Here is a 115,343-nt window from a genome sequence, read left to right as displayed (position 1 = left end):
TGCCAGGTGTCCGCGTGTCGCAGGTGTTGTCTGGCTGCCTGATTTTATTGGGTGTTTTACTTGTAGGTATTATTTGCAGAAGGAAGGATATACAGGCATGAAACTAATTTGCTCTTTATTTATCACATTCTTAAAAATCGGTGCGTTCACCTTTGGCGGCGGATACGCTATGATTGCGCTGCTTGAAAATGAGTTCGTTGAAAAGAAAAAATGGCTTGAAAAAAGCGAGTTTCTGGACATGGTTGCGGTAGCCGAATCCACGCCAGGACCAGTCGCCGTCAACAGTGCGACTTACATTGGTTACAAAATTGCAGGATTTGCGGGTGCAACCATGTCCACACTTGCTGTCTGCATTCCATCTTTCTTTGTAATTTATGGTATCTCGCTGTTCTTTGATCAGTTTCTCAGTTTGCGCTGGGTTTCCTGCGCATTCCGCGGGATTCAGGTATGTGTGATCTATCTGATCCTTACCGCAGGGCTGAAAATGCTTAAAAGTATTGACAAAAACACACTAAACTTGACGCTTCTCACGTTGGTCATGGCTTCCATGCTCTGCTGCTCGATCACAGCAGTTTCGTTTTCCTCTGTGTTTTACATCCTGATCTGCGGCGCGGTCGGGCTTGTTGTTTTCTTTCTGCGAAAAATCCGGAAAGGAGATGGGAAAACGTCATGATATATCTGCGTCTCTTTCTGAACTTTTTGATGATCGGTGCCTTGTCTTTCGGCGGCGGCTATGGAATGGTTTCGCTGGTACGCGAAAGGGTGCTTTCCAACGGCTGGCTGACAGAGAACGAGTTTCTGAATTTTATTGCCGTATCTGAATCCACACCGGGACCCCTTGCCGTGAATATGGCAACCTTTATCGGCTCAACACAGGGCGGAATCCTCGGTTCATTTGTTGCAACGCTGGGCGTGGTGTTGCCGTCATTTTTGATTATTCTCTTAATTGCATCCGCACTAAAGAATTTGATGAAATATGCACCCGTCAACGCCTTTTTATCGGGAGTTCGTCCGTGCGTTGTAGCGATGATCCTTGCGACCGCGCTCAGCATGGCGCTGTCTACGCTGTTTGGCCTCACAGATTTACAGGCCGGATTTGCGCCCGATTTGCGCTCTATCGCAGTATTTGCTATGCTCGGAGCAACACATCTGATTTGTAAAATAATCAGAAAAACAGCTCCATCGCCAATTCTGATGATCCTGTTTTCAGCAGGCCTCGGAATCTTGTTTTGGTGAATATTCTAGCATGGCGATTGATTTTATTTCAAACTTCAATAGCAATTCCTGCTGAACCGCGCTTATTTCATTGCATATAATTTCGAGCGACATCACCCTTCATTCATGATGCCGCTCCGCGCTTCGACCATACCATTCTGCCACAAATGAGCTGACCATCCCCTTATTTAATACTATAGTTTACGTCTCCGATATATCGGTACAGTTGTAGTTATTTGTTTTTTCAAAAAAACAGTTCGTAAAATTATACTTTTACGAACTGTTTGTATTTTTGGTCAGTTTTGCAAACTGGAAGTTATCGCTTTACTTTTGTTGTATCTTAGCCAAAATACTTTCTATTACAAGTGTTACTGTTATAAAGGCTCCTACAAGGGTATAGTAGTTTAAGCCATACATCAATGGCAAAAGAAAAATAACTACCGTAATAATGGAAAGGACAAACAATGCTTTGAGAACACCTTTCTTCTTCAATGAAAACAATGAAAGTAAGAAGATGGCAACAGTAAGTGTGGCTGTAATAAGTGGAGCAAAATTTGCATAGCCAAACGGTGTAAGGCTAAAGTATGAGAATGTTTCTTTTACTCTTTCTGTTGGAGATGTTGCAAAAATACAAACTGCTCCAAAGGGTAATAATTCTAACACTATTGTTAAAGCTGGCAAAACCGCTAAGCAGACTTTCTTCATGTTGTATATCTCCTTTACAAATTCCAGTTGATATTCCACTTATTTTAGGAAATTTAATAACTGTTATATTTGATTATCAAATTCTTCGCAAACCCTTGAAAACACTAAGTTTGTAGCAAGTGTACCTTCCCTTACTCTTTCCCTTGTGTTACATTCTCCCATTAGCTTTCATGAACCTTAATATGGGAAAAATTAAGGGAAAGAAAATTTCATAACACAGTATAACATATAACAATAACAACATGGTGAACTGATTGAAATGTTTTCGATATTTAACTCTATAACTGATTATTAAAAAAATGGAGATAAGATACGATGAGAACAATATTTGCAGAATACAATCCACACAGAAACAGCATTGATGTTTATACCAATGCCGGTTATATGCTCCGCATTGACTGTTGGGAAGCTGAGAAGAACTTAAAAACCACTCCTGGATCAGACTGCGCATTAAATACACTTGCTATTGATGAGCCACTTGAATATGCACGATTATATCTTGATGGTAATATGCAAATGTGGGTAGATGCAGAAGATTCTTTGGAATTGTAAACCACAAGTAGCCTGTATGCTTTATTTTACATACAGGCTACTTAATCAAAATCACCATAATTGATCAAGCAAGTTTTTTTAATATACCTCGGAGTCATTTTCGTTCGATCTTTCATCGCTAATAAAATTTCTCTGAAGTGATAGCAGATAACAGATTGGCAGGTTTTTCTAAAAAATAATCTGCTTTTATGTGCTTATTATGACTGCCCCATACTGCTAAAGCAAAATCAATTCCCGCATTTTCCGCACATTTACTGTCATATTTGCTATCTCCGATATAAAGTACTTTCCTATGGTCTGTTTTTGATAATTCCACATATTTCAAAATCGGTGCGGCATTGGGTTTATGTTCCTGTGTATCGTCTGCACATATGATTGTTTTAAAATAATGACTGATACCAAACGGACAAAAATCATGTGTAAATTCTTCCCTTGTCTTTGATGTGACAATCCCCATTTTATAATCCAGGCTTAGAAGATTTTTCAATAATTCAATGATTCCGTCAAATACTTTAATGGTATTTGTATAGTTACGCATATTTTTATCCCATAATTCTATCGCATAGGAAGTGTCTTTTATCTCAAGTTTTTTCAAAGCGTCTGTTCCTGTAATACCTAACGCAAATCTTAGTTCAGGACATGGTATCTTTCTCCCGGACAATTCCTTTATAGTTTCCTGTAAAGAATGTAATACAGCATATTCCGTATCAATCAGAGTGCCGTCAATGTCAAAAACGATATGCTTATACTTCATGCTGCCACCTTTCCCTGTCTGTATCAAAATAATGTATCACCCTGCATGGATTTCCTACTGCAACACAATTAGGCGGGATAGGGCGGGTAACTACACTTCCAGCCCCTATCACGCTGTTTTCCCCTATTCCACCCAACAGCTCCCGAAGAATAGAAGTGCGTTTTTCTGTATCTCCATAATCAGAAAAATAATATTCCCTTGTTAATTCCCTTGTGCGGGCAATCTGCTTTAACGTATCGCTGTCTGCAGTTTCCAAAAAATCACTGGATTCGTAATACACAATATCCCCCCTTAACGAAAACTGTTTTCCACAATACCCGGAAGCAGAGAATAGATAGAACAGCCGATCTGATTTTCAAACTGTTCTTTAATCTCTAAAATCTTTTTCCATCTGTCTATTGTCGCTGGGTGAACGCCGTATCGCATTGTCACGTCTACAAATCTCTTTTCCAAAAGACAGAACCCCGAAGGCATAGCCAATGCGTCACATAACTGTACAAGACGGTCATAATCATCATATACCGCATTTGCAACAAATTCTTTCATAAACAGGTAATCCTCATCACTAACATCAAACACACCGATAGATGTGGCAATATCCTGAATCATAAATGCGTGGGATATACATATTTGTGCAGCTTTTTCCCATCCGCGCTCCATACAGTACCGATAGCCGTCTATCAGATGCCTTTCCGAACTCACTCCGGCATAGCGGCCAATATCATGCAATAACCCGAAAATATATGCCTGTTCAGAAGATAAATCTTTACAATGTGATGCAATGTTTTTACAGGCTTCGGCTACAAACCGGGAATGATCTGCCCATGCTCCCGGATTGGATTCTGACGCTTCCCTTAATGCCAATTCTGCGGTTTGAAGGTTCAACTCCATTTTTAACTCCTTTCAAAAGGGCGGGGCCGAAAAATAAAACGCCCGGCCCTTTATAATGAAATATTTGCAGACAAATCAGCAATCCCCTGCATAGTACGAAACAATGTTCATATAGTCCGTTGGATTCGGAATTTCTAAAATAAGACACAGACAGTTTTTGTTTTGGAAGTATTGTCGCCACAAACTGTCCTGTATCTTTTCTTCCCCATTAATGTTTTGTTTTTTACCGTTCGGGCAGAGCATATATACTTTGCCAATGCAGGCATTGACAGTATCTAAAAAATTTTTCATGTTCAGAATGTTTAGTTTTATCACTTTGCGTTCACCTCCTGTAAATTGCTGATTTACTTTACAGGTATCATTATAATGCAAAAGACATAGGAAAAATATTTCTTTTCCGCCATTACATATCACTATTCTGCCATTTTTTTCTATATTCTGTAGGTGAACAATATGCATATTCCCGAAAAACTTTTCCAAAATAACTGCTGCTCCCTAAACCGCACTCATGGCTGATAACGGTAATAGGTTCCTGCCCCTTTGCCAACATCTGACAGGCAATTTGTAGACGATAAGTTGTTATATACTCTACGGGTGTCATGTGTAGACAGTCATGGAACACTCTATAACACTCCCTTTCGCTTAGATATGCTGCCGCAGCAAGTTCCAGAATAGATATTTTTTCTCTGTAATGTTCATGAATGTATATCATCATCAACTTTATTTTATCGTTGCTTTTGTTATGTTCCCCCTTCTTTTCACGCATAGAGCAAGATAGTTCAAAAAGCATGAGCCATATTTCAGTTAGGGCTTCCCGCAGTTTTATTTCATATCCAAATTCATCACTGGATAAACGAAATGAGGCAGCAAGCAATTTCAAAATTCTTTCTTCTTCTGCATTGCCCGGAAAAAGCGGGATTACCTCAATCTGCGGGGCTGTTATGACAGGCGCAATATATTTTTGTTCAATCCTGCTTCCCTGTTCTCCGGCAAGTAAGGAAACATCGAAAATATGAAGTAGCTGTATATTCTTTTCTCTCTGCGATATTGCTTTTGTCATATGGAGTACATTGGGATTTATCATGCCGCCGCTTCCAGCCGGAAACAATATTTTTCCTCCTGGCGTATCATATTCAATGCTGCCGCTTTCCATATAAAAAAGTTCCACTGTCCTGTGCCAGTGCCACGGTACATAACCCCCTATATACTTGTCAAGTTCTGCCCTCGAAGCGATATAGGGAAAATCTTTTTCAAAATCTGGAAGCAATTCTTCCTTGCTTCCGGTATAAAATTCAATGCTATGGATATTTTTCATGTCTGTTCACCTGTACATCTGGGATTTTGTATCTACTTTATAGGTTAAATATACGGAAATCCATTTTAAATTTTGGGTTTGTAGTTTTAAAAGTTTTTTCGCCATTGTTTCTTAGGTTCATATTTTCCACAATCATCACAGGTATACGGCCAGTTGATTTTCCATTCAAAATATTCATCTCTGGTAATCACACCGGATTTCAGTTCATCCATTCGAACCCCCCATTCTTTTAGAAAATCATTCAGAACTCCATAATCAAACCACATACAGACAGGAGCATGAGCCGGCCAGCTATCATTGTCGTGATAGTAAACGGAAGTGTCTGCTACTTCATTGCATTTTTCACCAGGAAATTTCCGAGGAAGAAACAGATGCAGGGCAGATGGATTAAATTCATCCAGCCAGAAAAGCAGTTCCATCATTTCGGAAGCGTCACGTCCAGCGGTATCATAGAGGGTATAAGGATTAACATCAAGAGCCTTAGCCATTTTATCAACCAGATCTTTTTTTGGAACACGAACACCTTTTTCATATTGTACAATTCTATGTTGATCGGTCAGTCCGATCTTCTCTGACAATTCTTTTTGTGTCATTTTCCGGAATGTCCGGATTTTTTTAAGTTTCAGATTAAAATTCATAAAGTCACCTCTGCATTAGTCCTGATAAACATTCGTTGAAGATAGTGAAATCAAGAAATGAATAACTATTTGTCCATATTATAACACAAGATAGCATAAAATCAACAAAAAAGAGTACAAAAAAGAACCTAAAACGCATGAAGTGCTATTGACATTAGCAGTAACGGGGGATATAATGGCATTAAATCGAAATAGGTACAAAAATGTATACCTATAAAACTTTTGATTATTGAACCTTGAAAATTGAATGAGCTGTATGGGTGCCTTTCGGGGCTTAAAGGTAACACAGGATTCCACCGCTGTATCAGAGAGTAGTATGTGGAAACCGAAGATACTCCGGCAACGGCTGGTATGCTTGAGAAGAAGCTGCCAGTATTCAGAAAGATTTCTGATAGAGGTCAATTGTAACGTTGACACCGCCATATACAAATGGAAGCCAACACGCCGAACAGAATGGAAAATCATCGTAAGAAGTCCAAACAAAAAGTATATGTACTGACAACGGGCATAACCGCTGTCTGGGAGGTGATGCAGAAGAATACGGAGGAAAGGAGGTATGTGCATCATGAGAAAAACAACAGAGTATAAGGCTGAGAATCGTCTGACGGTAGATATTGAAGGATTAATGGCAATGTTATCTTGCGGAGAAGTAACTGCAAAGAAAATTGCAGATTATGCAGAAGCAAGAGTGATTATTGGAAGACGTGTTCTTTATAACGTGGATAAGATAAAAAGATATCTTGATGCAATGGCAGTGTAATGAAAGATGAGAAGATAAAATACAACAACTTTCCTTCGGAATGAAAAGTAAAAAAGGGAAAATATTCCTGTAAAACAGGCAAATAAAAATTAGCATTTTGCAGGAATTTACCCTTGGAAATCATAAAATATTATGTTAATCTGTGAGCAGATATCAGACAGTATATGACTGATACAGACAGGACAAAAATCATTCCGAATAACGAAAAATAAAGTGAAAGGAATGATTGATATGGCAAGAAAAGATAATAAAGGCAGAAATTTAAAAACAGGTGAATATCAGCGTCCGGATGGACGTTATGAGTATCGCTACAAGGATGAAATTACTGGAAAGCGTAATTCGGTTTATGCAGCTGATCTGGCGAGTCTGCGAGAAATGGAAAAGAAGATCAATAAGGATATGGAGGATCTGCTTATTACAGACGCATCAGTTAAGAAGCTGACTGTAAATACTTTGTTTGAGCGATACATGGCAACAAAGAATATCAAGGAAAGAACGAAAAAGAATTATATCCGTATGTGGGACTATCGGATACGAAATACTTTGGGAAATATTCGTGTTGTAGATTTTAAGACATCTCACGTAAGGACGTTCTTTTCAGCATTGTCAGATGAAGGACTGGCACACAGCACGATCAAAGGTCTTTATGGCTTATTGAATCCCAGTTTTGAACTGGCAGTGGAAGACGGGATTATCCGTAAGAATCCGGTAACTGGAACACTTGGAGATTATGGGGCTCCGGCAAAAGAGAAAGAAGCACTGACACTGGAACAGCAGGAAAAACTTCTGAAGTTTGTTGAACAGAGTAATGTGTATAAGCCTCATCTTCCAATGATGCAGGTTATGTTTGGGGCTTGCCTGAGAGTGAGTGAAACCATCGGCTTAACCTGGTCAGATGTGGATATGAAGAATCGGGAGATCCATGTAGGTGGACAGCTTGTATATTATGAAGGTGATGAAGGATATTGTTTTCATGATTCAGAAACCAAAACGGATGCAGGAATCAGAGACATTCCTATGACACAGATGGTATATGATGCGTTCCGTAAACAGAGAGAGATGAACTTGATGCTTGGTTTGCAGAGTAATGTAGAGATCGGTGGACGCAGTGGATTCATCTTCAATACAAAGCATGGACGTCCGATTATGCCAGCGGGAGTGAACAGCTTTCTGAAAAATATTGTCAATGCCTATAATAAGAAAGAAAGCAAACTGGCAGAAGAAGAGAAACGAGAGCCGGAGCTGATGCCTCCCATTTCATCGCATGGTCGAGTTATAATAAGGACAAGTTAGAAAACTCCAGTAAATACAAGGGGTTGCACTAATTTAGTCCTTATTTTTAATTTCCTGAAAAGGGAAAAATAAAGCAGCGCTGTCATTCCAGAATATGAATTATTACAGATTCAGACTGGAAATGGATTTGTGTAAGACAAGAGTAAAAACAACAGAATTATTGTAATTATAGGACTGAATTAGCTCGCACGGAATATAGATTCCGGATGTCTAATTCAGTCCTCTTTTTGATTGATGACGATGAAAGGTGATGAAAAATGGCTAGAATTATTTCTATTGTAAACCAAAAAGGGGGAACGGGAAAATCCGCATGTACAGCTAATTTAGCAGTAGGATTAGCACAAAAGAATATGAAAGTGTTGATTGTAGATGCCGATCCACAGTCTGATGTATCCGCAGGATTTGGATATCGTGATTGTGATGACAGTAATGAAACACTTACTGCTCTTATGGATGCTGTAATGAAAGATGAAGATATTCCTTCCGAATGTTTTATCAGACATCAGGCAGAGGGGATAGACATTATCTGTTCTAACATTGGACTGGCAGGTACGGAAGTACAGTTGGTAAATGCAATGAGTAGAGAATATGTATTGAAACAGATTTTATATGGTATCAAAGATCAATATGATGTAGTCATCATTGATTGTATGCCATCATTGGGAATGATTACGATTAATGCGCTGGCTGCATCAGATGAAGTCCTCATTCCAGTTGAAGCATCCTACCTGCCAATCAAAGGATTGCAGCAGTTGTTAAAAACAATCGGTAAGGTCCGTAAGCAGATTAATCCGAAGCTGCAAGTCGGAGGTATTTTGTTTACGATGGTCGATGCTCATACGAATGATGCCAGAAATAACATGGAACTTCTCAGAAATGTATATGGAAGTCAAATTCATATCTTTGATAATTATATTCCATTTTCTGTAAGAATGAAGGAAGCAGTCAGAGAAGGACAGAGTATTTTCTCTTATGATCCGAAAGGCAAAGCTACAGAAGCTTATCGGAGAGTGACGGAGGAGGTGCTGAAAGATGCCATCTAAAAAAAGAGCAACTCCCATTTCCTTACAGCCACTTGATGCGTTATTTGGAACAAACGAAGAAACAAACAATGGAATTTGTGAGATAGAAATAGGAAGCCTTCATCCATTTCCAAATCACCCGTTTCAAGTAAAAGATGATAAGAAAATGGAAGAATTATCAGAAAGCATTACACAATATGGCGTGTTGGTTCCTGGTATTGTGCGATTGAGAGAGTCCGGTGGTTATGAGCTGGTAGCTGGTCATAGGCGAAAACGAGCATGTGAACTTGCGGGATTAGAGAAAATGCCTGTTATCATCAAAGATCTTACAGATGATGAAGCGACGGTGATCATGGTAGATTCCAACATTCAACGAGAAGAGCTGCTGATCAGTGAAAAGGCATTCGCTTATAAAATGAAATATGAGGCGTTAAAGCGTCAGGGAAAACGGTCTGATTTAACTTCTTGCCAAGTTGGCAAGAAGTTGGCGGCAGAAGAAGTCAGTCAGAATACAGGAGATAGTTCCAGACAGATTCTTCGATATATTCATCTGACAGAGTTAATCGCAGAACTTTTAGAACTGGCAGACGAGAAGAAGCTTCCCTTTAATACAGCTGTTGAAGTTTCATATTTGAGAAGTGAAGAACAACAGATATTGCTTCAGTATATGAGTAATCACAATATGGTACCGTCTATGAAGCAGGCAAAGGAATTGAAGCAGATTGCAAAAGAGCAGATGTTGACATATTCAGAGATTGACCAGATCTGTATGAATGAAAGTACTGAGAAAGTACAGGTACAGATTCCGGCGAAAAAGCTGAAACAGTATTTTCCTGAGTCATATTCTAAAGCTCAGATGGAAGAAGTGATATTTATGCTCCTGGCATCATGGGCAGAAAAACAATAATATGATATGCGAAGTTGGACAGAAGGAATGAAAAGATGATGATAGAAGATGTAATTAAAAAATCAATACTGCCACTGGCATTTATGCTATTCTGGTTCTGGATGGTATCCACCATCATGAAAGTCAGTGGACAGACAGACTTATTCTGGTGGATATTTCTTTCCGGACTTCCATTTGGAATACATAAAATGCGGCTGGTCCTGATTCCAAAAGGAATGGATATAACAGCAACACTTGGGATGGCTGCATTAAGTGTCATCATTGGAGCTTTGATTGGAAGTATCATGATTCCAGTGTATGTAATCCGTGCGGTATACGTTTTCTTACGATATATCATCGGAAAATAATTGAATATTTGATAAGAGGCAGGCTTGCGAAAATAAAATCGTAAGCTTGCCTCTTTTTTTTGTACCCAAAATCAGGCAATTCAGGGGAAATCCCTTTTGCAAATATATATACCTGGAGGATTTTTAAGATGAGAGAGCGAATTGAAAGTAAGCATGTAACAAAAGAAATCAAAAGTCAGATGCCAGTGATTCCGGTGGAAATTGTTAAAGAAAGAGGTTGTACGTTCTGCCCGTATTATCTGGGCAATTATGAGAAACAGCCACGCTGTATGATGAAAATCTGTGCCTGGGATGATGAAAATGAACGTTTCCATCCAGTTCTTCGTGGACTGATTCCATTTTACAAAGAGAAGATGGAAAAAGCAGAAGAGAAGTTCCTGGCAATGAAAAAGATTTACACAACGCTGTTAGGAATGTTTGCCGATGAAATGAAGCAGGAAGAGTTGGAAAAAGATGAATGTTACGGATGTGCCTATGGAAAATGTGGACCATGTATCGGTATCTGTTACAAATCAATGAAAGCATAGGAGGGTTAAGCCAATGAATACAACAGTTATTTCCGGGCGATTGGTAAGAAATCCTGGATACAACGAAGTGGAGAATGAAAGAGGACTTCATAAGATTGCCAAGTTTGTTCTGGCAGTCAGAAGAAATTATTCCGATGAAGTCAGTTTTATTCCGGTAAAGGCTTTTGCAAAGAAAGCAGAATTTGCCAGAGATTATCTGATGCAGGGAACGAAGGTCATGGTGGAAGGCGAGATTGTCACAGGTAATTATGAAGATAAGGATACCGGGAAAAAGATCTATACAACTGAAGTGTATGCAAATCGGATCGAATTTGCAGGTGCAAAAATAGTTGACAGACCACCGTTTCCAGAAGATGCGGAAGGGTTCTTAGAGATCCCAGAGGGCATGGAAGAGGAAATGCCGTTTAGATAGAGGAGGATAAAAGATGGTTTCAGTAGATCAGGCGTATATGGTAGGGCATATGAAAAATGCCGATGGAAGTATCAATAACAAAAATGTAGTGCTGTCAGCAGCATGTGAAGCAGCGGAACTGTTCCAGTGCATGATGTCAGTAAATCAGAAACTGGAGGACTGGCAGAGATTTAACCACACCTTGGAGATGCATCTTAGAAGTGTGGAATGTGAGAAAATCCATGATATCTGTCAGGCGGTATATGGAATGAAACATCCGTCCGATGAACTGGAAGGATTGTATCTGGCAAGAGAGGATGAACAGATATGCCTGCTGTACTATCAGGTATTTGTAGGGATGCTGGAAATCAATATTAATTCAGCCGAAGTGCTGTACAAACAGAAGGAGGAAATAATCAATGAGTAAGGTGGAGTATATGCCGGTAGATTGTCTGCAGGTGCCAAAGATGCTGTTCCAGGTGGAAAAATTCAAAAATCTGTCAAATACAGCAAAAATTTTATACAGCTTATTTCTGGATCGTTTGAAATTTGCGGTGCAGAATGGCTGGGTAGATCATAACGGAGATCTGTTTGTTATCTATCCAAAAAGCGAAATGAAGAAAGACCTGAATACGACTCGATATGGCGTAGATCAGGCAGTACAGGAACTTGTTAAGATTGGAAAGCTGGTGCGTATTGTTCAAAACAATGGAAAGGCGAACCACTTTTATATCAATGATATTTATGAAAATGAGATGGAGGAAGAATCAATGATGACATTAGACAGAATTATGGCAAATATGCCGATGGAAGAAAGAGAAATTATCATGGACAAGATGGTGGCAGCATCCAGAGATATTCTGGGAACAATTGCAGATATGGGATATCTGGATGAATATGAGACACCACTGACTCCTATGGAAGAGCGAGGCTATTACGATGAAGAAGGTAATCTTGATATTGATGCCGTAGAAGCCGATGGCTATGAGTTTGGTATGGATCTGGCATTTGGCGTGTTATCTGTTTGTGAAGGAAAGCCTGAACATGTGCTGGAAATTCAGAAATATGTAAATGAACAGTATGAGTGCTGTTCTAATAAGAAGTTTATGAAAGTTCTGGAAACAATCGCACGAATGAATGGAAACGAGGAGGTTTATATCGAGGATATGTATGCCTGCAATAAAGAAGCAAGGAATTATTATCTGAGCGAGTTAATGATGTGCTTCAACTTTGTGTTTAATGAGATGTGTCATGGAACAGGCAGTGCAGCAGGGTGTGATTTTAATAGTGAGGAAGAATAGGAAATAAGCTATGGCAGATTTTGAATATTTCAGAGCAGAAGAATCTGACCAGTTTTCTTTTTTTCGGATCCCCAAAGCTCTGTTCACAGAAAAAGAGTTTGCAAGCCTGTCCACAGACGCAAAGCTCCTTTATGGAATTCTGCTTGATCGAATCAGCCTATCCAAGAAAAATGGATGGATTGACAATGATGGTTATGTCTATATCATTTATACGATCGCAGAATTGCAGGAACTGTTGCGAATGTCGCATACGACAGTGACAAAGCTTCTTTATGAGCTTGACAGTGTGCATGGGATTGGATTGATCGAACGGTATCGGCAGGGGAATAATCGTCCTTCTGTCATATACGTGAAAAATTTTGTGAAACGGAGCAGAGGAAAGCCAGTAAGATACTTTGCTTCTGGAACGCCAGAAACTGGAAATCCAGACTGCAAGGAATTGGAAATCCGGATTGCAAGAAACTGGAAGTCCGGAACGCAAAAAAATAGAAGTCCGGACTGCAAGAATCTGGATGGAAGTAATACTAAGATAAATAAGACTGAAAAGAATCATACTGATAAGAGTAAGGGCAATACTCCCGCTTTGGAAGAAAAATTCAGTCAGTATGGTAGATTTAAAAATGTTGTTCTGTCGGAAGCTGAACTGCAGGAGCTGATGACGCTATTTCCATGGGATTACCAGAAACGGATTGATCATCTTTCTGTTTATATGAAATCCAGTGGAAAAGAATATCAGAACCATTTTGCAACAATCTGTCTTTGGGCAGAAAGGGATGGAACCAGGATAGGAATGGATAAATATGAATTTCAGGAAGGAGAAAGCCTGTGATGGAAAATAAAGTAACAGCAGATTATGTGGACGAAGAGGGATGTCTTCATTGTGGCATCTGTGGAAAAAGAAAACAGATGAAAGTCAGTCTGATGGGATTTGAGCATGTAGTGTCTTGTTTGTGCGAATGCGAGGTGAAAGCCAGACAGGAACTGGATGAAAAGATGCAGCGGGAAGAAGCACAGCGACTGCTTTATCAGAGAAAATCCGTCGGACTTCGGGAAAGAAGATTCTGGGAATGGAAATTTGAAAATGACAACGGAAGCAACCAGAAGATACTAATTGCCAGGCAGTATGTAGAAAACTGGACAGATATGAAGAGAAAAAATGTAGGATTGCTTTTGATGGGACCAGTTGGAACCGGGAAAAGTTTCTTTGCAGGCTGTATTGCAAATGCACTTTTGGAACAGGGAGAACGTGTCATGATGACAAATTTTTCCAGGATCCTAAATGAAATGACCAGCTATCAGGCAGATAAGAACCAGATTATACAAAATCTTGTGGATTATCCGTTGCTGATTATTGATGACTTGGGAATAGAACGAAATTCCGAGTTTGCTTTGGAGCAGGTCTATAATGTGATAGACAGCCGCTATTGTAAAATGCTTCCGCTGATCGTAACAACGAATCTGGGACTGAATGAAATGAAATCCACAGATTTAGATACTGCCCATCAGCGTATTTATAGCAGAATACTTGAAATGTGTGTTCCCATCTATTGTGGTGGAGAAGATAAGAGAAAAGAAGAAGGGACAGAAAAACTCGTACAGGTACAGAGCCTGATTACCGGTTAATCTGTCCTTTTTTATTGAAAGGGGGTGATTGCCATGATTACAGATCTGGACAGCAGTTAAATCGCTGAAAGGAGGGAAAAGTCATGCAGGAAGAGGTAACTCAGAAAACGGTCACGTTCTGTATTCGGACTACCAAAATCACAGCAGACCTGTTGAGAAAGGTTCTTGCTGCGTATCTGCGGCATCATAAGCAGAAATCGGTAGAGAAGAAAGCACAGAAAAATCAGCCGAAACAGGGAAAGGTCACGGTAAAAGAGCTGGCAAAGCAGAATGCCGGGATGGTCAATATCGAGATCACGAACAAAAATATCAAGTCCTTTGAACGCTATGCCAGAAAATATGGAATTAACTATGCTCTGAAAAAGGACAAGAGCAAAGAGCCGCCAGTTTATCTGGTATTTTTCAAAGGACGTGATCAGGATGCCCTCAATGCTGCTTTCCGTGAGTTTTCCCAGAAACAGATTCAAAAAGCGAATAAACCTTCGATTCACAAGCGTCTGGCAGCTTACCGGGCAATGATGCCAAAGAAGACGAAGGACAAAGTAAAGAACCGGCATCAGGAGCAGAGTCGATGAAGAAACAGATCGGCAAACCTCTGATGCAGAAGTGGAAGAATAAGATCGGGGTCAGGCTGTCCGCCCTGGATAAAAAGAAACTGGTTCTTACCAATCTCCCATATGCTCTGGCTGCGTTCTATGCAGACCGGGCATTTTTTCTTTACCGGAATAGTCCGGGAGAAGATATGGGGAACAAACTCTTATATGCTATGGAACACGCAGATCGGATTTTTGCTGGTTTTGTGTTAAGCAATAACTGGAAAGATCTGCTGGCAGGGATTACGGTTGCAGTCGTTTTGAAAGTGCTGGTTTGGCAGAAACAGTCAGATGCAAAGAAACTCCGAAAAGGAATCGAGTATGGTTCAGCCAGATGGGGAAACGCTGAGGATATCAAACCTTATATGTCGGAAAATCCGTGGATGAACATTCCATTGACAGCAACAGAAGCACTGACGATGGAGAGCAGACCGAAGCAACCGAAATATGCAAGAAATAAAAATATTGTAGTTATCGGCGGCAGTGGTTCCGGTAAGACACGTTTTTTCGTAAAACCATCGGTCATGCAGATGAACTGTTCCATGGTCATTACAGATCCCAAAGGCACTCTGATCGAGGAGTGCGGGAAGATGTTAGCAAAGGGACCGCCGAAGAGGGATAAAGATGGAAATGTCATCAAAGATAAATCCGGGAAAGTGGTATATGAGCCTTATGTGATTAAGGTTTTGAATACGATCAACTTTTCTAAGTCTCTTCATTACAATCCATTTGCTTATATACGGTCTGAAAAAGATATCCTGAAACTGGTGACGACAATTATTGCAAACACCAAAGGGGAGGGAGAAAAATCTTCCGAGGATTTCTGGGTGAAAGCGGAGAAACTGCTGTACACAGCACTGATTGCCTTCATCTGGTATGAGGGTGATGAAGAGGAGAAGAATCTGAATACTCTTCTGGATCTTCTGAATGAAAGTGAAACCCGTGAAGAGGATGAAACTTACCAGAACCCGGTAGATATGATGTTCCAGGAACTGGAAGAAAGAGATCCGCAGCACTTTGCGGTCAGACAGTATAAAAAATACAAAATGGCGGCTGGTGTAATAAGATGAAAGAGACTTTTTAGTACCTTAACAGATTAAAGATTCTCTTTGAGCTTATTACTTTTGGCTCAAATACAGAGGAAAGGAGCAGAACATGAGTAGTGAGAAAATAATTGTATTATATGAACGATTAAGCCGAGAGGATGAGAACCTTGGGGAGTCGTACAGTATATCAAATCAAAAGAAGCTGCTGGAAGATTATTGCAGAGAAAAAGGGTGGACCAGGTTCAGGCACTTCACTGATGATGGTATATCCGGCACAACCTTTGACAGACCATCCTTTAAGGCTATGATACAGCTTGTGGAAGATGGAGAAGTGGAAACCATTATTCTAAAGGATATGAGCCGGTTAGGGCGGGATTATCTTGTGGTAGGTCAGCTCCGGGAGTTCTTTCGCAAAAAGGGAGTTCGTCTGATTGCAATTAACGATAATCATGACAGTTACAATGGAGATGACGATTTCCTTGTATTCAGGGATGTTATGAATGAAATGTATGCCAAGGATATCAGCAAAAAGATAAAATCCACATTCAAATCCAAGGGAAAATCCGGAAAGCATGTGGCAAGTGTTACACCATACGGATACCTGAAAGATGAAAATGACGGAAACCATTGGATTGTGGATGAAGAAGCTGCCGAAATTGTGAGGCTGATATTCAAATGGACTATTGATGGGCTGGGTCCTTATCAGATAGCAAAACTTCTGCAGGAGAAAAAAGTGGAAATACCGGCAGTGCATATGGCACGCTTCGGGCAGGGGAATAACAGAAACAAGAAAGTGAAAGACCCTTATGGATGGGGTTCTTCTACAGTAGTCGGGATATTGAAGAAAAGGGAATACTTAGGTCACACGGTCAATTTTAAAACACAGAAGCATTTTAAGGATAAAAAGAGCCATTATGTATCAGAGGACAACTGGGTAATATTTGAGAATACGCAGGAGCCGATTATTGACCAGCAGACCTTTGATACAGTGCAGAAATTACGGGAAAATGTAAGGAGATACCCGGACGGATGGGGAGAGCATCATGTTCTTACCGGTCTTATGTATTGTGCTGACTGTGGTGCAAAAATGTATGTGCACCGGACAAGCAATGGAAAGAGGATTGCCCAGTATACCTGTTCTGCTTATACCAAGGTACCTTGCGGAACATTGTGCAAGACACAGCACAGGATTAACGAGTCAGTGGTGCTGGAACTGATAGGAGACACACTCAGGGCAATCTTTGAATATGCAAAGTATGACCGGAGCGAGTTCATAGACACCATAACAATGGCACAGTCAACACAGGAGGATGCAGAGGTAAAAAAGGTCAGGGCAAGAATCGCAGTGGCTGGAAATCGCTGTGAGGAGCTGGAGAAGCTAATCTGCCGTATTTATGAGGACAATATTCTCGGCAAACTACCGGACAGCAGATATGAGGTTCTTGATAAGCAGTATGCCAGGGAAAAAGCGGAGCTGGATGCAGAGATTAAGGAGCTGGAAGCGAAGCTCACAGAATATGAGAAAAGCAGAAATTCTGCCGGCAAGTTTATTGCACTGATTGATAAATATGAGAAGTTCGAGGAACTGACACCGGCAATGGTAAATGAATTTGTTGATAAGGTGCTGGTGCATGAAAGAGACAGAAAGGGGAGCATCCAAACCACGCAGGAGATTGAAATCTATTTCAATTTTGTTGGTCGGTATGTTCCACCGGCAATGATGACAGAACCTACTGCTGAAGAGCAGGCTGAGATTGACCGGATTAACAGAATCAAGGACAGGAGACATCAGCAGTATTTACGAAGAAAAGAAAGTGGATGGCAGAGGAAATATGAAGAGCGTGTAAAAAATGAAAAGCGTGCAAAAATGCAGGCAATGAAAGAAGAAATCCGCAGGCAGGACAGGGAGAACGGAGTCTATGCAACGGCAGGCAGTCTTGCATTGGAACCGACGATTGGAATGCCTGAATAGGATTTCGCAGAAAGCACTTGAGAGAAGTCTTGGGTGCTTTTTTCATGCTCAAATTTCCGCAGGAAATGCAGGGCAACCGGAGAAGTTGAACTGTGTTATCCGTCCTGTGGGATGACAGATTTCAACTCCTTCGGAGCAGAGTACAGAGGTGCAACCTTTGTCGGAGTTGAGAGGCAGAGCCTTCATCAGGTCAAGGGCAGAAGCCCTGCCCAGTTTATTGTCGTAGCGACAATAAGTACTGGGTATTACTTGCCGCAAACGCAAGGGTTTATCGGCTCCGCCATCAAAAAAACAAAACAGTGGAGAGGAGAGAAAAGACAATGAAAGCTTCAAGGCATAATGGCAGAAGTGGAAAGCATGGAGTCTATGATGTAAAGCATAATGACAGGGATTTTGATGTGGAGCACAGTGAACATATTGATTCGGAAAGAACAAAGCAGAATGTTTACTGGGACTGCTATCAGGGTTACAGTTTTGCGGGCAGTTCCCAAGAGAGGCAGTTTAATTTTACAGAAATTGAGCGTGCCTATTACTATGAGCATTATTCAGATTTTGTGGATGCACAGAATGAGAGGAATGAGCAGGCAAGGCATCCGGAGAGAAACAGAACGATTGATGATGTACTGAAAAACAATAAGACCTGCCCGGAAGAAAGCGTGATACAGCTTGGCAATATAGACCATGCGGTTACACCGGATGTGCTAGCTAAGGTATCAGCAGAGTTCTTTGACGAGTTCAATAAAAGATATGGCTCCCACATTCATATATTGGACTGGGCACTGCACCTGGATGAGGCAACCCCGCATATTCATGAGAGGCATGTATTTGACGCAAAAAACAAATATGGAGAATTATGTCCCCAGCAGGATAAGGCACTGGAAGAGCTTGGCTTTGAACTGCCTGACCCAGCAAAAAAGAAAGGGAAATACAATAACCGGAAAATGAACTTTGATGCAGAATGCAGAAAATTGTTTTTGGAGATAGCACAGAGAAACGGAGTGCAGGTGGAGTGTGAGCCGGTTTATGGTGGTGCAGGCTATCTTGAAAAGCAGGACTTTATAATTGAAAATCAGAAAAAGCGAATTGCAGAGAAGCAGGCAGTTCTGGATGAGATTACCATGAGAGTTTTGGATATGGAGAATTTTGTGGAACAGGTAGCTGAGGATGCCTATGAAAAAGCGTGTGAGGCAGTATCTGATACAATGGCAGAGCAGACCAGGGCGGAAGATATTGAGGAGCTTCGCAGATATAAAAAGTGGCTGACCTCGGATGAGAGAAAGACACCAAAGGACAAGCGGGATTTTGTCGGAAGGTGTCTTGATAATTTGGAAAACAGGCTCAGGGGCATGGCACAGAAAGTAGCCGGGAAAGTAATGGAAACATTGCAAAATCCACGCATAAAGGAGCAAAAGAAGTCTGAGGTAAAGGAACATGCAAGGAAGTCAGTCCGTGCCCTTCTTGAGGCAAACAGGAAGCTTGTAGAGGAGCAGAGAGCAAAGGTGGCAGAAACACCAGCACACAAAAAAGCAAGGGGAGAGGAATTGGGATAAGCATGAATGTATTTGCAGTAGTGAAAGAAAATGTCACTGCAAGGCAGGTGGCTATGCAGTATGGCATCAAAATCAACCGGAGTGGGCTGGCTTGTTGTCCGTTTCATAAAGACAAGACTCCCAGCATGAAGATTGATAAGAGATACTATTGTTTCGGCTGTGGAGATACCGGAGATGCGATAGATTTTGTGGCAAAATATTTCGGGCTTGCACCAAAGGAAGCTGCAATGAAGATTGCATCTGACTTTGGACTGAATTATGACGCAACCAACCGGGCACCACCGAAAAAGATGGCACCAAAGAAAACACCGGAGCAGATACTGGATGAAGAGCAGAAGCAGTGTTTTTGTGTTCTGTCAGACTATTATCATCTGTTAAGGAAATGGAAAACAGAATATGCACCGAAGAGCATGGATGAGGAATGGCATCCCTGCTTTGTAGAAGCTCTGCAGAATATCAGTAAAGTGGAATATCAGCTTGATACTCTCCTTGAAAAGGATATTCCTGACAGAGCTTCTGTTGTTTCTGACATTGGAAAGGGGGTGAAGTCGATTGCAGGAAGAATTGAAGAGTATCGGAGAAGTCAGGGCGATGCTGGAGAGCACAGAAAAGGGAGAAGTCAGGAAAACAGTCGGTAACTATCGTCTGATTTTGATGAATGACCCTAATCTGCAGGGTGCATTCCGTCTGAACATGTTTACGGATAAAATCGACATTACAAGGGATTTGGGATGGTATCGTGAAAGCGACAGCCTGACGGATGTTGATTTGAAATTCCTTGTTGTCTACCTTGAAAAGCATTATGGATTATCCAACGAAAAGCGGATTGAGGATGTGATAAAGGTCGTGGCAAATGAAAACAGATACCATCCGGTTCTTGACCGCATCAATTCCATAACATGGGATGGCAGGGAGAGGATACGCTATGCACTGCATCACTTCTTAGGGGCAGAGGTCAGTGAGTACACCTATGAGGTAATGAAGCTTTTTATGATAGGGACGATAGCAAGAATTTCATGCCCGGGCATCAAGTTTGAAGTAATGCTCTGCCTGGTAGGTGGTCAGGGAGCCGGTAAATCCACTTTTCTGCGTTTCCTTGCCATGGAAGATGACTGGTTTACGGATGACTTGAAGAAAATGGATGATGATAATGTATACCGAAAAATACAGGGGCATCTGATTATAGAGTTCCCTGAAATGGTGGCAATTCTCAATGCCAAGAATGTGGAAGATACCAAGTCCTTTATGAGCAGACAGAAAGACACTTACAAGACCCCATACGACAGGCATCCCAAAGACCACAAGAGGCAGTGCGTGTTTGCCGGTTCATCAAATTCGCTGGATTTCCTGCCTATGGACAGGTCGGGAAACCGAAGATTTCTGCCTATTCTTTGCAATATGGAAGAGGCGGAAACTCATATACTCGATGATGAAAAGACATCAAGGGAATATATCGACCAGATGTGGGCAGAGGCTATGGAAATCTACAGGAGTGGCAAATGCCAGCTGAGGCTTCCGAAAGAGATGGAAAAAGAGCTTTGTGAGTATCAGAAGCAGTTTATGCAGGAAGATACCAAGAAAGAGCTGATTCTTGACTATTTGGAGCATTACGAGGGAAGCATGGTATGTTCAAGGCAGTTATATTCTGAGGCATTGGGAAATGACGGAAATCCGGCACAATGGGAAATTCGTGAGATTAATGACATTATGAATAACTGCAGTGATTGGATTGCCTTTAGTAATCCAAGACATTTTCCTGAACCATACCGCAGGCAGAAAGGATGGGAGAAGCCTGACAACAGAGGTCAGGATTTTCAACCGATAACCAAGGAGCAGATGGAGCAGTTATCATTGCCACCGGAGTGGATGGAGAGATAAATGCCTGATAGGTTGTCGGCTGGTTGTCTATCCCGTTGCCAACCCCGTTGTCGGTTCTATGTTCTATAAAACCTTATATTTACTATGTTTTTAAGGGATATATATAGTTCTGACAACGAAAGCAACGGAATATTTGAGAAAAAGTAAATTTAGGAAAAGTAACTATAAATAAAAGGAATTGAGAGTTTTTAGAGGTCGGTTGTCAGCTTCCGGTTGTCAGCTGAAAGAGGCTCTTCCTTACCAGGCAGACATAAAGGAGAACACAAATGGAGAATAGAAAATCACACACACCGGTAGCACTCAGAAAGCAGATAGGTGGCACAATGTATGTTGTGAGAGTGCATTTCAATGAGGATGCCGAAGAAAGCATGAAGGACAAGATAAAGAGGCTGATTGAGAATGATGTTAGGGCAAATCAGCATACGGCATAGGTAGAAAAGCATATGGAAAACTTGCATATATTGTGGTATAATTAGTATGTTCAATAAGAGCGAAAAATAAGAATATTCTTAACAGATGAATTTATGGAAGGGTGAATTTATCATGAGGAAGAATGTAAAAATCATTGTTGGTGTCGTTGTGCTTATTCTTGTACTCGTTGTTGGTTCTTTTGTAGGACTCATAATTAACCGTACCAACGACCATAAATTTGGGAGATATGTATCAACGGAAGGTCCTTGGGGAATGACTGCCACCTGGGTATCGGAGGACAGTGCCAGTTATCTTGTCTGCAAGAAGGAAAACGATGAACCGTTTGCCAATGTTACAGCCTATTTTCAGGGTGTGGACGGTTGGCAGGCCTATGAGTTGAATAGCATCGATAGAATTGTTTATCTGGACATTGTAAAAGATGGCGTTGTTGTTGACGGCACCAGCGGCTATATGAAATTTGATGGAACTACATTTACTATTACAGATCTGGACAAAGATACCTTTGGTGCAGATGAATTTCATTATGTCATTACCGATAAGGAGTTCAGTCCCGATTAAAGTGTCAAACCTATTCCAGTTTGGGCATGAGGTTGCCGAAAATCAAAAGTGAATAAAAATGACTTTATAGCCATTGTGGAGAAATCTACAGTGGCTTTTTTCATGCAATGAAATGTATGGGTACTAAAAAGTCTTTGACATTTTGTTTCAGGCAAAACGGCGAAGTCGATTTTGATTTCCTGTGGTGCCAGACTTGCCCCATTTGATATCGCAGAGCTTCGTGAGATCATGTCTTACGATGAAATGGAACTGGATAAGATCGGAGACAGGAAAACAGCCTTGTTTCTGATTATGTCCGATACGGATACCACATTCAACTTTGTGATTGCGATGCTGCAGTCACAGCTTTTCAATCTGCTTTGCGACAAGGCAGATGATGAATATGGCGGCAGACTTCCGGTGCATGTGCGTGTCATCGCTGATGAGTTTGCCAACATCGGACAAATTCCTCAGTTTGACAAGCTGATCGCAACCATCCGAAGCAGGGAAATCTCTGCTTCTATTATTTTGCAGTCACAGAGCCAGTTAAAGGCAATGTATAAGGATAGTGCAGATACCATTCTGGGCAACTGTGATACGACTTTATTCCTTGGTGGGAAAGAGAAGACCACATTAAAGGAAATGAGTGAGCTTCTGGGTAAGGAAACCATTGACCTGTATAACACTTCGGAGACAAGAAGCAATCAGAAATCTTTTGGACTGAATTATCAGAAACTGGGGAAACAGTTGATGACAGAGGACGAGATTGCAGTCATGGATGGAGGAAAATGTATCCTGCAGATCCGTGGTGCCAGACCATTTTTCTCAGACAAATATGATATTACGAAACACAAAAACTATCGGCTTCTTGCAGATGAAAACGAGAAGAACCGATACAAGGTTGAGAAAGAGTTAAATCCGCAGTACACACCGAAATCTGAAGAAGAGGTGGAAGTAATTCAAGTAGATCTGTCGGAGTAACCTTGGGAATGAACGAAAAATAATAAGGAAAGGAATAACTGACATTAGGTGCGCCGGCTTTTTAGTCGGTGTTTTTTCATTCCCGTAAACACCTGAAAAAAGTCAGTTTTGGTGAATGTATATGGCATTTTTTAGCAGTGCAATTACAACTTTAAAAACTCTTGTAGTCGCAATCGGTGCAGGTCTTGGCGTGTGGGGTGTCGTAAACCTTCTGGAAGGATATGGGAATGACAATCCCGGCGCTAATGCTCATGTGCCATAAAGTAACACACAAGAAGTTGATAGACAACAGCCCGTTATTCCGTAAAAATTTCAAAGTAGAATTTCATGGAAGCCATACAAATTGTGTGGCTTCTTTTGCTTAATAAGCAAAGATAAATTTTCTAATACCCTATTGACAAAAGCGTTTGCCTTGAATATAATGTACTTGTACGATAAGTACATTAAAGAACAAAGGAGGGGCGTTGTGGAAATTATCATAAGCAGTAATACGAGCAAGCCAATTTATGAGCAGATAACTTCACAGATAAAAGCCATGATTATGAGTGGCGAGTTAAAAACCGGCGATCCTATTCCCTCTATGCGGGCGCTGGCAAAGTCCATTCATGTGAGTGTTATTACCGTTCAAAAAGCGTATGAAGATTTGCAAAGGGACGGTTTTATTGAAACAACGGTAGGCCGAGGAAGTTTTGTGTCGGCACAGAACAAAGACTTTTATCAGGAAGAACAGCAGAGATTGGCCGAAGAACATTTGCAAGAGGCCGCCGATATTGGGCGGATAAGTGGAATATCGTTGGAAAAACTGATTGAATTACTGACGATATTTTATCAAGAGGAGGATTAACTATGAACGCTATTTTGCAGGTTGAGAACTTGACAAAGCAATACGCCGATTTCAAGTTAGACCATGTTTCGTTTTCGGTTCCGAAAGGAACAATCATGGGGCTTATTGGCGAAAATGGAGCCGGAAAAAGCACAACTATCAATGCTATTCTTGATTTAATTCATAAAGATGATGGAACAGTTACTTTTTGGGGGCAGGAATTATCGTCCACAAAACAAATCAAAGAGGATGTTGGCGTAGTGTTTGACGGAATTAACTTCTATGAAACGCTCACTCCGGCCAAAGTCGGGAAAATTGCTGGTGCTGCCTACAAACAGTGGGACGGCCATCTGTTTCAAGACTATCTAAAGCGGTTTCAACTTCCAGCGGATAAGGAAATTAAATCTCTGTCCAAGGGAATGAAGATGAAGTTGTGTATTGCCGTCGCCCTTTCCCATAACCCCAAGCTACTGATTTTGGACGAAGCGACAAGCGGCCTCGACCCTGTAATGCGTGATGATATTCTTGATGTATTTCTTGAATTTGTTCAGGACGAAAATCATTCCATTTTGATGTCCTCGCATATCACAACAGATTTAGAAAAAGTCGCAGATTACATTACATTTATCCATCAGGGCAAGGTTCTTTTTTGTAAAACGAAAGATGAACTTCGTTATAACTATGGTATTATCCGCTGTGGCGCAGCACTGTTCGACCAGCTCGATAAAGCGGAAATTCTGGCTTACCGCAAAGATGATTATCAATGGAATGTGCTGGTAGCTGACAAGGAAAAAGCCCGGAGAAAATATAAAAATGCCGTAGTGGACGACGCAACAATCGACGATATTCTGCTGCTGTATGTGAAAGGAGAGCAAGCAAAATGAAAAGTCTTGTTTTGAAAGATTTATTTAATATCGGCCACAATGCGAAATCTATGCTATTCATCCTTGTGGTTTTTGCCGTTGCGCTTATTCCGTTTTCCGGCGTAGAAGGCTATATTTTTGTATGTGCGATTTTGTGCAGCATGATGATTGTAACAACCTTTTCTTTTGATGACAGTTCTAAATGGACACGGTATGCTATGATAATGCCAGTTTCCAAGAAAGAATTGGTTGCTGGAAAATTTATGGTGCTGGCTATCTTCTGCGCCATTGGCAGCCTCTTTGGGCTGATTATTGGTTTTATCGGTGGCCTAATCACACATAAAATCGTACTCGACATAGTAGGGATTGGAGAGCTTCTGTTTTTGACACTCGTTGCATGGGTAATCTCCCTTATTTTTGGAAGTATGTCAATTCCTCTTGTGTTCAAGTTTGGCGCAGAAAAAGGCCGTGTTCTGCTATTAGTATCATTCCTCATTCCGGCAGGGATTTGCTTTGGAATATATCAGCTTCTTACTATGCTGGGAGTTGCATTGACAGACCAGATTGTATTTATTCTTCTCTGCTGCTCACCGCTTCTGGCGTTGGCATGGTGCTATGTGATGTATCAAATCAGTTATCGCATTTTTGTAAAGCAAGAGCTTTGATTTCTATTGGGAGGTATCTATATGGGAAGCAGAAGATTTGAAATTACTGAAACCGCAGGAAGTGTGAAAGGCTTTTATGTGGTAGTGGACAGAGAAACCGGGGTCAATTACCTTGTGGCAAAGTTTGGAACTGGCGGGGGTATTTGTCCCTTGATTGACAAAGACGGAAAACCGATTATCAGCGAGTAGCAAAGCCAGCCGAGCCAGTCAACGGTCAAGATAAACAGCGCATACTGCGCTGCCGTTGACAGCCCCGCCCGCCTTTGCAGATAGGCAATCAAGGGGCGACAGCAAGGAGTGCTGCCGCCCTTTCCCATAATCGAAGAAAGGGGGATTTTCCATGACTGAATACGAAGCCTATCAAGAACATATCCGCTATACCCATGATACCTATTGCCGGATTGTTATTCGCCATGCGTCCTTTGACGCTGCCCGTATGCTGGCGGCGAGATGGAAACGGGAAATCTCCCTTGAATATCTGACCGAAGAAAAGTTTGTCCAACTAAGCACCACAGACGAGTATTTTCAAGTGCCGGACTATGGCGAAACTTATCCGTTCTCTGTCCGGGGGCAGACGATACTTTTAGATAGCTGTTCTCTTGCGGCTGCTCTTGCCCGATTGCCGGAACAGACGCAGGAAGAAATCTTTTTGTACTACTTTCAGCACTTGACGCAGAAAGAAATCGGAGAACAAAGCGGCTGGACACGCAGCACAATCGGGCGGCATATACGGCTTGCCTTGAAGCGGCTAAAAGAGGAAATGGAGGTGCTGTCCCATGAGTAACCGACTTCTCCCCTATGACACTATCATAAAGGCACATGAGGGCGACCCCATAGCGATACAAGCCGTCCTTGACCGATACGCTGGATATATCCGCTACTTCTCTAAGATGAACGGCTATTACAACTCTGATATGGAGGACTACATCAGAACAAAGCTGATTGAAAGCCTGTTCAAGTTCCGGCTTGACCGATAACATAGAAACTGAATATCCCGCCGCCCCGCAGCGGCACATGAAGCAGTAAATCCGAAAAAGATTTGCTGCTTTTTTTGCGCTCATTTTTGGCAAATTTCCAAAAGTTCCGTATTAGATAGTGAAACCAAAAAAAGGCTGCCGTTTTTTTAGACAGCGGGCAAAACGCAGCTTCCGAAACGCCTTATTGTCGGGAAAGACCGAGCCGCCGGAAAAGTTCTTGCCGGAAAGTCCGTCATTTTTGCTTTTTGCGGTGTTGTAGGGAGTAAGGGAAGAACGCCAGCCCGCAGCCTTTTATGAAAAAGCTGGTTATAGATTTTCTGAAAAAGTGGCAGTAGCAAGTGAGGGCAATCCGGCAGCCTTTTATAAAAAAGCTGGTTGCGATTTTCTGAAAAAGTGGCAGTAGCAAGTGAACGGCAGTCCGGCAGTTTCTTAGAGCAAGATTCTACCGCAGTACCAAAATTCGCTTTTCGCTCATTTTGCTCCTGCGGGAATCTTGTTGGGGAGTGCCTTCCCCAAACCCTGCTTATGCGGCTTACGCCGCTTATCCCGCCGCAGCCATGCGGCAGCCGAAAGGAGGTTTTTACCATGCGAAAACGATACAACACGCCGCACCGCAGCCGGGTAGTCAAGACACGCATGACCGAGGAAGAATACGCCGAGTTTGCGGAAAGGCTTTCTGCCTGCAACATGAGCCAAGCCGAGTTTATCCGGCAAGCCATAACCGGGGCAGCCATACGCCCCATCATAACCGTTTCCCCCGTCAATGACGAGCTGCTTGCCGCTGTCGGGAAGCTGACCGCCGAATACGGCAGGATCGGCGGCAACTTAAACCAGATAGCCCGGACGCTGAACGAGTGGCACAGTCCCTACCCGCAGCTTGCCGGGGAAGTACGGGCGGCGGTTTCCGACCTTGCTGCCCTAAAGTTTGAAGTCTTGCAGAAAGTGGGTGATGCTGTTGGCAACATTCAAACATATCAGCTCTAAAAATGCCGACTATGGCGCAGCGGAAGCCTACCTCACATTTGAGCATGACGAGTTTACCATGAAGCCCACCCTTGATGAAAACGGGCGGCTGATACCGAGGGAGGACTACCGCATTTCTTCCCTTAACTGCGGGGGCGAGGATTTCGCCGTTGCCTGTATGCGAGCCAATCTCCGCTATGAGAAAAACCAAAAACGGGAAGATGTGAAAAGCCACCACTATATCATCAGCTTTGACCCACGGGACGGGACAGACAACGGCTTGACCGTAGACCGGGCGCAGGAGCTGGGCGAGCAGTTCTGTAAAGAGCATTTCCCCGGACACCAAGCCCTTGTATGCACCCACCCGGACGGGCATAACCACAGCGGGAATATCCATGTGCATATCGTCCTCAACTCCCTGCGGATTTATGAAGTCCCGCTTCTGCCCTACATGGACAGACCAGCCGACACACGGGAGGGCTGCAAGCACCGCTGTACCAACGCCGCTATGGAATATTTCAAGAGTGAAGTTATGGAGATGTGCCACCGGGAGGGGCTTTACCAAATCGACCTCTTGAACGGCAGCAAGGAACGGATAACAGAACGGGAATACTGGGCGGCAAAGAAAGGGCAGCTTGCCCTTGATAAAGAGAACGCCGCCAGAGAAGCCGCCGGACAACCGACCAAGCCCACCAAGTTTGAAACGGACAAGGCGAAGCTGCGCCGGACGATACGGCAGGCACTTTCCCAAGCTACCAGCTTTGACGAGTTTTCTTCCCTTTTGCTGCGGGAGGGCGTGACCGTCAAGGAGAGCCGGGGGCGGCTTTCCTACCTCACGCCGGACAGAACAAAGCCTATCACAGCCCGGAAGCTGGGGGACGATTTTGACAAGGCTGCTGTCCTTGCCCTGCTTACGCAGAACGCCCACAGAGCCGCCGAAAAGCCTAAAGCCATACCGGAATACCCACATACCCAAAAGGGACGCTTGCAGGAGGAAAAAACCGCAAAAACCGCCCCGGCAGACAACACCTTGCAGCGCATGGTTGACCGGGAAGCCAAGCGAGCCGAGGGCAAGGGCGTGGGCTATGACCGCTGGGCGGCAAAGCACAACCTAAAGCAGATGGCGGCTACCGTTACCGCCTACCAGCAGTACGGCTTTTCCTCCCCGGAGGAACTGGACGAAGCCTGTTCTGCCGCCTATGCCGCCATGCAGGAAAGCCTTACAGAGCTGAAGCAGGTGGAAAAGACGCTGAACAGGAAAAAGGAGCTGCAACGGCAGGTACTTGCCTATTCCAAGACCCGCCCTGTCCGGGACGGGCTGAAACAGCAGAAAAACGCCAAAGCAAAAGCAGCCTACCGACAGAAGCACGAAAGCGACTTTATCATAGCAGACGCAACCGCCCGTTATTTCAGGGAGAACGGCATTTCCAAGCTGCCGGGCTATAAAGCCTTGCAAGCAGAGATTGAAAGCCTTATCAAAGAGAAAAACAGCGGCTACAACGATTACCGGGCAAAACGGGAGGAATACCGCCGCTTACAGACTGTCAAGGGCAATATCGACCAGATTTTACGCCGGAGCGAGCCGCAGCGCAGAAAGGAGCAGAGCCATGAACGGTAATATCCCCCGCATGGACTACCGCCAGTACCGGGCAGCCCGCCGCCTTGTGCATGAGTGCTGCAACTATGACAGCGGGAATTGTCTGCTTTTGGAGGACGGCGAGCCTTGCGTCTGTGTGCAGAGTATCAGCTATTCGCTGCTCTGCCGCTGGTTTACTGCCGCTGTCCTGCCCCTTGATGAAGCACTGGAAGCCGCCCTCTTGCGCCGGGGAAGCCGGAAACGCTGCGCTGTCTGCGGGGCGTTCTTTGTCCCCAAATCCAACCGGGGGAAATACTGCCCGGACTGCGCCGGACGCATGAAGCGGATAAACGCCGCCAAACGGAAGCGGAAACAAAGGGAGAAATGTCACGCTTTAGGGCATTTCAAACCCGCATAAATCAAGGCTTTTTTGGAGGGTGTCAAAGGGTGCGTGATACATTTATCCTTTTCCCCCGAAAACGCCCCCTAAAAGCGTAACAGAACCCATAGACAGACACCACAAGGAGGTGAACCCTATCGCTGATTATATGACCGCAGAAACGGAGCTGCCCGCTTACCTGCCTTACCCCCGTTTCCTGCTGAAAATGGACATATCCCACACCGCCAAGCTGCTGTATGCGCTGCTGTTAGACCGTTCCACCCTTTCGCAGAAGAACGGCTGGCAGGACAGCGAGGGGCGGACATACATTGTCTACCCCATAGCAGAGATAGCGGAAATGCTGGATAAAGGCTGTACCACCATAAAGGGCGCACTGAACGAACTGGACGCTGCCGGGCTGCTGGAACGCAGACGGACGGGCTTTTCTGCCGCCAATCATCTGTATGTGAAAGTGCCGGATATTCCAGTGGTACAGTTTTCCGACCAACTGACGGACGGAAAACCGCCCCTCATAAGGGCAGGAAACCGACCAACTGACAGCCGGAAAACTGACCTTATGACGGACGGAAAACCGTCCCCTAACCAAACTAATATAAACAACCTAATAGAGAGCCAAACAAAAAGAGCGAGTGAGGGGCAGTCCCCTGCCGCTTATGGCAGATATAAAAATGTATTCCTTTCTGACGCAGAACTTTTGGAACTGGAACAGGACTTCCCCGGCAAGTGGGAGTATTACCTTGACCGGCTTTCCTGCCATATCGCTTCCACCGGGAAGCAGTACCACAGCCATGCAGCCACCATTTACAAGTGGGCGCAGGAGGACGCTGCCAAAGGCAAGGCTGCCCCGAAACAGGGCATACCCGATTATTCATGTAAGGAGGGCGAGAGCTTATGAAAAACGAGATTGAAGCTATGATTACGGACATTACAACCACTACCGCCGAAGCGGAGGACTACACAGGCGAGGACGGGCTTTTATACTGCGGCAAGTGCCATACGCCCAAAGAAGCCTACTTTTCAAAAGAAACCGCCCAATGGTTAGGGCATGACCGACACCCGGCAGAGTGCGACTGCCAACGGGCAGCCCGTGAAAAACGGGAAGCCGCTGAAAGCCGACAGAAGCACCTTGAAACAGTGGAGGACTTGAAACGCCGGGGATTTACCGACCCTGCTATGCGGAATTGGACATTTGAGCATGACAACGGCAGAAACCCGCAGACCGAAACCGCCCGCTTTTATGTGGAGAGCTGGGAAACCATGCAGGCTGAAAATATCGGCTACCTGTTTTGGGGCGGCGTGGGGACAGGAAAAAGCTACCTTGCTGCCTGTATCGCCAACGCCCTTATGGAAAAAGAGGTTGCCGTTCGCATGACAAACTTTGCAACGATACTCAATGACCTTGCCGCCAGCTTTGAGGGCAGGAACGAATATATTTCCCGCCTTTGCAGCTACCCCCTGCTGATACTTGATGATTTCGGTATGGAGCGAGGGACAGAATACGGGCTGGAACAGGTTTACAGCGTGATTGACAGCCGTTACCGAAGCGGCAAGCCGCTGATCGCCACGACCAACCTCACGCTGGAGGAATTGCAGCACCCGCAGGACACGCCCCACGCCCGTATTTATGACAGGCTGACTTCCATGTGCGCCCCCGTCCGCTTCACGGGCAGCAACTTCCGAAAGGAAACCGCACAGGAAAAGCTGGAACGCTTAAAGCAACTGATGAAGCAGCGAAAGGAGAGCCTATGACAGAAACGAAACAGACAAGCACCACCAAAACAGACCGCCGCCCGGACTGTGTGACGGAAATCCGCATGGGCAACTCCGTCCTTACCGTTTCCGGCTTCTTCAAGCAGGGCGCAACCGACACCGCAGCCGACAAGATGATGAAAGTGCTGGAAGCGGAAGCTGCTACACAAAAAACGGCGATTTGACCGACCATAAAGAAGCAGATTTGACGCTTTTGCCGCTATACAGACAGCCGCCCCATGTGGTACAATCAAGGTACGGAATAGTGGGGCTGGCTGTCGGAAACGGAGGATTTTATGTTAAGACAGACCAACCAACAACCAATTACCGCCCTTTACCCAAGACTTTCCCATGAGGACGAGCTGCAAGGCGAGAGCAATTCCATTTCCAATCAGAAGCGTATCCTTGAAACCTATGCAAAGCAGAACGGCTTTTCCAATCTGCGCTGGTACACGGACGACGGTTATTCTGGTGCGAACTTTCAAAGACCCGGTTTTCAAGCCATGCTTGCGGACATTGAAGCCGGAAAAGTAGGGACAGTTATCGTAAAGGATATGTCGAGGTTAGGGAGAAACTACCTGCAAGTGGGAATGTACACGGAAATGATTTTCCCACAGAAAGGTGTCCGCTTCATCGCTATCAATGACGGAGTGGACAGCGCACAGGGCGACAATGACTTTGCCCCGCTGCGGAATATCTTTAACGAATGGCTGGTGAGAGATACGAGCAAGAAAATCAAAGCAGTAAAACGCTCAAAAGGCATGAGTGGCAAGCCCATCACAAGCAAGCCTGTGTATGGCTACCTCATGGACGAGGACGAAAATTTCATTATTGACGAGGAAGCTGCACCCGTAGTCAAGCAGATATACAACCTCTGCCTTGCCGGGAATGGTCCGACCAAGATAGCCCGTATGCTCACAGAGCAGCAAATCCCCACGCCGGGGACGCTGGAATACCGCAGGACGGGCAGCACCCGCCGCTACCACCCCGGCTATGAGTGCAAGTGGGCGACCAATACCGTTGTGCATATCCTTGAAAACCGGGAATACACAGGCTGTCTGGTAAACTTCAAGACGGAAAAACTCTCTTACAAAGTCAAGCACAGTGTAGAAAATCCCCCGGAAAAGCAAGTGATTTTCGAGAATCACCACGAGCCTATCATAGACACCCAAACATGGGAACGGGTGCAGGAGCTTCGCAAGCAGCGCAAACGCCCCAACCGCTATGATGAAGTGGGCTTGTTCTCCGGCATACTGTTCTGTGCAGACTGCGGCAGCGTCATGTATCAGCAGCGATACCAGACGGACAAGCGCAAGCAGGACTGTTATATCTGCGGCAGCTACAAGAAGCGCACCCATGACTGTACGGCGCACTTTATCCGCACCGACCTCTTGACCGCTGGTGTACTCTCCAATCTGCGGAAAGTGACCAGCTATGCGGCAAAGCATGAAGCCCGGTTTATGAAGCTCTTGATTGAGCAGAACGAGGACGGGGGCAAACGCAGGAACGCCGCCAAGAAAAAGGAACTGGAAGCCGCCGAGAAACGCATAGCCGAGTTATCCGCTATCTTCAAGCGGCTGTATGAGGACAGCGTGACCGGGCGCATATCAGACGAGCGTTTCACAGAACTGTCGGCAGACTATGAAGCAGAACAACGGGAACTGAAAGAAAGAGCCGCCGCTATCCAAGCGGAGCTTTCCAAAGCACAGGAAGCCACCGTGAACGCAGAAAAGTTTATGAATGTTGTCCGGCGGCATACCAGTTTTGAAGAACTTACCCCTACTCTGTTGCGGGAGTTTGTAGAGAAAATCGTTGTGCATGAGTGCAGCTATGACGAGAACAAGACCCGCAGACAGGACATTGAGATTTATTATTCTTTTGTTGGCAAGGTGGACTTGCCCGAATAACCGCCCGACCTATCCGACACAATGCGCAAGTGCCGGATAGGAACGGCAAAATTTTTTACACTTCTATTACTTCTTTATCACACATCAGCAAAGAGCCAGGGCATCAAACAGCTGATGGCTGGTGCCGGAATCATGCTGCTGGGAACTACCCTGATTCCACAGCTGGCAACATTGTTCTCTTAAGAGGAGTGGTAGATGAACACCATCATTGAGAGAATTACGGAAGCGATAAAGGATATCCTGATCGGGCTTATCAAGTCATGTTTGGATAACATGTTCACGTCTGTCAATGAGCAGGTGGGAACCATAGCCGGGCAGGTGGGACAGACACCGCAGGGATGGAATGCAGGGATCTTTAATCTGATCCAGAACATTTCCCAGACAGTAATTGTCCCCATTGCGGGACTGATCATCACCTTTGTCTTGTGCTATGAGCTGATTACGATGGTAACGCAGAAAAACAATTTCCATGAATTTGAGACTTACAACATTTTCCTCTGGATTTTCAAGGCGTATGTAGCCATTTATTTGGTGACAAATACGTTCAATATCACGATGGCGGTCTTTGATGTTGGCCAGCATGTGGTCAACAATGCCGCCGGGGTGATCTCCGGGAACACAGCGGTGGATGCATCAGAAGCAGTCGCAAGGATTGTGGATGCACTGGAAGATATGGAACTGGGGGATTTGTTCCTGCTATCCATGGAAACGCTGTTGATCAGTATTACCATGCGGATTCTGTCGATCATCATAACCGTTATTTTGTACGGAAGAATGATAGAAATTTACCTTTATACTTCCATAGCACCAATTCCGTTTGCCACCATGACCAATAAGGAATGGGGCAATATCGGAAACAACTATTTAAAAGGCTTGTTCGCACTGGCATTTCAGGGATTCTTCATGATGGTCTGTGTGGGAATTTATGCAGTTTTAGTAAATGCAATGACCATATCCAGTGACCTTCATGCAGCAATGTTTTCAGTAGCGGCGTATACCGTGATTCTTGCATTTTCATTATTCAAGACCGGAAGCCTTAGCAAATCAATATTCAATGCCCACTAACGGGCAGGAAAGGAGCGCATACCATGGCGTATGTACCAGTACCAAAAGACCTTACCAAGGTCAAAACAAAAGTAGCGTTAAATCTGACAAAGCGGCAGTTGATTTTCTTTTCACTTGCCGCAGTTGTGGGAATTCCGTTTTATCTGTTCATGAGAAAACCAATCGGTTCCAGTATCGCTGCCATTCTGATGGTAACGATCATGCTTCCGTTTTTCTTCATGGCGATGTATGAAAAAGACGGGCTTCCCTTTGAAAAAGTGGTGGCAAATATCATTCGACAGAAGTTTATATGTCCAGCGGTAAGACCATATAAGACAGAAAATTTTTATCAGGAGATTTCCACCCTTGTAAAAAAGGAGGGTGTGCCGGATGGCAAAAAAGACAAAGCAGGAGGCTCAGCAGGAGCGTCTGTCCCTGGCGGAAAAAAGAAACCGTCAGGAAAGAAGAAACAAAAAAAGCAGAAAAGAAAGAGAACAGGAAAAGCGTAGGAAGAAGCAGGAACGGGATCGTAGGAAACAGAAAAACATTCCTACAACTGCACAGCAGAGTATTCCGTATATTCGGATGCTGCAGGATGGTATCTGCCAGGTGACAAAGACCTTTTTCTCTAAGACAATTCAGTTTTATGACATCAATTATCAGCTGGCTTTAAATGAGGATAAGACCACGATATTTGAGAATTACTGTGATTTTTTAAATTACTTTGATTCTTCCATCAGTGTGCAGCTGTCCTTTATCAATCAGCAGGTGGATGTGGCTGAATTTGAGAAAAGTATTGATATTCCGGATCAGAACGATGACTTCAATGCCATTCGTGAGGAGTACCGGACCATGTTAAAAAATCAGCTTTCCAAGGGAAACAATGGTCTGGTGAAAACCAAGTATATCACTTTTGGAATCGAAGCAGAAAGCCTGAAGGTGGCAAGACCAAGGCTTGAAAGGATTGAAGCCGATATCCTGAACAACTTTAAAGTTCTGGGAGCACAGGCACATTCCTTAAATGGTCTGGAGCGACTGGAGATTCTGTATCATGTGTTCAACCAGGATCGGATTGAACCATTTAAGTTCCAGTACAAGATGCTGCCGGAAACAGGATTAAAGACCAAAGACTTTATTGCACCAACTTCCTTTAACTTTTCCAAGAATCAGACATTTCTGATGGGAAAGACCATGGGAAGCGTGAGTTATCTGCAGATCCTGGCACCGGAGCTTACAGACCGGATGCTTGCAGATTTCCTGGATGTGGATGACAGCATCAATGTCAATATTCATATCCAGTCCATTGACCAGAGTTCTGCGATCAAGATGATCAAGAGCAAGATTTCAGATTTGGATAAGATGAAGATTGAAGAGCAGAAGCGGGCGGTACGTTCCGGGTATGACATGGATGTGCTTCCATCGGATCTTGTGACCTACGGGGAAGAAGCAAAGAATCTGCTGGAAGATTTACAGTCCAGAAATGAGCGTATGTTTCTTGTGACAGTGTTGGTGATGAATACCGCAAAGAAGCGTCAGAAGCTGGATAACAATATCTTCCAGGTACAGGGTATCGCACAAAAATACAACTGTTCCTTAAAACAGCTGGACTATCAGCAGGAAGCAGCATTGATGTCCTGTATTCCACTGGGAGTCAATCGAATTGAGATTCAGAGAGGGCTTACCACATCGGCAACAGCGATCTTTGTGCCATTTACGACACAGGAACTGTTCCAGGAAGGGGAAGCTCTTTATTATGGATTGAATGCATTATCCAACAACATGATTATGGTTGACCGGAAGCGTCTGAAGAACCCGAATGGACTGATTCTTGGTACACCTGGTTCCGGTAAATCCTTCTCAGCAAAAAGAGAAATTACGAACTGTTTCCTGATTACGGAGGACGATATTATTATTTGTGATCCAGAAGCCGAGTATTATCCACTGGTGCAGGCACTGCACGGACAGGTCATCCGGATTTCACCGGTATCAGACCAGTATATCAATCCGATGGATCTGAACCTGAATTATTCAGAGGAAGATAATCCGCTGTCCTTAAAGGCAGATTTTATTCTGTCCCTGTGTGAACTGATTGTCGGTGGAAAGAATGGACTGGAACCGGTAGAAAAGACGATCATTGACCGTTGTGTGCGGCTGGTCTATCAGGAATATCTCGCTGATCCGGTGCCAGAGAAGATGCCGATACTGGAGGATTTATATAATCTGTTGCGGAAACAGGAAGAGCCGGAAGCACAGCGTCTGGCAACTTCATTGGAGATTTACGTTACAGGTTCCCTAAATGTATTTAATCATCGCACAAATGTGGACATCAACAACCGTATCGTATGTTTTGATATCAAGGAGCTTGGAAAACAGCTGAAGAAGATCGGGATGCTGATTGTGCAGGACCAGGTATGGAACCGAGTGACGATCAACCGTTCCGCTCATAAATCCACCCGTTACTATGTGGATGAATTCCATCTTCTCTTAAAAGAAGAACAGACAGCAGCCTACAGCGTGGAAATCTGGAAGCGATTCCGTAAATGGGGCGGTATTCCGACAGGAATTACCCAGAACATTAAGGATCTTTTAGCTTCCAGGGAAATCGAGAATATTTTTGAAAACTCTGATTTTATCTATATGCTCAACCAGGCATCCGGTGACAGGCAGATTCTGGCTAAACAGTTGAATATTTCACCAACCCAGCTGTCTTATGTAACCAACAGTAATGAGGGTGAAGGACTTCTGTTCTATGGAAATGTGATTATTCCGTTTGTAGACAGATTCCCGAAGAATTCCCTTTATAAGATTATGACAACCCGCCCGGAGGAAACAGCCGAAGCAGGGTAATACAGGAGGAGTAAAACAATGTTACAGGTAATTTCATATGGATTGACATTTTGTGGCGGTGCTGTATTTGGCATCGCTTTTCTTTGTTTATTACAGGCAGGGAAAGGGTATCCGAAGAAGGAGGAGTAATCAGTGGCAGAACAGAGAATGAAAGTCAGGGATAAGAAAGTCCAGAAAATGACCAAGGATGGTCTGGTGGAAGAAAACCTGACGGATAAATCTTCTGTTCGTGTCAGTAACCGTGCCAGTGATGTGCAGATGGGAGGAAAACAGGGGGAAAAAGAAGTAAGCCTTGTGGATAAGTCTTCCCGCCAGTCTGAACGGAGTGGGAAAAATATTCGTCCCTCTGTGCAAAAATCCAGAGATGCACCGGAACTGATACGGGCAGAGAAGCAAAGTGAGGATCTTGGACAGAGTAGAAAACAGCAAAATAGAAAAAGAATCCGTGCTGAAGTCGGAAAAGAATCCAGACTTGCAGAAAAATCCGAAGCCGGACAGTCAGGGAGACTGAAAGAAAAACGTGCGGATCTATCAGAAAACAGAGGAGACAGCCGGAGAAATCAGACCGGTGGTAGCAAAAAGCCAAAACAAAAACAGCGTTTGAAGTTTGCTTATGAGGAAACTGGTGCTTCTGTGAAAAATGATAAAGATATGGAGAAATTGAACCAGATGGATACGGATGGAGTCAATTTCCGACATCAGAAACAGAAGGAAAAAGCCAAAAAGTTTTCTTATGAGGAAGCAAAAAAGAAGAAGGAAGCAAAGCAGCATTCCAAGAAGGCACAGGTCTATCAGGCAAATGATGGAGAAGCTCCTGGAAAGAAGAAATCCCGCTTGAAGTTTGGCGAAGGGGAATCTGTGAAAACAGAAAAAACTTCTGTTGTCAAGAAAGCAGGAAGTGCAGCTTCCGCAGCATTGCACCGTGAGATCAGCAAAAATGAAGACGATAATGCGGCGGTAGAAGGTGCCCATAAGTTAGAAGAAAGCGGCGAAGGTGTTTACCGGCTGGAACAGAGAAGTGCCAGACGCAGGAAACAGAGGGCATTCAGAAAAAGAAGCAGACTTGAAAGACAGGAAGAGAAACAGACACAGGCGGCAGCCCGTCAGGAACAGAAGAAACTGAAAAAACAGATTCAGAAGCAACAGATCAAACGGGATTATGCCAAAGCGAAGCGAAGTGAACAGACAGTAGGAACAGCTACAAAAGGTACGATTGATTATATCAAGAAGATTGGCGGCAAAGTCACCAACTTTTTTAAAGAAAACCGGAAGGTGTATATCAGTGTAGCAGTTCTGATCGGATTGATGTTTCTGATCATAACGAATGTCACGTCATGCTCTGCAGTGTTTTTACAAAATGTGATCACTTACACCGGAACCAGTTATCTGTCATCGGATCAGGCAATCCGGGAAGCGGAACTGTATTACACACAGCTGGAAGCTAATCTGCAGGAGTGGATCAACAATATGGAATCTGAAGAACCAGGACATGAGGAATACCGATATAACATCGGACCTATTGAGCATGATCCGTTTATCCTGATTAGTTATCTGTCTGCAAAGTATGAAGAATTTACTTTTGAACAGGTCAAGCCGGAGCTGGACGCCTTGTTTGCAGAGCAATATCATTTAACTACTGAAGCAGTCAATGAGACTGTAACGGAGACAGCAACAGTAAGAGTTGGAGAATCTTTGGGACAGGTTGTGACCAGTGGATATTGTAACTGTCCAATCTGTTGTGGTATTTGGAGCGGAGGACCGACTGCCAGTGGAGCATATCCAACTGCCAATCATACCTTAGCGGTAGATGCTTCCAATCCGTTTGTTCCAATGGGAACAAAGGTAGTTATGAATGGTGTCGAATATACCGTAGAAGATACCGGAGCTTTCGCAAGATACGGTGTACAATTTGATGTCTATTATGACAGTCATGCGGCAGCATCTGCACATGGACATCAGACCTGGGAATGTTATCTTGCAGATGATAACGGAAGCAATGAAGTCGAAGTGACCAGAATCAGAGATGTGGACACGCTGAATGTAACATTGACCAGTGGAAACCTGATGTCAATCTGTCAGGACAGGTTGGGATTTTTCCAGAAAGAACTGTTCAGTGCCTACAACGATACCAAAGGCAACCTGCAGATGTTTGCAACACCGGTTGATTTTAACTGGTATTCCAGTGTGACCAGCTATTATGGATATCGGATTCATCCAATATCAGGAGCAAATCAGTTACACAATGGTATGGATATCGGAGCACCGGAAGGGACAAAAGTAATGGCAGGGCTGACCGGAACGGTTACAACTTCTGCTTATAACGACAGCTATGGCAATTATGTTGTAATCAAGGACAGTAAAGGCTATGAACTGCGGTATGCACATTTAAGCAGCCGGAGTGTATCTGCAGGTGCATCCGTCACGAAAGGTGATGAGATCGGTCTTGTAGGAAATACCGGAAATTCTACAGGAAGCCATCTTCACATTGAACTTTTGAAAAATGGAGAGCGGTTAAACCCGATCTTTTATCTGGAAACAGGAGAAGGGACAGGCTTTGGTGGTAATGAATATACCAGTGAAGCAGCGCAACGTTTACTGGAAGAGGCTGCAAAATATCTTGGAACACCGTATGTGTGGGGCGGATATTCCCCAAGTGGATTCGATTGTTCCGGATTTGTCAGCTACTGTCTGGTTCATTCCGGGGTAAGAAATACGGGAAGGCTGACTGCACAGGGACTGTACAACATTTGTACGCCAGTATCCCAGTCAGAAGCACAGCCAGGAGATCTGATCTTCTTTACCGGAACCTACGATGCAGGAGAACCAGTAACGCATATTGGAATCTATGTGGGCAATGGTCAGATGATCCATTGTGGGCATCCGGTTCAGTACACGTCCATCAACTCTCCATACTGGCAGAGCCATTTCTATGGATTCGGGCGATGGTAAGGAAAAGGGCGGTATAACAGCCGCCCGGAAAGGAGAAGAGATGAAAAGTCTTGAAAAAGCAACGGCAGATTATGAGAAAGCCAAGGAAAAAATGGAAGCATCTAAAGCCAGATATGAAGCAGATTTAAAGCGGTTCAAGGCTGCGGAGATTGCAAAAACAGAAGCAGAAAATCTGGAAATTGTAAGAATTATCCGTGCAATGGATATGAGTATTCCGGAATTGGAAGCTTTTAAAAAGAAAATGAAAAATGAGTTGCCCGGCAGGGTAGAAATACAGAAGGAGGAAATAAAAGCCGATGATGAATCTGGAAAAAATGAAACAGAAGAAGAGAACAAATACTAAAAGCAGGGTAAAAAAGAGTCTGCTTGCAGCAACGACATTTCTTTGCCTGACAACACCTTTGCTCCAGACACAGACTGCTTATGCAGCTGAGAATACCACGCCTGCAATCACGATTGAGAAACCGGATGGATGGAAACAGGGAGAAACAACCATTGCTGTTACGGTAGATGCCAGCCATATGCCGGAAGGTTTCTCAATAGCAAAGATTGAAGCAAAAGCAGGAAAAGATGGAAGCTGGCAGGATGTAACTGGAAGCGGAAGTATCACGATCACAGGAAATCAGACAGTGTATGTGCGTGTGACAGATGGTGATGGAAAGGTGTATGAGCAGAATCGTTCTATTAAGTGTTATGACACGGAAAAGCCGACACTCTCTGCTTCCCTGACAGATGGTGTGCTGACGATTCAGGGGAATGATACAGTATCCGGGATTACTGCAGTAACAGTTAATGGCACCACTTATACAGATCTGAAGGATGGAATGCTGAGAGTGCAACTGACACAGAAAGATTTTACTACAAAACAGATTGAGATTACGGTAACAGACGGTGCCGGAAATACTTCTGAAAAGTATGTGTTGCAGAATCCTTATTATGAATGGGCAAAGAAGCAGGCAGAGAAACAGAAAACCTCCAGTGACAGCAATGGTGCAATGGCAACTACGACCAGTGCAGATGCAACGGGAACTGAAAAAACAACGACTTCTCCGCTTCCGCAGGATGCACAAGCTTCTGAGCCAACAGATGCAAAAGGAACTGTGGATGATCGGACAGTGACAGGTATTGAGGAACAGCTTAATAAAGAAGGCGAGACAGCAGATTCTGTTACTAAAACAGCTACGGAAGGCACAAAAGAGTTTTATACCATTTCAACTAAGAGTGGTAAGATTTTTTATCTGATCATCGACAATTCAAAATCTCAGGATAATGTGTATTTCCTTACAGAAGTCAGCGAGAAAGATCTGATGAACTTCACACTTTCTGATTCCGTGACACTTCCGGAAGTAGATACTGTTTATGCAGAACCAGAGAAACAGGCTGAAGAAGAAAAGCCGGAAACAACTGAGACAGCTGAGAAAGATAAGGTAGAGGATGAAATCCAGATGCCAGAAGATAAAAGTCCATTTGGAACGTATCTTCTGATTGCACTGGTTGCAGTAGGAGCTGCGGCAGGAGGATATTACTTCAAAGTCTATAAACCAAAGCATGAATATGATGACGAGGATGAGATGGAAGAGGATGAAGATGAATCCGAAGATTCAGAATCTGAAAAGCGGGAAGTAGACGATGCAGATGAGCAGGAAGAAAGTATAGAACCAGAAATCCTGAGAGACGAGGATTTTGATGATGCTGTGCTGGAAGATGAAGAAGAGGAGCAGGAGTAAATGAAATTAGTGATTGCAGAAAAGCCATCGGTTGCGATGGCACTGGCTTCCGTGATTGGAGCCAGAACAAGAAAAGATGGCTACGTGGAAGGAAACGGTTATCTCGTTTCCTGGTGCGTAGGACATCTGGTTGGATTATGTGATGCATCAGAATACGATGAAAAATATAAAAAATGGAGATATGAAGATCTGCCGATTGTGCCGGAATGTTGGAAACACAGGGTATTGGAAGGCACGAAAAAGCAGTTTGGAATCTTGAAAAAACTGATGCGAGATTCCAAAGTAGATGAAGTAATCTGTGCTACAGATGCCGGGCGGGAAGGAGAACTAATCTTCCGTCTGGTGTATGAGCAGGCAGGATGCAAAAAGCCGATGAAGCGGCTCTGGATCTCTTCCATGGAGGAACAGGCAATTAAAGATGGATTTGCGTCATTAAAAGACGGTTCGTGTTATGACAGTCTCTATCAGTCAGCACTTTGCAGGGCAAAGGCAGACTGGCTGGTGGGAATCAATGCGAGCCGTCTTTTTTCCGTTCTGTATAACCAGAATCTGAAAGTTGGAAGAGTACAGACACCAACACTTGCCATGATCGTGGATCGAAATCAGAAGATCAAGGAATTTACCAAAGAAAAATATTATATGGCTCATATCAAGTTTGACGAGATGGATGCGGTCACAGAGCATTTTCAGAAAAAAGAAGATGCAGATAGAGTGGCTGCGGACTGTATGGAGCGTATGTGCGAAGTGGAAAAGGATGATGTGAAAGAAAAAACGGTCCGTCCTCCGAAGCTCTATGATTTGACCACTCTGCAGAGGGAAGCAAACAGAATGTTTGGTTATACCGCACAGCAGACATTGGATGCCGTGCAGGAGATGTATGAGCAGAAGCTGGTCACTTATCCGAGAACAGACAGCCAGTATCTGACAGATGAGATGGGAGAAAGCACTGAAACACTGATTCAGATGTTACTTGGGAAAATGCCTTATGCTGAAGGTCTGGAATATCACCCAGACGTGAGTAAGGTATTAAATTCAAAGAAAGTATCCGATCACCATGCGATTATCCCAACCATGGAAGTAGCCAAAGCAGATATTGGTGAACTGAAAGAACGAAACCGCAAGATTTTGTATCTGATCAGTGCCAGGGTTCTGACAGCAACTGCAGATCCTTATATTTATGAAAGCCATAAATGCCAGATCACCTGCAATTATCATACGTTTTATCTCACAGCAAAGAAAACAAAGCAGGAAGGATTCAAGGCGATCGAAAATAAATTGAAACAGTTCTTTGGCGTAAAGATTGAGAAAGAAGAGCCGGAGCTGGATATCTGGGCAGGCAAGCATTATGGTCCCTGTGATTCTTTGGTATCGGAGCATTTCACACAGCCACCGAAACAGTACACAGAAGATACCCTGCTTTCTGCGATGGAACGTGCAGGGAATGAAGAACTGACCGAAGATACAGAAAAGAAAGGACTTGGTACTCCGGCAACAAGGGCAGCAATCATTGAAAAACTGATTCAGTCTGGTTTTGTGAAAAGGGAAAAGAAAAATCTGGTGCCGACAGATGATGGTAATGTATTGATTACAGTTCTGCCAGATGAGATTAAATCTCCGAAGATGACCGCAGAGTGGGAAATGGCATTGAATCACATTGCCCAGAATACAGAGACAGCAGATGAATTCCTAAATGGGATTACAGAACTGATGCAGGAACTGGTTGCCAGGTATCAGGGAATTTCAGAAGAAAAGAAAAATCAGTTTCAGGGAAAGGCAAAAGGAGAAGTCATTGGCAAATGTCCCCGATGTGGAGCAGATGTCCAGGAAGGGAAAGTAAACTTTTACTGTTCTGACCGGAACTGTACTTTTACCTTATGGAAGAATGATAAATTCCTTGCGAGTCAGGGAAAAAAGATGGATAAGACGGCAGCAAAGAAGTTCCTGTCTAAAGGAAAAATCCATTATAAGGATCTGGTATCAAGAAAAACAGGGAGACAGTACGAAGCAACTGTGGAGATGGTTGATCCCGGAGAGGGAAATGTACAGTTCAATCTGATTTTTCCACAACGATAAGTAGTGTATTGCAGGCAGTCTAAGGACTGTCTGTTTTAATACAAATATATGAAAGAGAGGACCTTAGCATGAAGAAAAAAGGTAATTTTAGAAAAGTAGTATCTGGCTTGCTGGCAGGCATGACAATGCTTAGTACAGTGCTATCTCCGATGACGGCATATGCAGCGGAGATCCAGCCAGAGGAGAAACCTCCACTTTATGAGGAAGTGAAAGACCTTCTGGATGAAGATGAGGTGGTGACTGCCAAAGATTATGAAATCGAAACAGGCAGTGTATTTAATGTGAAATCAGATTATACCGGACTGGAAATCAAGGATGATAACAAGGTTAAAGTCACATTTGAGGAAGCAAAGAATGATAAGAATGAGGATTTTACGACAGATCATGCGGACACTTACAAAGCGGTCTATTATGTGGAACCGGTAAATCAGGAGCATCCGAAGTACCAGATCAGCCGAAAGCTGATTGTGCGTGAGAAAGAAACAGAAGTGCAGACAGAAACTGCAGGGAGTGAAGCAGTAACCGAATCAGAAACAGCTGGCAGTGAACAGCAGACAGAGGAAACGGAGAATTCAGAAGCAGACTCGGAATTGCTTCCAACAGAGGAAGTGACGGAAAGCGAGATAGAAGAATTTGATTCTCAGGCAAGCGAACTATTACCGGATATGGAAGAAGATACTGAAAATACAACGGATTCGGAAACAGGTCTTACAGTATCGGATGCAATGGAGCAGGCGGAAGAGGAAGGAATTGATTTATACGCCATGGAAGCTGGTGAAACAGTCACTTTTATGGCAAAGACAAGTGCAAGAAGTGTACAGAAAGTATCTGTTACAAGAGGAACTCTGTATCGTTATGCGGATTATGGTTATGGTTCTTATCTTACCTATCAGTATACGGTTCAGTTTGGAAATGTATCTGCGACTGCTTACTGTGTACAGCCATCAAAACCGGGACCAGGAACAGGTAATTACACGATTAGTAAAGTCGGAGATGGAAAAACATTAGCTAAGGTATGTTATTACGGAACCAAGGCAGCAGGAGATGAAGGATTCTTTACAGAAGAGAATGGTTATGGAAATCTTAGTGCTGGAGCAAAATTCATTCTTGTTCATCTGGCGGCTTCTTATGCTAATGGAAGTGGCGACGCTTTTTCCGGAGCGAATAGTACAGCCAAGAATTTAGCAATGAAATTGTATAATTATTGTGTTTCACAGCCAGAAATACCGGATGTAGCAATGTCATTTTCTGATGGAGATGTAAAAGCTTATGTGGATGGCAATTCACAGAGAACCAAAGATATTACATTCAAAGCAGATAAGCTACAGACAATTACGATGAAGCTTCCGTCTGGTGTGAAACTTCATAATCTAAGCACAGGCACAACAAGTAAAGCTGGTGCAAGTGTAGAAATTTGCGGAGGAACAAAGTTTTATCTTTCTGCACCACTGACACAGGTGAGTGACGTGGCACAGAGCTGGTCTTCTACAATGAAGGGAAGTATTACAAAAGATTACTCTGCTTATAAAATCACCACCGGATCTGACACGCAGGATCTTGCGTTGGTATTTGGTGAAGGTGTGACAGATGAAAAATATATTGATTTCAAAGTGTCTTGGATTGAACAGGCTACGATCGAAATCGTAAAGAAAGACGATACAGCGGATGTCAATCTTGCAGGTGCAGTATTCGGTGTATACAGCGATGAGGCATGTACAAAGCTGATCACTCAGATGCCGGCAACAGATAAGAATGGAAAATCCTCTGTTACGATCATCAAGACACAGGATACCGTTTATCTGAAAGAGATCACAGCGCCACAGGGATATGTAGTAAATGCAACGGCAACAAATGTGAAACTGGTAGCAAGTAAGACCTCGGCTGTGACCGTGGAAAACAAGGAGCAGCTGGCAGAGCTTACCATTTACAAAGAAGGTCAGGTTCTTATCGGTGCAGAAGTCAGTGAGAGTGGAACCGTATTCCAGTATGAGAACCGCAGACAGAAAAATGCAGTATATAACGTGTATGCCGGAGCGGATATCGTAACTGCTTATGGCACAAAAGTGTACAGCAAAGGTGACTTGGTAAAAGAAAATCTGACAACAGGTGAGAATGGTTCTGTCACACTGAAAAACCTGCATCTTGGAACCTATGTGGTAAAAGAAGCAAAAGCACCGGACAATTTCTATAACGGCAGCGAAGAAAAGCCAGTGACTCTGACCTATGCCGGACAGAATAAAGAAGTTGTATTTGCAGATGTGACTTTTAACAACGAGAGACAGAAAGCAGATGTTTCCGTAGTAAAACAGGATAAAGACATCAAGAAACCACTGAATGGCGGTATTTTTGCTCTGTATGCATCCGATGATATTAGAAATGCAGACGGAACCGTTGTTGTGAAAAAAGGAACACTGATTGAGAAAGCAACTACTGGAGCAGATGGGAATGCAAAATTCACAGCGGATCTTCCGATTGGATATTCCTATTTTGTAAAAGAAGATCAGGCACCGGAAGGCTATGTAAGAAATACAGAAGATGTGTATACGTTCAAGTTTTCTTACACCAATGATAAAGAAGCAACCGTATCATTTGCCCATACCTTCAGCAATGACCGTGTGACAGCAAAGATCAATTTATTCAAAGTTGATAAAGAAACAGGAAAAGCAGTACCGCAGGGAGATGCCACACTGAAAGGTGCAGTTTATGGTCTGTATGCCCGTGAAGATATCGTGCATCCGGACGGAGCAACTGGAACTATTTATAAAGCAGGAGAACAGGTAGCTTCTCTTACAACAGATGACAAAGGACAGGCTTCTGTAAATGGCTTGTATCTTGGCAAATATTATATCAAAGAGATTACACCTCCGACCGGATACCTGGCAGATACAGAAGAGCATGATCTTACGTGCAGTTATGAAGGAGATATGACATCAGAAGTAAAAAGAGAGTGCACTTCCAGTGAGCAGGTCATCAAGCAGCCATTCCAGATCATTAAAGCAGCCAACAATGGAAAGACCGATGCAGATCTGTTATCCGGAGCTGGATTTACAGTTTATCTGAAATCTTCCCTTACAAAGAAAGCAGATGGAAGTTATGATTTTGATTCTGCAAAACCAGTAGTGAGTGGAGAAAATGGAGCAACTGAGATTTTCACAGATGAAAAAGGGTATGCCTGCAGTATTCCATTACCATTTGGAAGCTATATCGTGCGTGAGACAACAACACCGCACAACTACAAGCCAGTCGATGATTTTGAAGTGAATATCACAGAGCATCATCCAAATGAGCCACAGATCTGGCGAGTGCTTCTGGATGAAGAGTTTAAGGCAAAACTGAAAATCGTGAAAAAAGACGATGAAACAAAGAAATCCGTCCTGATTGCAGGAACAGAATTTAAAGTGTACGACTTGGACAACAAGAAGTATGTGGAACAGGTAACAACTTACCCAGTGACAACAACCCATAAGTCCTATTTTACGGACAGCCAGGGATATCTGATCATGCCGAAGAATCTGAAGATCGGACATTACCGCATTGAGGAAGTCAACGCACCGGAAGGGTACACAATCAACAAGAACTATGTAGAGATTGCGGTGGATGCAAACACAGCATACCAGATGGATTCTGAGAGCGGAGATGCCATTATTACGGTAGATTACGAGAACCATCCGGTAAAAGGAAAGCTGACGATCTATAAAAAAGGTGAAATGCTGACCGGATTCAAAAAGGATTTTGTTTATGAAGAAAGATACCTGAAGGGTGCGGAATTTAATGTCTATGCAGCTGAAAATATCTATACACCGGATTATCAGAAAGATGAAAACGGAAACAGACAGCTGATCTATGCAAAAGATGCACTGGTAACAACGGTAAAGACTGGAGAAAACGGAAAAGCAGTTGCAGAGAATCTGCCGCTTGGTTCTTACTATGTAGTAGAAAAGACTGCACCGGAAGGATTCGTACTGAACCATGACAGATCAGAAGTCGCATTTGTCTATGCCAATCAGGATACACCTGTGATCGAACAGGAAGTGACTGTTGGCGATGACCGACAGAAAGTTACAATCCAGGTAGAAAAACAGGATGCAGAAAATGGTGCAACCGTAGCTGGAGCTGTCTTTGGTATCTTTAACAAAGCGGATATTAAGGCGGATGGAAAAGTGATCGTGAAAGCAGACACACTCTTACAGGAAATGACTTCTGATAACGATGGACTTGCAGCATGTACGCTGGATCTGCCACTTGGACAGTATTATGTGAAGGAGTTAAAAGCACCGGCGGGATTTGTATCCTCTGATGAAGTTCTGAATCTGGATGCTTCTTACCAGGGACAGGATGTGAAGACAGTAAAACTGAAAACTGTGAAAAAGAACCAGCTGACAACAGTAGAAATCACGAAATCTGATGTAACAACAGGTGTGGAGCTGGATGGGGCAAAACTCACCGTTCTTGATAAAGAAGGAAATGTTGTGGATCAGTGGACGTCTGTAAAAGATCAGCCACATGTGATCAAACGCCTGACAGTTGGAGAGGAATACACTCTTCGTGAGGAAATGGCACCTTATGGATATCTGAAAGCAACGGATGTGAAGTTCACTCTGGAAGATACCGCAGAGATTCAGAAAGTAGAGATGAAAGATGAAGTACCGACAGGACTTCTGATCATCAACAAAAATGGAGAGTTTTTGGATAAGGTAACACTTTTGGATCATGTAAAAGGTACCGTGGAGCATCTTTTTGAGTATGTAACCGGAAGCCTTACAGATGTGACGTTCGATGTATTTGCTGCGGAAGATATCAAAGCGGCAGATGGTGTCAGTGAAGATTATTTCAAAACCGATGAAAAAGTGGGAACCATTACCACAGATTCCAATGGTATTGCACAGATGGGAGATCTCCCGGCTGGAAAATACTATGTGAAGGAAGTAAAAACAGCCCATGGTTATGTGCTGGACAAAGAGCCGAGATATGTTGACCTTTCCTACCGTGATCAGGACACACCAGTCATCACTTATGATGAGAAATGGCAGAATGCCCGTCAGAAAGTAAAGGTTACGGTTCTGAAGAAAGAAAAAGATACAGAACGTGTCCTTGCAGGTGGTGTCTTCGGTCTTTATACCAGTGAAAATATCAAAAATGCAAAGGGCGAGGTACTCCTTGAGAAAGACAGTCTGATTGAGCAGCGAGTAACGGATGAAAAAGGACAGATTACTTTTACGGCAGATCTTCCAGTAGATGGAAAATACTATGTGAAAGAAATCTTTGCGCCGGACGGATTTATTACAACAGATGAAGTACAGGAATTTACCTTTGAATATGCCGGAGAAGACCAGGCAGAAGTAAGCTACGACTTTATTTTTGAGAATCAGCCAACTACAGTGGAGCTGACCAAAACAGACCTGACAACAGGAAAAGAACTTCCAGGTGCACACCTGAAAGTAACGGATTCAGATGGCAATACAGTAGATGAATGGACTTCTACGGAAGAATCCCATGTGATCAAAGAACTGGTTGTTGGTAAGGAGTACACCATGACAGAGACAAAACCAGCAGATGGATATGTCACTGCAGAAAGTATTACTTTCACAGTAGAGAATACAGCAGAGGTTCAGAAGCATGAGATGAAAGATGATGTGACAAAAGTGCAGATCAGTAAGACGGATATCACAGGAGAAACGGAGATTCCAGGTGCAAAACTGACGGTTCTTGACAAAGACGATCAGGTAGTAGAGAGCTGGACTTCCACAGAGGAAGCACACTATATCGAAAAACTTCCAATCGGTAAATATACCTTACGTGAAGAGCAGGCACCGAAAGGATATCTTCTGACATCTGATGTAACATTTGAGGTGAAGGATACCGGAGAAATTCAGAAAGTAGCTATGAAAGATGATACTGCCAAGGGAAAAGTGATTCTCAATAAGGCAGATAAATCGTCAGGAGAACCGCTGAAAGGGGTAGAATTTGAACTCCGTGACAGCAAAGGAAAGGTTCTGGAAACCTTAAAGACAGATGCTGCCGGTCATGCAGAAAGTAAGCTGTATGAGATTGCCACATTTAAGAACGGCAAATATGATACCGCTATCAAGTATTATCTGGTGGAAACAAAGACACTGGACGGATACACGCTGGATCAGACCAAGCATGAAGTGACATTTGCTTATGCAGATGACAGTACACCGGTTGTAGAAGTTACCTTTAATCTGACAAATGAGAAACCGGAAGTTCCGGAAACACCGAACACACCGGATACACCACAGTCCCATGAAGAGACGAAGGTATCAAATGCACCGAAAACAGGTGACAGCACGAATATCTGGCTGCCGATCCTGCTTCTTGTGATCTCCACAGGAGGTATGGCAGGACTTTATATCAGTAGAAAAAGGAAAACCAAATAAGGAAACTAAAACCAACGGTTATGATTGGGAGCCTCTATGTGAGGCTCCCTTTTTCATACAAAAAATCACAGAAAGGAACAGAAAACTATGATGAAAGCAATGGAAAAAAGACAGGAAGCACGAAAAAACCAGGAGAAAACAGTAAAGAGAATGATGGCTTATCAGAAGAAAGCTGAGCAGATGGTCAACAGAAAAAGAATGAACCATCACATGATCAGAAAGGGGTAAAAGCGTATGATGAACAGAAAAGAATTTTATGAATATGTCAAAGACAATGTAAAGGAGTATCTGCCAGAGTCTTACAGGGACGCAGAAATTAAACTTCAGGAAGTAGAAAAAAACAATGGACTGAAGCTTACTGGCATTACAATTCCAAATGGGAATCAGAGAATCGTACCGACAGTCTATCTGGATTCCCTCTACCAGGAATATATCAATGGGAAAGATGTAGATTCTTGTGTTGGGGATGTAGCTGATATGCGTATTGAAGCACAGGGTAAAGCAGAATTTTTTGATATGGGAGTTCCGGATATTCTTGATTATGAAAAGATGAAGGACAAATTACAGATGAGAATTTGTGACAAAGAATGGAATACCGATCGTTTGGCAGACAAAGTAGTCACAGAACACGGAGATTTTGCAGCTTATTATGCAGTAAATCTGGAGGAAAATGGAGAGGGAATCAGCAGTATTCCAGTAACTGTTTCTCTGATGAACGAATGGGGAGTATCTGTCGAACAGATTCAGGCAGATGCGATGATGGCAGATAAGAACAGAGGCGTGCAACTGGTGGATATGACACAGATTATCGAATCTATGATTTTTGGAGGAACACCGAAGAATCTTTTGAATGAAAAACTGGATATGGAAACTGTGGAGAATCCAATGTTCTGCCTTACCAATGAATCTAAGATGAATGGAGCTTCCCTGTTACTGCAGGAAGATATTCGAAAACAGATTGGGGAATGCCTGGGAAGTGATTACTTTGTCATCCCATCTTCCGTTCATGAAGTGCTGATTCTCCCGGATAACGGTATTTTACAGGTTCCAGAATTAAATGCGATGGTACAGGAAGTCAATGAGACACAAGTGGAAAGACAGGAACAGCTTTCTGATAAGGTTCAGTTCTGTGACAAAAAGACCGCAGTATTGGAAAATGCTGAGCGCAGGGAAGCACGTCTGGAGAAAGAAAAAGTAGCCGAAAAAGCGGAAGTAAAAGGTGGAATCCATGGAAGATTGGAGAAAGCTAAGGCAGAAATCAAGGCAAAAGGGACGGATACAATCCCAAAGAGTAAGGCGAGAGATCTTGCTACAGCATTATAAAGTGAAAAGAAAACGATGGCTTATGGGGACTGTGCAGAGCAGTCCCCAATTTTTTGAAGTTGGAGGAGAAAAGAATATGGATTGGTGTTTATATGGTGAAGACAAAAGGAGGGAAATTGATAGAGATTTAAAACCGGAATATCTTTTGGATGATTTACGGAGATATCAGGATGTATTTGGCGAAGAGTTTGGTGTGAAAGAACTTCTTATGCTGGAGGATATCAGGGTAAAGGCTATGATTGCCGGAGCACTTGCAGATATGCCGGAATTTCTTGTTGATCAGATTGGAAAAGCAAATAATAGCAGTAGCTTTCCTTCCGTGACAAGGGCAATGGAACGGATTGCCGATGTTGTAGAAGAAAAGTGGGAAGAAGAAAGGGAGTAACAGATGGCAAATAAATTATATGCAATGGAGCAGCTGACGGAGGAAGTGGCAAAGGACGTTTCCGCTAATCCGCAGGAGTGGATACGTTTTCTAAATACTGCATCCAGGCTGTACCGGTACACTTTTCCGGAACAGCTCTTGATCTATGCACAGCGTCCGGGAGCAACAGCGGTGGCTTCCATGGAAATCTGGAACCAGAAGATGTACCGATGGATTAAAAAGGGTTCCAAAGGAATTGCCCTGATAGATAACACATCCGGACCAAAAACGAAGTTACGATATGTTTTTGATGTGCAGGATACTTATAAGGTAAAAAATCTTGGCAGAGATCCACAGTTATGGAACCTTAATCCGGAAGGAGAACAACTGGTGGCAGATTATCTGCAGGAACAGCTTGCACTGGAAACAACAGAGGGAGGCTTGCCAGAGGTTCTTCACCAGGCGGCAGAAGAAAGTGTGCAGGCCTGGCTACCGGATGCTTTCGATGAATTGCAAATGGATGTATCAGGTACTTTTCTGGAAGATTTGGACGAGCAGAATCAGAAAGTGGAGTTCCGGGAATTGATGACAAACAGTGTCTGGTATGTATTACTGAACCGATGTGGACTGGATGTACAGGAATATCTGGATGCAGAGGATTTTCGGCATATTACGGATTTTAACCAGTTAAAGGTTATGGGACATCTTGGAAGTTCTGTGAATGAGATCAGCAGACCGGTATTGATGCAGATTGGACGATATGTATTGGATGATCTGGAAAAAGATCTGAAAACGGTTGCAAAAGAAAAGAAAGTAGCTTATAATAAATTTAACACGTTAATTCGTGAAAGTGAAACAAAGAACACAGAAGATAGAGAAAAAAATAAGGAGGAAACAGAGCATGAGAGAGATCACTTACAGCCAGAACGGAGAGTATCAGATTCCAGATATCAGCCTGGAAGAGACAAGAGGAACAATCGGGAAGTACGGAATGATGAGGAAAGAGTATCTGAGAAATTACAAGGTAGCCAGGTTCAACATTCTGACACTGCAGAACCGTCTGGACAGTCATCTGATGGAGATCGACAGTCAGGCAAGACAGAGAGTAGACAACCTGATGAACGAACTTCTAGAGAAAGATCCGGCACCAGACAAGATGGCAGACACAATGGCATGGACCAGACACATGAACCAGATCAAAGCACAGGCAGAGGAACTGGTGATCCAGGAGATTATTTACAGTTAAGCCTGTTCCCAACAGAAGAGGAACAGTTTGGAGAAATAAGGAAAGCGGCAGCTGCATTAGAACAGCCGGCCGCTTTTCTTATTTCCGATGAAGTAGTCGATCATATCCTTCGCACAGGTAGTGGGCAGAAAAATACACTGTTTCATATTACTGCAAGATTGATCGAAGGTCTGGACAATGAAGAAATGCAAAGCTTCCTGAAAGATGAATATGGCACCGGAGGAAAAGGATTTACCATAGATAATCAGAAAATCAGTATCTGGTACGACAACGATGGTATCCGTATCCGGCGAGGTGACTCTGCAAGAAGAAACTTTGACCGTATCGTTACGTGGGAAGAAGCTGCTGACAGGATCCGGGATATGTATGAGGAGGGAAATTACGTTGATAATCTTATCTCCAATAATGCTATCGAGCAGGAACAGAAAGAAATGACAGATCTTCTGGCACTTCATTTCCGAGATACAAATAGAAATACGGAAGAATACCGGTCTTATACGGATTGGCAGGATACCATTCGGAACGCTTGGACAGATCCAGAAGGAAAAAAAGAAATCTATCAGCAGTTTGAATGGTTACAAGCGGATATGAATGAAAATCCGAGTAATTATCATCGTTGGGAAATTCAGCACAATCCAGTATATTCTCAGCGTTTTCGTGACCTTCAGAGAGATTTCTCCTGGGTGGATCAACAATTTAAAGTAGAACGTCTAGGGCTTTCCTTTATCACACAGGATGAAATTGATGCAGTGTTAAGAAGAGGTGGCATTACTGCCGGAGGACGTAACCGGATTTACGAATATTTCATGGAACATTATGATATGAAAGATGCAGCTGAGTTCCTGAAAAATGAATATGGAACAGGTGGTTCTTCACCCGGAATACCAGGAGCAGGTGCTTCCGACGCATCACATGATGCAAAAGGATTAAAACTTGCAAAAGGAAAAATTGGCAATCCAGAAGTAGAAGTTCTATTAAAGTGGAATAAGGTTGCAGAACGTGTCCGCCAGTTAATCCGCACAGATGATTATTTGTCATCGGAGGAAATGGAAAAGTACGAAGAGCGACAGGAAGCACAAAAACTGGCAGACTTGGAAGAAGCACAGCAGATGTTAGGAGAACAACAGGAGCAGGATACTTTAACCGCTGAAGATATAACTGATTTGCAATTAGTTGATTCAGAATATATGTCTGGTACCAGAACAACAATTCATGATTTTGATTGCAAAGTTAAGGGAGAAGAGAATCAACTTCAATACACATTAGAATATCATGATGATGGAGAAGGTTTCACGATTCATACGGAAAAAGATGATATTTGGAATCGAATGTCAACACAAGAATTGGAACGTCTGGATGTAAAACTTGGACAAGAAGTACTTTATTATCATTATCACAACAAAACAGTAAATGCGGATACCCTAGATAAATTACGGGAAATCAGGGAAGAAATAATGGAGGAAGAGTCCTCGTATTTCACTGCTATTTCTAATCGTGTGTGGACAGATTATGATAAAAAAGAAAAAGAATTATCTGGAGAAGTTGAGGTATCGGAAGAAAAAGAATCTTTGGAAGAGATTAACGGAATATCAGAACCGATTCCAGCAACGAACTTCCGCATCACAGATGATGAGCTTGGGCAGGGGACAGCAAAAGAAAAGTTCCGTGCCAATATCATGGCTATCCAGCTGTTAAAGAAATGTGAGGATGAGAACCGTAATGCGACACCAGAGGAACAGGAAATCTTATCCCGATACGTTGGCTGGGGAGGTCTTGCAGATGCATTTGATGAAACAAAAGCTGCATGGGAGACAGAATATCTGGAATTAAAGACGGTTCTTACACCAGAGGAATATGCGGCAGCCAGAGCTTCCACCTTAAATGCTCATTATACACAGCCGATTGTGATTGACAGTATGTATCAGGTGTTGGAGAATCTGGGATTTACAAAGGGAAATATCCTGGAGCCATCTATGGGAGTCGGGAACTTTTTTGGAATGCTTCCGGAGAATCTAAACCAGTCCAAACTTTATGGTGTGGAATTGGACAGCATCAGCGGCAGAATTGCAAAGCTGCTCTATCCTGATGCCAATATTCAGATCAAAGGTTTTGAGAAGACAGATTATCCCAATGATTTCTTTGACGTGACAATCGGAAATGTGCCATTTGGTGCATACAAGGTCAATGACCGTCAGTATGATCGCTTCAATTTCATGATTCATGATTACTTTCTTGCCAAAACGATAGATCAGTTACGTCCAGGTGGTGTGGCTGCTCTGATCACAACAAAGGGAACTATGGACAAGGCATCACCAGAAGTTCGAAAATATCTGGCAGAGAGGGCAGATCTGTTGGGAGCAATCCGACTGCCCAACACAGCTTTTAAGGCAAATGCAGGAACAGAAGTCAGTGCTGATATTTTGTTTTTCCAGAAGCGTGACAGCATGACAAAAGAGATGCCGGAGTGGGTGAATCTTGGAAGTGATACCAATGGAATTACAGTCAACCAGTATTTTGCAGACCATCCTGAAATGATTCTGGGTGAGATGAAAGAAGTATCGGGTCCATATGGTATGGAAACAACCTGTATGCCGATAGAAGGTGCTGACCTTGAACTCCAGCTTGCAGAAGCGGTCAAGAACATTCATGGAAGCATGGTATCGGCAGTAGATGTGGAAACAGAACTGGATGAGATGCCAGAGAGTATTCCGGCAGATCCGAATGTCAGAAATTACAGCTATACGGTGGTAGATGATCAGGTATATTACCGTGTCAACTCTTTGATGAATCAGGTGAAAATGCCTGCCGCCACTGCAGAACGTGTGAAAGGCATGGTTGCAATCCGTGATACTGTTCGTGAATTGATCGCCATGCAGATGGAGGAATTTGTAGCAGACGAAGAAATCCAGAAACAGCAGGAGAAACTGAATCAGGTATATGATACCTACACAGCAAAGTATGGAGTCATTGGAAGTAATGCTAACAAACGTGCATTTTCTGATGACTCTTCTTATTGTCTGCTGTGTTCACTGGAAGACTTGAATGAAGATGGAACGCTGAAACGAAAAGCGGACATGTTTACTAAGCGAACCATTAAAAAGGCGGTCGCTGTGACAAGCGTTGAGACAGCCACAGAAGCACTTGCATTGTCTCTTAACGAAAGGGCAAAGGTAGACCTTCCTTATATGGCAAAGCTGACTGGAAAGACCGAAGAGAAAATCACAGAAGAACTGGTTGGAGTTATCTTTAAGAATCCACTGACAGACCAGTGGGAAAGCGGAGATGAATATCTGTCCGGAAATGTCAGGGATAAATTAAATACTGCGAGAACCTTTGCAGAGAATCGTCCGGAATTTACACCGAATGTCCGTGCATTAGAGGCAGTTCAGCCGAGAAATCTGGAAGCGTCTGAGATTGAGGTGCGTGTTGGAGCTACATGGATTGAGCCTTCGGATTATCAGGCTTTTATGGTGGAACTGCTTCATACCCCGTGGTATCTTGCACAGAAGGAAATACAGGTAAAATACTCTGAGGTCAATGGTGAATGGCGTATTACTGGAAAAAATGCAGATAGTCCAAGGAATGCGTTTGCCTATGCAACGTATGGAACTGAGAGAGCAAATGCCTATAAGATTCTGGAAGATACCCTGAACCTGAAAGATGTCCGCATTTATGATAAGAGTGTCAATGAGAATGGTGATGAAATCCGTGTCCTCAATAAGAAAGAAACCATGCTGGCATCACAGAAGCAGGATGCCATGAAAGCAGCATTTAAGGATTGGATTTTTAAAGATCAGCAGAGGCGTGAAAGACTGGTAAAAGTTTACAATGAACGATTTAACAGTATCCGTCCCCGTGAATATGATGGCAGTCATTTGACTTTCCCAGGAATGAATCCGGAAATAGAGCTTCGCCCGCATCAGAAAAATGCTGTTGCACATCAGCTTTACGGAGAGAATGTGCTTCTGGCTCATGTAGTAGGAGCTGGGAAGACTTACGAGATGGTAGCGGCTGCAATGGAGAGCAAACGTCTGGGATTATCACAGAAGAATTTATTTGTCGTGCCGAATCATCTGACAGAGCAGTGGGGAGCAGAATTCCTGCAGTTATATCCGGGAGCCAATATCCTGGTAGCAACCAAGAAAGATTTTGAACCGGCGAACCGGAAAAAGTTCTGTGCCAGAATCGCTATGGGAAATTACGATGCTATTATTATTGGTCATTCCCAGTTTGAGCGTATACCAATCTCTGATGAGAGGCAGGAAGCTATGCTGCGGAAGCAGATTGATGATCTGGAAATGGCGATTCAGAGTGCAAGGTATGAACAGGATGGCGGACGTTATACCGTCAAACAGATTGAAAAAACCAGAAAGACACTGCAGACAAGGCTGGAAAAGCTGAATCAGAAAGAAAAAAAAGATCAGGTAGTTACGTTTGAAGAACTGGGAGTAGATCACTTGTATGTAGATGAAGCACACAGCTATAAAAATGCGTTTCTCTATACAAAAATGAGGAATGTAGCCGGGATTGCACAGAACGAAGCACAGAAGTCGGCAGATATGTTCAATAAATGTCAGTATCTGGATGAGATTACTGGAGGAAAAGGCATTACTTTTGCCACGGGCACACCAATCAGCAATAGTATGACGGAATTATATGTTATGCAGCGATATCTGCAGAACAGTAAATTACAAAATATGGGACTTGGACTGTTTGATTCCTGGGCTTCCACTTTTGGAGAAGTTGTCACGAGCATCGAACTTGCTCCCGAAGGAACAGGATATCGTGCAAAGTCCAGATTTGCACGGTTTTATAATATCCCGGAACTGATGAATATGTTCAAGGAGATTGCAGATATCAAGACTTCCGATCAGTTAAAGCTTCCTGTGCCGGAAGCAGAATATGAAACAGTGGTGCTGAAACCAACGGAACAGCAGAAAGAAATCGTAGAAAGCCTTGGAGAACGTGCGGAAGTTGTCAGAAATGGCGGAGTAGATGCCGCGGTTGATAATATGCTGAAAATCACCAATGATGGAAGAAAGTTAGCATTGGATCAGCGTTTAGTGAACGAATTATTGCCAGACAATCCGGAAAGCAAGATATCAGTCTGTGCAGAGAAAAGCTATGAAATCTGGAAAGACACAGCAGCACAGAAATCAGCACAATTGATTTTCTGTGATTTGAGTACACCGAAAGGCGATGGCAGTTTTAATGTCTACGACGACCTGAAACGGAAACTGATGGAAAAAGGAGTGCCGGAAAAAGAGATTGCTTTTATTCATGATGCAAATACAGAAGCAAAGAAGACGGAGCTGTTTGGAAAAGTGAAATCCGGACAGGTTCGTTTTTTGATTGGTTCTACAGCAAAGATGGGTGCAGGAACCAATGTGCAGGATCGTCTGATTGCGTTGCATCATCTGGATATTGGCTGGAAACCATCTGACTTGGAACAGAGGGAAGGACGTATTATCCGTCAGGGAAACCATAATAAAAAGGTTCATATCTTCCGGTATGTAACTGAATCCACATTTGACAGCTACATGTGGCAGTTGATTGAGAACAAGCAGAAATTCATTTCTCAGATTATGACCAGCAAAGCACCTGTGCGAAGCTGTGAAGATGTAGACGAAGCGGCACTTTCCTATGCAGAGGTCAAAGCTCTTGCAACCGGAAATCCGGCAGTAAAAGAGAAGATGGCATTGGATGTTGATGTGGCAAAATTAAAACTTTTAAAAGCCAACCACATGAATAACCAGTATCGACTGGAAGATGATATTGCAAGGAATTTTCCACAACAGATTGCAAAACTGACAGAGATCATTGACAGCTACAAGGCAGACATCGCTCATTTTTCTGAGTACAAAATCACAGATCCAGAGCAGTTTTCTATGGAAATCAGTGGCAAAGTGTTCACAGAAAAGAAAGAGGCAGGAGCGGCTCTTCTGGCGGTCTGCAAAGAAATTAAGTCTGTGGATGCAGCTATGGATATTGGAAGCTATCAGGGATTTAACATGAGAATCCAATTCGACAGTTGGAGCAAAGAGTTTATCCTGTCTGTAAAGCATGAATCGGTAGCTAAAGTTCGATTGGGAGCCGATGCTCTAGGAAATATCACTCGTATCAATAATCTTTTAGAAAGTTATCCGGAGAAACTGGCAGAAGCAGAACAACGGCTGGAAACGGTACAGGAGCAGATGACAAACGCCAAAGAGGAAGTCGGGAAGCCATTTCCAAAAGAAGAGGAACTGAACCAAAAACTGGAGCGACTGTCAGAGTTAAATGCACTTCTCAATATGGATGAACGGGAAGATACAGAAACAGAGCAGTCGGAATCAAAAGAGAAAGAAGAAAGACCGGCACGAGGTTCTATCCATGAGAAACTGCAGATTTATAAGGAAAAGAGTCAGCGGGAAAGTGAAACTGGCAAGGAAACCAGAAAACGGGACTTCGGTCTGGAATAAAGAGGAAAGATGGCATAATTTGGTAGAAGAAGGTTCTGTCGGTTATGCCATTTTTTAGAACACAGGAGGAATTTATATGGCAAGAAACAGGATAACGGGTAGAGAAACACAGAAAATGCAGGAATACACGCAGGGACAGATCAGTCAGGCAGAGCGTAGAGGCATAGAATTTCCAACAAATGTAAAAGAACAGCTTTTTGAATATGCGAATCTGATCGGTGAGGAAGAGAAAGTTAGGACTCTGGTAAGAAATCTAGCAGATGCAGTGATCCAGGCAGATGAAGAAGGGGTAGAGGATCTACTGGATGATGCAAGAATGGATATTCAGGATCTACCAGATCCAACCATAGGTAAGCTGGAATTACGTGATTATGGATATACAGCAGAAGACATGGTGCCGCTTAGAAAAGAAGCAGCTTTGGATTATCACAGAATGGGTTCTAAGATTTATTGCCTGGGCAGCGATGGCAGCAAGGGAGAGTATGCAAGTAAAGAAATGATACAGGCGCATGAAGGTCTGTTTGGCATGGAATCGCAGATGTGGGAACGGATAGAGGAGAATGACCTGGATTATGCCGATGAAGATTTTGGAGCATTTCAGGAGCCTATGAGTGTCATTGAGCAGGAAGAAGCACTGAAATTATACGATGCCGGAGCAGATATCTATCTGATCACTAATTTTTCATCACCAATGTATGTCACGGAACGCATGGAAATTGAACGAGGACCGGAGCATTATCAGATGTCTATGACAGAACTGGAGCGTTTCCGTAACCTGGAATGGGAAATGCAGAAATATCCGCAGATTCAGTCTTTGAAAGAGGCAAACCTGTTGTTAGGAACAAGGCGAACCTTTGGTATTTATCAGATCAAGGACGATTCACCGGGCGAAAACTATGCATTTATGAATATGCGCTTTATTGAAAGTCATGGTATGCAGATAAAAAAAGAAGATTATAAGCTGGTCTATGTTGGGGAATTATCGGGAAATATGTCACTGGATGATATTTTTGAAAGGTTCAACATTGATAGACCGGAAGATTTCCGTGGGCATTCCCTGTCTGTCAGTGATATCATAGTTCTGAATGACGGGGAAAAAGTAACCGCTCATTTTGTAGACAGTATCAGTTTTGAACAGCTGGATTCTTTCCTGAATCTGGAAGAACAGGTTCTTAGTGAACTGGCATATGAGGTAGGAGAACGTTACTTTGCTATTCAGAGAACAGAAGAAGGATATGATTATTCGTTTTACGATGAAGATTTTCGTCTGATGGATGGTGGCGTCTATGAAAATGATCAAATTTCTATTGAAGAAGCGGCAGAGGAACTTCTGGAAGACGAAGGCTGGACTGGAGAACGCATCCGTGGAGATTATGATCAGTTGATGGAAAAAGTAGAAGAAATGGATGAAGTTGTAATGGCAGAGATTCAGAAAAGCCAGGGCGAATATAAGCCTTTGGCAAAGGTGGAGGAACTGGAAGAGGCGAATTATAACATGATTGATAACGTCCTTAATAATATGCCACCGAAGAAAGAGCCTTATCTGGAATATTTCGCCACAGAATGTGATGAGTTCCATGATATGGGAGCTTATGAAAAAAGTACCGATGTTAATCAGATTGCTGCGGTCTATGAAAAATATAGGGAGAATCCTAAAACTGCGTATCTGGGATGCTCAATGGGAATTATTTATCGTGATCCGGAAGACAGTTACTATGATGAAGCCGAATTTGCGATCGTTAAAGGGAATACCGTATTCGGAAATCTGATGGATGATGTTCGATTTTATGGAGAACTTGCACTGGTACGGGAAGGGATCGAGAAAATTCATGAAGCATTGCCGGACTACAAGTATGTACCGATGAGGGATGTTCGAGAAGCAATGTATCCTGAGAAAATGACCACAGAACAGCTGGCAGAGGCACTGGATGAGATTGCAGAAGCTTTTGATCCGTATGAGTATCGAGATAATGTGGAGAGGGGAGAAAATACGGTGCAGGAAGTAATGCTGGATTTGAGAAGTGGAAATATTCATTCCTATATTTCATATCTGAAGGATATTGTAGACGAAGAATGCGATCTGTCTGTTCGTGCAGGAGTATTGATTGAAAGACTGAAAGCCTATGAACCTGAACTTCCAAAGGATATGGAACCAATGGTGTATGTAAACTATTGTGAAGAAAGTGATCTCATGAATCCAAGATGTCAGAAGCTGTCTGAGCTGGATGCAAAAACAGCAGAAATGGATAAAGAATGGTATGCAAAACGTGATCCGAAGACAGAGGAACCTACAAAAATTGCAAAGATATATGTGACTGTATATTATGCGGAAAAAGGTGAACAGATGCTGCATCATTTTAAGAAGTCAATGGATATTGGAAATGGACATGGCGGTATTGTGAGTCAGTTGAAGTATGATAATGAAATGAAGCTTACAGATGAGTATTGGATCAATTACCAGAAAGGCAAAGGAAGTGAAGAGTTCCAAAAGTATATGGAAGATCTGACAGACATGCAGAATCATGTGCTTCCGTATCTGCAGAGTTTTTGCAATCTGGAGGAAAAAGGTGTGAAGGAGAGACGAGAACAGCAGATAGCAGAAAGATATGAAGGAAGAGCAGATGAGAGGGTAACAAGTACCGAAGCGAATGAAGTTGTTAAGGATGTAGGAAAAACAGATAGAAAACCGGCACAGCAGAAGCAGGCGGTAGATGGAAAAGATAAGAAATTATCCATTCATGAACGGCTTGAGATCAATAAGAGGATTATTCAAGAAAAGCAGGGAAAAGATAAAACGGAGAGAGGAGTTGATTTGGGTGTAAGGACAGTGTAGAATAAGCAGAACGAGTCGGAGGTCATGGATGATAACGTGGCTTCCGGCTTTATTGCGTATTGTCGGAAGAATTATAAATGGTATAATGAATGTAAATGCGATAAAAGAATGTCGCCTGTTATGCGACTTCCAAATGAGAAAAGTGTGTTATTCTGAGATCAAACAAGAGGCTAATAGAGTCAGGAGGGTGACATTATGAGTAAAAAAGGATATAGCAGACCAGGATTCTTTGGATCCATAAACCATTATGATGCAAACGGAAAAAAGTAGGCGAGAGCAGACCAGGATTCTTTGGTGGTATGAACGACTATGATGCAAATGGAAAGAAAATCGGACATAGTTCGCCTTCCTTTTTTGGTGGTATGAATCATTATGACAATAACGGGCATAAAGTAGGTGAGAGTCGACCAGGATTCTTTGGCGGTTTAAACCATTATGATGACAAGGGGCATAAGCGGGGGCATAGCAATCCAGGATTTTTAGGTGGATTCAATCATTACGGTTAAAACTGCACAGAGAGCAGCACAAGCGGCAAGGGCTGCGGCAAAAGCCGCCGTGGTTACGGTAAAGGCGATTGCCAAAGCGACCGCACTTGCCATTAAAGCGATTATTGCCGGAACGAAAGCCTTGATTGCCGCTATCGCCGCAGGCGGCTGGGTGGCGGTTTTGGTTATTATCGTGATTTGCCTGATTGGTATGATCCTCGGCTCAGTATTTGGCATTTTCTTCTCAGACGAAGATTCCGGCACTGGAATGAGTATGCAGACCGTTGTGCAGGAAATCAATACCGAATACGATACCAAGCTGCAAGAGGAAAAGAACTCGGTATCCTATGATGTTCTTGAAATGAGTGGCAGCAGAGCCGTTTGGAAAGAGGTGCTTGCCGTTTACTCTGTAAAAACGAATACGGATCAAGATAACCCCCAAGAGGTTGCCACAATGGACGATGGCAAAAAGCAACTCTTAAAAGACATCTTTTGGGAGATGAATCAAATATCTTCCCGAACAGAGAGCAAGACCGAAACAGTTATTACCGAAACCGATGACGGACACGGTAATATCGTGGAAACTGAAAGCACGGTCACACAAACCTATCTGTATATTACCGTCAGCCACAAGACTGCCGAGGAAATGGCGGCGCAATATGGTTTTAACGAAGAACAGAAAGGCTACCTCGCTGAACTGCTTGCAGATGAAAACAATTACCTTTGGTCACAGGTGCTTTACGGCATTACAGGCGGCGACGGACAGATCGTGACCGTTGCACTCTCTCTGGTTGGCAATGTGGGCGGTCAGCCGTATTGGTCGTGGTACGGTTTTAACTCCCGTGTAGAATGGTGTGCTTGCTTTGTATCTTGGTGTGCCAACGAGTGCGGCTATATCGACGCTGGAGTTATCCCAAAATATGCAGGCTGTGTCAACGGAGTACAATGGTTTAAGGATCGTGGACAATGGCTGGATGGCAGCGCCGAGCCTGCCCCCGGAATGATTATTTTCTTCGATTGGGCAGACGAAAGTGGTCAGGATGGATTATCCGACCATACGGGTATTGTTCAAAAGGTCGAAAACGGCAAGGTTTATACGGTCGAGGGCAACTCCGGCGACAGTTGCCGAGTCAATGAGTATTCTATCGGTTATTACGAGATTCTTGGCTACGGCGCACCTGCCTATTAAAATACACAAGCCGCCTGCATTTTGCAGGCGGTTGGATTACATATCAGAAAGATATTGTGCCGGTTTGAGAACTAAAAGTCTCAAAATACAGACTTAATAATTGCGATTTCACTCTCAAAGTGCTATAATACAAACTATATTTGGGTGGAGGTGCGGAAATGAAAGTACGGTACAACAAACTTTGGAAACTTCTGATTGACAAGGGAATGAAAAAGAGTCAATTACGAGAAGCGGTCGGGGCAAGCAAAAGTACATTTGCGAAACTCGGAAAAAATGAAAATGTTACCCTTCCCGTGCTGTTGAATATATGCGAATACTTAGAGTGTGATTTTGGCGACATAATGGAAGCCGTACCCGAAAATGAGGTGTAGGATCAATGAACAAGAAGATTTTAATTGTGGATGACGAAAAAGAAATCGTTGATCTGCTTGAAGTGTATTTGAGTAACGATGGTTATTCAGTATATAAATGTTATAATGGGTTAGAGGCGATGAAATGTATCAAACAGTCGCAGATTGATTTAGCGATACTTGATATTATGCTGCCGGATATTGATGGTTTTCGACTTTGCCAAAAAATTCGGGAAAAGTTTTACTTCCCTATTATTATGCTTACCGCCAAAATTGAGGATAGCGACAAGATTATGGGGCTTACGATTGGTGCGGATGATTATATAACGAAACCGTTTAATCCTTTAGAGGTTGTGGCAAGAGTAAAGACGCAATTAAGGCGTTATCAGAGCTATAACAGTCCTAATTTGAGCCAATCCGAAGAAAAAGACGAGTATGACATCAGAGGTCTACTGATAAACAGAGTCAGCCACAAGTGCTACTTGTATGGCAAAGAAATAGCCTTGACTCCGTTGGAGTTTTCTATTCTGTGGTATCTGTGCGAACATCAGGGTAAAGTTGTCGCCTCGGAGGAATTATTTGAAGCCGTGTGGAAAGAAAAGTATCTTCGCAACAGTAACAATACGGTAATGGCGCACATTGGGCGGCTTCGGGAAAAATTGAATGAACCTTCAAAAAATCCGAAGTTCATTAAAACTGTTTGGGGGGTAGGGTATGAAATTGAATAAAAAAGAAAAAAACTATCTGCTCTCTACCTTGTTCAAAGGGTATGTAATTCAATGTGCGATTTGCTCTGTGCTTATTTTTGGCGGTACTTTTCTTTTAGGAATTATGGCAGAGGAAATTCTCCGCAAGTATGTTTTGTATTATTACTTGTATTACAGAACAGTATATCTTTATATAGTGGCTGTAATCGTGTGGGGTGGCTGTATTATATACATGACATACCTACTTTTGAAAAAAGTAGTCGCCTATGTGTACGAGGTACAGGCTGCGACAGGAAAAATGTTCGATCAGAATGTCAGTTACATTGAAATGTCCCCGGAGTTGAGTGAAATCGCCGCTAACATCAATCAGTTAAAACAAGAGGCTGAAAGTAATGCAAGGCTTGCAAAAGAAAATGAGCAGCGAAAAAATGACCTGATTATGTATCTTGCACACGATTTGAAAACACCGCTTTCTTCTGTAATCGGGTATCTTACTTTACTGCGTGATGAGTCGCAAATCTCAAAGGAACTTCGAGAAAAGTACCTTTCAATCACTCTTGGTAAGGCAGAACGGTTAGAGGATCTGATTAACGAGTTTTTCGAGATAACACGATTCAATATATACGATATTACATTACAATACACGAAAATCAATTTAACTCGCCTGCTGGAGCAACTTGTATATGAATTTAAGCCTATGCTCAAATCAAAGAATTTGCAATGTAATCTTTGTGTTGATGATGATATAATGCTTCGATGTGACGCAGACAAAATTCAGCGTGTTTTTGATAACCTTTTGAGAAATGCGGTTATCTACAGTTTTGAAAATACGGATATCACGATCAGCGCACAATGTCAGGAAGATACGGTCAGCATTATTTTTTGTAACCACGGCGATACTCTGCCGGAAGAAAAGTTAAACAGGATTTTCGAGCAGTTTTATCGGCTTGACGCAGCGAGAAGTACAAGCAGTGGAGGAGCTGGATTAGGTTTGGCGATTGCAAAGCAGATTGTTGAACTACACAATGGTACAATCGTTGCAGAGAGCCAAGAGGATCAAAACAAGTTTTCAATTACTTTGCCGTTGGCGTAGGAAAATTGTAAGAATTTGCATAGAAAAAAAGAGGAATACCTTACGAGCAATCAAGAAAATACGGGCTTCTGTTTTGGTACAATAAAAGTATCAAGATAGAGGCTCGTATTTTTTGTGATACAGCATAAGGAGGAATGATGAAGTTGCTAAGAAAACAAATGCTGCTATGTTCTATTTTGTTTCTTGTATTTACGCTATCTGCCTGCTCTGCAATTGGGCAGACAGACGAAAACAATCTTACAGATAGCGCAACATCCGCAGAAAAAACGGTATCAGTTGTACGAGGGACAATTACTCCAACCGTTTCAACGCAAACGACTATTGTTCCGGCAGTACCGTTTATTATTTCCTCACCCGAAAATGGCATATTTAATACAGCGGTAGAATTAGAAGAAAAAATCACTGCCGGGCAAATTATTGGAACTGTGAACGGCAAAGAATTGAAATCTCCGGTGGATGGTACAATTACCTCTATTGCCCCATCCAATGAAAGCGTACCGAGTAATTATCCCGTAGCGATAGTGCATTATACAGGATTTGCCCTCAATGTAGAGGCAGATAATTTTTTGAGTACCTTACCGGAGTATGCAGAGTTGAAAGCAAAATTTCAAGTATATGATGGTGTAGGACCAACCGATATGATTGCCGTGGTGTCGCCTGCCGCAGATGAAAATGCGTTTACGGGAATCGTGCCGCAAGAGGGCATTCTGCAATGCTTGATCAGTCAAACAGTCGATGTGAAATCGGGGCAAAGTGCAACGGTAGTCATAACGGCGACAACGAGAAATGATGTCCTTATATTGCCGCTGTCGGTAATAGCGGGTAGACAAGGGACGGGATTGGTTACTGTAATTACTCCGAATGGAGAAAGAGTGGAAACAAAAGTGACATTGGGTGTGACAGACGGAGCCAATATAGAAATACTGTACGGCTTAGAGGAGGGCGATGTAGTTTCTGCTACTCCGCCAAACCTTGATCCGAGGGGGATTTGATAAAATGAAAGGAATTTCCGAAAAGACTTTAATCAAAATAAAGGATTTGAAAGCAAGCGTCAAATTGAATAATGGCGATATGCTGACAACAGTAACCAACGCTAATATGGAATTGCAACGAGGGCGCAGTTATGCCATTGTCGGAAAGTCCGGCTCAGGCAAAACAAGCCTTATATCCATTATTGGCTTGTTAAATCGGGAATATGAGGGCGAGTACCTTTATGATGGTATATCTATTTCTGCTTTGAAAGACCGTGATCTGTCTATACTGCGAGCCAATAATATCGGATTTGTATTTCAGAACTACTCTCTGATTAAGCACTTGCGGGTATGGGAAAATATCGAATTACCCCTACTCTATGCCAAAAAGTCGTTTACCGCCAAACAGCGTCACGAGATAATTACAGGCTTGCTAAAAAGTGTCGGCTTAGAAAGCAAGGAAAATGATTACCCAATCAATTTGTCCGGCGGTGAACAACAAAGAGTTGCAATCGCAAGGGCGCTTGCAGTATCTCCGGAAGCCATTTTATGTGATGAGCCTACGGGAGCGTTGGATAAAAAGACGGGAACGCAGATTATGGAACTGTTGCACAGCGTCGTAAAAGAAAATGGAATTATGCTGCTGTTGGTTACGCACGATCCTGATATTGCAGATACCTGTGATACGATTTTTGAAATGGATGGAGGGAGGATAACTTGTGCTAAAAATGATACTTAAAGACCTTCGTCTGTCTCCACTTAGAAGTATTCTGACAAGTGTTTCAATGCTTGTAGGCATTATCGCAATGCTTGGATCGGTATTAGTTGGTACGCTTGGACGGGAGTATTTGATTTCCGTAAACGCACAGGTATATGGCTGGTCACCTACTTACTCATTCGTGATAACGGAATCCGATTTTCACGATAGAAATAAAATGGAACAATTATTCCAGAGATTTGAAGCCATTGATGATGTAGCCGCTGTTACTTTTTCTATGGGAGAAGATATTCGATTTGCACCAATGAAAGATTTAACGCCAATACCGCCGAATGATGTTTACCAAAACCTGATGGCTTTTGATTTAGTTTGCACCACGGAGGCATATAGTCAAGTCTATAATCTTCCAATGACATCCGGTAGATGGTTAGAGCCTTCGAGTGAGGGCGGCTCGCTTGAAGTGGTCATAAACAAAGAAGCTAAAAACTATTTTAATGATTCGCCCTATGCTGCAGGAAATGTAAAAAGCACACTTTCGTTAACCCCATTCAATATTGTCGGAGTAGTAAACGATGGCAGGGATTTTCCGACTATCTATGCGGATTCTGCGGCGATCCTCAATTTCGCACCAGCAATGTGGCAAGTACAAAATGCAAATGTGTATTGGCATCCCACAACAGGACTGACAATCGAACAGATACATTCTGCCCTTGGCGACATTTTGACTGATACCATTGGCGGTTACTGGGAAAGTGCTGGGCGGAGTGATATTGGAGATACCTATGATTCGGTATTGTCCATACTGCAATTAGGGCTTTTGGTTACTTCGCTTTTGTTGCTGTTTGTTTCCGTATTAGGGCAGATCAATATCGGACTATCTTCATTGGAACAGCGCACACATGAGTTGCTGATCCGCAGAGCGATAGGTGCTTCACGAACAAATATTGTGGCATTGGTTTTAGGCTCACAGTTGATTTTATCAATATTCGTTTGCCTTGCAGCTATTTTGATTTCGCTGATTTTGGTGCATTGTATTGGAGCGTTGCTCCCTGTGGATTCCCCGGTGGGAACACCGAGTTATCCAATCAGCGTTGCTGTTGTTGCAGTTGCTGTGTCTGTGCTTACAGCATTATTGGGCGGATTATTACCAGCATTGAAAGCAGCAAAATTAGAGCCTGCATTGGCTCTTAGATAATAAAACTCAATTCAAGGAGGAAACAAAATGAAACGAACAATCTCAAAATCCGAAAGACCGTACAGACTGTTATTGTGTGTTATGATTTCTTTGCTGGTGATTATGCTGGCAGGCTGCTCCACTTCTTCGGACTCCGACACAAACACAAGAGGTTTCACGGACTTTGCTACCATTGAAGAAGAATACCTAACGACCATTGAGAGTTTGAATTGGCCGGAGGGCTTTACGCCGCCTGATGCTTTGGAAGGCGAAGATACGGGAGCGTCTTTTCAGATAGGATATGGCGATACAAGAGCATCTAACCTTTGGGAATATTCTTGGATGCAGGAATGGCTTGATACTTACAATACGGATTCGGAAAGGGCGGCAAAAGCCTTAGCTGAACTCGAAAAAGCCTTTGATATGCCTTATATGGGAACAGATCGCTGTGATGACGCCACACGCAAATATCTTCGTGATAATATTGATAAAGCTAAGTTGGGAGATCCGTCTGGATTTACAGAGTGTATTCAGGCAAATTATGCCGATTAAAAATGGCACATAGGAGTTTTGGTGTTGGGAGGTGAGCACATATATGCAGAGAAAACGCCGTAAGAAAAAACGATTTGGAGTATTTTTGTTTTTGCTTGTAGTTTGTATCGGCATAGGTATAATGTTTGTGCCGTGGGCAATGCAGCCGGAAAATTTCAGAGAGGTAAAGAATAAAATAAATGGTTTTCTCTACAAAGAAGATTTTCCTGACTCTTATAATGCAAAATCGCTGATTTTGGTGGATTGTTCTGATGATGAAATATTTGTTTCAAAAAACGAGAACGAGCCACAAATTCCTGCAAGTTTAGCCAAGCTGTTTGTTATTGAGTATGCGTCAACTTTAGCAGACCTTGATAGTATCGTTGTTGCAGACTATGGTGCTATTTCACTCACGAAACCTGGCTCGTCTGTTGCTCAAATCAAGGAAAAAGAATACTTTTTACACAATCTATTTGCGGCAATGTTAGTACCGTCAGGGAATGACGCAGCTTATGTGGTTGCTGATTATTGTGGAGGATTACTTTCGCCGCAAGCAGAAAGCTGTCAAGAGCGTGTGAGGATTTTCATGGAGAACTTAAACCTGCATTTGCAACAGCAGGGGTACTTAGACACAGTTTTATATGATCCGAGTGGTTTTGATATGGAGGCACTTACCACCACTTTAGATTTGAAAGAAGTAGTATATCGGTTGTTGGAATACTCGTGGTTTAGAGAAATTGTATCTCAAAACACTTATACGGCAACACTGCCTGATGGCAGTACACAAATATGGCAGAATACAAACGCCTTCCTTGATCCGACATCCGAATATTACAACGAAAATGTATGCGGAATTAAGACTGGCTCTCTGTCTGACGACTATAACTTGATTGTGCTTTATCAGCAGCACGGAAAAGAGTTTTTGATATGCAGTTTAGGCTCTCAGTCCGATTCCTCTCGTTATGACGATGTGAATTTTATTCTGAAAACGATTGATGAATCGTATTATCTCACGCAATAAATCTTATGTTGTCCAAGACAAAAAAACTAACCAAGGGGGGTGATAATATCGGACGAATCGTAATAATGGAGTTCAAAGCACAAGACTCAACAGCCTTTGACGATATGCTGGCTTTTGTAAAACAGCACCCTGATTTTGAAAAATTAGAGATTTCATATGAGCCGACATTATCCCTTTCCGGCTTAGAAATCAATTTGAGCCGGCGCAGAGTTATCAATAACGGTCAGGAAATTGAACTGACCGTCAAAGAGTACGATATACTCTGCTTGCTCGCAGCCAATAAAGGTCGTGTTCTTACATACGAGCAGATTTATGATAAGGTGTGGGGCGAAATATCAGCAGGCAATGAAAAGGATACCGTAGGCTTTCACATTCGGAATCTTCGTAAAAAACTTTGTGATACAAACTCTCACTTTTCCATAGATAGTGTTCGTGAGATCGGCTACCGCTTTAACAGTCAGTAAGCAGTCCCTCGTAGTTCATAATGAATTGCGAGGGATTATTCATTTTCTAAGACGGTATGTCGGAATTTGATAAATCCCTGCAAATGTTGATTTTATACGACTGTTAAGAGCAATATCGTGTCTAAACTTGCGACTGGACTTTGCATTTTCTACGAGTTATCTTCGTAATATCTCGGCATTATACTACTGGAATGTTTATCATAAACAGGGCATGATTTATGGCAGAATGGGCAGTCGTTCTCGTGCCATTTATTAGGTCTTGCTTGGATACGAATATGTTTAACTCCATTCTTATCAGAGTAAAGATTACAATTTTTTATAACTGTGTTCTTGACATTAAGGACACTTTTGCATAATGTATTAACTGAAGCCACTTGTGAATACTCCTTTTGTGTTTTTCTTCGCAGTTAATACATTAAAGGACACAAGTGTTTTTTCAATATGGTGTTGTTAATTTATGGTGTTAGGCTTCCACCATTATGCCAGAAGCCTCATATAAATTTATTGGGAAGAGTTACCGATCAAGTTTTCTCAGAATCCGAAGAATGGGATATTGATACGGTGTCAGAAACTATTGCATCGGAATATGAAAGAGCAACGAATCTTTCGATAAATAAAGAGAAGCAGAATTTGCCAATAGAAGAAAAACGAACGATAGATGTTAAAGAAATACGAGAATGGCTGAACTTTATTATTACGATTATATCAGTTGTTTTGGGAGTTACGAATTCTTCAGCAACAACGATAAATAATTACAATTATACACAACAAGTCAATAATTATTACATCGTTGGAATGGGATATGATGCGAAGGAGCTAAATACGACTAAATATAGAATCGTTAATAGAGAATCTATTGTACGACTGAAGCATGACTGCCATTCGATTGTAATTGAAAAGCTTGAGGAAGGGAAAGTTGTTAGAATTATAGATAAATATAAAAAGTGGCGACAGATAATTTGGGAGAATGAAGATGGTGAAGAATGTATGGGGTGGATTCAAAATTATAAATTAACTGAGTTTAAAGTGCCTAGAAATAAATGATGTATATTTGATGAAATAGAATCTATAAGTGAAGGAAGTATTATGTGTGGTAGATATTATATTGATTCTGATATGGCAGATGAAATCGAAAAAGTAGTGCATGATATAGACCAACGGATCCGGCAGGAACATTTTGCAGGAGATATCTTTCCAACCAATGTAGCACCGATCATTGAAAAATCAGAACATGGATTGAAACTGGATGTTTGCAAGTGGGGATATCCATTGTCACAAGGAAAGAATCTGGTTATAAATGCAAGAGCAGAATCTGTTATGGATAAACCTTCTTTTCGAAATGGAATCCTCTATCACCGCATTTTGATACCGGCAAGTGGGTTCTATGAATGGAATCGGTTAAAAGAGAAAAATACATTTTCCAGATATGATGCACCAGTATTGTATATGGCTGGCTTCTGTGATTGGTTTGAGAATGAACGACGATTTGTGATTATGACTACAGCAGCCAATGAATCTATGATAAAAGTACATGATCGTATGCCGCTGATATTGGAAAAAGGACAGCTGAAAGATTGGTTCGATGACAGGAAAATGGAGCAAATTCTGCATCAGGTACCGGTTCAGCTAAAACGAGAGGCAGAATACGAACAGCAGAGCTTATTCTTATAATGGTTCAGAGGAGAAATAGAAAGATGCAAATATTTGTTGATGCAGATGCCTGCCCAGTGGTTGCGATCATTGAAAAGATTGCAAAAGATAATAGTGTTCCGGTAATGTTGTTGTGTGATACAAACCATGTTCTGTCATCGACTTATAGTAAAGTTGTTGTTGTCGGTGCAGGAGCAGATGCAGTAGATTATAAACTGATTAGTATCTGCCATAAAGGAGATATTGTCGTATCACAGGACTATGGTGTGGCTGCAATGGCATTGGGAAAAGGTGCTTATGCTATTCATCAATCAGGTAAATGGTACACGGATGATAATATTGATCAGATGCTAATGGAACGTCACCTGAGTAAAAAAGCCAGAAGAAGTTCCCGTAAATGTCATGTCAAGGGACCGAAGAAGCGGACGGAGGAAGATGATGAAAGATTCGCTCAGTCTTTTGAAAAAATGCTTTTGATGGCACGGGAGAAAGAAGGCAGATGAGGAATTGTAGATGCAGAGGAACGACAGAAGCTATAAAGACTTAAAACAAAAACAGAAGAGTGCAATAGCAGATAAAACATACAAAATGCACTTGAAGTTTTATCTTGAGAATCAGCGAATGCCGGATGCTACTGAAATGAATGATATATGCAAAAGTTTGTTTACGGCAGTTCAATCGCTTGCTCCTAAAACGGAATATGAAGAATTTTATAAAATTGTTGAAAAGCGTGAAAAGAGTTATGAAGAACGTATCCTGAGAGACATTCAGAATGGAATTATAATAGAAACACTTATGGCAAAAAAACATAAGAAAACGCCGGAAGAAAAAGCAGCTGTTGCGAAACAAAAGAAGCAGCAGAGGCGAGCAAGACGGAAACAAGAAACAAGAGATAATCTGGCTAAAGAAGAAATCTTGCAAGATGACAGATTTTTCGTTATTGCCGGTTATACCTCCGGAGGTGCACCGTATGGTGTCACCTGGGAGGAAATGGGTCTGAAACCTTGGGAAGATTTGGAAGAGAATAATTGAGTTGTCAGTGCAATCTTATTTATCTCTTGTGACAGAAACAGGTTCCCGTTTTGCCGGAAGTAAGTCTGAATTGATTTCAGGAGCATCGAGCAGCACAGAGAAATTTTGCTGAATGATATCCAGTGTTTTCTGCTTTTTCTGTAATTTCTGTTTTTCCCGGACGGTAGCAGCTTGTTCAGATTCAAGATTTTCAATCCGCTTCTGGATTTTTTCAGAGCTAGGGATTTTGGTAACACCGAGATCCTGAAGCTCTTTTTTTAGTGAATCGTGGAGTTGGTATTCTGCCAGATGCTTGGAACGGTATTCTTTTGGATTTTTTGCAGATTTGCAATCTTCTATCACTTTACGGCAGAGCCGGTAAGAATCACAGTGTTTCTGAATGACTTTCTGCGTGCTTAGCTCACTGGTGATGTGTGCTATTCTCTGATCAGCCGCTTTAACAGAAGCATCAACATCAGAAACATGCTGCCTGAAATCCTCATAATTCAGTAGGTTATTTTCTGAAAGATAGTTGAAGGTGCGGGCTGCCTCTTTTAGATTATTGAGTTTTGCCCAATGTTCAAATCCTTCTCGATTGCCAGTCGTTACATACGTGGAGATATTGATATACAGGCGAGCTTCTCTGGACAGATGTTTTGGAGTTTTCACTTTGCTACGATTTTTAGCTAAGTGGATGCGGACGTTTTCTTCCGTATAATAACTTCCCAGAGATTTCATATAAGTGAAATTTTTTTGTTCCGGTGCACGGAAAGAAAGATGCTTTCCCTGCCGGACTTCATATCCAGCTAACTGCATTTTTTGTAGAAATTCCTCATAGTTGATGGAAGTCCAGATTGCTTTATCAACTGCAACACGTAGCTTGGCTTTCCAACTGGTGCCACGATGATATTCCATGTTCTCTTTATAGCTTTTTCCTTTTTCTCCGGTTGGCATACTGGTGGCAAGTCCATTTTCCAGGCAGATACGATTACTGATTCTGCAGAGTTTATGGTAGCTCCGCTTATTGGAAACATACTTGTGATGATCAACAAAGCTTGCAGCGTTGAAGATGATATGGTTATGAATGTGCTTTTTATCAACATGGGTACTGATCACGTATTCATATTTTCCTTTCAGTACTTCGGCTGCAAATTGCTGTCCTAAGCGATGGGCAGTTTCGGCATCAACTTCTCCAGGTTTAAATGACTGGATCAGATGAAATGCCAGGTTATTACCTTTGTCCATTCCATTCTTTTTTGCCATTTCTCTAGTCATGGAAAATTCGAGATCAGCAGTTTCCGGGGAACAGCCAAAACTGGAAACCAGCAGTTTTTCATCAGTCTTGTCTGGATTCGTGATATAGTCCAGAGCTTTCTTGTCTGTTACTTTAATGGGGAAGATCTTAATATATGCCATAGTTCTTTCACCATCTCTTTCAATTCTTGCATTTCTTCCGGATATAGATCTCCGGTGGTATTTACCTTTTTTGCAATCTGGTTGATATTTATGCCAATCTTGTGCATTTCCTCATACTGTTTCTTCAGAGGAGTTGTATCTGTGTTGACGATGTAGCCGTCGATTGCCATCTTACGCAGATAAGCTCCCATGTTCTTGGTTTTTGATTCTATCATCTTCCTGCGGATTAGCTTTCGTTCTTCTTCTGTGACATAAAAATGAATTTCTTTGTTTCTTTTTCTTTCAGCCATTAGCAGTTTCTCCTTTCTGAGAGGGCAGTAGTATCGTTGCTTTCAGCGTTTTTCAATTCAGGGCAGGGTACCCTAAATTGGGATTTTCCGGAAGTGTATCCTCACTTCCTGTCCTTGCTGCTGTTTTACCCCTCTATTAGTTAAAGTCAGGAGAACCGGGAAAATGCAAAAGAATTTGGCAGGTAGTACGGGAACTGAAAATATGGTATGATTATGGGCAGGATATCAGAAGAATCAGGAGTTGAATAAACTGTGAAGAAAGAAGAAATTTTTGAATATGTGAAGAAACAGTATGGTACGGTGCCGGAGTATTTATGGGCACAATCACCAGATAATGCTGTGCTACGACATAAGAATGGAAAATGGTATGCTGTGGTCATGACGGTTGAAAAATCGAAACTGGGATTAGAAGGAAAAGATCCGGTTGATATCATGGACGTAAAGTGTGATCCGGACATGACGAATATGATTATTCAGACTTATGGATTTTTACCTGGATACCATATGAATAAGCAGCACTGGATCACGATTTTACTGGATGGTTCTGTCAGTGAGGCTAAGACACTGGACTTTTTGGATATGAGCTATGACCTGATTGACGGAGCAGGCAGAAAAGAAGAAAATGTAAGTGGATTACAGTGATTTTTGAGCAAAAGGAAAACCGGGGATTTTACTCCTCGGTTTTCTGGCTGTTGTGCTTCAGTCTTCAACTTGAAAAATATCTTCTACAGGCACTTTCAGGTAATGTGCCAGCCGGATTGCAATCTCAAGAGAGGGATTTCGTTCTCCACGTTCGATGCGGCCTATCGTCTGGCTGCAGGAACCTATGGCTTCAGCCAAATCTGCTTGAATGAGATTCCGTTCTTCACGAATATCTTTTAATGTATTATTGATTGCCATTCAATCACTTCCTTTGCTTATTGTTATCAGTAGGATCATGAACCTGCTGTTGAAATCTAATGAAATCCTGGAATTTCTGCACCTTTGCATTTCCCGATTACTTTTCCAAAAATCTTAAAAGAGTCAGATTCCAAAACTTGGATAGGACGATATTTTTGATTTAAAGAGATCAGATAAACACCATCTGGCTCATCGTGTAATTCCTTGATGTAAGTATTGCCGTTGAGATAGAAGATTCCAATTTCACCATTAGCAAGAGAATCTTTTTTCTGAATCCATGCAACATCGTCTGTATGATAAAGTGGCTCCATACTATCACCAGAGATCCGCACACCAAAGTCAGTCTGCTCAGGAGCAAGATGTCCTACGTCATAGGTTTCTTTTACAGAATCTTCCAGGTAATTTCCAGTACCAGCAGAAACTGGTTCCCAGGTAATTTCTACAGGATGATGGAATGGGATAATCTTTGCAGACAGTGGAGAAAACTTTTTAGAAGCTTTCAAAATATCAGCAAATTCAATCAATTTATTTCTGCCTTCTTCATTCAATCCACTCATAATGTTATATGGATTTTCTCCAAAGAAGGATTCATATATATCTTCGATATCAAGTAACTGGCAAAGTGTCAGGAAAACATGTAAAGCGGGTTCTCGTGCATTGTTCTCCCATTTGGAGAGTGCTTTTGTAGTGACCTGAATACCTTCCTGAGAAAGCAGGTTTACCAGATCTGATTGAGAGTATCCTTTCTTTTTTCTATTTTCTGCTAATATTTCCCCGAAATCACGCATTTGTTCGCCTCATTTCTATTTGAATTTTCTATATGCATTATACCGTATGTTAGAAATAAAATCAACAATAATCTCCAAAATGGAGAAAATACAACCAAGATGTTACTTGACTATCTCCGAAATGTCGATATATACTAAACATACAGAAATTGATAAGACATTATGTTGAAGGAAGCAGCTGGGAGGTGAAAAGTTTGAGTGAGCGTGTGATCCTGCATAGTGATATGAACTGTTTTTATGCCAGTGTAGAAATGCTACATCATCCGGAATTTGCTGGAATGCCTCTGGCAGTCGGTGGTGATCCGGAAGCCCGGCATGGAATTGTGCTGACAGCAAATTATATTGCCAAGAAAAAAGGAGTAAAAACCGGAATGGCATTATGGCAGGCGAAACAGGTTTGCCCGGAAATTATTTTTGTACCACCACGGATGGATTTATATTTGCGATTTTCTCAAATGGCAAGGGAAATCTATTCAGAGTATACAGATAAAATTGAGCCATATGGAATTGATGAAGCCTGGCTGGATGTATCAGATAGTGGAAATCTGAAAGGAAGCGGAATGACGATTGCGAGAGAAATCAGCCATCGGATTAAATACGAACTTGGAGTAACAGTGAGTATTGGAATTTCCTGGAATAAGATTTATGCGAAACTTGGTTCAGATTACAAAAAGCCGGATGCAATCACAGAGTTTAATCGAGAAAATTATAAAGACAGGATATGGCAGCTTCCTGCGTCAGATTTGCTTTATGTCGGAAGACAGACAAATAAGAAATTGCAAAAACTTGGAATCCGGACAATCGGGCAACTTGCGGAATCAGACGAAAAGTTGTTAGAGAGCCATTTTGGAAAAATAGGAAATGTATTATGGGCTTTCGCAAATGGCTGGGATGAAGATCCGGTTTGCAAGGAAGGGTATGAAGCTCCAGTAAAGTCGATAGGTAATAGCACCACAACACCGAGAGATCTGGAAAATGATCTGGATGTTTGGATCATTCAAATAGCATTGGCAGAAAGTGTAGCTGCACGATTGCGGAAACATGGATTTAAATGCAAAACAGTAGAAATTACAGTTCGAGATAATGGATTGTATAGTTTTTCCAGACAGATACATTTACGACAGCCAACGAATATTACAAATGAGATTGTAACTGCAGCATTTCAGCTATTTAAAGATAATTACAAATGGGAACATCCCATTAGAAGCCTGGGAATCCGAGCTGCGGATCTTGTGTTAGATGATATTCCCGTGCAGTTGGATTTATTTGGAAATCAGGAGAAAAAAGAAAAGTTAGAGAAGCTGGATCGTACTGTAGATGAGATAAGACGACGGTTTGGATATTTCAGTATACAGCGAGCGGCAATGTACCAGGATAAAGTCTTATCCCACTTAGACGCTGGTACGCACACGGTCCATCCACACAGTTATTTTCATGGGTAATTGGAGGGATAGATTTGAAAAAAGCATTAACCAGAAAACAGGAAGAAAGTTATCAGTGTATTTTGAATTATACGAAGGAGCATGGATATCCGCCGACAGTTCGGGAATTTGGAGAGTTGATCGGGGTGAAATCAACATCATCTGCTTTTTCCAGAATCAAGCAGTTGGAGCAAAACGGATATATCCGAAGGATTCCGGCATCGCCAAGAGCAATCGAGATTTTATAGTGAGGTGTCGGCATGAACAAAGTATATGTAGATGTAGTGGCAGAGTTTCGGAAAGACGGACAGCTGGTTCCCATATTTTTTACATGGGAGGATGGAAGAAAGTATAGCATTGACAGAATTTTGAAAATCGAGCGATGCGCCAGCAGAAAGGCAGGCGGTGTAGGAATGATGTACACCTGTATGATACAGGGACAGGAAAGCCATTTGTTTTACGAAGTGGATAAATGGTTTATGGAGAGAAAAACAGCATAAGGAGAGATAGGTATAGACGATATTATTTGGATTATTAACCGGCAGGGATAGTCACTTTCCCTTTATATTCCTGCAGGTTTTACATAAGAAGATGGATTCCGGTCAGCAAAGGCAACTCCCACAATGCCTTTTGGATATCCGCTTCTGCAAATTGTAGTAAGTAATTGCTTCCCATCAAAATCATGGGGAAAGCGAACTGGTCTGAAAGACCGCCAGTTAGTGTGATGATGATAAGGAGATTTTGAAACTGATGACAGACAGAGATTATGCAATTAAATCAATGAAAGAGATTACCTTCCAGATGGCAAGCCATGCACAGGATTATCTGGAAGTTACAATCGAAAGACATTATACTGATATTAAAGAACTGATGACAAGTTACCAGAAGCTGATTTTGGAAAATCAGGTCGTATTGGAAGAACTGGATATGGAGTGCCAGGAGAAGATCAATGAAGATATGGCATATGCGTTAAGCTACCTGAGCATTTATAATCATCAGCTGAACGTGCCAAAGATGCACCGGGAGATGAATAACCTGATGATTATTTATGGACTGTCGGACATGATCTATCGGGGAATGACACTGGTGAAATTTTATGCTCCCAATGGTGTGACACTCAGTGAAATTCTTCATTCCTGCTTTTGCAGTCATTACAATAAGACAGATGTGGAAGTGCAGCAGGAACTGGGAATAGGCAGGACTTCTTTTTATAAGATGAAGAAGCAGGCCCTTGGATATTTAGGATTTTATTTTTATGAGATCGTGGTACCGCAGGCAAAGGATAAAAGATTTAAACCGTCACTGGGCGTAGAGGAAGAGTAGGTGAGTAATATGAGATACGAAGATTCGATGAAAGGTGTAGCTGCTCAGATAATCAAAGAACAGCAGCGAGCCAGTAAAATAAAAAACAATCCAGAAGAGTTCCATTGGCATGACGAATATGCAACGTTGAATTTCTTTCGGTTTATCTGCAAAAATATCGGTAACTTGGGAAATGGAGAAATTGAGAAAATGGTCACACGCTTGAAAAGCATAGATCAGAAAGCAGTGGAAAACCATGTGAATGGTGCTGTTTGGGCATTTGATTATGATAAGATGTTCTGTGTACTGATGGAAAATGAAATTTGCCGAAAGGTGTGTGAAAAGAATAAATATAATAGTTGGATGAAGTTGATTGGACAGTATTGTGTTTCAATGGCTTAAAGATGAAGAAAGTTGTTGGAGGGAAAAAACTCTCCAGCAACTTTGTCTTTGATGAATAGAGGTCAATTTTTTGTTCAATTATTTTCACTATTGTTTGATTCAGTGATTTTTTTCTTCTTTGGAGAAACCAGTTTGTGACCGGAATAAATGGACATGCCCATACAAAGCAATGAAGAATAGGCAAAGTATTTATGTGCAGTCATAGATTTTCTGATTCCAGAATAAATGCATCCCAACATACAGAAAAGTGCGCCTAGGGACCAGTATTTATGTGATTTCATGATTTGATACCTCCTTTGATTTAGCTGCTTCAATCATAACTCTATTTTACGAATATGCAAAGAAAATCTTGAAATATAGTTCTGTAGAATTAGAACTTGGCTTTGCGATTCTGTATATTTAAGATATCCACAAGTATACTAAATCCAGAACGATTATTCGTTCTGGAGGAGGTGTTACGATGGATTTGAAGGCAGTAGGACAGCGAATCAAATCAGCACGAGAAGCAAAAAATCTCACGCAAGAGGAACTGGCTGCATTAGTAAATTTAAGTCCGACGCATGTGAGTGTAATAGAGAGAGGCTTGAAAGTTACAAAATTGGATACCTTTGTTGCAATTGCAAATGCATTAGATGTTTCTGCAGATACTCTTTTGATTGATGTTGTGGCACATTCAGTTACAGGTGTTACCAATGAGCTGACAGAGAAAATAGAAAAACTTCCGATCAAAGAGCAGAAAAAAATTATCAAAGTAATTCATACATTATTGGAAGAGTAATATGACAAAATGGGAAGAGCAAGTAGCTCTTCTTTTTTTTGACTTTTTATTCCGCTTTAAATTGTAAAGTGTCTTTTCATGATAATAGAAATATGCTAAATTAGTTCTATAGAACAATGTGTAATTCTACTTATATATTGGAGGAAAATGAATGAGAGAGAAAACTATTTATGAGAAAATTGCAAAAAAGTACAACACAACACCAGAAGAGGTACGCAGAGAAATGCAGATAGCCATAGATGCAGGATTTGATAATCCTGATCCGGATGTGCAGGAAGAATGGAAGAAAATGACACTTAAAGGAGACAGACCCACACCGGAAGAAGTAATCAATTACGCAGTAAAACAATTAAAAGGAAATTAATGAAAATATGAAAAGAAAGATAATTGCAGTAATCTCAGGAGCAGTCATCTTGATAATTGCTACAGGAAGTATTTATGGGAAACCTGAATCTGGTCATAAGGAAGGTGAACCTGATGTAGTAGGAACATTTTCCATAAATCAGGATGAAAATCTAACCGTAGTAGCTAACCGGGAAAATATTGAGGATAGAGAAGCGTTTGCAAGAGAACTTTTGCAGATGTACAAGGAGAATTCTTTTCATTCGACAAAATTCTCCACAGACAGGGGATATGCGACGAGTCTTGATATGAACATCTATTTATGGAAAGAGGATATTGAAGATGGGGAATCGGTAATGACAGCCGAATACAGACCTGTAGAATATGGAAAGGACTATGATGTTGTCAATAATCCTGATAAATTTCAACTATATATAGATGGAAAAGAAGTAGAAGAATAACACGGTGAACTTTTTATACTGAAATATGTACGATTTCAATAATGATGTGAACTTATAGGAATGTATTGCGGATACTTTGTGAACTTTATCCTGATACAATGATTATGCTGATGAAAGAAGGCATAGATAACTGAATATAAGAAAGAGACGAAGGCCTCAGTAGTTAAGAAAAAAACTACTGGGGCTTTTTTTCGTGCCTGAATTTCTCAGCCAATAACTGCGGGTATGTCCCGGCAGGATAAAGGCGGAGCAGGCATGATTCTAAACAGAGGTCCGCCTTCTGGATTTGAAACAAGCAACGAGATTTCAAATTCAGGAGGAACGGACATGTATATTGAACACCCATATTTTTATGAAGGAAAGTATTACGCAAATATTGATGGAGAGATGATTGAGATTACAAAAGAGGTTGCGTATGCGATGAACAATTTTTATAGAAGCAGCAAGGCAAAAAAGGTAGAAATCAAAAACGAATTGGGAGAGGTCGTGGACAAGATGTTGAGGGAAGTACCTTACAGTGGTCAGTCCATTGATGGAGAAGGCTTTATGATAGAGGATTTTCCGGATCTGAATTGTGATGTGGAGCATAGTGTGCTGACAAAAATGGAACAGCAGGATATCCACAAAGTGATCAATCAGCTGAACTCCGAGGAACGCATGATTATTTACGGTATTTTCTTTGAAAACAAGACACAGACACAGATGGCAGAGATTATGGGAATTTCCAGACAGATGCTGTCATACAAGCTGAAATCCATTCTTAATAAGATGCGTGAAATGTATATGAATAAATTTTTTTAAAAAATTTTTCAAAATCTTTTGCATCTTCCGAAGTCATTTGACTTTAGTAATTAGAGGAGCTTTAAGGACTCCCTAAAACGCACCGTGATAACTGAATATCCAATAATAACTGACGTGACATTTCATACAGTGAGCACGAGGAAGATGCCGCTATAGGATTATAAGACGTAAAAACATTTTTAGAGCTAATAATGCTGCGAAAAAGCACTGACCAAAGCCAGTCGGCAGGCTGGTGATGCGATGACATGTGTGAGATGCGATACACTTGCAGACCCTGAGAAGTCTGTAATTGGTAAACCTATGAACTGCCAGAGCCTGGAAACGAGAGTTTTTGGGTTGTGGTCCGGAGTATAGCATTCGGACAGGTTATTATTCCCTTCCTGCAGATGCAGGAGTAACGATTCGGGGTATCGAGGATAAATAGAATCGAGCGAGCACTGTTTAATAATCAAATTGGTTATAGAGGTTATGCGGCAGAGCTTTCCATCTTGGAAAGGAACTCTGCCGTATTCCTGTGGAGCCAATATAGCGCTAGGGATGCTTTACAAATAAAAAAAGATTGGAGAGATGACAAGTGACGATTCGAAGAGGAGATATCTTATGGGCGGATCTCGGTATGTTTCCGACAACTTCGGTTCAGGGTGGAGTAAGACCGGTGATCGTAGTAAGTAACAACAAAGCTAATACATACAGTTCAGTCATTACAGTAGTTCCGCTGACGTCAAGAATATATAAGAAGCGGTATTTGCCAACACATGTATTTATCAGTAAGTACGATATGACAGGGATCCGAAAAGGAAGCCTGGCATTGGCTGAACAGGTTATGAGTATTTCTACAAAATGTATTATTGAGAAATGCGGAAGAGTAAATAAGTGGAGCCTGGATCGGGTACTGAAAGCAGTACGGATTCAGATGGGAATGGAAGGAGAAGGGCATGACAGCAGAGGAATATAGAAATTATCTGGATCAGGATTTCAGTGATGTGGATATCAATGAAATGACTGATCTACGGATGATAAAAACAGACAGAAATAAATCGCTTCAGGAACGGAGAGATATTTTTCTGAATAAAGTAGGAAATCCTTATCTGGTCCGGATCGGTAATATGAAAGTAAAAGTCAGATTTGCAAATAACGGTATATCTATGGAGCAGGCATTTGAGAATATGCTTCTGAGTGTCTGAAAAAGTACTGGTAAAATTGAGGGGACTGTGTTAGAATGTCGGTAAGGACAAATTATGCAGCCCCCTTTTATTACATGGATTTTCTGACGTAATAAAAGGAGGTAAGATATGTATCAGAATATCAACAAAATCTATCATGCCGCCATCTATGTCAGATTATCTAAAGAAGATGGCGATATTTCCAGTTCAGCAAAACTGGAAAGTAACAGCATTTCTAACCAGAAAGCTTTGATTCTGGATTTCCTGAAAGACAAAAAAGATATTGAAGTTGTTTCAGTCCGAGTTGATGATGGCTACTCAGGCTCTAATTTTGAGCGCCCTGCATTCCAGGCAATGCTGGAAGATATCCGGCATGGGATTGTAGACTGCGTAGTGGTAAAAGATTTATCACGATTTGGAAGGGAATATATTGATTCCGGGAAGTATATCGAGAGATTATTCCCGGCTCTTGGTGTGCGTTTTATTGCCATCAATGATAATTATGACAGTCTTAAGGGAAAGAATCAGGCAGACGAAATCATTATCCCATTTAAAAATTTAATCAACGATGCTTATTGTCGTGATATTTCTATTAAGATCAGGAGTAATCTTGAGATTAAGAGGAAAAAAGGCGAGTGCGTGACTCCGTTTGTAGCATTTGGATACAGGAAGACAAAGACAGATAAGCATAAATTAGAGATTGATCCATCGGCGGGCGGTGTAGTACAGGATATTTTTAAGATGAAGCTGCAGGGAATGAGTCAGGATGCGATCGCTAATCGTTTAAATGAACTGGGTATTCTTTCCCCATTTGAGTATAAAATAAGCAGCGGCAGTCGTTATGAAACAGGTTTCCGGCAGAAAGAACAGGCACTTTGGAGTTCCGTTACGGTCCGCAGGATACTGGAAAACGAGGTTTATATCGGAAACCTTGTACAGGGAAAAAGGACAACTCCAAACCATAAAGTGAAGCAGACTTATGTGAAACCGGAAGATGACTGGATCCGGATTGAGAAAAATCATGAACCTCTGGTGAGTGACCGTGATTTTGAAATTGTTCAGAGGCTTCTTGGCATGGATACACGTACTTCACCTGACCAAAAGCAGGTATATCTGTTATCCGGAATTGCTGTATGTGCGGATTGTGGAGCACCTATGACAAGAAAGGTTTCTACTGTGGCAGGAAAAAAATATGCTTATTATCTATGTTCCACAAATAAAGAAACAAAACGCTGTTCCAGTCATAGAATACCGGAAAAGGATCTGGAAGATGCCGTATTAGTGATGTTGAAACAGCATATCCAGAATATCCTGCACCTGAAAAGAGTCCTGGAATTTATCGGTACTGTGCCATTTCAGGGGATCAATATGAAAAAGCGGCAGGACAGGCTGGAGAAGAAAAAGCAGGAGAAAGAACGCTGTAAGGAGTTACGGATGATGCTCTATTCGGATATGAAAGAGGGCATTGTATCAAAAGAAGACTATGTAGAGCTTCATGCAGCATATGGAAAGCGGCTTAGAAATGCGGAAGAGAGTATCCGTGCGATCCAGAAAGAAATGGATAACGAGCTGGAAAAAGCAGACAAAGCCAATACCTGGCTGGATTATTTTGTGAAATATCAGGATATTGAAGAACTGTCCCGCACTGTGGTGGTAGAACTGATCAGGCAAATCAGAGTATATGATAAAAAGAATATAGAGATCACTTTTGATTTTGATGATTGTTATCAGACATTGCTGAATCAATTACCTGCTATGGGAGTTGATATGGTAATAGATGATGATAACAATCTGCAGGTCAATGTAAAGGAGGTTGTATAAAATGGCACGAAAGAGCAGGAAAAACATTCCGGAAGTAGTCAGCAGTGCAACCGTCCAGACAGAGGTGAGCAGACCGTTCCGGGCAGGATTGTATGCCAGAATTTCAATGGAAACAGAAGAAACCTTAGAAAGAGGAACGATAGAAACCCAGGTGGAACTGATGAAAAACTTTGTGGCAGATACGGAAGACATCGCAGTTGCAGAAATATATAAGGATTCTGATTATTCTGGTACAAATTTCGACCGTCCTGGTTTTACGCAGATGATGGAAGATATCAAGCATGGAAAAATTAACTGTGTGATTGTAAAGGATCTATCCAGACTTGGAAGGAATTATGTAGAGACAAGTAATTATATTGAGCGTGTATTTCCGTTTTTTCATGTGCGGTTTCTTGCTGTGACGGATGACTTTGATTCTTTCCGTGAGGGAGTGGATCTGACAGTTCCCTTAAAAAATATCATCAATGAGTTTTATTCCAAAGACCTTGCAAAAAAGAGCAGCAGTGCCAAAAAAGCCCTGTGGAAAGAAGGAAAATTTACTGGTGCATGGGAACCTTATGGATACAGGAAATCAGAACAGGACAGACACCAGCTGGTAGTTGACGAGGAGGCTGCCGGACATTTACGAGAAATTTTTACTATGTATATGGATGGATGCAGCTACAGCGATATTGCAAAAAGACTGAATACAGATGGTATCCTTTCCCCGACTTTGCAGAGGGAATATTATAAAACAGGCGAAAAGCCTTCACCGGAATCCAAACCTTGGAATAATTATGAAGTGAAACGTGTACTTCAGGATGTCCATTGTACCGGAGATTCTGTATATGGAAAATATCAGCAGAGTGTTTTTCAAGGAAACAAGCAGAGAAATCTACCGGAGAGTGAGTGGCTCTATGCTGAGAATACCCACGAAGGAATTATTGATAAAGAACTGTTCCGGCAGGTACAGGAAAAAATCCGGGAATTTACGGAAGCATACAAAAAGAAGCATCAGCTGAATAATGGAGCCATTCGGAATCATAATTTCTATACCGGCAAGATCAGGTGTGGGGGTTGTGGGAACCGCATGGTGTTGTCCAGAGAAAAAACAGGGACATTTTATTATATCTGTGGTGCAGATGCGAACCATAAATCCGGAGGAAATCAGTGTAAGGGGCACAGAGTCAAAAAAGAATACGTGGATGAAGACGTCCTTCGCCTGATCCAGTCACATATGAAAGCCGTATTGGATACAGAGAAACTGATCCGTGAAATGAATTCTGCTTCCAGAAACCAGACACAGTATTTGCTTCTGGATAAGGAAGTGGGGAAACTTCGGCGGGAGTTGAGCAGGATCAGCAAGCGTAAATCTGATTTATATGAGGATTATTCGGAACGTCTGATTACAGAAGAAGAATACATGCAGTTTTCCCGTATCTATTCCAATGAAATAGAAAACATCAAGAACCGCCTGGATGTAGTATTGGCGGCACAGGTACGGTATTCCAAGGATTATCATATCGAGGAAGGATGGGGAAAAGTGATACATACTTATATGTCAAAGCGTAAGCTGACAAAAGAAATGGCAGATGCCTTTGTGGATTCAATTATTATCCATGGTAAGTATGATTATGAGATCAAGCTGGTATATGACGATCAGTTTGCAGATTTACAGAAATTAAAGAAAGAGAAGGAGGCGCAGTCAAGATGACAGATCATAGAAAAACAGCTGTTTACATCCGTTTATCCGCAGAAGATGACAATGTAGATGGCAGAGCTAAAAAAGAGAGCGACAGTGTAACTTCTCAGAGAATTCTGTTAAAATCATTTGTGATTGATCAGCTGGGTGTAGATGAGGCAGATATCCTGGAATATGTGGATGATGGTGTCAGCGGTACTCATTTTAAACGGCAGGGATTTCAACAGCTGCAGGATGACATGAAAAGTGGAGAAATCGGCTGTGTAGTTGTAAAAGACTTTTCCAGATTCGGAAGAGACTATCTGGAAGTTGGATTTTATATTGAATATATTTTTCCACTTCTGCAGATTCGATTTATTTCGATTAATGACAGCTATGACAGTGCAGCAAGCAGCGGAATGACTGGTGGAATGAATGTGGCATTGCAGAATCTGGTATACAATATGTATAGCCTGGATTTGTCCAAGAAAATTTCATCAGCAATGCAGACGAGAACAAAAAATGGTACACGTCTTCCGGTAAATGCCAGATATGGCTATAAAAAAGGAAAAGATGGAAGGCTGGAAGTTGATCCGGAGGCTGCAAAAGTCGTGAAAATGATTTTTCAGATGGCAGCGGAGGGAACAAGTTTTGCAGATATTACAAGGGAATTGAACAGACAGGCGATTGCTACTTGTGATGAGCAGAAATTATCAAGAGGGGATCAGGTGCAGTTCCAGAGGTTTGACACGATCAAAAAGAAACACTGGAGCCCTACGACAGTATCGGCAATCGTCCGGGATGAGATTTATATTGGAACCAGAATCTGGGGCAAAACACGTTGCAGTATGCATACGGGCCATAAAGCAGTTCTGAATGATGAAACAGAATGGGTTCGCCTGGAAAATCATCATACGGCAATTATAGACAGGGAATTGTTTGAAAAAGCAAATGAAATGCATCCGAAAAAGAAGAGAAGTGTTGCAGAATCACGCACCAATTTTACTCTGGAAAGACGTAAAAAACAGCCGGCCTTGCTGATATGTGCCAACTGTGGGCATTCTCTGTTAAAAGAAACAGAGCATCTGCTGAAATGTTCAGATGCCAGAACCAATGGTGATCCTGTGTGCCGAAGTCTGGTGATTCGTAGGGAACCGATGGAGGAGAATATCCTTGGGCTTGTCCGTCAGTATGCAGCGTCAATGTTGAAAAAAGGAAAGAAAGTATCTTCCAAAAGACAATGTGAATACAAAGAGATCAATACTACAGAATTGCAAAAACAGAGCCGACAGTTGACCTCGGAAAAGATGAAACTCTATGATGATTACAAAGATGGTCGTATAGATCGTGATTCGTATAAGCAGAGAGCTGAAAAGATAAGTGTACAGCTGGATGAAATAAAACGAAAGATAGAAGATGCGAAGAATAGTAAAAAGCTTCTTGAACAAAATGAACTTTCTGATAAAATAAAACTAAAAGATTTCTTGGGAATTCAGAAGTTCGATACAGAGAAGCTGCGTGAGGTTATCAAGGTGATCCGTGTTCATAGTCAGGATGAAATTGAAATCGAATGGAATTTTGACGATATTTTTTCAGAACAGAGATAACTTGAGCAGGACAAGAATGACTTATCAAAAGATAATAAAGGTGCTGGGACTACCTGATGGAAGCGTCAGATAGTCTTCGGCAGAAAAAAATAAAATTTTTTTTGTCCTATACTTGACACATCCACATACCCTTCGTCATACGGGATGTACCAGATTGGGTGAGAACAATGTCAATCCTAAAGTTATGCAGTATGTCATGGGCCATTCGGATGCACAGATCACAATGAATGTCTACAATCATATTGCAGAGAAGTCTCATGTGGAGAACGAGATGTCTAAAATGAATCTGCCAGAAACCGTACCTGCTGTGGTATAAACCAGAAGTCGTTGTCGTAAAATGTGGTAAGAAAATCAGACTTTTTGACAATCAAATTCCATTAGCATCTCTTCAATTTTCGATTGCATTTCGTTCACACTATGCTTCCGTGTACGAGCACATTCCTGAGCCTGACACCCACAGATAATACATTTTCGGAAAGAAGGACGGGATAATTTCTGACCATTTATATCAATCACATCAAGATCAAAAAGGCGACCGACAGGATGAGTTTCTTCAATATCTGTTGTCAGATCCTTGATTTTTTTGCAGGATAGTCAACTGCAAGAAGAAGTTCATCTCCTGTTTTTTCGTGGATTTCCAATAAATTTTTGATTTTGGCTTGTGTCGATTCTAACTTTGCTAATAACGCATGCTTTCCGCTGGTAAATGCAGCATGGATTCGGTGAGAGTGAGATTTCCTGGACAACAACCGGAAAAGCCAATATCATACTGGATAACCTGATCGAAATGGGAAAAATAAAACCTTTTACACTTGTGATGAGTGACGGCATGGTACAGGAAAAGGTCGGCTCAGAAGAACGATTAAACCATGTTTTGCTGGAACGTATGCTGGTAGAGGAAATTATTCCGATGGCAGAGAAAAAATATCAGTTTGGCGGTCGGAAGAAAACCTTATGAGCAGACCCATCTGAAGGCGATGGACGATCCGTACTTTAATAACTATTTTCATACCTTTTTCCGGTGCATCGGAGATAATGACTGTTTCCGTTCCAGATTTCTGGAAGAGGATGCAATCATCCAGGAGAAAGGTGTCCATGAAATCAGGAAAATCTATCCGGGCGGACATGACTGGAATGTGTGGAGACCGTGCTTTACGGATTTTGCGCAGATGATTTTCCGGTAGGATTGTATAAAGTAAGAAAATATAGTCGAGCAGGAGCTGCCCGGCTATTGTATTTTACGCGAGCAAGGAGCCCAAGTCCGTGCCTGCACGAAATCACTGCCCCTGCGTGCCTCTCGCTTCCCGATAAGCAGAAGGGGACATCCCCAGTTTCTTCTTAAAACTGTTGCTGAAATAATATTGATTCGTATAACCACACTTTGTGCTGATCTCTTTTAACGAAAGACTGGTGGATTCCAGATAATGACAGGCACTTTCGATGCGAAGCGCAGTGATGGTATCACTGATGCTTTGCCCGGATACCTTTTTGAACAGAGAACTCAGATATGCAGGGCTGATGTTGGCATGTCGTGCGATATCATTCAGGCACAGGGTGTTGGTTTCAAAGTTTTCCCGGATATATCCAAGAGCCATGGTATATATCTGATTGTGATAGTTCTGTAAGGATGAATCCATCTTTTCGCATACGGAGGCACATAACTGCGTCAGCCATTTTACAAATTGTTCGTAGGTGCGGAAGGAATCAAACCGGGTATAGACCTGGATGATTTCCCTCTCCAAATCTCCGGTATCCAGGTTCATCTCGTATAAGAATTTCAGAATTCGTCCCAAAAGGGAGTAGATTCGGATGAAAACCAGATTTTTGTCCTGAACCTGTCCTAACAGATTCTGAAAATAGCAGGTAATCCATTCTTCGATAGCAGTCATGTCTTTGGAACAGATAAGACGTATCAGTTCTTCGTCGGTATTTTCGGAAAAGGACAAAAGATTTAATTCTTTACCAAGTGCTTCTCTCGCATCGAAAATATTTTTGTGTGGGAAGAAAAATAGGTATTTCAGCGAGTGGGAAGCACTGGCAAAGGACACCGGGAGCTTCCAGATGCTGTCAGCAAGACTTCCGATTCCGATGTTCAGAGAAAGTACATTGTTTTTGCAGGACTCGACAATAGTGGAGGCTACTTGGTGTATGACTTGAAGAAAATGCTGGGGATGTTTTGAGTTCTGGCCAATGATGCAGACGATTCCGCTGAATTCTTTTAAATAAAAAACATTGTCAAAAATCTCCATTTCTTCTTTTACCAGATTCAGGATATTCAGAAGCTGGATCTGGTATTGGGTAAAGTCCAGTTCGGATTTGGCAGGATCTGGTTCTGTTTCCAGGATCAATACGTCAAAAAAGTCATAGTCTGATCTCAGATCCAGATATTTCAGATACTGGCTCAGATGAGTGGCCGGATCCACACCGGGATAATGGAGCAGATCATGAAAGAATTTTTCTGTCATAACAGGCCGGCTTGCTTTTACCAACTCCGTATTTTTTTGTGTACGGTCGATATCCGTAAAAGCATTTTTGATTTTTTCCGTAAGATAATGATAATCCAAGGGTTTCTCGATATAGTCATATACACAAAGGCGGATCGCCCGTTTGGCATATTCGAACTTGTCATAGGCACTTACAAGAATAACTTTTATGAAAGGCTGGATCTCCAGAGCTTTCTGACTCATGGAGATCCCATCTAGATCCGGCATCTCAATATCCGAGATGATCAGATCTACATGGGTGTCTTTCAGGATGTCCAGAGCGGAAAGACTGTTATATTCTACGGCGATCACAGTGGCATCCAGAGCACTCCAGTCAATATTTTTTTCGATGCCTTCTGCGGTGAGGCAGTTGTCATCTACAATCATTACATTCTTCATCATATTTCTCCATCTGATCAAATTCAATGGTAATGGAAGTGCCTTCATACAGACAACTTTCTACAGATATCCTACCATTTCCAAAATAAGGATTGGAGATTCGTTTGTTTACATTTCCAATACCAAAGTGTTTTTCATAATTAACAATTTTTTCATCCAATGTTTTCTGCAATTCTAAAAGCTGTTCTTTTGCCATTCCGATTCCGTTATCTGTGATCACAATAATAACCGTATCATCTCCGTAGGAAAGATCAATGGAGATATGAACCTCCGGCGTTTTCTGAGAGAGACCATGCATAATACTGTTTTCCAGAAATGGCTGCAGTGTGAATTTGCAGATCAGGAAGTTGTCAATGCCGTCTTCCATATTGATCTCCCAGGTAAGATTATCATTATGGCATAATTTTTCCATTTCCAGATAAAGCTGTGCGATGGTCAGTTCGTCCCGGATGGAGATCAGGTCTTCCGACTTTCTGAGTGTCATGCGGTAAAAACGTGTAAGATTCGTCAGCATCTGATTGGCAATATCCAGCTTTCCAAGGGACTGACAGGTCTGGATGGATCCCAGAATATTATAAAGAAAATGTGGATTGATCTGGGATTGGAGAAGCTGGTATTTTAGCCGTTCTTCCGTCAGTGACAGTTCCAGAATAGACTGCAGATTGTCATTCAGGGAATGCTGCATTTTTTCAAAGGTTATCCCCAGTTTATCAATCTCATCGAAGGTTTCAGGTGCACGATCCTGTGGTACCAGTGCCTTCATGTTGGTGTCGGATGCATCTAATTGTAGTGTTTCCATAGCCCTGGATAGTGTCTTGATTCGTCTGGTAAGATTCTTCGAGATCAGAACCACAACCAGAATCGTCAGCGGAAGAGAGATCAGGATTGTCAGGAGGATACTTTTGATCAGTATATGCGTGTTTTGCATGATATAAGAATCCGGTATCTCTGTCACCTGTAGCCAGCCGTTTCGTAAAGTAGTAGTGTGATAATTAGTGTGAGCTCTCTTTTTTAGAGAATCTCCCTTGTTGTATAAGAAATCCAGTTTTTCTTCGTCAAGAGATGCAGAAAGCAAAGAAGGATTGTTGCTGGCAACGATTTTTCCGTTGTCTGTAAGGATATAGCTGGTGATCTGATTATCCTGGAAAATTTCCTGTAGAATGGAGGAAAATTCAGATGCGTCCAGATAAATTATATAAGCATACTTTATGCTGTCTGTATCCGGATGTTTTAAAACTCTGCAACAGGAAACAGAATTCGTAATATGGTAGCTGTTATTCACAAGAAACGGAACAGACAGCAGATCCTGATAAAACCAGACAGAGGATGTTCCCGGATTTTCCAGAACTTCTTTTGGAATCTGAAAGTCAGAAAGCTTAGACATAGGGAAAAAGTATAAGCTTTCGCTGGATGCCATATGCTCGTCCGGAAGAAATATATTGATATAGGCCAGATCAAAGGATGTCTTAAACATGGACAGATTGCTCCGAATCTCGGAAAGCATAGCCAGAGTGTCCATGGGTGCATCTGCCTGCATCAGGTTGTACATATTATATTGAAGCGTATCGGCTATATTTTCCACTTGCTGCAAGCGGTTATCAAACTGTGTATGCAGCTGTGCATCAGCGGAAATAGATGCATTCAGAATCTTATCTTTAGCAATGTTATAAGAAACAGCATAGGAAATTCCGCCTATGATGAAAATAGGAATCAATGTGCACAGCAAAAACGCACATAAAATCCTGTTTTGAAAATGGGAAAAGTATAATCGTGGACCTCTGGACCCTTTTTTTGAATGTTTCATAAAATCTCCTTGTATTGTATCCGGGCAAAATCTATCAAAAACGCTTTCGTCAATGAAATCTTGCATGTGATCGTTTGTATTTCGGCATGCTCATGCCAGAACACTATTATATATGATCAATTTCTATTCTTATTATAGATTAAAAAAATGCTTTTAACAAGGATAAAAATAATATAAACGAATCGAAAAATATTGTATTTTGAGAAAACAGACTTTTTGATATCCTTAACTCATCAAAGAAATAGGCGTAAGGCTACAAACAAACAGGAGGTAATTAAATGAAAAAGAAATTAGTGAGCGTGTTACTGGCAGGCGTTATGACAGTAGGAATGTTGGCAGGATGCGGCAGCTCCAAAGGAGAAAGTACAGAAAAATCCAAAGATTATGATCTGACTTTGTACAGCGTCATGACAACAGATCCTGACTTTGATGAATGGCTGAAAAATGTAGAGGATGCCACAGGACTGAACATCAATGTAATCGCAGCTCCGACAGATTCCGATACTCGTCAGCAGAAAGTTACGACAGTCTTATCTACAGGAGATGCTTCTATTGATATTATCGAAATCAATGATGAGATGAGTGCGTCATTCAAAAACTCAGGCTGGCTGGAAGGCCTGAACGACACAGTTATGACAGAAGATGTCCGTAGTCAGTTTGCACAGGGTTATCTGAAGAATATGATCACAGATAAAGACGGTAACATTGTCGGTGTTCCGGGATATACCGGATACCTGGCTTTCTGGGTAAATCAGAAAATCATGGATGAAGTCGGAATTACAGAGATCGATACAAAAGAAGACTTCATGAAATATATGAAAGCAGCTTCTGGTGACGGAAGATATGGATACGGCGGATCCTGGGAAAAAACCTATGCATACAATGAGATTGCACAGTTTGTAAATATGTTCGGTGGAGATTATTTTGACTGGACAAAGGCTGAAAACAAAGAAGCCATTCAGTTCATGAAAGATATGGTGGATAATAACCAGACACCGATCGATCAGATCGCAGACAAATATGAGCAGATGAACCCGAAGATCAATGATGGAAAATATGGAAGCTTTTTCATGTGGGGACTTGGAACTGATTACAAGAAAGCCGGTATGCTGGGAGATGACAAGATCCATATGGCTATGGTTCCTGACTTCAGCGGTAAAGGAGAGAGAGCAATCTTTACAGATTCCTGGAATTATGTTCTGAATTCCGCTTCCAAGCACAAAGAAGCAGCCATCAAATTCCTTAAGTACATGACAGAAGAAGGCGGAATGGAAGCATCCTACAAAGCATTCGAGAGATATCCTGCAAGAGCAGATATAGCAGAAAAAGTTGTTCCGGATACAGATCCTGCAAAAGAAATGTATTCCCGCTATGCTTCTGAGTGCAACGTTAACGGACGTCCGATGCTTCCTCAGACAATGGAATTTATCACAGATATGGGAACTATTTTCCAGTCATGTATGAAAGATGAGATCTCTGTAGATGAGTTCTGTGAGAAAGCTCAGGGCCTGGTTGAAAAATACAGCAAGTAATATAGCTGAACAATGATAGAAATAACTGATGAATAACAAAACAGTTGGCAATAGGCAATGAATGCGGATTGAAAAAATCTGCTTGGTAAAAGGGAACGCATCATAGCAATTTATGGTGCGTTTTCCTAAGATGACAGGAGGAGAAAAGAGTGACAATCAGTAAAAAATCGATGAAATGGATTCCATGGATTTTAATTCTTCCGGTTGTGATTATCCGTGGTTTTACTACTTTATATCCGATTATAGTAACTTTGAAAAATAGTTTATTTGACGTAAAGGTTTTATCAGGAGTCAACAAATTTGTCGGACTGGCAAACTACGTTAATGTGTTTAAAGATCCCAAAGTGCAGACATCCATATCCTTTACCGTGGAATTTGTGGTTGTTTCCATGGTATTCCATGTGGTTTTAGGTGTGATCCTGGCTTTGATCCTGAATATGAAATTTAAGGGCAGAAGATTCTTAAGAACCATCGTACTGATCCCGTGGGCTATGCCGGCTGTTGTTATCGGTATGGCAGCAAAATGGGGATTCAACAACGATTACGGTCTGGTGAACGATTTTATAAGACGGTTTGTACCAAATTTTCAGTATGACTGGATGATCAACACCGGTTCCGCCAGAGCAGCGGTTATCGCCATGGACCTGTGGAAAGACCTTCCGTTCTTTGCAATCCTGGTATTGTCAGGACTTCAGTTTATTTCCGGTGATATCTACGAAGCTGCAAAGGTGGATGGGGCAAACGGAGTGCAGAGCTTTTTCCGTATCACATTACCGTTGATCCTGAAAAATATTATCACTTTATGTATTCCGTTTACACTTTGGAGACTGACAACTTTCGACTTGGTATATGCTATGACTTCCGGTGGTCCTGGTGAGGATACATCCCTGATCGCATATAGAATTACCACAGAAGCATTTACCAATCTAAATGTGGGGTATGCATCTACACTGGCAGTTATGTTGTTCATTGTAATGGCGGTCTTTAGCTTTATCAACATCAAATTCATGAGTAAACTGGCAGATTAGGAGGTATTGACATGCAGGATACTAATAAATATAAAGTATATAAAGCCATTACTGCAGTAGGCAAATGGCTGTTATTTGCAATCGTTTCCTTTTTGATCTTATTTCCGGTTCTGTGGATTTTCGTATCATCGATCACACCGCCAGGTGAATTGTTCAAGATGCCAATCGACTATATTCCGGATCACCCGACACTGGAAAGCTACAAATTCCTGATAGAGAACGTGGGACTTTTGGAAAAAATCGGAAACACAGTTCTGATCGTAGGTGTCACAATTGTGGTAAGTACTGTTATTTGTGCCATGGCGGCATATGGATTTTCAAGATTCAGAACAAAGGGGATCAGCATTGCCTTCGCGTTCATTATTGCAACAATGTTGATTCCGGAAGTTGTAACAGCAAGACCGTTGTATGATTTCATGAGAGCAGTAGGACTGTATGACACTTATCCGGGTCTGATCATTCTTTATATCAGTGCAGTCATTCCATTTACTGTATTGATCTTAAAGAACTTTGCATCAGAGATTCCGATTTCCCTGGAAGAAGCAGCAACCATCGACGGAGCGAATTTTGTCCAGAGATTATTCAAAGTGGTCTTACCGCTGATGAAACCTGCAATCGCTACAGTTTGTATCATTAACTTTATCACCTGTTTGAATAACTTCTTTACTCCATTGTATTACTCAAATAATATCCAGGTGCTGTCTGTTGCAATTGTACAGCTGCCACTGAGAGATAACATGTATGGTGTTCCGTGGGATCTGGTAAGTGCCATGGGTTGGATCATCCTGTTACCGATTATTATTTTCGTAGCAGTCTTTGAAAAACAGATTATGGATGGTATAATGGCAGGAGGAGTAAAAGCTTAATTGGTAATTGTTCATAGGAGTATTAACCTGTGAAACGAGTTCTTGTGAATGAAGTGAACAGTAATACAAAACCTGATATAATTTGCCAACCAGAAGGAGGATGTAACAATGTATAACGAATTTGGTGGAACTTTAAGTAATCTAGCATTAGCAAAACATAGAAAAAGCCGTGCAATCAATGCAGAAAATCCAAGAGGAGAAAAAGGAAAGGGAGGTATGGCAGCCAGTGATCTTGGACCATCCAGAAAGGGAAGCCCGTGTCTTAATGACATCGCAAGTGGTCAGACAGTGACACTGGCAGAAATCGAGGGACCTGGCGCAATCAATCATATCTGGATCACAGTGGATGCGAAAACCACAGACGCAGATTGCTTTGTACTGAGAGATCTGGTTCTTCGTATGTACTGGGATGATGAAGACGAACCGTCTGTAGAAAGTCCGCTGGGAGACTTTTTCTGCTGTGGGTTTGGTAGAGAATGCAATATAAATTCTATGCCGATCGCAGTAGTGCCAAGCAGAGGATTGAACTGTTATTTCCAGATGCCTTTCAGAAAAAAAGCAAGAATCACTCTGGAAAACCAGCATGTCAATTCAATTCCAGCATTCTTCTACCAGGTGGATTATTGCCTGTATGATGAGGGACTGCCGGAGGATATCGCTTACTTCCATGCACAGTGGAGAAGAGAAAAGATCACTCAGTTGCAGAAAGATTATGTAATCCTTGATAATGTCAAAGGAAAAGGTCACTATGTAGGTACTTATATGGCACTGACAACTCTGGAGCGTTACTGGTGGGGTGAAGGTGAGGTTAAGTTCTATATCGACGGAGATGAAGAATATCCTACCATCTGCGGAACAGGAACAGAAGATTATTTCGGTGGTTCATGGAGCTTTGCTAAGCAGGTAGATGGTAAGACCGTGGAACAGAATTATTGTACACCTTATCTGGGATATCCATATTATTCTTCTCACGATGAGTTGATTCACAATTTCTATCACAATGACGATGTTATGCCGATGAGAGGTTTTTATCGCTGGCATATTCAGGATCCGATCTGTTTTGACGAGGATCTGAAAGTGACGATCCAGCAGATCGGTGTGGGCTACAGAGGATTATTTGAGAGACAGGATGATGTGGCAAGTGTGGCATACTGGTATCAGGCAGAACCACATAACAGCTTCCCGGAACTTCCTGGAAAAGAAGAACGCTGGCCTAGATAGGAGCAGAACTTGAAGAAGTATGTATTAGGTGCTTTTATTGGATTTTTGTTGCTGATGTCCGGATGCAGGGATCGACAGGATGGAGTCCATACAGAGGATACGGATTTGCAGAAAGAAAAATTAACCATCATGCACGTAGATGCAGAATCTCCCGGATTCAGAAAATTTATAGAAAATGCAGAAAAAGAACTGAATCTTGAGATAGAGACGATAGCCTGCCCTGCAGATGCAGATGTGCGGCAGGCTAAAATCTCCACGATTCTGGAAGCCGGAGATTCTTCAATCGATATCTTCTCTGTCAATGATGAGATGATCAGTGAATTTAAATACAAAGATTATCTGAAACCATTGAACGATACGGTGATGACGAAAGAACTGTTATCCAGTTATCCGGAAAGTTATATGCAGAATGTACCGATGAAAGATGGTAAAGTTTATTCTGTCCCCTACCTTATGGATATTATGGTATTCTGGGTAAACCGGGAAGTCACAGGAGACCGGGAGATCCGGACGCAGGAAGATTTTGCTGCCTTTTTGAAAGAAAACCTGGGCAACGATGTCTACGGATATGGAGGAGCATGGGATCAGTCTTATGTGTACAATGAACTTTCGGAATTTGTAAATCTCTTCGGAGGAGACTATTACGACTGGGAGAATAAAAACACGAGAGAAGCACTCAGCTTTCTTCACGATCTGACAGCAAACGGAGAAGTTCCGATTTCACAGATCACAGACCGGTATGAACAAATTGAACAGAAATTTTTGGATGGAAAATACGGCAGTATTTTTATGTATAGCGGAGCCATAAACACTTTTGAATGTGCCGGAGCTTACAGAATGGAAAAAATCCAGGTGGCACCATTACCGGGATTTCGAAAGAATGCTACCAACATCGCTACATGGCAGTATGTGTTAAACAAGGCATCTGAGCATGAGAAAGCGGCAATAAAATTCCTGAAATATGCCGCAAGCAGAGAAGGAAATATTGCTTATGCAGAATGCATGAAACGTCTTCCGGCCAGACTTGATGTGATTCGTGAAGAAAAATTGGATATCCCAGGATTTCAGGTCTTTCAGGATTATGTGAATCATGTTGAATTGAAGGAACGTCCGTTTTCTTCAAATCCAATGAAGGATATCTCTAAGACCGGCATATTATTTCAACAATATGTGATGGATCAAATATCTCAGGATGAATTTTGTGAGAAAATGGAAGAAATGCAAAAAAATCAGAGATAGTTAAAGAAACAGAGCAAATCGAAAAAAACGATTTGCTCTGTTTCTTTGTTTGTACGGCAGCGCCACGAGGCATATTTTGGTCATTAAAGTGTATTGTACGAACAGATTACGTTGTGTCTACCGTGTCCCCATCTTATATTGATTGTGGGAATGCAAAAACGTTTATTTAGAATAAGCAAAGAATAACGATTAATGTTAGTTTTTACCTAAAATTTTTTCTTTAAATTCATCAAATGTCTCAATAGTAGTGCTCTGGCTCTCGAGCAGCCAATGACTTCCGTCCGGTAGGAGTTCCCACGCATCAAATGTTTTTTCCGAATGATCATGGATGAACTGGATATATTTGCCGGATGGAGTGTGGTAGATATCCTTCTTACTTATCTGGTTTAAATCTTTGACCTCTGCATCGCTCATCCTTATTTTCCTCTCTGTACTGATTCTGTAGATTTATCAAGTGCAAATATTTCTTCAATCGGGACTCCAAAATAGTCGGACATCTCAAACATGAATTCTGCGGACGGACAGCATTCGCCCAGCTCAACGCGGCGGATAGTGCGCGGATCATATCCGGTGTCCATGGCAAGCTGCTTTTGGGCGGTTACAACATACAGCGCTAACATGGGACTCATTAATAATTACATTTTACCGGTTATCGGAAAAACAGACGTAAGTTCCGTGAATAATCATTTTGTGGAGAAATTTTATAGAACCTTGAGCAATATGCCAGCGGTTGATGGCGCAAACAACAAAAAAAGCAAGGGAAATGTTTCTCCAAACACAATCTTTGAAATACATAAGATTCTCAGAAGCTGTTTTCGTCAAGCTGTAAAATGGGGAATCATGGAAAAAAATCCGGCGATAGATGCAACTCTTCCGAAACGTAATAAGAAAAAACGTGAAATATGGACAGCAGAGATGCTAATGCAGGCAATAGAGACAAACAGTTGTTATATTGTCATCAACAAGATTATTGAGCGTGTAAGTGTTGAGGCATTGGATTTCATGGACAGGAAAGATATTATTACGATTTTTCCTACGCAGAAAAGGAATAACACCACAGTTGTCGTGATGAAGACTCAGAAAACAGAAACAAGTAACAGAAAAGTGTATATTCAAAGTCATGTGGGAAAATGTCTGAAGGAGCTGAAAGCAGAGCAGGATCATACAAAGGAAATCCTTGGAAATGAATATAAGGATTATAACCTGGTGCTTGCCACGACTTTTGGTATGCCAATTGGCGCAAGCCATGTTGTACCAAGATGAAGCAGATTATTAAAAAGGAAGGATTGCCGGATGTGGTATTTCACAGCCTGCGTCATACATCGGTGACATACAAGCTGAAACTGAGTGGCGGTGATATAAAGGCGGTCCAGGGCGATTCTGGTCATGCGCAGGCAGACATGGTAACAGAGGTATATGGACATATTCTGGACGAGGACCGCAAAAAGAATGCCCAGCTTATGGAAAATGCTTTTTATAACAAGGAAAACTTAAATCCTGATATTCATGGGGCATCAGGTATACAGAATAATAATAACAATAATATGATAAGTGTTCCGGAGGGGGTAGATGCGGATATGCTTATGAAAGTGCTTGGAAATCCGGAGATGGCAGCTCTGCTGACGAGTCTGGCGAAGTCGATGAAGGGATAGCTTATAAAATTTATAAACCGTGAGCTCTTTTTTCCTTTTTTATAATAGTGTCATTATGGTATAATAGAGACATACAAACTGGAATTGAGATTTCATATATTCCAAGGGATTTAATAACTGTTATATTTTATTATCAAATATCTCTCAATCCCTTGAAAACACAAAGTTTATCGCAGGTGAGCTTTCCCTTATTGTTTCCCTTGCGTTATATCGTCCCACCAGTGTTTACGAACTCTGATAAGGGCAAAAACAAGGGCAAGAAAATTATATAAAACAGTATAACACAAAATAAAAGTGACATTGTGAACTGATTGAAATGCTTCTGATTTTTGCAACAAATGATTGATTTAACGATAAGGAGATTTGATACGATGAGAACAATATTTGCAGAATACAATCCCAAGCGCAACAGTATTGATGTTTACACCTCTGTTGGCTATATGCTCCGCATTGACTGTTGGGAAGCTGAAAAGAACTTAAAAACCACACCAGGATCAGACTGTGCATTAAACGCACTCGCCATTGATGAACCTCTTGAATATGCAAAATTATATCTTGATGGAAATTTGCAGATGTGGATAGATGCGGAAGACTCATTAGATATTTTTTAATTTTTAAACAAATACAACAGTTTAAATCGCTATTAACCACAATATTTCCGGAAAATTCATCATAGGTTTGTGCAAATGCAAAGAAACGGCGGCTCTGAAAATCAAAGCCGCCGTTTCATAGGCGCGTGAAAATGTGTCTGCTCTGCGACGGCTTTTTTTCTTTTGCCGTCGCGCTGCAGATAACCTATTCGTTCTATTTTGAACTTCTTTTATGCTACCTGATGTCTGCAATAGGAATGAATCGCCAAGAATGTAAACACAAATAATTCAATTCCTGCCGAAATCAAAATAACATGCGGTGTCCAGAAACTCATTCCACCGATATTCAGATAATTGAAATCTGCAAGCTGAGAAAGGAAATTGTTCTGCATACCAATTCCGGCAGATGGAAGTATGGTAGAGAGCCATGTTGCTCCCATCGCTACATAAGCAAAAAGCGGCATGAGAAGAACTACAATAGAGATCAGCAAAACTGTCAATGTGTCTTTACATTTTGCAGACAGGAACAACGTACAGCTAACCGTTGCTAATACAGAAAGTAAGCCCGCTGCTGCGAGAATTATCTGCAACTGCCCCAGATTGATGTTTGGCAGATTAATGATAGAGTATCGCATCTGAAACGATGTTTTTAAGCAATCCGTCCCGAACGCTGCATCTAAAATCAGAATGTGTACCGTGATCCCGACAAGGAAAGTAACAACGAAAAGTGTAAATGCCGCCAGAATTTTGGTAATTGCTAATTGTTTATGCCCGTATTTGGTGGTTCGCAGGATGCTGTCACCGCCCGTTTGATATTCTCCGGCGAAAGTAGATGCTGCGATTGCCACACACAAAATAGCAAGGAACAAAATATAAAACTCAATATAATCAAATGCATCTTTTGAAATTCCAGAATGAAGATAAAATGGCGTATCAAGTTCTGAATATTTTTCAAGAGCTTTCTGCTGTGCGGTTTCGTTTTCTCTTTGCTCATTCCGCATGACATCCTGTAAATGTTCTGCGCACTTTTCGTAATAGGCTCCGTCAATGTCATTCGGGTCAATATCCATTAAATCAGCACCAATGCCTGTTAATGGATCAGCAAACGCTTCGGACAGACCCATCAGCAAGTGACGGAACGGGACGATTTTTTCAATATATACCGTCAGAGGAAAGCCATCTTCCTCGACCGGCCCATATTCTCGAACGCAGCTTTGATAAGTTTCCAAAGCCGATTTGATCCTATCCGGGGTCACTTCACCAGCGGATGTTTTATATAAATCTTGTTTGTACTTGATAGCTGCCAAGCCATCTAATTCTGTAACCGTGCCATCTTCGTTTGGACGGTTAATACCCTCAAATGAAATAGGCAGGTATGCCATGGCTACGGAAAGCAAAAGTGCGATTGCAAGTAAAATCATGGTACGCCGTGACTTCAAAATACGTTTTAGTTCAAGTCTAAAGAGCCGCATATTATCTGTCCTCCTTTTCCAAGTCTGTCTGCGGGAACAACCACAGATACAGATCTTCCAATCGTGGCTCCGTTGTAACAGACCCATCAATTTCCGAATGTTCGGACAGATAACGAATAGAAACCTGATTGTGATCTTCGCCTCGCTGATTGATAATGCGCAGCCGCATTTCACATTCCGGCAGCTTTGAGGTCGGAATTATGCAATTCCAAACCTTGCCCTCAATCCGCTTGACAAGTTCTGCGGTAGTTCCGACATCAACAATTTCTCCGGCTTTCATAATTGCGTTGCGCGTAGAAATATATTCTATGTCAGATACGATATGGGTGGAAATCAACACGATTCGATCATGCGAAAATTCGGAAATGAAATTCCGCAGACGCACGCGCTCTCCGGGATCAAGTCCTGCTGTCGGTTCGTCCATGACAAGTATCTCCGGGTCGTTCAACATAGCCTGCGCAATACCAACACGACGCTTCATGCCGCCTGACAGATTGGAGATTTTTTTCTTTTTCACATCGGAGAGCGAAAGAATGTCCAACAAATAATTGATCTTTTTGGTAGTTGCCCTTGTAGGAATATCTTTCAGCGCAGCCATATACTCCAAATAATCTTTGACCGTAAAATCCTGGTGATACCCAAAATCCTGCGGTAGAAAGCCAAACTTGCTTCGGTAGACTTCACCTAACTCTCGAATGTCTTTTCCGTCATAGTAAACCGCTCCGTTGGTTGGTGTCATAATATCAGCAATCATGCGCATGAGTGTGGTTTTCCCTGCACCATTCGCCCCCAAAAGTCCCCAAATGCCGGGAGTCAACGTCAGATTGACATCATTTACTGCTGTTTTGTCTTTGAACTGCTTGCTTAAATGCTCTATTTTCAGTTCCATGCTTACACTCCTTTCTTTTGCTTCAGCTGAACAATAAAAAGCCCTTGTTCGATATCATTGTACCGAACAAAGGCTTTTCAATCTCAAAAATCACACGCTTAAATTCCTAAGTAATTCCTAAGATCACATTCTTATTTTCCTAAGCGGAAAGGGGTAATGTAATCACAAAGTCTATGGTTTCATTTTGACTGGATGCAGTAATCTTTCCACCATGTAAATGTATAATTTCTTCCGCAATAGAAAGGCCAAGCCCCGCACCACCTGTATTAGAAAGCCGAGCATCATCCAAGCGATTGAATTTTTCAAATATACTGTTAAGCTGTTCCTGTGGAATTGTTTTTCCACGATTTTCAAAAGTGATCTGTATATCATGCTCTAACCGTTTGGCGGATATAGTAATCTCTGTCTGCGGGTAGCTATATGACGCTGCATTTCGTAAAAGGTTACTGAAAACTCTCGCCAGCTTTTCGGGATCAGCGTTCACAGATAAGTTGTCCTCCGCAGTAAATACCGCCGTGTTGCCATTTGCAGAGAGTGTCGGGTATATTTCATCTATTACCTGCGCAATCAAACAATGTAAATCTATATTTTCTTTTTTGATAATGACCGTATGTGCATTGTACTTGGTAATTTCAAAAAGTTCATTGATGAGCTTTTCAAGGCGTTCTGCCTTATTCAACGCAACTTTTACATACTTTTCCTTTTGCTGTTCAGGCATGTCAGGGGCTTCATGGAGCAGGCTCAAATAGCCGATTACCGTTGTGAGAGGGGTGCGTATATCATGTGCCAGATACATAATAATTTCATTTTTCTTTTCTTCTGCCTGCTTTGCAGCCCGTTTGCTCAACAGAACAGACATTTTGATTTGATTGAGTTGTGCCTCCAATTCTTTCAGTGGGTCAGACAATGATACGGTATGATTGTTCTGCTCATAGACCGTTTGGGTTGCATCAATTACTTCATCCAGATAGCCCCACGGCTTTTTCCAATAGTAATTGAAAATACATACAAAGCCGATCATCAGATACAAAATAAAAAGCAGATCGAGCCGCCAGTAGAGCCATGCAAAAATACCGTTGTCAAATTTTGAAAAGATGTAGTCCAAGATAAGGGTCAAACCATATCCAACAACGGTATAAACCAGCAATGATAGGTATAAGCGCACTTTAAGGCGCTTTTCTGTTGTCATTTCTTTCTTCGACATGAGAATACACCTCCTACCGATTAGCAAACAGAAGACAGCCAAGTAGGCCAATCACGACAACACTTACTATGCCTGCCAGAATGGAAAACAGTCTGTTTGCTTTTATTCTATTTCCGATTAACCGGGCTGCCATCGAATATACAGCAAGCCCCAAAAGACCACCTGCCGTATTTGTGAGTACATCAGTAATATCAGAACGTCCGACTGCTAAGATATACTGCATAGTTTCCAATAAAAAACTTGTTCCAGCAATCAGCATGAACTTCACATATAATTTTGTTCTTGGCAGAAGCATTTGAAGATAAATGCCCATAGGAACAAAAATCAAGAAATTTTCGAGTACCTCTGTTAAGTGAAATGCTGCTCCAATTTCCTTGTCATAGTGAAAAGGAATAAGGTTTATACTCCTTACTTTATCCAGATCACTGATTGAAAACTGTAGTTTGAACAGTATGATCCAAACCAGAAGTGCCAGATAAATTAAGAATAAAATAGTTACCAAACAATTTGATTTTCTCTTCATAGCGTTCTCCTTTCGCTTAAATTTTGTAGCCGACACCCCAAATCGTTTTAATATACTGCGGAGTATCGGAAGTATCGTTCAGTTTCTCGCGCAGATGCCGGATATGCACAGTAATTGTGCTGCTGTTTTTAGAGTAGTATTCATCTTTCCAAACCGCATGAAACAGTTCCTCAATGCTTACAACATTTCCAGCACTTGACAAAAGGACGTGGAGAATAGAAAATTCTGTCGGGGTTAGAGAAACAAGTTCCCCGTCTAACAGACATTCATGGGTCTGCACATTCAAGCACAATTTGTTATAGGAAAGTTCCGATGGAATTTTCTCTGTGATGATACCGGGTGAATATTTCTTGTAACGTCTTAACTGCGCTTTCACTCTGGCAACTACTTCAAGTGGGCGAAAGGGTTTTGTCACATAATCGTCCGCTCCCAATGTCAGCCCCGTTATTTTATCCGTTTCCTCAATTTTAGCCGTTAGCATTATGATTGGATAAGTGTATTTCTTTCGGATAAGCTGGCAAAGTGAAAAGCCGTTCATATCCGGGAGCATAATATCCAGAATGGCAAGATCAATGTCGCCGCTTTCAATACACGACATGGCATCCGTTGCACAGTAAAATTTATAAACGACGTAATTTTCGTTTTTCAAGTAGACCTCCAACAGATCCGCTATATCTTGCTCGTCATCTATAATCAATATCTTTTCAGACATATTTTCAACTCCTTTGCTCATATTTCCAATTAAGTATAGCAAATACAACATCTAAATTCACAATGGATTGCCTGAGAAATTATTAAGATTTTCCTAACTTTCGAATTTAGGCAACTCAAAATGCTAACGTAATTTACATATCAGTTTTTTATGTGTTATACATATTCTCCAATATACTTCCATATAATGCACAGATTGACTTCACAATTGCATGCCATGAAATATCAGCAGCATAAGAATAATTTTTTTGATATGTTTTCCATAAGGTCTCCATAACCGGACTTGATTCAATTTCATCAAATATTTCTCTTATATCCTCAGCTTCTATCAGGTCTAATGTTCCCCTTTTTTTGGCTGTAGCCACAAGTGCAGTCCATAAAACTTGTTTTTGGAGTTGTTCTCCATACAACTTTTGTAAAATATAAATATCATAAAAATCTCTCATTCGTGTATTTGTAACGTTTCGACTAACAACAGTTTCCAATTTTTCAGCCAATACCGTTTCCAGATTATATGCCCATACCTCAATAGTGCGGTCTTCAAGCATAAGATTAAATTTGTACTTGATTTCTCTTGGTGTAATTACATCCCCTGTAGAAATATCAATCTTTAATGGTGTGATTACACCATCAAATTTCGTTTCCATGCTTACACGAACACCCGGATAATCTGCTTCTTCCATGATTTCCGATATCCGTTTGACCCGAAATGAAACACCATCGTCCAGTGGAATTGATATAATTTGGGATATAATCATTTCTACATCCTCCACACTAACATTAGTGCCTTTTATGGTAGCATCCAGATCCATAGTAGCTCTGGCATCCAGACCAACCATTGCCGCCACAAGCATTCCACCTTTTAATATAAACTGGTTTTTATACTCTGATAAAGAAATTCGTTCTAAAAAACGTTCCATCATATAATTCCGCATCAAAATCTGTGCATCTGCGGATTTTTTCTTTGACATATTACGAATTAAATCCTTTAATTGTCTTGCCGTTGTTATCATCTAAAGTAACACCTCCAAATAGGGTCTAAGTATGTTTTCAACATGAAACATAGCTGCGTATTTCATAAGCATCCGTAAGTTTTTATCCTTACGTTTTGCATATTGTTTCAATGCGTCTTGAAAGACCTGCATTTCAACATTTTTTCTGCTACGAAGCAGATCACAAATTGTTCTCTCCATGTCATAAACGGGAACGGAATGTCCGAATGATGTCTGCATAGCTATGATTCCTATTTCATGTAAATCCTTTTTTACTGTGTACACTTGAAAACCGTCTTCCTGCAAACGACTTGGATTATATCCAGTTCTTACTGTTATGGTGTATTTCAAAGGCTCTCTGTCCGTTAAATCATGAAAAAACAATGCAGTTTCATGAGAAAATACAGCTTGACCACAACGTAAATGCAAAAGGTACATTGCATCTGTCCACGTATCCGGCGATACATACACACCATGAGCAGCTTGTTCTAATCCTCGTTCCTTCACATATGCATAAAACACAGACTTACTAATTCCATTATTTAGAACTTGAAATGTCTGAATTGTCCCTCCACATTCACGCAACAACAAATCTAATTTTTCAAACTGAGTCATATGCTTTCTCCTTTCGTGCTAATATGATAATATATATTAGCACGAAAGTAAAGGCATATAGTACCAATAAAATATCGGTATTTTTGTTTTAATGATATCCCCTTGTTTCTCGCCATCCCTTTACATACCACCTGATTCCAACATATACCAGTTGCACGAATAATAAGAGAAATAGCAGATTGATTGGCAATGTTGTCTTTATCCACTTCCCAAAGTAGATAGCTGTTGCCATGCTTATAAGTATTACCATTATGGTAATCATATCCCAACAGCACTTCTTATATAACTCTGCAATCTTTATCTCTATAAATGCTACAAGTATTCCAGCACCCACCAAACATCCACCGCAGATCAGTATTCTTATCAGCCAATATACAATTCCGGCAACGACAGGATTGGATATTCCATTACTAATCTGTGCCATGTTCTTTCCTGTCAGTATAATCCACCCTGCAATGGTCTGTATAAAAGTGGCGATTGTATCAAAGAATACCACGCAATCAGAAATAAATATTTTTGACCGTATCATCTGAAAAAGAGTAGTTGATACGGAATACCATATCAGCAGAAACATCAATGCTTCATACATGGCTGTTTTTGTTTTATATCTGCCTGCCAGTTTTTCTCTCTGCGTATCATACTTTTCCTTGGCTTTCAGATAAGCTGTCAGGTTACAGTTCCCACACTTTTGATAGAGTACCGGCTTTTCAACCGGTATCTCTACTTTTTTCTGATGAGAGAGTGCATAGTCCCGTTCCTGTTCTGCCTGCCTTAGCTTATCTTGACATTCCTCTGTCATGATTTCGGCAGCGTGCGTTTTCTCTTTCTCGCTCTGCAACAATTCTTTTGTTTTCCTCAAGTCGTTCTTTAAGGCTTGAATGTTCCCGACTCTGTTCTCGCTGTTTAACCTCTCGTTCAAGGTCAGCGATTCGTCGAGCTGCACTTTCAGTTTCTCGATAGTCTGGTCTTTCTGGTCGAGTTCTTCCTGCATCTGCTCCGTCAGCATTAGCAGTTCTTCCAGTTGATCGTCGCTCTTTGAGTTTCTTAATTCGTTCATCAATCAACCTTCCTTTCTCTAATTGCTGTTCAAGTTCAACAATTCGCTGTTCTGTTTCTGCAATAGCCGGTTCTCGCTGTTTAATTTCTGTGCCAATTCCTGCCATTGCTGATTTTCGTCTGTGAGTTTCTGTATCTGGTCTGTCTTTTCTTCCAGAAGCATCAACAGTTCTTCTGTATTCGGTAAGATTTGTAGCAGCTCTGATAATTCGCTCTCTAATTGCTGCAATCGTTCTTCCTGCTCCTGAAAACACATCAGCTTCTCGTCCTTTTCCTGTATCTCCTGAAGCATCTCTGCCATGATATTCTGCTGTTCCTCTATCTGTGTAATCATTGCTTCCATCATGGGAATTACTTCTTTGCTTTCTTCTAATGTCATTCAACCACTCCCTCCACATCGACAATGCACCGGATACCTTACCAAAGGTTTCAATTACCTTTTGCAATAGTGCATTTTGTTTTTTAATCATCTGGTTTTCCTCAACCTTCCATGAACCTTTCCTTATCTGTCCGGTGAGATATTTTTCCTCAATCTTTCTTGCATCTGCACCCTCATGGATAGTAGGAACTTTTAATTTACCCTGTCTTTCATAAGAGCGGTGGTCAATATGATTGTCTATGGATAAATGTCGGTTACACGTCTTAGCCCATTCGCTTCGCCATAACTCACAATTCTTTGGATTACTCCAGCCGGTAGCATCGGTCAGAACACGTTTCCATTGTTTTCTGTTTCTTGCCCCGACTTTCTGTACTCCGTTTTCATCAAGTACCGGAATACGGATTCCATGCCGGTCAGGATTTTTCTTATCCTGCCACCAGTCCGGGTGGGATTCATCAACCACGATATTTCCGTCAGTATCTCTGACAAAATCCCAGTCCTTGACTTCTTTGTTGCCCCATGAGTGATCTGGATTGAATGGTCGCATGGTTACAAGTAAATGCACATGTGGGTTCCCGTCGCCCTTATCGTGTATGCTCCAGTCGGCACACATTCCCTCGTCCACGAAAGTCTTTTGAATATATTCCGTTGTATAATCAATCTGTTCCTGTCTGCTCCATTCTTTCGGCAGGGAAAATTCAAATGAGCGTCCAAGCTGTGCATCTGAATTTTTTTCTATCTTCAAGACCTCATTCCATAGCCGCTGTTTCTGAAATGTGATTTTAAACTTTTCCAGTGCGGCATCTTTATCATCCGCTCTTTTATAACGGATAGACTGTTGAAACCTTTTTATATTTTCTTCCGGTACATGCAGCCATTCAGGAGGTGCATTTTCGCACATCATCAGACTGGTGTAGACGATTTCCTTTTTGGAAGTATAGTAACTGATTCTGCCTGTTTCCTCATTCTTCATCACATCTCCATTAAGATATGCCGATGCGGATATGACAGATTTTCCTTTACTGCGCCCGACAATCTTTACTGTAAAGTGAAATATCGCCATGATACGATTCCCCCTTTCTGCCGTATCCGGCATTGATTTCCGACAGCATCTTCTTCTGGTTTTGCAGGAGTGAAGCTGTCGGAACGCCCTCTGCGCAAGAGTGCCCCCTGCGGCATGAGCAGGTCTGGCTGAAAGCCCCGCCGACGGAACGAGCCCGGCAAGCGTAAGCGCAGACCGGTTGCCACTTGTGGCAAACTTATAAGGACGACCTCTGGTTGTCCATAAGTGCGCCCTTCATTCAAAGGCAATGAAGGGAATGGAAAACCCACTCCCTCCGCCATTACACTTCCTCCATGTCTGTAACTAATTCTTTCTGCATCGCTTTTGAGAAAAACTTCCCGTTTGTTTCCTGCCTTTTTAAGAAGCCTATCAACTTTGGTAAATCTTCCTCCTCAATCGGACAGCCAAGAACCGATTCCACCGCTCCTCCAATCTGACAGAGCCTGTGGGTTCGTTTTTTACTTTCTTCCGCTTTCTTTCTCTTTTCCAGTTCCTTCCGCTGTGCTATGAGCTTTTTTGTAGCTTCAATGCTTTCCTGTTCCTTTTTCTCTAATGCACGTATTCTTTCTTCATAAGTCTTTGTTGATTTCGCCATATCGTCTTCATCCTTTCTTTTTCCGATAAACAACAGTTCCCGGTTGCATATCAGGAGAAGCACATGGTATAATCCTCTTGCGTGTAGGTATATCATGGCTTCGGTCTGATAGAACCTTTGGCGGTTTCGTAGGAAGCCGCCTTTTTAAGTTGCCACATTTCTTGTGACAGCTTTTACATTTCCTTTATCCCTCAGATCTCGCCCCTCGTTGGCTTCCATGAACTTTTCCAGAATGTCAGTTTTAATAAGGACTTTTCTTCCGACTTTTAATACCGGAAGCTTCTTCCATTCAACCAGCTTTCTCAAAGTGTTTCTTCCAATTCCTGTATAGTCGGCTGCTTCCTCGATGGATAATGCAATCTTTCTTTCCGTCATCTTGTCACCTCCCGTTAAATTGCATTATGCAATTTTTGTTGTGCTGTTAGTATAGCGGTTTTATATTGTTTTGTCAAGCGTTATGAAATTTTAAAAATAATCATTAAATTGCATATTGCAATTATGTAAGGTACATGCTATAATTCATACATACCGAAAAAGGAGGCAATCAGCATGAAAGATAAAGAACTACGCAAGCTGATAGGTAGCAGGGCAAAACAGCGTCGTCTGGAATTAAATCTGACACAGCCTTATGTTGCAGAGAAGATGGGAGTTACCGCTTCCACAATCCTGCGTTATGAGAATGGTTCGATTGACAATACCAAAAAGATGGTGCTGGAAGGTCTTTCGGAAGCACTTCATGTATCTATTGAATGGCTCAAGGGGGAAACCGATGAATACGAAACCGATATTACGGATAAGAAAGAATTACAGATTCGTGATGCAATGGGCGATATTCTCAAACAGTTACCTCTCGACCTTAGTAAAAAGGAAGATGCTTTTTCCAAAGATTTACTGCTGTTGATGTTAAAGCAATATAACCTGTTTCTGGAATCATTCCAGTTTGCCTGCAAGAATTACAAGGGCAACACGAATGAAGCGGATATTGCAAAGGCAATGGGATTTGAATCGAATGATGAATATAACGAGATTATGTTTCTCCGGGAGATCACCCATACCGTTAATGCCTTTAATGATATGGCAGATATTGTAAGGCTCTATTCCAAGAAACCGGAAATGGCAGAACAAAGGCTTGAAAATCTTTTATCAGAAGTTTTGTATGAGGATTCCGATTCGGTATAGAACGACAACCGGAGTTATGATATACTTACACGCAAGAAGCATTTCATCAGTTCCGATTGTCTGATATCGAAAGGAGACACACGATTATGGCAAAAGGATCTGTAAGAAAAAAAGGAAAGAAATGGTACTACCGCTTCTATGTAGAAGATGCAAGCGGCAATCTGGTTCAGAAAGAATACGCTGGAACAGAAAGTAAAAGTGAAACGGAAAAACTGCTCCGTCAGGCAATGGACGATTACGAAAGCAAGAAATTCATTGCAAAGTCGGAAAATATTACAATTGGAGAATTACTTGATATATGGGCAGAGGAAGAATTAAAGACCGGTATGCTCAGTAATGGGACAGTCCAGAATTACCTCGGTGCCATTACCAACATCAAGAAGCATCCAATTTCAGAGAGAAAGTTGAAAAATGTAACATCTGAGCATTTACAAGCCTTCTTCGATCTGCTTTCCTTTGGTGGCACTTATCCAGATGGTTCAGAAAGAAAAGGTTATAGCAAAGATTACATTCGTTCTTTCTCGGCAGTATTACAGCAGTCATTCCGATTTGCAGTATCACCAAAGCAATATATCACTTTCAATCCGATGCAGTATATTAAGCTGAAATACCAGACGGATGAGGTTGACCTGTTTTCCGATGATGACATGGATGGCGATATACAGCCAATTCCACGAGAGGATTATGAAAGACTGATTGAATTTCTACAGAATTACAATCCACCGGCAATACTTCCAATCCAGATAGCTTATTATGCAGGACTTCGTATCGGTGAAGCCTGTGGTCTGGCATGGCAGGATGTGAATCTTGAAGAACAGTGCCTTACAATCAGACGCAGTATCCGATATGATGGTTCAAGGCACAAGAATATCATCGGACCAACCAAACGAAAAAAGGTAAGGATTGTTGATTTTGGAGATACACTGGCAGAGATTCTTCGCAATGCCCGAAAGGAACAACTTAAAAACCGAATGCAGTACGGAGAACTTTACCATAAAAACTACTACAGAGAAGTAAAAGACAAAAACAGAGTTTACTATGAGTTCTATCATCTAGACGGAACAGAGAACGTTCCAGAGGATTATAAGGAAATATCCTTTGTCTGCTTAAGACCGGATGGAAGTCTGGAACTGCCAAGCACGTTAGGAATTGTTTGCAGGAAGATTGCTCAGAAACTGGATGGATTTGAAGGATTTCATTTTCACCAGCTGCGACACACCTACACAAGCAACCTTCTGGCAAATGGAGCAGCACCAAAGGATGTGCAGGAACTGTTAGGGCACTCAGATGTCAGTACCACCATGAATGTCTATGCACACTCTACAAGAAAAGCCAAGCGGGAATCTGCAAGGTTACTTGATAAAGTGGCAGGCAATGACTAAATAAAACTTTCCCTTATTTCCCTTACGATTATCTCATAAGGGCAAAAATAAGGGAAAATACATATCGTTTCGCTAATGCACAGGCTGGAAAGCCTGTAAAATAGGGAAAGTTAGAAATATATTTCGGCAAACTTGAATTTTACGTTCTGTAGATACGAGGAAAGGAGACGATTATGGGGGCTCATATATGCTTTGACAGACATATTCATATAGCGAACAAAACTTGGTCGAAAGGGGTTTTAAGGCATCTTGGTTATGAAGATATTGATGAACAAACTCTAAATGAGATAGTTAACAATAAGAAACTAAAATGGATTCAGATATCTGATTATCTACCTAATGAAGCTTATCGAAAAATAGACCAGATACTTTCGGAGCGACCAGATATTACTTTCCGTCTTTTTCATTTTCTGAACAATGATGAAGTTGATATCTCTTTCCTTATGGATATGCCTCATGTGAAGAAAGTACAGATTGATTGTATTGAATTCAAAAACAATCCTAAAAGAATCAATCTGTCTGTATTGGCAGAATTAAACCTAAAGTCATTGCATATAGAGTGTTTTGACTTAAGGGATTATGAATTTATTCAAAATCTTTCAGACGAACTTGAAGAACTTTCCATCATGGCTGATACGATGGGACCAGGAATCAAATTTGACTGCACCTGGCTTTTGAAATACAAAAATTTGCAAACACTATGGCTTGGGAAGAAAGCCAAGAAAAATATTGAGAGCATTAGTCAACTTCCTAAACTCAAGTCATTGTCCTTGAGAGGAATTAAGCTTACAGACTTTTCATTTTTGTATAAGATGAACTTGGAAAAGTTGGCACTTCTTTGGAACTCAAACAACAACTTGCATGAGTTGGCAGCTCTAAATAACTTAAAGGAAATAGAACTCTGGAGAATCAACAAGTTGAGCGACATTTCATTTATTGAAGAATTGACAAATTTGGAAATCATAAAGCTTCAAGACCTTAAGCACGTTAATTGCCTTCCGGATTTGAGAAAGCACGCTAATCTTCAAAGACTTTTCATCATTGATACAGGCATTGATATAAAAGAGCTTCCTAACTATTTGCAAGAAAAGGTCAGCAATTGGGATGATAGATAACAGATTCCGGTTTGTCGAGCAGGTGAAACTCCCAGTTTGGAGAATTGAAAAAAACGAAATTTACCTATTAAGACATATAAACTCTTGACAATAAAACTCCTATATAGTATGTTTTTAATAAACTACTATATAGGAGCTTTTGTATGGAAATGAATGGAGGATTTCTTGTCACCAAAATAAAACAGCTTGGAGACCGGATTTTTGAGAAGATTCTCAGTGAAAAGAATATTGATGCGTTTAATGGAGCCCAGGGACGTATTCTTTATGTGCTGTGGCAGGAGGATGGTATCTCAATCAGGTCACTCTCGATTAAATGCGGATTAGCGATAACATCTCTTACTACGATGCTGGAAAGAATGGAAAATCAAGGGCTGATAAGCCGTGTTCAGTCTAAAACGGACAAAAGGAAAACACTCCTGT

Annotated in this window: 124 protein-coding genes and 4 pseudogenes (2 of these 128 only partly in view); 99 read left to right on the top strand and 29 right to left on the bottom strand. The window is 41.9% G+C overall.

Features of this window, described 5'->3' with window-relative positions:
• The 3 genes in view from lgt to EUBREC_RS16145 are tightly spaced (each overlapping or abutting the next) and all read left to right on the top strand, a layout consistent with a single transcriptional unit that may run on beyond the window.
• Nucleotides 1-101 carry the 3' end of a prolipoprotein diacylglyceryl transferase gene (lgt, locus tag EUBREC_RS16155; protein ID WP_012744336.1) on the top strand. Its footprint begins 676 nt before the window's first position, so only the last 101 of its 777 coding nucleotides appear in the window; its start codon lies beyond the left edge, outside the window; its stop codon occupies nt 99-101.
• Entirely contained in the window at nt 98-673 is a 576-nt protein-coding gene (locus EUBREC_RS16150; protein ID WP_012744335.1) for a chromate transporter, read from the top strand. The genes lgt and EUBREC_RS16150 overlap by 4 nt, the downstream gene beginning before the upstream one ends.
• On the top strand, nt 670-1,236 hold the full coding sequence (locus tag EUBREC_RS16145) for a chromate transporter (RefSeq protein ID WP_012744334.1): 567 nt from the start codon (nt 670-672) through the stop codon (nt 1,234-1,236). The genes EUBREC_RS16150 and EUBREC_RS16145 overlap by 4 nt, the downstream gene beginning before the upstream one ends.
• Before the next feature lie 303 nt (nt 1,237-1,539).
• On the opposite strand, the gene EUBREC_RS16140 is transcribed toward EUBREC_RS16145, so the two are convergent.
• The gene (locus tag EUBREC_RS16140) at nt 1,540-1,920 is read right to left on the bottom strand and encodes a DUF3810 domain-containing protein (protein ID WP_148207820.1); all 381 of its coding nucleotides are present in this window, start codon (nt 1,918-1,920) and stop codon (nt 1,540-1,542) included.
• Between the two features lie 315 nt (nt 1,921-2,235).
• Here EUBREC_RS16140 and EUBREC_RS16135 point away from each other — a divergent pair, with 315 nt between their 5' ends.
• Nucleotides 2,236-2,472, top strand: coding sequence for a DUF6061 family protein (locus EUBREC_RS16135; protein ID WP_012744332.1), 237 nt, complete (start codon nt 2,236-2,238; stop codon nt 2,470-2,472).
• 118 nt (nt 2,473-2,590) lie between these two features.
• Here EUBREC_RS16135 and EUBREC_RS16130 read toward each other — a convergent pair whose 3' ends face one another.
• The 6 genes and pseudogenes from EUBREC_RS16130 to EUBREC_RS16105 form a co-directional block, all read right to left on the bottom strand.
• On the bottom strand, nt 2,591-3,226 hold the full coding sequence (locus EUBREC_RS16130; RefSeq protein WP_012744331.1) for an HAD family hydrolase: 636 nt from the start codon (nt 3,224-3,226) through the stop codon (nt 2,591-2,593).
• A pseudogene (locus EUBREC_RS18435) lies at nt 3,216-3,353 on the bottom strand (sugar O-acetyltransferase); the annotation flags it as partial. The pseudogene EUBREC_RS18435 and the gene EUBREC_RS16130, both read right to left, overlap by 11 nt.
• A 6-nt stretch (nt 3,354-3,359) precedes the next feature.
• Nucleotides 3,360-3,506, bottom strand: a pseudogene (locus EUBREC_RS18430) (hypothetical protein); the annotation flags it as partial.
• Nucleotides 3,507-3,517: 11 nt separating this feature from the next.
• Nucleotides 3,518-4,117 (bottom strand): HD domain-containing protein, encoded by a 600-nt coding sequence (locus EUBREC_RS16120; protein WP_012744329.1) that lies wholly within the window; start codon nt 4,115-4,117, stop codon nt 3,518-3,520.
• Between the two features lie 403 nt (nt 4,118-4,520).
• Nucleotides 4,521-5,432 carry a helix-turn-helix transcriptional regulator gene (locus EUBREC_RS16110; protein ID WP_012744327.1) on the bottom strand — a complete coding sequence of 304 codons (912 nt, stop codon included), beginning with the start codon at nt 5,430-5,432 and terminating at the stop codon, nt 4,521-4,523.
• 86 nt (nt 5,433-5,518) lie between these two features.
• The gene (locus EUBREC_RS16105) at nt 5,519-6,070 is read right to left on the bottom strand and encodes a helix-turn-helix domain-containing protein (RefSeq protein WP_012744326.1); all 552 of its coding nucleotides are present in this window, start codon (nt 6,068-6,070) and stop codon (nt 5,519-5,521) included.
• A gap of 565 nt (nt 6,071-6,635) precedes the next feature.
• Here EUBREC_RS16105 and EUBREC_RS16100 point away from each other — a divergent pair.
• The 65 genes and pseudogenes from EUBREC_RS16100 to EUBREC_RS15810 all read left to right on the top strand — a co-directional run bounded on the left by EUBREC_RS16100 (nt 6,636) and on the right by EUBREC_RS15810 (nt 73,803).
• Entirely contained in the window at nt 6,636-6,830 is a 195-nt protein-coding gene (locus tag EUBREC_RS16100; RefSeq protein ID WP_012744323.1) for a hypothetical protein, read from the top strand.
• 231 nt (nt 6,831-7,061) lie between these two features.
• Nucleotides 7,062-8,123 (top strand): integrase DNA-binding domain-containing protein, encoded by a 1,062-nt coding sequence (locus EUBREC_RS16095; protein WP_306718538.1) that lies wholly within the window; start codon nt 7,062-7,064, stop codon nt 8,121-8,123.
• Between the two features lie 257 nt (nt 8,124-8,380).
• Nucleotides 8,381-9,166, top strand: coding sequence for a ParA family protein (locus tag EUBREC_RS16090; protein ID WP_008703831.1), 786 nt, complete (start codon nt 8,381-8,383; stop codon nt 9,164-9,166).
• Nucleotides 9,156-10,052: a ParB/RepB/Spo0J family partition protein gene (locus EUBREC_RS16085; protein WP_012744321.1), complete on the top strand. Its 897-nt coding sequence runs from the start codon at nt 9,156-9,158 to the stop codon at nt 10,050-10,052. Before EUBREC_RS16090 ends, EUBREC_RS16085 begins: the two co-directional genes overlap by 11 nt.
• A 35-nt stretch (nt 10,053-10,087) precedes the next feature.
• On the top strand, nt 10,088-10,399 hold the full coding sequence (locus EUBREC_RS16080) for a DUF6050 family protein (protein ID WP_012744320.1): 312 nt from the start codon (nt 10,088-10,090) through the stop codon (nt 10,397-10,399).
• A gap of 128 nt (nt 10,400-10,527) precedes the next feature.
• A complete protein-coding gene (locus EUBREC_RS16075) occupies nt 10,528-10,926 on the top strand; it encodes a hypothetical protein (RefSeq protein WP_012744319.1) in 399 nt (132 codons plus the stop codon).
• Between the two features lie 13 nt (nt 10,927-10,939).
• Complete coding sequence (locus EUBREC_RS16070) at nt 10,940-11,338, top strand: single-stranded DNA-binding protein (protein ID WP_012744318.1); 399 nt, start codon at nt 10,940-10,942, stop codon at nt 11,336-11,338.
• Nucleotides 11,339-11,351: 13 nt separating this feature from the next.
• Nucleotides 11,352-11,744, top strand: coding sequence for a hypothetical protein (locus EUBREC_RS16065; RefSeq protein WP_012744317.1), 393 nt, complete (start codon nt 11,352-11,354; stop codon nt 11,742-11,744).
• On the top strand, nt 11,737-12,618 hold the full coding sequence (locus tag EUBREC_RS16060) for a replication initiator protein A (protein WP_012744316.1): 882 nt from the start codon (nt 11,737-11,739) through the stop codon (nt 12,616-12,618). Before EUBREC_RS16065 ends, EUBREC_RS16060 begins: the two co-directional genes overlap by 8 nt.
• Before the next feature lie 10 nt (nt 12,619-12,628).
• A complete protein-coding gene (locus EUBREC_RS16055; RefSeq protein WP_012744315.1) occupies nt 12,629-13,447 on the top strand; it encodes a replication initiator protein A in 819 nt (272 codons plus the stop codon).
• On the top strand, nt 13,447-14,241 hold the full coding sequence (locus EUBREC_RS16050) for an ATP-binding protein (protein WP_012744314.1): 795 nt from the start codon (nt 13,447-13,449) through the stop codon (nt 14,239-14,241). The genes EUBREC_RS16055 and EUBREC_RS16050 overlap by 1 nt, the downstream gene beginning before the upstream one ends.
• 83 nt (nt 14,242-14,324) lie before the next feature.
• Nucleotides 14,325-14,816 (top strand): PcfB family protein, encoded by a 492-nt coding sequence (locus EUBREC_RS16045; RefSeq protein WP_012744313.1) that lies wholly within the window; start codon nt 14,325-14,327, stop codon nt 14,814-14,816.
• Nucleotides 14,813-15,892: pseudogene (locus EUBREC_RS16040) on the top strand (type IV secretory system conjugative DNA transfer family protein); the annotation flags it as partial. The gene EUBREC_RS16045 and the pseudogene EUBREC_RS16040, both read left to right, overlap by 4 nt.
• A 97-nt stretch (nt 15,893-15,989) precedes the next feature.
• Nucleotides 15,990-17,852 (top strand): recombinase family protein, encoded by a 1,863-nt coding sequence (locus tag EUBREC_RS16035; RefSeq protein ID WP_012744311.1) that lies wholly within the window; start codon nt 15,990-15,992, stop codon nt 17,850-17,852.
• A gap of 33 nt (nt 17,853-17,885) precedes the next feature.
• Entirely contained in the window at nt 17,886-18,176 is a 291-nt protein-coding gene (locus tag EUBREC_RS16030; RefSeq protein ID WP_306718537.1) for a hypothetical protein, read from the top strand.
• Nucleotides 18,173-19,402, top strand: coding sequence for a plasmid recombination protein (locus EUBREC_RS16025; RefSeq protein ID WP_004853606.1), 1,230 nt, complete (start codon nt 18,173-18,175; stop codon nt 19,400-19,402). Before EUBREC_RS16030 ends, EUBREC_RS16025 begins: the two co-directional genes overlap by 4 nt.
• 2 nt (nt 19,403-19,404) lie before the next feature.
• Complete coding sequence (locus EUBREC_RS16020) at nt 19,405-20,040, top strand: CHC2 zinc finger domain-containing protein (RefSeq protein ID WP_004853608.1); 636 nt, start codon at nt 19,405-19,407, stop codon at nt 20,038-20,040.
• On the top strand, nt 19,994-21,280 hold the full coding sequence (locus EUBREC_RS16015; RefSeq protein WP_023923443.1) for a virulence-associated E family protein: 1,287 nt from the start codon (nt 19,994-19,996) through the stop codon (nt 21,278-21,280). Before EUBREC_RS16020 ends, EUBREC_RS16015 begins: the two co-directional genes overlap by 47 nt.
• A gap of 266 nt (nt 21,281-21,546) precedes the next feature.
• Nucleotides 21,547-21,711: a transposon-encoded TnpW family protein gene (locus EUBREC_RS17210; RefSeq protein ID WP_004853612.1), complete on the top strand. Its 165-nt coding sequence runs from the start codon at nt 21,547-21,549 to the stop codon at nt 21,709-21,711.
• Nucleotides 21,712-21,823: 112 nt separating this feature from the next.
• Nucleotides 21,824-22,270, top strand: a complete 447-nt coding sequence (locus tag EUBREC_RS16010; RefSeq protein WP_015533334.1) for a hypothetical protein — start codon at nt 21,824-21,826, stop codon at nt 22,268-22,270.
• Between the two features lie 147 nt (nt 22,271-22,417).
• Nucleotides 22,418-23,230, top strand: a pseudogene (locus EUBREC_RS16005) (VirD4-like conjugal transfer protein, CD1115 family); the annotation flags it as partial.
• A 121-nt stretch (nt 23,231-23,351) separates the two neighbouring features.
• On the top strand, nt 23,352-23,492 hold the full coding sequence (locus tag EUBREC_RS17205; protein WP_041254350.1) for a Maff2 family mobile element protein: 141 nt from the start codon (nt 23,352-23,354) through the stop codon (nt 23,490-23,492).
• A 204-nt stretch (nt 23,493-23,696) separates the two neighbouring features.
• Entirely contained in the window at nt 23,697-24,074 is a 378-nt protein-coding gene (locus EUBREC_RS15995) for a GntR family transcriptional regulator (RefSeq protein WP_035394499.1), read from the top strand.
• 2 nt (nt 24,075-24,076) lie between these two features.
• A complete protein-coding gene (locus tag EUBREC_RS15990) occupies nt 24,077-24,937 on the top strand; it encodes an ABC transporter ATP-binding protein (RefSeq protein ID WP_005933713.1) in 861 nt (286 codons plus the stop codon).
• Nucleotides 24,934-25,581: an ABC-2 transporter permease gene (locus EUBREC_RS15985; RefSeq protein ID WP_012744307.1), complete on the top strand. Its 648-nt coding sequence runs from the start codon at nt 24,934-24,936 to the stop codon at nt 25,579-25,581. The genes EUBREC_RS15990 and EUBREC_RS15985 overlap by 4 nt, the downstream gene beginning before the upstream one ends.
• Before the next feature lie 21 nt (nt 25,582-25,602).
• Nucleotides 25,603-25,770: a DUF6440 family protein gene (locus tag EUBREC_RS17855; RefSeq protein ID WP_005933716.1), complete on the top strand. Its 168-nt coding sequence runs from the start codon at nt 25,603-25,605 to the stop codon at nt 25,768-25,770.
• A gap of 151 nt (nt 25,771-25,921) precedes the next feature.
• Nucleotides 25,922-26,365, top strand: a complete 444-nt coding sequence (locus EUBREC_RS15980; RefSeq protein WP_006555732.1) for a sigma-70 family RNA polymerase sigma factor — start codon at nt 25,922-25,924, stop codon at nt 26,363-26,365.
• Nucleotides 26,358-26,558, top strand: a complete 201-nt coding sequence (locus EUBREC_RS15975; protein WP_006858003.1) for a helix-turn-helix domain-containing protein — start codon at nt 26,358-26,360, stop codon at nt 26,556-26,558. Before EUBREC_RS15980 ends, EUBREC_RS15975 begins: the two co-directional genes overlap by 8 nt.
• A 585-nt stretch (nt 26,559-27,143) precedes the next feature.
• On the top strand, nt 27,144-27,542 hold the full coding sequence (locus EUBREC_RS15970; RefSeq protein WP_034479871.1) for a plasmid mobilization protein: 399 nt from the start codon (nt 27,144-27,146) through the stop codon (nt 27,540-27,542).
• The gene (locus EUBREC_RS15965; RefSeq protein WP_041254743.1) at nt 27,514-29,139 is read left to right on the top strand and encodes a relaxase/mobilization nuclease domain-containing protein; all 1,626 of its coding nucleotides are present in this window, start codon (nt 27,514-27,516) and stop codon (nt 29,137-29,139) included. The genes EUBREC_RS15970 and EUBREC_RS15965 overlap by 29 nt, the downstream gene beginning before the upstream one ends.
• Nucleotides 29,129-29,515 (top strand): cysteine-rich VLP domain-containing protein, encoded by a 387-nt coding sequence (locus EUBREC_RS17200; RefSeq protein WP_012744303.1) that lies wholly within the window; start codon nt 29,129-29,131, stop codon nt 29,513-29,515. The genes EUBREC_RS15965 and EUBREC_RS17200 overlap by 11 nt, the downstream gene beginning before the upstream one ends.
• A gap of 130 nt (nt 29,516-29,645) precedes the next feature.
• A complete protein-coding gene (locus EUBREC_RS15960; RefSeq protein WP_012744302.1) occupies nt 29,646-30,392 on the top strand; it encodes a replication initiator protein A in 747 nt (248 codons plus the stop codon).
• Nucleotides 30,389-31,246, top strand: a complete 858-nt coding sequence (locus EUBREC_RS15955) for an ATP-binding protein (protein WP_012744301.1) — start codon at nt 30,389-30,391, stop codon at nt 31,244-31,246. The genes EUBREC_RS15960 and EUBREC_RS15955 overlap by 4 nt, the downstream gene beginning before the upstream one ends.
• Nucleotides 31,243-31,431, top strand: a complete 189-nt coding sequence (locus tag EUBREC_RS15950) for a transposon-encoded TnpW family protein (protein WP_002569233.1) — start codon at nt 31,243-31,245, stop codon at nt 31,429-31,431. Before EUBREC_RS15955 ends, EUBREC_RS15950 begins: the two co-directional genes overlap by 4 nt.
• A gap of 111 nt (nt 31,432-31,542) precedes the next feature.
• On the top strand, nt 31,543-33,153 hold the full coding sequence (locus EUBREC_RS15945; protein ID WP_012744300.1) for a recombinase family protein: 1,611 nt from the start codon (nt 31,543-31,545) through the stop codon (nt 33,151-33,153).
• A 21-nt stretch (nt 33,154-33,174) separates the two neighbouring features.
• On the top strand, nt 33,175-33,336 hold the full coding sequence (locus tag EUBREC_RS18425) for a Maff2 family mobile element protein (RefSeq protein WP_012744299.1): 162 nt from the start codon (nt 33,175-33,177) through the stop codon (nt 33,334-33,336).
• Between the two features lie 12 nt (nt 33,337-33,348).
• Nucleotides 33,349-34,218, top strand: a complete 870-nt coding sequence (locus EUBREC_RS15940) for a VirB6/TrbL-like conjugal transfer protein, CD1112 family (RefSeq protein WP_012744298.1) — start codon at nt 33,349-33,351, stop codon at nt 34,216-34,218.
• A gap of 23 nt (nt 34,219-34,241) precedes the next feature.
• Complete coding sequence (locus EUBREC_RS15935; protein WP_012744297.1) at nt 34,242-34,706, top strand: PrgI family protein; 465 nt, start codon at nt 34,242-34,244, stop codon at nt 34,704-34,706.
• On the top strand, nt 34,588-37,044 hold the full coding sequence (locus EUBREC_RS15930; RefSeq protein ID WP_027090295.1) for a VirB4-like conjugal transfer ATPase, CD1110 family: 2,457 nt from the start codon (nt 34,588-34,590) through the stop codon (nt 37,042-37,044). The genes EUBREC_RS15935 and EUBREC_RS15930 overlap by 119 nt, the downstream gene beginning before the upstream one ends.
• A gap of 18 nt (nt 37,045-37,062) precedes the next feature.
• On the top strand, nt 37,063-37,173 hold the full coding sequence (locus EUBREC_RS17385) for a hypothetical protein (RefSeq protein WP_023922645.1): 111 nt from the start codon (nt 37,063-37,065) through the stop codon (nt 37,171-37,173).
• Nucleotides 37,174-37,191: 18 nt separating this feature from the next.
• Nucleotides 37,192-39,993 (top strand): CD1108 family mobile element protein, encoded by a 2,802-nt coding sequence (locus tag EUBREC_RS15925; protein ID WP_012744295.1) that lies wholly within the window; start codon nt 37,192-37,194, stop codon nt 39,991-39,993.
• On the top strand, nt 39,974-40,336 hold the full coding sequence (locus EUBREC_RS15920) for a DUF4315 family protein (RefSeq protein ID WP_012744294.1): 363 nt from the start codon (nt 39,974-39,976) through the stop codon (nt 40,334-40,336). The genes EUBREC_RS15925 and EUBREC_RS15920 overlap by 20 nt, the downstream gene beginning before the upstream one ends.
• Nucleotides 40,290-41,720: a CD1107 family mobile element protein gene (locus EUBREC_RS15915; protein ID WP_023922641.1), complete on the top strand. Its 1,431-nt coding sequence runs from the start codon at nt 40,290-40,292 to the stop codon at nt 41,718-41,720. Before EUBREC_RS15920 ends, EUBREC_RS15915 begins: the two co-directional genes overlap by 47 nt.
• Nucleotides 41,721-43,793, top strand: coding sequence for a DNA topoisomerase 3 (locus tag EUBREC_RS15910; RefSeq protein ID WP_012744292.1), 2,073 nt, complete (start codon nt 41,721-41,723; stop codon nt 43,791-43,793).
• A 68-nt stretch (nt 43,794-43,861) separates the two neighbouring features.
• Entirely contained in the window at nt 43,862-50,191 is a 6,330-nt protein-coding gene (locus tag EUBREC_RS15905) for a SpaA isopeptide-forming pilin-related protein (RefSeq protein WP_012744291.1), read from the top strand.
• 87 nt (nt 50,192-50,278) lie between these two features.
• Nucleotides 50,279-50,419 (top strand): hypothetical protein, encoded by a 141-nt coding sequence (locus tag EUBREC_RS17850; RefSeq protein ID WP_012744289.1) that lies wholly within the window; start codon nt 50,279-50,281, stop codon nt 50,417-50,419.
• A 6-nt stretch (nt 50,420-50,425) separates the two neighbouring features.
• Nucleotides 50,426-51,514 carry a DUF5688 family protein gene (locus tag EUBREC_RS15900; RefSeq protein ID WP_012744288.1) on the top strand — a complete coding sequence of 363 codons (1,089 nt, stop codon included), beginning with the start codon at nt 50,426-50,428 and terminating at the stop codon, nt 51,512-51,514.
• A 76-nt stretch (nt 51,515-51,590) separates the two neighbouring features.
• Nucleotides 51,591-51,899, top strand: coding sequence for a hypothetical protein (locus EUBREC_RS15895; RefSeq protein ID WP_023922639.1), 309 nt, complete (start codon nt 51,591-51,593; stop codon nt 51,897-51,899).
• 3 nt (nt 51,900-51,902) lie between these two features.
• Complete coding sequence (locus tag EUBREC_RS15890; RefSeq protein WP_012744286.1) at nt 51,903-59,585, top strand: DEAD/DEAH box helicase family protein; 7,683 nt, start codon at nt 51,903-51,905, stop codon at nt 59,583-59,585.
• 76 nt (nt 59,586-59,661) lie between these two features.
• Nucleotides 59,662-62,418: a YodL domain-containing protein gene (locus EUBREC_RS15885; protein ID WP_012744285.1), complete on the top strand. Its 2,757-nt coding sequence runs from the start codon at nt 59,662-59,664 to the stop codon at nt 62,416-62,418.
• A gap of 299 nt (nt 62,419-62,717) precedes the next feature.
• Complete coding sequence (locus EUBREC_RS15880) at nt 62,718-62,924, top strand: hypothetical protein (protein ID WP_012744284.1); 207 nt, start codon at nt 62,718-62,720, stop codon at nt 62,922-62,924.
• Complete coding sequence (locus EUBREC_RS18485; protein ID WP_008703824.1) at nt 62,902-64,092, top strand: CHAP domain-containing protein; 1,191 nt, start codon at nt 62,902-62,904, stop codon at nt 64,090-64,092. The genes EUBREC_RS15880 and EUBREC_RS18485 overlap by 23 nt, the downstream gene beginning before the upstream one ends.
• Nucleotides 64,093-64,250: 158 nt before the next feature.
• Complete coding sequence (locus tag EUBREC_RS15870; protein ID WP_008703822.1) at nt 64,251-64,463, top strand: helix-turn-helix domain-containing protein; 213 nt, start codon at nt 64,251-64,253, stop codon at nt 64,461-64,463.
• 5 nt (nt 64,464-64,468) lie between these two features.
• Nucleotides 64,469-65,170, top strand: a complete 702-nt coding sequence (vanR, locus tag EUBREC_RS15865; protein WP_004853366.1) for a VanR-ABDEGLN family response regulator transcription factor — start codon at nt 64,469-64,471, stop codon at nt 65,168-65,170.
• Complete coding sequence (locus EUBREC_RS15860) at nt 65,157-66,242, top strand: sensor histidine kinase (protein WP_008703821.1); 1,086 nt, start codon at nt 65,157-65,159, stop codon at nt 66,240-66,242. The genes vanR and EUBREC_RS15860 overlap by 14 nt, the downstream gene beginning before the upstream one ends.
• Nucleotides 66,243-66,376: 134 nt before the next feature.
• A complete protein-coding gene (locus EUBREC_RS15855) occupies nt 66,377-67,234 on the top strand; it encodes a hypothetical protein (RefSeq protein ID WP_012744283.1) in 858 nt (285 codons plus the stop codon).
• Nucleotides 67,235-67,238: 4 nt separating this feature from the next.
• Nucleotides 67,239-67,952, top strand: coding sequence for an ABC transporter ATP-binding protein (locus tag EUBREC_RS15850; protein WP_004853372.1), 714 nt, complete (start codon nt 67,239-67,241; stop codon nt 67,950-67,952).
• Entirely contained in the window at nt 67,942-69,126 is a 1,185-nt protein-coding gene (locus EUBREC_RS15845) for an ABC transporter permease (RefSeq protein WP_012744282.1), read from the top strand. The genes EUBREC_RS15850 and EUBREC_RS15845 overlap by 11 nt, the downstream gene beginning before the upstream one ends.
• 27 nt (nt 69,127-69,153) lie before the next feature.
• On the top strand, nt 69,154-69,657 hold the full coding sequence (locus EUBREC_RS15840; RefSeq protein ID WP_015514509.1) for a hypothetical protein: 504 nt from the start codon (nt 69,154-69,156) through the stop codon (nt 69,655-69,657).
• A 43-nt stretch (nt 69,658-69,700) separates the two neighbouring features.
• Nucleotides 69,701-70,657 carry a D-alanyl-D-alanine carboxypeptidase family protein gene (locus tag EUBREC_RS15835; protein ID WP_012744280.1) on the top strand — a complete coding sequence of 319 codons (957 nt, stop codon included), beginning with the start codon at nt 69,701-69,703 and terminating at the stop codon, nt 70,655-70,657.
• A gap of 65 nt (nt 70,658-70,722) precedes the next feature.
• Entirely contained in the window at nt 70,723-71,121 is a 399-nt protein-coding gene (locus tag EUBREC_RS15830; RefSeq protein WP_015514508.1) for a winged helix-turn-helix domain-containing protein, read from the top strand.
• Nucleotides 71,122-71,562: 441 nt separating this feature from the next.
• The gene (locus EUBREC_RS15825; protein WP_012744278.1) at nt 71,563-72,165 is read left to right on the top strand and encodes a hypothetical protein; all 603 of its coding nucleotides are present in this window, start codon (nt 71,563-71,565) and stop codon (nt 72,163-72,165) included.
• Nucleotides 72,166-72,207: 42 nt separating this feature from the next.
• Nucleotides 72,208-72,792 carry an SOS response-associated peptidase gene (locus EUBREC_RS15820; RefSeq protein WP_012744277.1) on the top strand — a complete coding sequence of 195 codons (585 nt, stop codon included), beginning with the start codon at nt 72,208-72,210 and terminating at the stop codon, nt 72,790-72,792.
• Between the two features lie 23 nt (nt 72,793-72,815).
• Nucleotides 72,816-73,274: a YaiI/YqxD family protein gene (locus tag EUBREC_RS15815; protein ID WP_015514506.1), complete on the top strand. Its 459-nt coding sequence runs from the start codon at nt 72,816-72,818 to the stop codon at nt 73,272-73,274.
• 10 nt (nt 73,275-73,284) lie between these two features.
• Nucleotides 73,285-73,803 (top strand): hypothetical protein, encoded by a 519-nt coding sequence (locus EUBREC_RS15810; RefSeq protein ID WP_012744275.1) that lies wholly within the window; start codon nt 73,285-73,287, stop codon nt 73,801-73,803.
• A gap of 15 nt (nt 73,804-73,818) precedes the next feature.
• Here EUBREC_RS15810 and EUBREC_RS15805 read toward each other — a convergent pair whose 3' ends face one another.
• Nucleotides 73,819-75,198, bottom strand: a complete 1,380-nt coding sequence (locus EUBREC_RS15805) for a relaxase/mobilization nuclease domain-containing protein (protein ID WP_012744274.1) — start codon at nt 75,196-75,198, stop codon at nt 73,819-73,821.
• The gene (locus EUBREC_RS15800) at nt 75,165-75,488 is read right to left on the bottom strand and encodes a MobC family plasmid mobilization relaxosome protein (protein ID WP_012744273.1); all 324 of its coding nucleotides are present in this window, start codon (nt 75,486-75,488) and stop codon (nt 75,165-75,167) included. The genes EUBREC_RS15805 and EUBREC_RS15800 overlap by 34 nt, the downstream gene beginning before the upstream one ends.
• A 252-nt stretch (nt 75,489-75,740) precedes the next feature.
• Here EUBREC_RS15800 and EUBREC_RS15795 point away from each other — a divergent pair, with 252 nt between their 5' ends.
• A complete protein-coding gene (locus tag EUBREC_RS15795) occupies nt 75,741-76,130 on the top strand; it encodes an MmcQ/YjbR family DNA-binding protein (protein WP_012744272.1) in 390 nt (129 codons plus the stop codon).
• 57 nt (nt 76,131-76,187) lie between these two features.
• Here EUBREC_RS15795 and EUBREC_RS15790 read toward each other — a convergent pair whose 3' ends face one another.
• Both EUBREC_RS15790 and EUBREC_RS15785 read right to left on the bottom strand, forming a co-directional pair.
• A complete protein-coding gene (locus tag EUBREC_RS15790) occupies nt 76,188-76,388 on the bottom strand; it encodes a helix-turn-helix transcriptional regulator (RefSeq protein ID WP_005344265.1) in 201 nt (66 codons plus the stop codon).
• A 56-nt stretch (nt 76,389-76,444) separates the two neighbouring features.
• Nucleotides 76,445-77,176, bottom strand: coding sequence for a helix-turn-helix domain-containing protein (locus EUBREC_RS15785; protein WP_012744271.1), 732 nt, complete (start codon nt 77,174-77,176; stop codon nt 76,445-76,447).
• A gap of 194 nt (nt 77,177-77,370) precedes the next feature.
• On the opposite strand from EUBREC_RS15785, the gene dinB reads away from it, so the two are divergent.
• From dinB to EUBREC_RS15760, 5 genes are all read left to right on the top strand, one after another.
• Complete coding sequence (dinB, locus tag EUBREC_RS15780; protein ID WP_023922632.1) at nt 77,371-78,618, top strand: DNA polymerase IV; 1,248 nt, start codon at nt 77,371-77,373, stop codon at nt 78,616-78,618.
• A gap of 14 nt (nt 78,619-78,632) precedes the next feature.
• Nucleotides 78,633-78,845, top strand: coding sequence for a LexA family protein (locus EUBREC_RS15775; protein WP_023922630.1), 213 nt, complete (start codon nt 78,633-78,635; stop codon nt 78,843-78,845).
• Between the two features lie 12 nt (nt 78,846-78,857).
• Nucleotides 78,858-79,097, top strand: a complete 240-nt coding sequence (locus tag EUBREC_RS15770) for a hypothetical protein (protein ID WP_005344271.1) — start codon at nt 78,858-78,860, stop codon at nt 79,095-79,097.
• 250 nt (nt 79,098-79,347) lie between these two features.
• Entirely contained in the window at nt 79,348-79,920 is a 573-nt protein-coding gene (locus EUBREC_RS15765) for an ArpU family phage packaging/lysis transcriptional regulator (protein ID WP_012744267.1), read from the top strand.
• Nucleotides 79,921-79,929: 9 nt separating this feature from the next.
• Complete coding sequence (locus EUBREC_RS15760; RefSeq protein ID WP_012744266.1) at nt 79,930-80,301, top strand: hypothetical protein; 372 nt, start codon at nt 79,930-79,932, stop codon at nt 80,299-80,301.
• 74 nt (nt 80,302-80,375) lie between these two features.
• Here EUBREC_RS15760 and EUBREC_RS15755 read toward each other — a convergent pair whose 3' ends face one another.
• Complete coding sequence (locus tag EUBREC_RS15755) at nt 80,376-80,582, bottom strand: DUF6219 family protein (RefSeq protein WP_015524569.1); 207 nt, start codon at nt 80,580-80,582, stop codon at nt 80,376-80,378.
• 179 nt (nt 80,583-80,761) lie between these two features.
• Here EUBREC_RS15755 and EUBREC_RS15750 point away from each other — a divergent pair, with 179 nt between their 5' ends.
• From EUBREC_RS15750 to EUBREC_RS17185, 10 genes are all read left to right on the top strand, one after another.
• Nucleotides 80,762-81,079, top strand: coding sequence for a helix-turn-helix domain-containing protein (locus EUBREC_RS15750; RefSeq protein WP_008688152.1), 318 nt, complete (start codon nt 80,762-80,764; stop codon nt 81,077-81,079).
• A 151-nt stretch (nt 81,080-81,230) separates the two neighbouring features.
• Entirely contained in the window at nt 81,231-81,443 is a 213-nt protein-coding gene (locus EUBREC_RS15745; protein WP_012744264.1) for a sporulation initiation factor Spo0A C-terminal domain-containing protein, read from the top strand.
• 7 nt (nt 81,444-81,450) lie between these two features.
• The gene (locus EUBREC_RS15740) at nt 81,451-81,882 is read left to right on the top strand and encodes a hypothetical protein (RefSeq protein ID WP_012744263.1); all 432 of its coding nucleotides are present in this window, start codon (nt 81,451-81,453) and stop codon (nt 81,880-81,882) included.
• A gap of 327 nt (nt 81,883-82,209) precedes the next feature.
• Entirely contained in the window at nt 82,210-82,683 is a 474-nt protein-coding gene (locus EUBREC_RS15735) for a sigma-70 family RNA polymerase sigma factor (protein ID WP_023922628.1), read from the top strand.
• Nucleotides 82,684-83,257: 574 nt separating this feature from the next.
• Nucleotides 83,258-83,638: a type II toxin-antitoxin system PemK/MazF family toxin gene (locus tag EUBREC_RS15730; protein WP_012744261.1), complete on the top strand. Its 381-nt coding sequence runs from the start codon at nt 83,258-83,260 to the stop codon at nt 83,636-83,638.
• On the top strand, nt 83,619-83,867 hold the full coding sequence (locus EUBREC_RS15725; protein ID WP_012744260.1) for a DUF6870 family protein: 249 nt from the start codon (nt 83,619-83,621) through the stop codon (nt 83,865-83,867). Before EUBREC_RS15730 ends, EUBREC_RS15725 begins: the two co-directional genes overlap by 20 nt.
• 108 nt (nt 83,868-83,975) lie before the next feature.
• On the top strand, nt 83,976-85,667 hold the full coding sequence (locus EUBREC_RS15720; protein ID WP_012744259.1) for a recombinase family protein: 1,692 nt from the start codon (nt 83,976-83,978) through the stop codon (nt 85,665-85,667).
• 1 nt (nt 85,668) lies between these two features.
• The gene (locus tag EUBREC_RS15715) at nt 85,669-87,360 is read left to right on the top strand and encodes a recombinase family protein (protein ID WP_012744258.1); all 1,692 of its coding nucleotides are present in this window, start codon (nt 85,669-85,671) and stop codon (nt 87,358-87,360) included.
• On the top strand, nt 87,357-88,934 hold the full coding sequence (locus tag EUBREC_RS15710; protein ID WP_012744257.1) for a recombinase family protein: 1,578 nt from the start codon (nt 87,357-87,359) through the stop codon (nt 88,932-88,934). The genes EUBREC_RS15715 and EUBREC_RS15710 overlap by 4 nt, the downstream gene beginning before the upstream one ends.
• A gap of 154 nt (nt 88,935-89,088) precedes the next feature.
• A complete protein-coding gene (locus EUBREC_RS17185) occupies nt 89,089-89,250 on the top strand; it encodes a hypothetical protein (protein ID WP_012744256.1) in 162 nt (53 codons plus the stop codon).
• Nucleotides 89,251-89,285: 35 nt separating this feature from the next.
• On the opposite strand, the gene EUBREC_RS18410 is transcribed toward EUBREC_RS17185, so the two are convergent.
• The gene (locus EUBREC_RS18410) at nt 89,286-89,492 is read right to left on the bottom strand and encodes a citrate lyase holo-[acyl-carrier protein] synthase (protein WP_408629365.1); all 207 of its coding nucleotides are present in this window, start codon (nt 89,490-89,492) and stop codon (nt 89,286-89,288) included.
• Nucleotides 89,493-89,640: 148 nt separating this feature from the next.
• Here EUBREC_RS18410 and EUBREC_RS15705 point away from each other — a divergent pair, with 148 nt between their 5' ends.
• Both EUBREC_RS15705 and EUBREC_RS15700 read left to right on the top strand, forming a co-directional pair.
• Nucleotides 89,641-89,892, top strand: coding sequence for an alpha/beta hydrolase (locus tag EUBREC_RS15705; protein WP_012744254.1), 252 nt, complete (start codon nt 89,641-89,643; stop codon nt 89,890-89,892).
• Nucleotides 89,867-90,118, top strand: coding sequence for a hypothetical protein (locus EUBREC_RS15700; RefSeq protein WP_303020384.1), 252 nt, complete (start codon nt 89,867-89,869; stop codon nt 90,116-90,118). The genes EUBREC_RS15705 and EUBREC_RS15700 overlap by 26 nt, the downstream gene beginning before the upstream one ends.
• A 93-nt stretch (nt 90,119-90,211) precedes the next feature.
• Here EUBREC_RS15700 and EUBREC_RS15695 read toward each other — a convergent pair whose 3' ends face one another.
• Nucleotides 90,212-91,804, bottom strand: coding sequence for a response regulator transcription factor (locus tag EUBREC_RS15695; protein WP_306718536.1), 1,593 nt, complete (start codon nt 91,802-91,804; stop codon nt 90,212-90,214).
• Nucleotides 91,791-93,620, bottom strand: a complete 1,830-nt coding sequence (locus EUBREC_RS15690) for a sensor histidine kinase (protein ID WP_041254327.1) — start codon at nt 93,618-93,620, stop codon at nt 91,791-91,793. Before EUBREC_RS15690 ends, EUBREC_RS15695 begins: the two co-directional genes overlap by 14 nt.
• A 278-nt stretch (nt 93,621-93,898) precedes the next feature.
• Between EUBREC_RS15690 and EUBREC_RS15685 the strand changes: the two genes are divergently transcribed.
• The 5 genes from EUBREC_RS15685 to EUBREC_RS15665 all read left to right on the top strand — a co-directional run bounded on the left by EUBREC_RS15685 (nt 93,899) and on the right by EUBREC_RS15665 (nt 99,506).
• On the top strand, nt 93,899-95,152 hold the full coding sequence (locus EUBREC_RS15685) for an ABC transporter substrate-binding protein (RefSeq protein WP_012744250.1): 1,254 nt from the start codon (nt 93,899-93,901) through the stop codon (nt 95,150-95,152).
• A gap of 170 nt (nt 95,153-95,322) precedes the next feature.
• A complete protein-coding gene (locus EUBREC_RS15680; protein WP_012744249.1) occupies nt 95,323-96,180 on the top strand; it encodes a carbohydrate ABC transporter permease in 858 nt (285 codons plus the stop codon).
• A gap of 11 nt (nt 96,181-96,191) precedes the next feature.
• Nucleotides 96,192-97,046 (top strand): carbohydrate ABC transporter permease, encoded by an 855-nt coding sequence (locus tag EUBREC_RS15675; RefSeq protein WP_012744248.1) that lies wholly within the window; start codon nt 96,192-96,194, stop codon nt 97,044-97,046.
• Nucleotides 97,047-97,154: 108 nt separating this feature from the next.
• Nucleotides 97,155-98,267, top strand: a complete 1,113-nt coding sequence (locus EUBREC_RS15670) for a glycoside hydrolase family 172 protein (protein WP_012744247.1) — start codon at nt 97,155-97,157, stop codon at nt 98,265-98,267.
• Nucleotides 98,268-98,276: 9 nt separating this feature from the next.
• Nucleotides 98,277-99,506: an ABC transporter substrate-binding protein gene (locus EUBREC_RS15665; protein ID WP_012744246.1), complete on the top strand. Its 1,230-nt coding sequence runs from the start codon at nt 98,277-98,279 to the stop codon at nt 99,504-99,506.
• 195 nt (nt 99,507-99,701) lie between these two features.
• Here EUBREC_RS15665 and EUBREC_RS15660 read toward each other — a convergent pair whose 3' ends face one another.
• Nucleotides 99,702-99,920, bottom strand: coding sequence for a hypothetical protein (locus tag EUBREC_RS15660; protein ID WP_012744245.1), 219 nt, complete (start codon nt 99,918-99,920; stop codon nt 99,702-99,704).
• Nucleotides 99,921-99,922: 2 nt separating this feature from the next.
• Nucleotides 99,923-100,126: a helix-turn-helix transcriptional regulator gene (locus tag EUBREC_RS15655; protein ID WP_012744244.1), complete on the bottom strand. Its 204-nt coding sequence runs from the start codon at nt 100,124-100,126 to the stop codon at nt 99,923-99,925.
• Nucleotides 100,127-100,226: 100 nt separating this feature from the next.
• On the opposite strand from EUBREC_RS15655, the gene EUBREC_RS18110 reads away from it, so the two are divergent.
• From EUBREC_RS18110 to EUBREC_RS15645, 3 genes are all read left to right on the top strand, one after another.
• Nucleotides 100,227-100,769, top strand: coding sequence for a hypothetical protein (locus tag EUBREC_RS18110; RefSeq protein ID WP_306719355.1), 543 nt, complete (start codon nt 100,227-100,229; stop codon nt 100,767-100,769).
• Entirely contained in the window at nt 100,766-101,158 is a 393-nt protein-coding gene (locus tag EUBREC_RS18105) for a site-specific integrase (RefSeq protein ID WP_012744242.1), read from the top strand. The genes EUBREC_RS18110 and EUBREC_RS18105 overlap by 4 nt, the downstream gene beginning before the upstream one ends.
• Nucleotides 101,159-101,529: 371 nt before the next feature.
• Nucleotides 101,530-101,769 carry a DUF6061 family protein gene (locus EUBREC_RS15645; protein WP_041254325.1) on the top strand — a complete coding sequence of 80 codons (240 nt, stop codon included), beginning with the start codon at nt 101,530-101,532 and terminating at the stop codon, nt 101,767-101,769.
• 209 nt (nt 101,770-101,978) lie between these two features.
• On the opposite strand, the gene EUBREC_RS15640 is transcribed toward EUBREC_RS15645, so the two are convergent.
• The 12 genes from EUBREC_RS15640 to EUBREC_RS15585 all read right to left on the bottom strand — a co-directional run bounded on the left by EUBREC_RS15640 (nt 101,979) and on the right by EUBREC_RS15585 (nt 111,622).
• Complete coding sequence (locus EUBREC_RS15640; RefSeq protein WP_041254324.1) at nt 101,979-103,220, bottom strand: ABC transporter permease subunit; 1,242 nt, start codon at nt 103,218-103,220, stop codon at nt 101,979-101,981.
• 1 nt (nt 103,221) lies between these two features.
• Nucleotides 103,222-104,109, bottom strand: coding sequence for an ABC transporter ATP-binding protein (locus EUBREC_RS15635; RefSeq protein ID WP_012744237.1), 888 nt, complete (start codon nt 104,107-104,109; stop codon nt 103,222-103,224).
• A gap of 139 nt (nt 104,110-104,248) precedes the next feature.
• A complete protein-coding gene (locus EUBREC_RS15630) occupies nt 104,249-105,313 on the bottom strand; it encodes a sensor histidine kinase (RefSeq protein ID WP_012744236.1) in 1,065 nt (354 codons plus the stop codon).
• Between the two features lie 13 nt (nt 105,314-105,326).
• Nucleotides 105,327-105,836 carry a VanZ family protein gene (locus EUBREC_RS15625; protein WP_049757247.1) on the bottom strand — a complete coding sequence of 170 codons (510 nt, stop codon included), beginning with the start codon at nt 105,834-105,836 and terminating at the stop codon, nt 105,327-105,329.
• A gap of 16 nt (nt 105,837-105,852) precedes the next feature.
• Nucleotides 105,853-106,548 carry a response regulator transcription factor gene (locus tag EUBREC_RS15620; RefSeq protein WP_172622362.1) on the bottom strand — a complete coding sequence of 232 codons (696 nt, stop codon included), beginning with the start codon at nt 106,546-106,548 and terminating at the stop codon, nt 105,853-105,855.
• 148 nt (nt 106,549-106,696) lie between these two features.
• The gene (locus EUBREC_RS15615) at nt 106,697-107,560 is read right to left on the bottom strand and encodes a nucleotidyl transferase AbiEii/AbiGii toxin family protein (RefSeq protein WP_012744233.1); all 864 of its coding nucleotides are present in this window, start codon (nt 107,558-107,560) and stop codon (nt 106,697-106,699) included.
• On the bottom strand, nt 107,561-108,154 hold the full coding sequence (locus tag EUBREC_RS15610) for a type IV toxin-antitoxin system AbiEi family antitoxin domain-containing protein (RefSeq protein WP_003505367.1): 594 nt from the start codon (nt 108,152-108,154) through the stop codon (nt 107,561-107,563).
• Nucleotides 108,155-108,242: 88 nt separating this feature from the next.
• The gene (locus tag EUBREC_RS15605) at nt 108,243-108,953 is read right to left on the bottom strand and encodes a DUF6040 family protein (RefSeq protein ID WP_003505369.1); all 711 of its coding nucleotides are present in this window, start codon (nt 108,951-108,953) and stop codon (nt 108,243-108,245) included.
• Nucleotides 108,931-110,652, bottom strand: a complete 1,722-nt coding sequence (locus tag EUBREC_RS15600) for a MobA/MobL family protein (protein ID WP_012744232.1) — start codon at nt 110,650-110,652, stop codon at nt 108,931-108,933. Before EUBREC_RS15600 ends, EUBREC_RS15605 begins: the two co-directional genes overlap by 23 nt.
• Nucleotides 110,628-110,933, bottom strand: a complete 306-nt coding sequence (locus EUBREC_RS15595; protein ID WP_012744231.1) for a hypothetical protein — start codon at nt 110,931-110,933, stop codon at nt 110,628-110,630. The genes EUBREC_RS15600 and EUBREC_RS15595 overlap by 25 nt, the downstream gene beginning before the upstream one ends.
• Nucleotides 110,933-111,247 (bottom strand): hypothetical protein, encoded by a 315-nt coding sequence (locus EUBREC_RS15590; protein WP_041254741.1) that lies wholly within the window; start codon nt 111,245-111,247, stop codon nt 110,933-110,935. The genes EUBREC_RS15595 and EUBREC_RS15590 overlap by 1 nt, the downstream gene beginning before the upstream one ends.
• Nucleotides 111,248-111,391: 144 nt before the next feature.
• Entirely contained in the window at nt 111,392-111,622 is a 231-nt protein-coding gene (locus EUBREC_RS15585) for a helix-turn-helix domain-containing protein (RefSeq protein WP_003505382.1), read from the bottom strand.
• Nucleotides 111,623-111,796: 174 nt separating this feature from the next.
• Here EUBREC_RS15585 and EUBREC_RS15580 point away from each other — a divergent pair, with 174 nt between their 5' ends.
• The 4 genes from EUBREC_RS15580 to EUBREC_RS15565 form a co-directional block, all read left to right on the top strand.
• Nucleotides 111,797-112,426, top strand: coding sequence for a helix-turn-helix domain-containing protein (locus tag EUBREC_RS15580; RefSeq protein ID WP_012744229.1), 630 nt, complete (start codon nt 111,797-111,799; stop codon nt 112,424-112,426).
• Nucleotides 112,427-112,512: 86 nt separating this feature from the next.
• Complete coding sequence (locus EUBREC_RS15575) at nt 112,513-113,808, top strand: tyrosine-type recombinase/integrase (RefSeq protein WP_012744228.1); 1,296 nt, start codon at nt 112,513-112,515, stop codon at nt 113,806-113,808.
• 173 nt (nt 113,809-113,981) lie between these two features.
• Entirely contained in the window at nt 113,982-114,923 is a 942-nt protein-coding gene (locus EUBREC_RS15570) for a leucine-rich repeat domain-containing protein (RefSeq protein WP_012744227.1), read from the top strand.
• Between the two features lie 143 nt (nt 114,924-115,066).
• On the top strand, nt 115,067-115,343 hold the 5' portion of the coding sequence (locus tag EUBREC_RS15565; protein ID WP_012744226.1) for a radical SAM mobile pair system MarR family transcriptional regulator. Its footprint extends 161 nt past the window's final position; the window shows 277 of its 438 coding nt (coding positions 1-277); it begins with the start codon at nt 115,067-115,069; its stop codon lies beyond the right edge, outside the window.

It is taken from the genome of Agathobacter rectalis ATCC 33656, from assembly GCF_000020605.1.
In the GTDB taxonomy this organism is placed as follows: domain Bacteria; phylum Bacillota; class Clostridia; order Lachnospirales; family Lachnospiraceae; genus Roseburia; species Roseburia rectalis.
The sequence above is the reverse complement of the archived record's forward strand: the minus strand, read 5'-3'. Positions and strand labels throughout refer to the sequence as shown.

Bases quoted from the DNA above. Each gene is read 5' to 3' on its own strand.
- EUBREC_RS15910 (WP_012744292.1), top strand. From the start codon at position 41,721: ATGAAATTAGTGATTGCAGAAAAGCCATCGGTTGCGATGGCACTGGCT.
- EUBREC_RS15645 (WP_041254325.1), top strand. From the start codon at position 101,530: ATGAGAACAATATTTGCAGAATACAATCCCAAGCGCAACAGTATTGAT.
- EUBREC_RS15585 (WP_003505382.1), bottom strand. From the start codon at position 111,622: ATGACGGAAAGAAAGATTGCATTATCCATCGAGGAAGCAGCCGACTAT.
- EUBREC_RS15670 (WP_012744247.1), top strand. From the start codon at position 97,155: ATGTATAACGAATTTGGTGGAACTTTAAGTAATCTAGCATTAGCAAAA.
- EUBREC_RS17200 (WP_012744303.1), top strand. From the start codon at position 29,129: ATGAACGGTAATATCCCCCGCATGGACTACCGCCAGTACCGGGCAGCC.
- EUBREC_RS15930 (WP_027090295.1), top strand. From the start codon at position 34,588: ATGGCAAAAAAGACAAAGCAGGAGGCTCAGCAGGAGCGTCTGTCCCTG.
- EUBREC_RS16010 (WP_015533334.1), top strand. From the start codon at position 21,824: ATGAGGAAGAATGTAAAAATCATTGTTGGTGTCGTTGTGCTTATTCTT.
- EUBREC_RS15745 (WP_012744264.1), top strand. From the start codon at position 81,231: ATGAGAGAGAAAACTATTTATGAGAAAATTGCAAAAAAGTACAACACA.
- EUBREC_RS15925 (WP_012744295.1), top strand. From the start codon at position 37,192: ATGAAAGTCAGGGATAAGAAAGTCCAGAAAATGACCAAGGATGGTCTG.
- EUBREC_RS16025 (WP_004853606.1), top strand. From the start codon at position 18,173: ATGAAAGCTTCAAGGCATAATGGCAGAAGTGGAAAGCATGGAGTCTAT.
- EUBREC_RS15765 (WP_012744267.1), top strand. From the start codon at position 79,348: ATGACAGACAGAGATTATGCAATTAAATCAATGAAAGAGATTACCTTC.
- EUBREC_RS18110 (WP_306719355.1), top strand. From the start codon at position 100,227: ATGCCAGCGGTTGATGGCGCAAACAACAAAAAAAGCAAGGGAAATGTT.
- EUBREC_RS15905 (WP_012744291.1), top strand. From the start codon at position 43,862: ATGAAGAAAAAAGGTAATTTTAGAAAAGTAGTATCTGGCTTGCTGGCA.
- EUBREC_RS15755 (WP_015524569.1), bottom strand. From the start codon at position 80,582: ATGAAATCACATAAATACTGGTCCCTAGGCGCACTTTTCTGTATGTTG.
- EUBREC_RS15960 (WP_012744302.1), top strand. From the start codon at position 29,646: ATGACCGCAGAAACGGAGCTGCCCGCTTACCTGCCTTACCCCCGTTTC.
- EUBREC_RS16045 (WP_012744313.1), top strand. From the start codon at position 14,325: ATGCAGGAAGAGGTAACTCAGAAAACGGTCACGTTCTGTATTCGGACT.
- EUBREC_RS15605 (WP_003505369.1), bottom strand. From the start codon at position 108,953: ATGACAGAGGAATGTCAAGATAAGCTAAGGCAGGCAGAACAGGAACGG.
- EUBREC_RS15680 (WP_012744249.1), top strand. From the start codon at position 95,323: ATGAAATGGATTCCATGGATTTTAATTCTTCCGGTTGTGATTATCCGT.
- EUBREC_RS15825 (WP_012744278.1), top strand. From the start codon at position 71,563: ATGGTGTTGTTAATTTATGGTGTTAGGCTTCCACCATTATGCCAGAAG.
- EUBREC_RS15815 (WP_015514506.1), top strand. From the start codon at position 72,816: ATGCAAATATTTGTTGATGCAGATGCCTGCCCAGTGGTTGCGATCATT.
- EUBREC_RS16085 (WP_012744321.1), top strand. From the start codon at position 9,156: ATGCCATCTAAAAAAAGAGCAACTCCCATTTCCTTACAGCCACTTGAT.
- EUBREC_RS15885 (WP_012744285.1), top strand. From the start codon at position 59,662: ATGGCAAGAAACAGGATAACGGGTAGAGAAACACAGAAAATGCAGGAA.
- EUBREC_RS15810 (WP_012744275.1), top strand. From the start codon at position 73,285: ATGCAGAGGAACGACAGAAGCTATAAAGACTTAAAACAAAAACAGAAG.
- EUBREC_RS16080 (WP_012744320.1), top strand. From the start codon at position 10,088: ATGATGATAGAAGATGTAATTAAAAAATCAATACTGCCACTGGCATTT.
- EUBREC_RS15710 (WP_012744257.1), top strand. From the start codon at position 87,357: ATGACAGATCATAGAAAAACAGCTGTTTACATCCGTTTATCCGCAGAA.
- EUBREC_RS15570 (WP_012744227.1), top strand. From the start codon at position 113,982: ATGGGGGCTCATATATGCTTTGACAGACATATTCATATAGCGAACAAA.
- EUBREC_RS15760 (WP_012744266.1), top strand. From the start codon at position 79,930: ATGAGATACGAAGATTCGATGAAAGGTGTAGCTGCTCAGATAATCAAA.
- EUBREC_RS16140 (WP_148207820.1), bottom strand. From the start codon at position 1,920: ATGAAGAAAGTCTGCTTAGCGGTTTTGCCAGCTTTAACAATAGTGTTA.
- EUBREC_RS15595 (WP_012744231.1), bottom strand. From the start codon at position 110,933: ATGGCGGAGGGAGTGGGTTTTCCATTCCCTTCATTGCCTTTGAATGAA.
- EUBREC_RS15955 (WP_012744301.1), top strand. From the start codon at position 30,389: ATGAAAAACGAGATTGAAGCTATGATTACGGACATTACAACCACTACC.
- EUBREC_RS15975 (WP_006858003.1), top strand. From the start codon at position 26,358: ATGAGTAACCGACTTCTCCCCTATGACACTATCATAAAGGCACATGAG.
- EUBREC_RS16070 (WP_012744318.1), top strand. From the start codon at position 10,940: ATGAATACAACAGTTATTTCCGGGCGATTGGTAAGAAATCCTGGATAC.
- EUBREC_RS15600 (WP_012744232.1), bottom strand. From the start codon at position 110,652: ATGGCGATATTTCACTTTACAGTAAAGATTGTCGGGCGCAGTAAAGGA.
- EUBREC_RS17850 (WP_012744289.1), top strand. From the start codon at position 50,279: ATGATGAAAGCAATGGAAAAAAGACAGGAAGCACGAAAAAACCAGGAG.
- EUBREC_RS15805 (WP_012744274.1), bottom strand. From the start codon at position 75,198: ATGGCATATATTAAGATCTTCCCCATTAAAGTAACAGACAAGAAAGCT.
- EUBREC_RS15970 (WP_034479871.1), top strand. From the start codon at position 27,144: ATGCGAAAACGATACAACACGCCGCACCGCAGCCGGGTAGTCAAGACA.
- EUBREC_RS15980 (WP_006555732.1), top strand. From the start codon at position 25,922: ATGACTGAATACGAAGCCTATCAAGAACATATCCGCTATACCCATGAT.
- EUBREC_RS16110 (WP_012744327.1), bottom strand. From the start codon at position 5,432: ATGAAAAATATCCATAGCATTGAATTTTATACCGGAAGCAAGGAAGAA.
- EUBREC_RS16035 (WP_012744311.1), top strand. From the start codon at position 15,990: ATGAGTAGTGAGAAAATAATTGTATTATATGAACGATTAAGCCGAGAG.
- EUBREC_RS16130 (WP_012744331.1), bottom strand. From the start codon at position 3,226: ATGAAGTATAAGCATATCGTTTTTGACATTGACGGCACTCTGATTGAT.
- EUBREC_RS15640 (WP_041254324.1), bottom strand. From the start codon at position 103,220: ATGCGGCTCTTTAGACTTGAACTAAAACGTATTTTGAAGTCACGGCGT.
- EUBREC_RS15820 (WP_012744277.1), top strand. From the start codon at position 72,208: ATGTGTGGTAGATATTATATTGATTCTGATATGGCAGATGAAATCGAA.
- EUBREC_RS16065 (WP_012744317.1), top strand. From the start codon at position 11,352: ATGGTTTCAGTAGATCAGGCGTATATGGTAGGGCATATGAAAAATGCC.
- EUBREC_RS15630 (WP_012744236.1), bottom strand. From the start codon at position 105,313: ATGTCGAAGAAAGAAATGACAACAGAAAAGCGCCTTAAAGTGCGCTTA.
- EUBREC_RS15625 (WP_049757247.1), bottom strand. From the start codon at position 105,836: ATGAAGAGAAAATCAAATTGTTTGGTAACTATTTTATTCTTAATTTAT.
- EUBREC_RS15920 (WP_012744294.1), top strand. From the start codon at position 39,974: ATGGATTCGGGCGATGGTAAGGAAAAGGGCGGTATAACAGCCGCCCGG.
- EUBREC_RS15685 (WP_012744250.1), top strand. From the start codon at position 93,899: ATGAAAAAGAAATTAGTGAGCGTGTTACTGGCAGGCGTTATGACAGTA.
- EUBREC_RS16120 (WP_012744329.1), bottom strand. From the start codon at position 4,117: ATGGAGTTGAACCTTCAAACCGCAGAATTGGCATTAAGGGAAGCGTCA.
- EUBREC_RS15855 (WP_012744283.1), top strand. From the start codon at position 66,377: ATGATGAAGTTGCTAAGAAAACAAATGCTGCTATGTTCTATTTTGTTT.
- EUBREC_RS16105 (WP_012744326.1), bottom strand. From the start codon at position 6,070: ATGAATTTTAATCTGAAACTTAAAAAAATCCGGACATTCCGGAAAATG.
- EUBREC_RS15750 (WP_008688152.1), top strand. From the start codon at position 80,762: ATGGATTTGAAGGCAGTAGGACAGCGAATCAAATCAGCACGAGAAGCA.
- EUBREC_RS15990 (WP_005933713.1), top strand. From the start codon at position 24,077: ATGAACGCTATTTTGCAGGTTGAGAACTTGACAAAGCAATACGCCGAT.
- EUBREC_RS15985 (WP_012744307.1), top strand. From the start codon at position 24,934: ATGAAAAGTCTTGTTTTGAAAGATTTATTTAATATCGGCCACAATGCG.
- EUBREC_RS15720 (WP_012744259.1), top strand. From the start codon at position 83,976: ATGTATCAGAATATCAACAAAATCTATCATGCCGCCATCTATGTCAGA.
- EUBREC_RS15655 (WP_012744244.1), bottom strand. From the start codon at position 100,126: ATGTTAGCGCTGTATGTTGTAACCGCCCAAAAGCAGCTTGCCATGGAC.
- EUBREC_RS17205 (WP_041254350.1), top strand. From the start codon at position 23,352: ATGGCATTTTTTAGCAGTGCAATTACAACTTTAAAAACTCTTGTAGTC.
- EUBREC_RS16150 (WP_012744335.1), top strand. From the start codon at position 98: ATGAAACTAATTTGCTCTTTATTTATCACATTCTTAAAAATCGGTGCG.
- EUBREC_RS16075 (WP_012744319.1), top strand. From the start codon at position 10,528: ATGAGAGAGCGAATTGAAAGTAAGCATGTAACAAAAGAAATCAAAAGT.
- EUBREC_RS15620 (WP_172622362.1), bottom strand. From the start codon at position 106,548: ATGTCTGAAAAGATATTGATTATAGATGACGAGCAAGATATAGCGGAT.
- EUBREC_RS16055 (WP_012744315.1), top strand. From the start codon at position 12,629: ATGGCAGATTTTGAATATTTCAGAGCAGAAGAATCTGACCAGTTTTCT.
- EUBREC_RS17210 (WP_004853612.1), top strand. From the start codon at position 21,547: ATGGAGAATAGAAAATCACACACACCGGTAGCACTCAGAAAGCAGATA.
- EUBREC_RS15835 (WP_012744280.1), top strand. From the start codon at position 69,701: ATGCAGAGAAAACGCCGTAAGAAAAAACGATTTGGAGTATTTTTGTTT.
- EUBREC_RS15610 (WP_003505367.1), bottom strand. From the start codon at position 108,154: ATGACTCAGTTTGAAAAATTAGATTTGTTGTTGCGTGAATGTGGAGGG.
- EUBREC_RS15840 (WP_015514509.1), top strand. From the start codon at position 69,154: ATGAAACGAACAATCTCAAAATCCGAAAGACCGTACAGACTGTTATTG.
- EUBREC_RS15580 (WP_012744229.1), top strand. From the start codon at position 111,797: ATGAAAGATAAAGAACTACGCAAGCTGATAGGTAGCAGGGCAAAACAG.
- EUBREC_RS15900 (WP_012744288.1), top strand. From the start codon at position 50,426: ATGATGAACAGAAAAGAATTTTATGAATATGTCAAAGACAATGTAAAG.
- EUBREC_RS15935 (WP_012744297.1), top strand. From the start codon at position 34,242: ATGGCGTATGTACCAGTACCAAAAGACCTTACCAAGGTCAAAACAAAA.
- EUBREC_RS15725 (WP_012744260.1), top strand. From the start codon at position 83,619: ATGACAGCAGAGGAATATAGAAATTATCTGGATCAGGATTTCAGTGAT.
- EUBREC_RS15845 (WP_012744282.1), top strand. From the start codon at position 67,942: ATGATACTTAAAGACCTTCGTCTGTCTCCACTTAGAAGTATTCTGACA.
- EUBREC_RS15890 (WP_012744286.1), top strand. From the start codon at position 51,903: ATGGCAAATAAATTATATGCAATGGAGCAGCTGACGGAGGAAGTGGCA.
- EUBREC_RS15740 (WP_012744263.1), top strand. From the start codon at position 81,451: ATGAAAAGAAAGATAATTGCAGTAATCTCAGGAGCAGTCATCTTGATA.
- EUBREC_RS16100 (WP_012744323.1), top strand. From the start codon at position 6,636: ATGAGAAAAACAACAGAGTATAAGGCTGAGAATCGTCTGACGGTAGAT.
- EUBREC_RS15690 (WP_041254327.1), bottom strand. From the start codon at position 93,620: ATGAAACATTCAAAAAAAGGGTCCAGAGGTCCACGATTATACTTTTCC.
- EUBREC_RS15830 (WP_015514508.1), top strand. From the start codon at position 70,723: ATGGAGTTCAAAGCACAAGACTCAACAGCCTTTGACGATATGCTGGCT.
- EUBREC_RS15850 (WP_004853372.1), top strand. From the start codon at position 67,239: ATGAAAGGAATTTCCGAAAAGACTTTAATCAAAATAAAGGATTTGAAA.
- EUBREC_RS15870 (WP_008703822.1), top strand. From the start codon at position 64,251: ATGAAAGTACGGTACAACAAACTTTGGAAACTTCTGATTGACAAGGGA.
- EUBREC_RS15660 (WP_012744245.1), bottom strand. From the start codon at position 99,920: ATGAGCGATGCAGAGGTCAAAGATTTAAACCAGATAAGTAAGAAGGAT.
- EUBREC_RS18425 (WP_012744299.1), top strand. From the start codon at position 33,175: ATGCGCAAGTGCCGGATAGGAACGGCAAAATTTTTTACACTTCTATTA.
- EUBREC_RS15800 (WP_012744273.1), bottom strand. From the start codon at position 75,488: ATGGCTGAAAGAAAAAGAAACAAAGAAATTCATTTTTATGTCACAGAA.
- EUBREC_RS15715 (WP_012744258.1), top strand. From the start codon at position 85,669: ATGGCACGAAAGAGCAGGAAAAACATTCCGGAAGTAGTCAGCAGTGCA.
- EUBREC_RS15770 (WP_005344271.1), top strand. From the start codon at position 78,858: ATGAACAAAGTATATGTAGATGTAGTGGCAGAGTTTCGGAAAGACGGA.
- EUBREC_RS16060 (WP_012744316.1), top strand. From the start codon at position 11,737: ATGAGTAAGGTGGAGTATATGCCGGTAGATTGTCTGCAGGTGCCAAAG.
- EUBREC_RS16135 (WP_012744332.1), top strand. From the start codon at position 2,236: ATGAGAACAATATTTGCAGAATACAATCCACACAGAAACAGCATTGAT.
- EUBREC_RS16020 (WP_004853608.1), top strand. From the start codon at position 19,405: ATGAATGTATTTGCAGTAGTGAAAGAAAATGTCACTGCAAGGCAGGTG.
- EUBREC_RS15635 (WP_012744237.1), bottom strand. From the start codon at position 104,109: ATGGAACTGAAAATAGAGCATTTAAGCAAGCAGTTCAAAGACAAAACA.
- EUBREC_RS17385 (WP_023922645.1), top strand. From the start codon at position 37,063: ATGTTACAGGTAATTTCATATGGATTGACATTTTGTGGCGGTGCTGTA.
- EUBREC_RS15575 (WP_012744228.1), top strand. From the start codon at position 112,513: ATGGCAAAAGGATCTGTAAGAAAAAAAGGAAAGAAATGGTACTACCGC.
- EUBREC_RS15915 (WP_023922641.1), top strand. From the start codon at position 40,290: ATGATGAATCTGGAAAAAATGAAACAGAAGAAGAGAACAAATACTAAA.
- vanR (WP_004853366.1), top strand. From the start codon at position 64,469: ATGAACAAGAAGATTTTAATTGTGGATGACGAAAAAGAAATCGTTGAT.
- EUBREC_RS15790 (WP_005344265.1), bottom strand. From the start codon at position 76,388: ATGGCAATCAATAATACATTAAAAGATATTCGTGAAGAACGGAATCTC.
- EUBREC_RS15705 (WP_012744254.1), top strand. From the start codon at position 89,641: ATGCAGCATGGATTCGGTGAGAGTGAGATTTCCTGGACAACAACCGGA.
- EUBREC_RS15735 (WP_023922628.1), top strand. From the start codon at position 82,210: ATGTATATTGAACACCCATATTTTTATGAAGGAAAGTATTACGCAAAT.
- EUBREC_RS15895 (WP_023922639.1), top strand. From the start codon at position 51,591: ATGGATTGGTGTTTATATGGTGAAGACAAAAGGAGGGAAATTGATAGA.
- EUBREC_RS16050 (WP_012744314.1), top strand. From the start codon at position 13,447: ATGGAAAATAAAGTAACAGCAGATTATGTGGACGAAGAGGGATGTCTT.
- EUBREC_RS16090 (WP_008703831.1), top strand. From the start codon at position 8,381: ATGGCTAGAATTATTTCTATTGTAAACCAAAAAGGGGGAACGGGAAAA.
- EUBREC_RS15880 (WP_012744284.1), top strand. From the start codon at position 62,718: ATGAACGACTATGATGCAAATGGAAAGAAAATCGGACATAGTTCGCCT.
- EUBREC_RS15695 (WP_306718536.1), bottom strand. From the start codon at position 91,804: ATGATTGTAGATGACAACTGCCTCACCGCAGAAGGCATCGAAAAAAAT.
- EUBREC_RS17855 (WP_005933716.1), top strand. From the start codon at position 25,603: ATGGGAAGCAGAAGATTTGAAATTACTGAAACCGCAGGAAGTGTGAAA.
- EUBREC_RS15860 (WP_008703821.1), top strand. From the start codon at position 65,157: ATGAAATTGAATAAAAAAGAAAAAAACTATCTGCTCTCTACCTTGTTC.
- EUBREC_RS15785 (WP_012744271.1), bottom strand. From the start codon at position 77,176: ATGCGTGATTTCGGGGAAATATTAGCAGAAAATAGAAAAAAGAAAGGA.
- EUBREC_RS15675 (WP_012744248.1), top strand. From the start codon at position 96,192: ATGCAGGATACTAATAAATATAAAGTATATAAAGCCATTACTGCAGTA.
- EUBREC_RS15940 (WP_012744298.1), top strand. From the start codon at position 33,349: ATGAACACCATCATTGAGAGAATTACGGAAGCGATAAAGGATATCCTG.
- EUBREC_RS15590 (WP_041254741.1), bottom strand. From the start codon at position 111,247: ATGGCGAAATCAACAAAGACTTATGAAGAAAGAATACGTGCATTAGAG.
- EUBREC_RS16095 (WP_306718538.1), top strand. From the start codon at position 7,062: ATGGCAAGAAAAGATAATAAAGGCAGAAATTTAAAAACAGGTGAATAT.
- EUBREC_RS15945 (WP_012744300.1), top strand. From the start codon at position 31,543: ATGTTAAGACAGACCAACCAACAACCAATTACCGCCCTTTACCCAAGA.
- EUBREC_RS15615 (WP_012744233.1), bottom strand. From the start codon at position 107,560: ATGATAACAACGGCAAGACAATTAAAGGATTTAATTCGTAATATGTCA.
- EUBREC_RS16145 (WP_012744334.1), top strand. From the start codon at position 670: ATGATATATCTGCGTCTCTTTCTGAACTTTTTGATGATCGGTGCCTTG.
- EUBREC_RS18105 (WP_012744242.1), top strand. From the start codon at position 100,766: ATGAAGCAGATTATTAAAAAGGAAGGATTGCCGGATGTGGTATTTCAC.
- EUBREC_RS16015 (WP_023923443.1), top strand. From the start codon at position 19,994: ATGCTGGAGAGCACAGAAAAGGGAGAAGTCAGGAAAACAGTCGGTAAC.
- EUBREC_RS15950 (WP_002569233.1), top strand. From the start codon at position 31,243: ATGACAGAAACGAAACAGACAAGCACCACCAAAACAGACCGCCGCCCG.